Genomic DNA, 115,343 nt, shown 5'->3' on the forward strand with positions numbered 1-115,343 from the left:
GGCCCCTTCGTCTAGCGGTCTAGGACGCGGCCCTTTCACGGCTGAAACACGGGTTCGAGTCCCGTAGGGGTCACCACGGTGGCGTTTTGCATTCCGGCGATCCGAATTGTGTCGCTCCGGTATGTGGCCCCTTCGTCTAGCGGTCTAGGACGCGGCCCTTTCACGGCTGAAACACGGGTTCGAGTCCCGTAGGGGTCACCACCACTCCCTTACATGTGACAACTTTGCGAATGTGGTTGGCACGCGTGTGGTTGCGCCGCTAAGCGGCCTGTCGATGGTTGCGCCCCGCCTTCCACTTCCGGGACTTTTGCTTGCGCTCGCGACGTGCATCATACTCGCCTTCGCCGGTGTGGACCTGCTGTACGTGGTCACGATCCTTCTCGTGTGGGCCGGGTCGCTCTGGCTGGCGCATTCCGAGCCCCCTGCCCCTCAGCCCGAAACGAATGGCAAAGGCTTTTCCCGGGAATCCATGGGCGAGCTGTTCGAACATTCCGAGACGCCCATCATCATCACCGAACGCGACCGCGTCACCATCGCCAATCTCGCAGCGCGAGGCCTGCTCGGTTCGCACATTCTTGGCCAGGATGCCCGAATGGCGCTGCGCCAACCAGAGGCGGTGCGTTTGCTCGATCGCGATGCCGACGGCAGTGCGATTGTGCGCGGCCTGTCGCGCCGCAACGACATCTGGCGGATCAATCGCAAGAAGCTCGACGATCAGCTGGCAGTCGTGGAATTTGTCAACAAGACCGCCGAGGCCGACATCTCCCGCGCACACACGGACTTCGTCGCGAATGCCAGCCATGAACTTCGCACGCCCCTCGCGGCCATCATCGGTTACGTCGAAACCCTGAGCGAGGATGCGGGCAATCTGGACACGAAGACCGCCGACCGATTCCTCGATACGATCCAGCGCGAGGCGAAGCGTCTGCAAAATCTAGTCAGCGATCTAATGTCCCTGTCACGGATCGAGGCGGAAAAGCACGATCTGCCAAGCGCGCGCATCGAGCTTTCGGGTCTGGTGGAATCGGCCGCGCGGGACGGTGCCGGTAACGAACGCCTCGATCGCCTCGACGTCGCGACAAGTGGCCAGTTCTTCATCCGCGGCGATGCCCAGCAGCTCGAGCAGCTCGTCCGCAACCTCGTCGACAACGCGCTTAAATATGGCCACGCCGACCAGCCTGTGACGATCCGCTTGCATCCGCGCGGCGACAATCGGGTGCGACTGACGGTCACGGACAGGGGTGATGGCATCGCTGCCGAGCATATTCCGCACCTCACGCGGCGCTTCTATCGCACCGATCCCGGTCGTAGCCGCGCTTCGGGCGGAACCGGCCTCGGCCTCGCCATCGTCAAGCATATCGTCGAGCGCCACCGCGGACGGCTCGATGTGGAAAGCACTGTTGGCGAAGGCACCCGCGTCACGGTTACGCTGCCGTTGGACAACGAAGAGTCGGGCAACTGACGCTTCTCAACGAGCGAAAGTTCACCGATGGTCCACAGCTTGTCCCTCTGTCGAGTACGACCGCGTCCATGGGCTGTCACAATAGTGTAATTTGCCGGTCATAGGGGCGTCGCCGGATCGAAACATTCCCGTCCAAGGAACTCCAATGAACCGCATGATTCGCCTCTCCGTGGCAGCGGCAGCGCTCAGCTGCACGATGGCCACCCCCGTACTCGCGCAGGATGTCACGGTGTCTTCCGACGAGCTGGCAGCCATGCGCGCGCAGCTCCAGGCGATGAACGCCCGCATCGACCAGCTCGAAAGCGAGCTCGCGGCGGCGAAACAGGTCAACACGGCGCAGGACGAGGTCATCGCTGCCACTTCTGCAGCTGCCGAGTCGGCGGCCGATCCGGTCGTCGAGGAACTCGCCAAGAACGATGGCTGGAGCTTCAAGCCGCGCGGTCGCCTGATGTACGACGCTGGTTTCACCAATGCACCGAATTCCACGGGTGCGGTCGACGGCTTCGGCAACGAAGTCCGCCGGGCGCGCCTCGGGGCCTCGGGCGATATCCCGGGCGGCTTCGGCTACAAGTTCGAGGTAGACTTCGCGGGCAACGAAATCGACGTTGCGGATGCGATCCTCACTTACGGGGACGGACCCCTCGAAATCGCAATCGGCCACCAAAATAATTTTCAGTCGCTCGAAGAGCTGACCAGCAGTCTGCACACGACCTTCATCGAACGCGCCGCCTTTACCGACGCCTTCGGCTTCGAGCGCCGCATCGGTGCCTCGGTAGCCTACGAAGCCGGTATCGTCCTCGCCCAGGCCGGTGTCTTCACCGACAATTTCGACGACACTGAAACCAAGAACCGCGGTGTCGACGGTCGTCTCGTGATTATGCCCGCGATGGGCGATGCCCAGCTGCACTTGGGCGGCTCGGTCCATTACAACGACATCGACGAAGTGGGCGCGACCGTCCGTTACCGCCAGCGCCCGCTGGTGCATTTTACCTCGGAGCGTTTCGTCAACACCGGCAATCTCGGTGCCGATAGCGAGTTCGGACTGGGCCTAGAAGCCGCCGCGATCGCCGGTCCGTTTCATGCCGCCGCCGAAGGCTTCTGGCAGACCGTCAACATGCCCGGCGCGACGGAGGATCCGACCTTCTTCGGCGGCTATGCCGAACTTGGCTACTACCTGACGGCAGGCGATACGCGCGGCTATAAGGGCGGCAAGTTCGATCGGACCAAGCCGTCCAATCCCGTCGGCAAGGGGGGCATCGGATCGGTGCAGTTCAACCTGCGCTACGATTATCTCGATCTCAACGACGCGGGCGTCCTCGGTGGGACGCAGAACGGCTACCTCGCCTCGCTGATCTGGAAGCCGACCGCCTACGTCCTTTTCGGCGTCAACTACGGCCTGCTGGAATATGACAACGCCGTCATCCCGACCGCCGACGGTGACACATCCTATTCCGTGGACGCCTTCGGCGTGCGTGCCCAAGTGGACTTCTGATCCGCGGTCAGACTTCTGTCGCAACCCTGTAACATCGAAGCGCTTATGCGCCGCTAGTTAACACGTAAGGGATCTATCATGACCAAGACCAAATCCTTCATTTTCGCTGCAGTCTCGGCTGCCGCTCTCGCCGCTTGCGGCGGCGGTGCGGGCGATTCCGCTTCGCGCGATTCGATCCGTGCGGTCGGCTCCTCGACGGTGTTCCCCTTCGCCAAGGCCGTCTCCGAAGCCTTCGCGCGCTCGAACCCCGACTACAAGAGCCCGATCATCGAATCGACCGGCACCGGCGGCGGCATGAACCTGTTCTGCTCGGGCGTCGGCGCAGATACGCCGGACATGACCCATGCCTCGCGCCGCATGAAGGCCAGCGAATTTGCCGACTGCCAGGCCAATGGCGTCAACGAAATCACGGAAATCCAGGTCGGCCTCGACGGTATCGCCTTCGCATCGGCGCAGGGCGGAATCATGATGAATTTGACCCCGCAGCATGTGTACGAAGCGCTTGCTGCAAATCCCTATGGCGAAGAGCAGACCAACGAAACCTGGTCCGACGTCGATCCGTCGCTCCCCAACGAGCCGATCCTCGTTTACGGGCCACCCAGCACGTCGGGCACGCGCGATGCACTGAAGGAACTGGTCCTCGAAGTAGGCTGCGACACCAATGCCGAAATGAAGGCGCTCAAGGACAGCGACGAAGATCGTCACGCACAGCTGTGCACCGAAGTGCGATCGGACGGGGCCTATGTCGACCAGGGCGAGCAGGACAACCTCATTGTCCAGAAAATCGAAGGCAATCCCAAGGCCGTCGGCGTCTTCGGCTACAGCTATCTCGAAGAGAATGCGGACAAGGTCCAAGGCTTGCCGATGAACGGCGTCGAGCCGACCTACGAGAACATCGCCAACTTCGACTATCCCGGTGCCCGTCCGCTCTACGTCTATGTGAAGAAGGCCCACCTCGATGCCATTCCGGGCCTGCGCGAATACCTTGCCCAGTGGACCACCATGTGGGGCAAAGGCGGGGAACTCTCGAAGATCGGGCTTGTCGCATCGCCTGACGACGTTATGGCGGCCAACACCAAGGCGGCGACCGAGTACACCACGCTCGACGGCGCGCAGCTGAAGTAAGGCAAGCACACTAGCGTATGTCACCGACCATCCTGCTTCTCCTGGCCCTCGGCCTCGGGCTCGCCGGATGGTTGGCGGCCCGCGCGCGCGCCTGGACGCTCCGCCGCGAAAGCGCTGACGGGCGGCTGTCGAGCCTGCCGACCTACCATGCGTGGTATGTCGCGCTCTGGATCGTGCTGCCCCTCCTCGCCTTCGTCGCATTGTGGAGCGCGATCGCGCCCGGTCTCATCAGCCAGGCTGTGCTCTCCAGCCCGGCGGCCGCCGATCTTCCCGCATTCGGGTTCCAGCGCCAGACGATTCTCAACGAAGCCCGCGCGGTCGCGACAGGAGCGGCGCCTGCCGTTTTCAATCCGCAGGCGCGGGATCTGGTCGAGCCGTTCAGGGATGCGCTGTCCTATTACAACACGATCGGCATAGTGGTTACCTTGCTGATCGCATTCCTTGCGGGCACGTGGGCATTCTTGCGTCTCAAGCCGGACTTTGCCGCGCGTACGCGGGTGGAGCGGATTGTGATGGCGATCCTGCTGGCCGCATCGCTGGTCGCCATCCTGACGACCATCGGTATCCTCGCCAGCCTCATTTTCGAAACCGTGCGCTTCTTCGGCATGGTTTCGCCGATCGATTTCCTGTTCGGTACCCATTGGGGGCCGGACCCCATGGCCAATCCAGACAATCCGGATGCATCCCGCTACGGCGCGATTCCGCTGTTCTGGGGTACGCTATTCATCGGTGCGATCATCGCCATGATCGTTGCGATCCCGCTTGGATTGATGAGCGCGATCTATCTCACGCAATATGCGAATCCGAGGGTCCGTTCGTGGGTGAAGCCTGCCCTCGAGATCCTCGCTGGCGTGCCGACCGTGGTCTATGGCTATTTCGCGGCACTCACCATCGCGCCTGCGATCCGCGACCTTGCCATCGATCTCGGCGCTTCCAACCCCTCCAGCGAAAGCGCGCTGGCGGCAGGCCTGGTCATGGGCGTGATGATCATTCCCTTCGTCAGCTCGATGGCCGACGACAGCATCGCGGCGGTCCCGCAATCCATGCGCGACGGCAGCCTGGCGATGGGCGCGACCACCAATGAAACCATCCGCCGTGTATTAGTGCCGGCAGCACTGCCCGGCATCGTGGCAGGCGTCATGCTGGCCATCAGCCGCGCGATCGGCGAGACGATGATCGTGGTGATGGCAGCCTCGACCGCCGCAAACCTCAGCGGTAATCCGCTCGAATCGATGACCACGGTGACCGTGCAGATCGTCGCCATGCTTACGGGTGAAGGCAGCTTCGATCATCCGGCCACGCTGAGCGCCTTCGCGCTGGGTTTCGTGCTCTTCATGGTCACCCTCGGCCTCAATTTTGTCGCCCTGCGCGTCGTCAAACGGTATCGCGAAGCTTATGAGTGAAGAGGCCGCCACCATGCGCGCCCCGACGCGCACCGCCGCCTTCGAAGCGCGGCTAAAGAAGCGCTACGCCGCCGAACGCCGTTTCAAGGCAATCGGCCTCGGCGCGATCCTGTTCTCGGTCGCAGTGCTGGTGTTCCTGCTCGGCACGATGACGATCAACGGCATCGGCGGCTTCCAGCGCGTCGAAGTGGAAGTGCCGATCGATTTTACGCAGGCCGGCATATCCGCCGATGCCTCGACCATGGCGCAGTCGGGAGCAGTCCAGTCTCTCGAAGCGCAAGGACTGCCCGATGTCGTGCAGTATTTCGCCACCGAGGCACTCGGCGACGAGGCAGCCGAGCAGCTCGGCGGTCAGGCGTGGCGCGATGTAGCGGCGGCAATTGCAGCCGATCCAGGCATCCTGCGCGAACAAGTGACCTTCTCGCTGCCAGCCTCGGCCGACCTGGCTTCCGGGTACGAAGGCGAAGGCTCGCCGGAGATGCAGGCGCTGGCGAACTCGCTCTACGAGCAGGGCCGGATCGGCAAGAATTTCGACCCGGGGTTCCTCTCCCGCGCCGACGCCACCAATCCGCAGCAAGTCGGCATCTGGGGCGCGCTCAAGGGCTCGATGCTGACAATGGTGGTCACGCTGTTGTTAGCTTTCCCGATCGGCGTGCTGGCGGCGCTCTATCTCGAGGAATACGCGCCGAAGAACAAATGGACCGACATCATCGAGCTGTCGATCAACAACCTCGCCGCGGTCCCGTCAATCATCTTCGGACTGCTCGGGCTCGCCGTATTCCTGACGATCTTCCCGAACCTGCGCTCCGCGCCGGTGATCGGCGGCATGACGCTGGCCCTAATGACCATGCCGGTGATCGTCATCGCGGGCCGGAATGCGATCAAGGCCGTCCCGCCGAGCATCCGCGACGGCGCGCTGGCCGTCGGCGCCTCGCCGGTACAAGTCGTGTTCCATCACGTCCTGCCTCTCGCCCTTCCCGGTATCCTTACCGGCACGATTATCGGCATGGCTCGCGCCCTCGGTGAGACCGCTCCGCTGCTGATGATCGGCATGCGCGCTTTCGTGGCGACACCGCCAGACGGCTTTACGTCTCCGGCCACAGTCCTGCCGATGCAGATCTTCTTGTGGTCCGATGAAATCGACCGCGGCTTTGTGGAACGCACCAGCGCGGCGATTATCGTGCTATTGCTGTTCCTGCTCCTGATGAACGGACTCGCAATCTACCTGCGCAACAAATTCGAGAAAAGCTGGTGACCGTAGTACACGAAAACCTTGAAGCGACCGACGCCAAGATGAGCGCGCGCGACGTCTCCGTGTTCTACGGCGACAAGAAGGCGATCGACGAGGTGTCGATCGAAATTCCGACCAAGTATGTGACGGCCTTTATCGGCCCGTCGGGCTGCGGCAAGTCGACCTTCCTCCGCACGCTGAACCGGATGAACGACACCATTCCCTCGGCGCGGGTCGAGGGCGAGATCACTTTGGACGGCGAAGACATCTACCGTTCCAAGATGGATGTGGTGCAACTTCGCGCCCGGGTCGGGATGGTGTTCCAGAAGCCCAATCCCTTCCCCAAATCGATCTACGAAAACATCGCTTACGGGCCCAAGATCCACGGTCTTGCCGAGGGCAAGGACGAACTCGATGCCATCGTCGAACGCTCGCTGAAGCGTGCGGGTCTGTGGGAAGAAGTAAAAGACCGTCTGCAAGACAGCGGCACAGCGCTTTCCGGCGGCCAGCAGCAGCGCCTGTGCATTGCGCGCGCCATCGCGGTCGATCCGGAAGTCATCCTGATGGACGAGCCGTGTTCGGCACTCGACCCGATTGCGACGGCGAAAATCGAAGAGCTGATTGCGGAACTCAACGGCCGCTATGCCATCGTGATCGTGACCCACTCGATGCAACAGGCTGCCCGCGTCAGCCAGCGCACGGCTTTCTTCCACTTGGGAAAGATGGTGGAATACGGTCGTACTTCTGACATATTCACCAATCCGCTGGAGCAGCGCACCCAGGATTACATCACTGGACGGTACGGATAAGACCATGGATTCCATTCAAGAACATACCGTCAAGGCCTTCGACGAAGACATCACGCGCCTGCGCGGCCTGATCGCCGAGATGGGCGGCCTCGCCGAGGCGGCCATCCAGCAGGCGATCGATGCGCTGGTGAAAGGCGACGACGAGCTTTCCGATCGGATCGTCAAGGCCGACAAGAAGATCGACGTGCTCGAAAGCGAAGTCGACAAATTGGCTGTGCGCATCATCGCATTGCGCGCACCCATGGCGGACGACCTTCGCGAAGTCATCGCCGCCCTGAAGATCGCCGGCGTGGTCGAGCGGATCGGCGACTATTCCAAGAACATCGCCAAGGCGAGCAAGGAAATCGGCTCCAACCGCAAGCAGTTCGAGCCGCTCACCCTCCTGCCCGCAATGGCCGAAGTTGCAAGCGAGATGGTGCACGATGTGCTCACCGCCTATGCCGCACGCGATGCCGAATTGGCGCGCGAGGTCATTGCCGCGGACGAGAAGGTGGACGCCTTCTACAACTCGATTTTCCGCAATCTCGTCAGCCACATGGTCGAAAATCCTTCAACAATTTCGAGCGCGGCGCAGCTACTGTTCGTGGCGCGCAACCTCGAACGCATCGGCGACCATGCGACCAATGTCGCGGAGATGGTCCACTTCGCCGCCGTCGGAACATATCCGCCCGACGAAGACGACTGACACAATTCTGTAGCGCGAAGGTCATACTGCCATGCCCGACAAGGAATCATCGCGGGAAGGCAAGGATTTGAACGCGGCCAAGCTATTGCTGGTAGAGGACGATCCGGCCCTCTCCGAACTGCTCGAATATCGTTTCGCCAATGAAGGCTACGACGTGCGCACTACCGCCGATGGCGATGAGGCGCTGCTGATGGCATCAGAGGAAACCCCCGATCTCGTCATCCTCGACTGGATGATCGAAGGCACCAGCGGGATCGAAGTCTGCCGTCGCCTGCGGCGTGACAAGGAAACGGCGCATGTGCCGATCATCATGCTCACAGCGCGCGAGACCGAAGACGACCGGGTCCGTGGCCTCGATACCGGAGCCGACGACTACCTCACCAAGCCGTTCAGCCCGCGCGAGCTTCTGGCGCGCGTCGCAGCCGTGATGCGGCGTATTCGGCCCGTGCTCGCCGGTGAGACGATCGCGGTGGGCGACATCGTGCTCGACCCGGTCGCGCATAAGGTCACTCGCCGCGGCCAGGGCGTGCAACTGGGCCCGACCGAGTACCGGCTGCTCAAGTTCTTCATGGAGAGCCCGGGCCGGGTATTCAGCCGCGGTCAGTTGCTCGACGGCGTCTGGGGTACCGAAAGCGAAATCGAGCTGCGGACCGTCGACGTCCACATCCGCCGCCTGCGCAAGGCCATCGAGATCGACGGTGCTAAGGATCCGGTACGAACGGTCCGCAGTGCGGGATATTCCCTCGAAGCCTGACCGTTCAGCCTGCGACAAGGCTAAGCGTGCAAACTCCAGAGGATGCAACAATCCTCGCCGATCGAGCGCCTGATCTGCGCGCTTGGTGCCACCTGCGCCACCGCGACACTTTTCGCGTGCGTGCCTGCCGTGCAGCAGATGGGAGAGCCTGCGCCGCTGACGACTACCCCGGTCGACCCAAGCCGCACCACTGTGGAAGTCGAACCGGTCGCCAGTAGCCAGGATATTCTCGGCGAGTGGGACATCGTCAATTTCGACGGCCATGAGCCGCGCCGCCTGTCGGGTTCGACCCGTGCCGCTTTCGCCGATTTCGGTGATAAGAGCGTAAGCTTGCAGATCGAATGCAACTACTCGGGCGCATCGGGAACCGTGCACGACGGGCGCTTCTTGTCGTCGCCCGGCCAACGCTTTCAGACCGAGATCGGCTGCGGACCCGAGAGGGAGGAACGGGATCGACAGCTTTTCACCTTCTTCGACCGCAATCCGACAGTAGAGCGGTTGCCGGACGGCCGACTGCTGCTCACTGCCGGGGACACGCAGTTGCTACTTGAGCGGCCTGCTCAGCGACGACTTGCCTATTTGCTGCCGCCGCAGGATTTGCTCGGCGAGTGGCGCATTGTCGGAATCACGCATTACATCGAGCAGGGTGGCCATGCCGGGATCGGCTTGTCCGATGTGCCCGGACGGATTGTCTTCGACGGGATCGAGGCGGAATACTCACGCTGCTCGCAATTCAACCTTGCCTATCGGTACACAGAAGCTGGAGTCGTCGAAAAAATTGATGGTCCGGCGCTGCCGCCCAGCGCAACCGACTGCGAGCCACTGACGGAAAAGCCGTTCAACCCCGACTTGCCGGCGAGGTGGGACGTAATGAAGGTGCTCCATTCCAATCCGCGTTTGGAGAAGGTCGATGACGATACGATCCTCATGTCGACCGATCGCTACGGCGTTTTGCTGACCAAGGCGCCTTGCGAAAGCCTCGAACAAAGCGACAACCATTCGGAATCGCGCATGATCGACTGCGCCTCGCCGCGCTGATCATCGGCATACGCCCCGCCAGCGGGCGCTCATATCGAGATGGAAATGGTCGGCATGGGCGGCGTTGTAGTCGGGGCTCAGGACGGTTGCGAAACTGTCGCAGGCTCCGTCGCGGGCGCGGCGCAGGAATTCCGCTTTCGGGCCGTCCACATCCCAATCCCGGAGCACGCTGATTTGCGTCCCGTCGGTTAACCGGATGCCGGCAATATCGATGGCATTGGCCGTCGCATGCTCGCTCCAAGGCCCCTCGTCTCGACCGTATAGGCGGCGGCAGGAATATGCTCCAAGGTGCTCAAGTTGTTCGATTTTGCTATCGAAGAGCTCCAGCGCCAATGGCTCGAGCACATCGCGTTCCCACAGATAGAGTGCTACCGTCGTCGGACACGTCATGGCGGGCGTCGAGGGCGACAGAGGGTACCCGTCGAGCCGCGTCCGGTCCTCGCGCCTGCAGGCTCCCTCTCCTGCGGGATCGAGCGCGGTGAAAGCAATCTCGCTCCGCTCCAGCGCGGCGCGACATTGTGCGGGATCGTCTCGCAGTGCGAGGAGCTTCGCTTCCGTCGCCCACCCCACGGGGTCACGCAGGTCGAGCGGTGCCCAGGGGTTATGCTCGGGATGCTCGGCCAGCCACACCCGGCCGGCAAGCCCCAAGCCGATTAGCACCAACAGGATTGCTACGCGACGGTCGGCACGAAAGCGGCCGATGTGGCGGGATATGTCAATTTTCATCGATTAGTGCTGCCGACCTGCATACCGGACCAAACCGCTTGCGGCGCGGTTCGCTCCCGCATCAATGGAAGTCGCGCGATTTCGGGATCACGCGCACATCGCGCGGATGCCGCCCCCCCCAACCGCATTCGCGATTTCCCGGCGGCGGGTCTTGCCAGTCGTCCTTCGGCGGCGGCTTCGCCGTGGTTTCGGAAGCCGGAGCATCGGCACTCCCGGCCGGGTTTTCCCATCCCGCCTTGCACTGCGACGGGAGCGGGCTGTTCACATGATCCGCCCGCGCGATCGGCGCGACCAGCAGATCGTCCGACAAGCGGTGGAGATCCTGCGTCGCATCGGTCATGTGCTGGGCGATGACGTGTACGACCTCGTCGTCATATTCCACGCGCCCCCGCACTTCCATCAGCCGCGCACCCATTACCACCTTGCGCTGGCGGGCCTTGAGATCAGGCCAGATGACGAGGTTCACGACGCCGGTCTCGTCCTCCAGCGTGATGAAGCATACTCCCTTGGCGCTGCCCGGCTGCTGGCGGATCAGCACCACGCCCGCCACGTTGACGGTGGAGCGGAACTTGCGCTCGCGCAGGTCGCAGGCACGCACGAAGCCGCGCGCATCCAGATCCTCGCGCAGGAACGACATCGGATGCGCCTTCAGGCTGAGCCGCGTGGTCTGGTAATCCGCCACGACTTCCTCGCTCAGCGGCATGTAAGGCAGCTGCGTGGCCGACGTTTCGGCACCTTCCTCCCGCTCCGCCGCGGCGGCGAACAGCGGCAGGTCGGGCTCGGGAATCAGGCTGCGCGCATCCCACAGCGCCTGACGTCGCGACAGCGCGATCGAACCGAAGCAATCGGCGCTGGCAAGCCGCTCGACATGCGAAGGGCCGATGCGGGCACGGTCCCGCAGCGCCGTGACGTCGGCATAGGGCCCCCGTTCCTCGCGCTCCCCGATCAGCCGTGCCGCCACGGCCTCGCGCAAGCCGTCGACCTGCCTGAGGCCGAGGCGCAAGGCGATCTCGCCCTCGCACTCTTCCAGCGTGCAGTCCCAGTCGGACAGATTGACGTCGGCGGGCAGCACCGTGACGTCATGTTCGCGCGCATCGCGCACGATCTGCGCCGGGGCATAAAAGCCCATCGGCTGCGAATTGAGCAGCGCGCAGGCGAAGGCCGCCGGATAATGGCACTTCATCCAGCTCGACACATAGACGAGGTGCGCAAAACTGGCGGCGTGGCTTTCCGGGAAGCCGTATTCGCCGAAACCCTTGATCTGCTCGAAGCAGCGTGCGGAGAATTCGGCATCGTAACCGCGTTCGATCATGCGGCCGACCATCATGTCCTGATGCTCGTTCACCATGCCGCGGCTGCGGAAGGTCGCCATGGCCTTGCGTAAGCGGTTCGCCTCCTTCGAGCTGAATTTCGCAGCGTCGATGGCGATCTTCATCGCCTGTTCCTGGAAGATCGGGACGCCATAGGTCCGCTCGAGGATCGACGAGAGCTCGTCGGGCGGACCGTGCTCCGGCGCGGGCGACGGCAGGTAGAAATCGGTCTTGCCCTCGCGCGCCCGGCGGCGCTGCTTGAGATAGGGGTGAACCATGTCGCCCTGGATCGGCCCGGGCCGCACGATGGCGACCTGCACGACGAGATCGTAGAATTCGCGCGGCCGGAGCCTCGGGAGCATGTTCATCTGCGCTCGGCTTTCGACCTGGAACACGCCGAGCGAATCGCCCGTGCACAGCATGTCGTAGACCGCCGGATCCTCGCGCGGGATGGTCGCGAGCTGGTAGCTCTCGCAATGATGATCTTCGAGCAGTTTCAGACCCTTGCGGATGCAAGTTAACATGCCGAGGGCAAGCACGTCGACCTTGAGGATGCCGAGATCGTCGATGTCGTCCTTGTCCCACTCGATGAAGCTGCGGTCGGGCATGGCACCGTTGCCGATCGGGACCATCTCGGTCAGCGGGCCGTCGGTGAGGATGAAGCCGCCGACATGCTGGCTGAGATGGCGCGGCATGCCGATCATCTGCTCGGTCAGCTTGAGCACGCGGCGCAAATGCGGGTCGGTGAGGTCGAGGCCGGTTTCGTTCTCGACATGGCCTTCGTCGATCGTGCGGCCCCACCCGCCCCAGACGGTGCGTGCCAGCACGGCGGTGACATCCTCGGACAGGCCCATCGCCTTGCCCACCTCGCGAATTGCCATGCGCGGTCGGTAGTGAATCACCGTGGCGCACAGCCCGGCCCGATGGCGGCCGTATTTTCTGTAGAGATACTGGATCACCTCCTCGCGGCGCTCATGCTCGAAATCGACATCGATATCGGGCGGCTCCTTGCGGTCTTCGGAGATGAAGCGGTCGAACAGGAGCTGGTGCTTTTCCGGATCGACGCTGGTGATGCCGAGGCAGTAGCAGACCGCCGAATTGGCCGCGCTCCCCCGCCCCTGGCACAGGATCGGCGGATCGACCTTGTTGCGCGCGAAATCGACGATATCCTTGATGGTCAGGAAATAACGCGCAAGCTGCATCTTTCCGATCAGCGCGAGTTCCTTGTTCAGCGTTTCCCGCAAGCTGTCGGGAATGCCTTGCGGATAGCGCCAGGCGGCCCCCTTCCAGGTTTCGCTTTCGAGATAGCCCTGCGGATCGACGCCGCCGGGATAGAGCTCTTCGGGATATTCGTATTTCAGCGTGTCGAGGCTGAAATCGCAGGCATCGGCCACTTCGCGCGTGGCGGCGATGGCATGTGGCCAGCGGGCGAACATGCGGACCATGGCGGCAGGCGACTTGAGGTACCGCTCGGCATTGCCGAACAGCAGGTGCCCGGCCTCGGCCACCGTAGTCTTGTGGCGGATGGCGGTCATCACGTCCTGCAGGGGCCGCTTGTCGGGCGTGGCGTAATGCACGTCGTTGGTGGCGAGGATGCACAGATCGTTGGCCTGTGCGAAATGATCGAGCCGCTCGATCCGTTCGATATCGCTGGCCGTGTAAAGGTAGCTCGCGGCGATATAGCGCAATGTTGGCAGCTGGCGGGTTACGTGCGGAAGAAGGTCGGCCAGGTCACCCTCGACCTGCGTCCACTGGGTTTTGACTTCCTCCCCTGTATCCGCCTGGCGAAACGGCACGACATTGCTCGGGATCGCAATCGTGAAACGCTGCCCAAGATCGCGCGGCGGCACGAGGATCAGCTGCACATCCTCGCTCTGCGCAGCGAGCATGGCCAGCGAGATGTGGCACTCACCCTTGGCCTGCCACTCACCCTCCAGCGTGGCCATGCGTCCCTGCGAAATCAGCTGGCACAGACGCCCGTAAGCGGCGCGATCCCTGGGATAGGCGAGGAAGGCGAAACCTTCGACCGTTTCTATCCTGCAGCCGATAAGCGGTTTCAACTTAAGAGTTTTCGCCTCGCTATGGATGCGCACAACACCGGCCATGGTGTTGGCATCCGCAATCCCGATTGCATCGTAACCGAGCATATAGGCCCGCTCGACCAGATCGACCGCATCGGACGCGCCGCGCAGGAAGCTGAAGCAGGAAACGAGGCCAAGCTCGACGAAAGGCGCGCGCTGCGGCGTCCTTACGAGGTCGGGATCGACATCGATCCTGCGCTTCGGGATCTGGTGGTCGTTCTCCGGCATACCATCACCCGGCCAGTTCCTCGAGCCGCTCCTTCACTGCAGCAAGATCGGCATCGAACAGGCGCGCCTGCTCTTCGCGCGCAGGTCCGTCGAGCCGCAGGAGGTAGGATGGATGCGCCATCACCCACAGCTCACTGCCGTCTTCGAGCGCAATCGGTTCGCCGCGGACCTTGGTGATGCTGACAGTCTTGCCTAGCATGCCGCGCGCCGCGCTCGCGCCCATGGCGAGGATCAGTTTCGGTTGCACGATCGCGCGCTCGCTTTCGATCCACCAGCGGCAGGTGTCGATCTCCTTCGCGCCGGGCGACTGGTGGATTCGCCGCTTGCCGCGTTGGACATATTTGAAATGCTTGACCGTATTGGTGACGTAAGCCGTACGCCGGTCGATCCCGACCTTCTCCAGATGCGCGTCGAGCAGCTGGCCCGCCGGCCCCACGAAGGGCCGCCCCTGCTGATCCTCCTGATCGCCCGGCTGTTCGCCAACGATCATCAGCGCGGCATCCTGCGGCCCCTCGCCCATCACCGCGTGGTTGTCGAGCTGGCCGATCGGGCACTTGCGGCAGGCATGGATCGCCTTGTCGATCGCTGCGAGCGTTTCGGGCCGCTCCTCGAATTCCAGCGTTCCCTTCTCGACCATCGCACTTTCCCGCTTCTGCGCACCCGCCACCAGCTCGGGAATGAGCGCGGCTTCGGGCATGTTCTTCCAATATTTCTTGGGCATTTCCTTCAGCATCGCCCCGATCTTCAAACGCGCAGGGTTGAAGATCGACGCATAATAGCTGCGCCACAGATCCTCGGTCGGATCGCCGCTCGGCGCATCGCTGCGGTCGGCAGGCGGGCCTTCCGCCATCGTCTCGCCATCCCAATGCAGCGAGCCGCGCGGCGTCAGGATCGACCAGCGCATATTGGAAAAACGCCGCATGAAGAAGCCAGCATTGGCGCGCAGGATGTGGTGGTCGGGCTCGAACCAGGCGACGTAATGCTCACCGCCCTCTTCATCTTCGACCAGACGAAAGCGGACGAAGGCGTGCATCTTGTGACTGTCGCGGCGCACGTTCTTGTCGAGCTCTTCCAGCTTGCGGATATCGAGGTCCGCCTTGTCCTCCATGATCCGCGGATTGGCCTGCAATCGCCAGAGCAGGCGGTAGAGGAGAGCGAAACGCTCTGGATCGGAGTGAAGTGCGGCATTGCGCGCCAAGCTGACGAAGCGGCGGTTGGCGCGCACCGGCGGGGCATCCTTCGGCGGCACCGGCATGCGGCGCTTCCCATGCGCGAACAGGTCGCCGCTACCGCCCGGTTCGACCCAGGCGATCCGGTCGGGCGGGACATCGCACTGGATCAGCCCGCGCGCCCGCTCCCGCCAGAAGTCGAAATCGTCCGGCTCCGGCATGTGCACCACGTAATAAGTGCCGAGCTTCACGCCTGAGAGGCTGCTTGAGGACCTCATGCCGCGAACAGTTCCAGCTGCTCGGACTTCGGCGCGAGCAGGCTGCGCAGGTCCGCGCGGTCGGTCAGCGTGATCGGGCGCCAGTCCACGGTGCAGATGAACGGCCGCACTTTGGTGATCGATTGCGTCAGAAGCGCCACATCGTCGAGCCGCAGATTGCGATGGCGACGACTGGCGATAATCTTGTTCACCGCCTTTACGCCGAGGCCCGGCACGCGCAGCAATTGCTCGCGACTGGCACGGTTCACATCGAGCGGGAACTGCTCGCGAAACTTGAGCGCCCACGCGAGCTTGGGATCGATGTCGAGTGGCAAATTCCCGTCCGCCTCGGTCGCCTGCATCACCTCGGTCGGCTTGTAGCCATAGAAACGCATCAGCCAGTCCGACTGGTAGAGCCGATGCTCGCGGATCAGCGGCGGGCGCTTCAGCGGCAACACCGCGCTGGCGTCGGGGATCGGCGAGAAAGCGCTGTAATAGACCCGGCGCAGACGGAAATTATCGTAGAGCCGGCTCGCCTTGCCCACGATATCGGCATCGCTCGCCGCATCGGCGCCGACGATCATTTGCGTGGACTGGCCCGCAGGCGCGAAGCGCGGCGCATGGCGGAAGCGTTTGCGCGCATCCTTCGCCTCGACGAGGTCGGCCTTCACCTTGCCCATCGCGCCTTCGATCTGGCGCGCATCCTTGTCGGGCGCGAGGCGGGTGAGGCCACTGTCGGTCGGCAGCTCGACATTGATCGACACACGGTCGGCATAGAGCCCCGCCTGATGGACGATCTCGGCATCGGCTTCGGGAATGGTCTTGAGGTGGATGTAGCCGCGAAAATCGTGTTCTTCCCGTAGGATGCGGGCGACTTCCACGATCTGCTCCATCGTGTGGTTCGAGCTCTTCACGATGCCCGACGACAGGAACAGCCCTTCGATATAATTGCGCCGGTAGAAGGCGAGCGTCAGGTCGACCACTTCCTGCGGCGTGAAGCGCGCACGCGCCACGTTCGAGCTCTTGCGATTGACGCAGTAATGGCAGTCGAACACGCAGTGATTGGTCAGCAGGATCTTGAGCAGGCTGATGCAGCGGCCATCGGGCGCATAAGCGTGACAGATGCCCATTCCCTCGGTCGAACCGATCCCCTTGCCGCCCAGACTGTTCTTCTTCGCCGTACCTGACGACGCGCAGGACGCATCGTATTTCGCCGCATCGGCGAGGATCTCGAGCTTCTGGAGGATGGTTTGCGACGCCATATGTTCTTTATATGTTCTCTCGCACGTTTTTCCAACAGCAAAATGCTGCGACCGCGGGAACTCCCACGCCAGAACAGCGTAAAAATTGCACGGACCGGGCCCCTCTGGCGAGCGCGATGTGCTCGTGATGTCGGACGTTGAGCGATCGCCCCTGGCGATAAAGCAAACCAGCGCCCGACCCACTCTGACTTCGGGCGCCAAAGGAGAGTGGTTATGATATCTCGTCGATCCATGCTTGGTGCAACGGGGGCCGCCAGCGCCGCCGCCTTGCTGGGCGGTAATTCTGCCCTGGCGCAGGATAATCCGGCAATGCCCGAACCTGCGCCGCCGGCTTCCGACCTCACCCCCGACCAGGCACTCGAACTATTGAGACGAGGCAACGAACAGTTCCTTACCGGCGGCCGTACGAGCGTCTTGACCAGTTCCCAACGGCGGCTCGATCTCGCCGCCGGGCAACAGCCTTTCGCTGCCTATGTAACATGCTCCGATAGCCGGGTGCCGCCCGAACTCCTGTTCGGTCGCGGACTGGGGGAGCTTTTCATCATTCGCAATGCCGGGAATACTGTGGACACGGTCGCCCTCGGGTCGATCGAATATGCCGTGGCGGTGCTGAATGTCCCCCTCGTGGTCGTGATGGGACACGAGAGTTGCGGTGCCGTCAAAGCGGCGACCGAAGTCGTGACGGACAATGCGACATTCCCGGGTTCCATCGGCCCCATGATCGAACCGATCATCCCCGCGGTCCTCTCTGTCCGTGACAAGGACGGCGATCTGCTCGACAATTCGGTGCGCGCCAACGTTAGCCGTGTCGTACGGCAGCTTCGACAGCATACCGACCCCATCTTGCTCGAGCCGCAGCGAGCCGGGAAACTGAAAGTCGTCGGTGCTTATTACGATCTCGACGATGGGCGTGTGGACTTCTTCGATCGCCCCTGAATGCGATACCCGTCCGGCAAGGTGCCGGGCGGGTATCCCTAAAGTTTATTTACCGTGTCGGAAAAGGTCGCAGTAACCAGAACCCCGCGATGACGTCCGGTAAGGGGGCACCGCATGGCGCTATTCCAGAGAAAACAGGTCGCGTGCCAATCCGAACGACGCACCAGTCGGCGGCATTCCGTCGACTGCCCCGCGTCGCTTCGCTTGCTTGGCGGCGAACGATGCGGTCGGTTGCGCGATCTGTCGCTCGACGGCGCATGTTTTGAGGCAGAGGACTTGCCGGCCAGCGGCATTTCCGGGCTGCTCGCCTGGGGTGATCAGGAACACTGGTGCAAGGTGGTATGGAGCCGCGACGGTAGCTGCGGGCTGGTGTTCGAGCGCAGCATTCCGCAAGCAGCAGTGGACGCCACGGTCCAGACGGTCGAAGTCGAGACCGGCCCGGTGGCGAATTTCAGCAACATACCCCTCGGCCAGAAGCGCTCGCGCCGCGCGTTCCTGGTGTCCGAAAGCTAGGCGCAGAGCCCCTGCAGGAACCAGTCCGGCGGGCCGCCCCGTCCGTCTCCGGCGATGCCCTGGCGATAGATCCAGTAGCGCCGCCCTCGCTCGTCCTCGATCCGGTAGTAATCGCGTAGGCGGACCGAACCGCGCTCGCGCCACCATTCGGGTGCGATCCGCTCCGGCCCTTCGACCCGCGCGACTTCGTGCACGCCGCCGCGCCAGCGAAAGCGCTGAGGGTAGCCGTCGGGCGAAGCATAGAGCACGGCGATGCGCTCCGGCGTGTCGAGCATCTTCAGCGGGCGGGCGTGGAATTCCAGCACCCCTTGCGTCGGTGGCTCCCGCTCCAGCGGCGGCTTCCAGCGCTGCGCGCGCTCCGGGATGTGGCTGGCGAAAGGCACCGGGCGGCTGACCGCCTTGGGGCCGAGCCGCACCGTCAGCCGGTCGATACAGGTGGCGAGCGAGGTGCCGGGGCTTTCCGCCTGCGCCTCGATATCGCCCTGTGCCAGAGCGAGCGGCTCCGTCCAGCTGGCTCGCAGGCGCAGCAGTTCGATGCCGAAGCCCGCCTCGATATCGTCGAGCCGCGCGGCAAACAGGCGGCAGATATGCGCGGGATCGCGCGTGGCGGCGGACATCTCCAGCCTGCGCACTGCAACCTCGCCATCGACCCGCCACAACCCCAGTTCCAACCCCCGCGCGCCCAGCCCCTTGCTCTCGAGAAGCTGTGCCATGTCATCGGCAAGATCGTTCACCACCTGATCGAGCAGAGTGCGGTGACGGATCGGCTCCATCAGGCGCCGCTGGGTGAGCGGCGCGTGATGTTCTATTACCGGGAGGAGCGGTTCCGGAATCCGCCCGAGCAGCTGGTCGAGGCGCAGCAGCGGGTTGGCCTCGGGCACCTTGCGCTTGCGGAACCGGCGCTGGAGCGCGTCGCGCCCGATAGTTGTAATGTCGCCGATCCGCTTGAGGCCGAGGCGGCGCAGGACGGTGAGCACATCGCTGCCAAGCCGCAGCGCCGCGACGGGCAGGTCGGCCAGCATAGGCTCCAGCTCGCGATCCACGATCGCCCCGGCCCAGCCGAAATGCGCCAGCGCCCAGGCTGCCCCTGCGGTGGGCGCAATGGCTGTACGGATGGCGAGATCGCGCCGGGCGAAACCCGCGCACACGTCCTCCAGCAGCGCCTCTTCCCCGCCGAACAGATGCGCGACGGCGGTCACGTCCACCAGCAGGCCGTCGGGTTCGTCCATCGCCGACCACGGGCCCCAGCGCTGCGCCCGGACGGCAAGCTGTTCGAGGAACGCCAGATCGCCCGTTGGGTCGCTGGGTGCGGTCGAGATTTCCGGGCACAGCGTGCGGGCATCGGCCAGCATCATGCCCCGACGCGCGCCGGCATCCATGGCGAGGCGATTGGCGGCCTCGATCCGCGGGCCGTGCGCCGTGTCGGCAATCAGCACTAGCGGCCCGCTATCGAGTTCGCCTCCGGCCTCTCGCGTGACGATCCGCCAACGGTCGATCGCAAATGCAGGCAGCCAGATTGAGAGGATGCGGCGGGACGACCCGAGGTCGCCGGCAAGCGCGCTCATGCCTGCTGCGACAGTCGCCGCCGCTGAAGCCCCGCAGTCCAGTTGAGCGCGCCGGTATCATTGTCCGCCTGCCGTTTGCGTCGGGCTTTCAGTGCCCCGCCCTGCTCCTGCAGCAGCCACTCGCCCGGCGCATGCCCGCGTGCCCGGAACAGCTCGGCCTGCCAGACCGGCGCACCGGGAGCCTGCGCATTCCACCGGGGCGCGTCGGAGGCGGCAGAGCTGACATCCCAGCGCATCCGGGCCGACGACAGGTCGCGCGCCGCATCGAGCCGGACGAGGAACAGCGGCACGCCGTATTTCTCGCTCGCCAGCGTGAGGCGGCGCGAGGCTGTGAAATCGAGCGCCTTCGGATTGCCCGCGATCTCGCCCATAACCCAGGCGATGTCCCGGCAGCGGACGCCTTCTTCCAAAGCGAAAAGCGCATCTTGCGCGGTATCGGCGAGCACGTGGATCAACCGGTCGCGCACTTCCTTGGGCAGGCCTGCCCGGTAAGGACGCCCGGAAAGCCGCGCCGCATCGCGCGTCTGCACCCACAGGACTGGCCGGGTGTCGGACTCGGCGGGAGTCACGGCGTGAGCATCGCCGCGACCTTCGCCGCGAGGCAGGTTTCGCCAATCGTCGAGCGCCAGGGCCAGCGCCGCTCCCGCTCCGGCCGCTTCATTCGGCGAGGCAAACACCTCGCTATGTAGCGCCGCCCTGCCCGCTGCCGCCAGGCCCGGCCGCCAACGCGAACTATTCCGCGCCGCGATGGTACCGGCATCGACGAGCGAGGCCAGCGGCAGGGAGGCGGTGGCGGAAGGCATGACGGAACGACTCATTTGTTCCTAATATGTTCCAACACGGATCGATTCGCAATCGGGTAGTTCCGCCTTGTCGCCATGCCCCGGAACGCATCGCCTTTGCCGCACGTTGCACAGGCAAACGACCGAAAGGACCCCACATGAAATATGCCGAAGGCAATGCCGACGAACTCAAGACCAAATTCTGGAAGGCGATGGCCGATTCGCCCTTCGTCTTCCTCGAACTCGACGGACAGCCCGACACTGCAGTGCCGATGACCGCACAGCTCGACAAGGACGCGAACAGCTCGGTGTGGTTCTTCACGCACAAGCACAGCGATTTCGCAAAGCTCGGCAACGCCACCGCGACCTTCGCCGGCAAGGGCCACGAAATGTTTGCCCGCTTCGGCGGTACGCTTGCAGTCGAAACCAGCAAGGAGCGTTTCGACCACTTCTGGAACAACTTCGTCGAAGCCTGGTACGATGGCGGCAAGGACGATCCCGACATCCTGTTCCTGCGCATGGACCTCGGCACCGCAGAGATCTGGAACGGCGATCTCGGCATGCTCAACACTGCCAAGATGGCGCTCGGCATGACCGTCCACGACGAAGCCGAAGAACAGCATGCCAAGAAGGTCGACCTCTAAGATCGACCAACAATAACAAAACGAGTCGCAAAGGGCCGCTCCTTACCGGGCGGCCCTTTTTAATTTTTCAGTCGCTCCGTGGGGCGGGATCGATCGGGATCATCGTCTCCTCGCCCGCGATATCGTCGACAACCTCTACTATCCCCTGGGCCAGATGGCTCATCCTGCGGCTGTATCCGAAATAGACCAGCAGGCCTATCGCCGACCACAATGGCAATACGAGCATGGCTTCCAACGGCAGGTTGAGGAAGAGAAACGCACAACCGAAGATAGTGGCAGGGCCGACGAACCATAGCATGGGTGTCCGGAAGTCGCGCGGCCGATCCGGAGCCGTCCGCCGCAGAACCATCACTGCCACCGCGACCATCGCAAAGGCATACAACGTTCCGGCATTGGCAATATCGGCCAATTGCCCGACCGGAAAGAAAGCCGCACCCACGGCCACGATTGCACCGGTGAGAAGCGTGACAACGTAAGGCGTCTTCCACCGCGGATGCACTTTCGACAAGCCAGCCGGGAGCAACCCGTCGCGGCTCATCACGAAGAAAATGCGCGTCTGCGCAAACAGCAGCACGAGGATCACCGAAGGGAGCGCGAGAAAGGCTGCAATGCCGAGCAAATTGCCGATACCCGAAAATCCGATCTGCCGCAGCACATGCGCCAGCGCCTCGTCCGAGCAGACGAGAGCGCCCGAATAAGCGGGAAGCGCGCACTGCCGGGCCAGCTCTTCCGAGCCTGCGGGAAACGGAACGCCGCCCGGCCCCATGATCGGTTGACCGCCGATCGTCCCGATCGCCCCGGCCGCGACGAGAATGTAGAAGACCGTGCAGAAGACCAGCGAACCGACCAGCCCGATCGGAACGTTGCGCTGCGGGTTCTTCGTTTCCTCCGCAGCGGTCGAAACCGCGTCGAACCCGACATAGGCGAAGAAGATCGTCGCGGCTGCGCCGACCGCGCCCACACCCGTCCCGAAACCGCCGAAAACCCCCGCAGGCAGAAACGGATTGAACTTGTCCGGATCGAAATAGGCGCTCGTCAGGGTGAGGCCGATGAACGCAGTGAGCGCGGTGACCTTTATGGCCACCAGTGCCGCATTTACCTTGGCGCTCTCGCTTGTCCCGATCATCAAGAGCCACGTTACCAGCAGGGCAATTACCAGAGCAGGCAGGTTGATGAAGCCGCCCGGTTCCCCGCCCAATGCAAGCGGACCTGCGGAAAGCCATTGTGGAAGCGTAATGCCGAGGAACTCGTTGAGGATGGTGCCGGAGAAATACCCGGACCATCCGACCGACACTGCCGATGCGGCGATGGCGTATTCCAGGATCAGCGCCCAGCCCACCGTCCAGGCGAGCAGCTCACCCATCGTCGCATAGCTGTAGGTATAGGCCGATCCTGCGACCGGGATCATCGCGGCGATCTCGGCATAGCAAAGCGCCGCAACGATGCACACGGCACCGGCTATGACGAACGCCAGCATCAAGCCTGGCCCCGCCTTCTGCGCGCCGGCGGCGGTGAGCACGAATATCCCGGTCCCGATGATGCATCCGATGCCGAACAGCATCAATTGCCACGCACCGAGCGATCGATGCAGCGACTTCTTCTCAGCCGCCGCGAGTATCGCGTCGAGCGGCTTCACCCTGTCGAGGATCATATGTGGCCAGCTGGCTCCACCGGCCCGCCGCGGGACACCCCCGCTCCGCCAGCCGGAACGCCTCGATTACTCGCAAATATCGCGCCCGAAAAGCGCAATTTTGATCAGGCCCCCAAAATGCTGGGGAACAGCCCCGTCACCAGAATGATCGCCACCGCGATCGGGCAGAGCCAGGCAATCAGGAGGCGCCAGATGCCGAATGCGAGGGGCGAAAGTCCCGTCGTAGTTCGCAGAAGGTTCGTGTCCGCTTTCCAGCCGATGAAGATCGAGGTCAGCAGCGCGCCGACCGGCAGCATCACCTTGCCGGTAAACCCGTCGACCGTGTCGAGGATGTCGGTTTCCGCGAACAGCGACCAGAAGCCGAGCGGGCGGACATCCGACCAGACGTTGTAGCCAAGCAGGCAGGCAATCCCGATCAGGAACGCGCCGCCGCCGAAGATCAGCGCCGACTTGTGGCGGCTCCAGCCGCGCTCTCCGATGCCCCAGGCGGTCGGCACCTCGAGCAGCGAGATCGAGCTCGTCACCGCAGCAACAAGGATCAAGACGAAGAACAGGAAGCCGAACAGCGCCCCGGCAGGCATGGTCTGGAAAGCGAAGGGCAAGGTCTGAAAGACCAGCGTCGGGCCGGCCGCCGGGTCGAGGCCCACGGCAAAGACGATCGGGAAAATCATGAAGCCGGCGAGCAGCGCGACCGCGGTATCGGCCACTGCAATCAGGGCCGATGTCGAGCCGAGGCCGCTGCCCTCCTTGATGTATGAGCCATACGTAATCAGTCCCGCCACGCCGAGTGAAAGCGAAAACAGCGCCTGCCCGAGAGCCGAGTTCATTACCTGCGGAGTCAGCTTCGACCAGTCAGGCGTGAACAGGAACGCCGCGGTTTCGGCGATATCGCCCTCGATTGCGCCGTAAATGACCAACCCGACGAGCAGGACGAAGAACATCGGCATCAGATAGGTCGCTGCCTTCTCGATGCCCGAGCTGACCCCGCGCGCGACGATGAAAAGCGTCAGACCCATGAAGGCGAGGTGCATGGCAAGCAGCAGGCCCGGGCTGGCAAACATATCGCCCAGCCGCTGCTGGATCTGTGCCTGATCCTCTCCGGCCAGCGCACCGCGGAACGGCTCGCCAGCCATGATGGCATCGATCAGGTCGCCGCCCATCACGCCGGCGTAATACAGCACCCAGCCGGCGACGACCGAATAGAAGGAGACGATCAGGAACGCGGCAATTGCGCCGATTGCCCCGAATATCGCCCAGCTCGGTGACGATTGCGATTGCGCGGCGACCTTGCGGATGGATCCTACCGCATCGGTCTGCCCCACGCGCCCGATGAAGATTTCCGACAACACAAGCGGCAGGCCGAGCAGGAAGACGCAGGCGATGTAGAAAAACACGAAGGCCCCGCCGCCGCTTTCACCCGCAAGGGTCGGGAAGCGCCAGATATTCCCGAGACCGACTGCGGCCCCGACTGCGGCAAGGATGAAGGCTGTGCGCGAAGACCAGCCTTCGCCGGTCGAAGTGGTGGTGGCGACCATTGTCGTCGAATTCCTCTCTGAAGAGCGGCCCCTCAGCCGCACTTTCCCGTCGGCGCCCTTAGACACGTTATCGCTACCGATTCCAAGCGCCGCTTTGCCTTCCTTTCACGGCTTGCTAGGGGCTGCAGCATGTCCACGACTTTCCAGCTCGACACATCGACCAGCCGCGCCAATCCGACGCCCCAGCCGATGAAGCGCCTCACCGTGCCGAAGATCCGCGCGCACAAGCGCGATGGCAAGGTGGAGGAGCCGCTGGTCATGCTGACGGCGTACACCGCCCGGCAGGCACAATTGCTCGATGCGCATTGCGATATCCTGCTGGTCGGCGACTCGCTGGCTCAGGTGATTTACGGTCTGCCCTCGACGATTCCGGTAACGCTCGACATGATGGCAAACCACGCAGCCGCCGTCGTGCGTGGGAGCTATCACGCAGTGGTCGTGGTCGACATGCCCTTCGGTTCGTATGAAGCGTCGAAGGAACAGGCCTTCGAAAGTGCCGCCTACCTTCTCAAGCAATCCGGCGCGGCTGCAGTGAAGCTGGAGGGCGGTGAGCAGATGGCCGAGACTGTCGCCTTCCTCAATCAGCGCGGCATCCCGGTGATGGGGCATGTAGGCCTCACCCCACAGGCGGTGAACGTGCTCGGGGGCTATATGGCGCGCGGGCGCAGCGATGCGGAAGCCGACAAGATCGTGACCGACGCGAAAGCGCTGGACGAGGCTGGTGCCTTCGCCATCGTCATCGAAGGCGTCGTGGAACCCATCGCGATCGAGGCCACCAAGGCCGTCTCCTGCCCCACCATCGGCATCGGCGCTTCGGCCCAGTGCGACGGGCAGGTCCTCGTGACCGAAGACATGCTCGGCATGTTCGAGCGTGTGCCGCGCTTCGTAAAGAAATACGAAGCCATCGCCGACGTGATCGAAAAAACCGTGGCGCAATATGCCGAGGAAGTGCGCGAGCGCAGTTTCCCCGGTCCAGACCAGACATACCAGCCCAAGAGCTGATTACCGGAAACCTCGATGGAAACCCTGCTTCGCTATTACGCGTTCTCGCTCGGCTTTACGGCTGTCTGCCTCGGATTGGGGGCGTGGTACGGCTATGCCAGCACCGGCACGATCACCGGCATGCTGTCGGTCCTGTGGATCGTGATCGTCCTGTCGATCCTCGAAGTCTCGCTCAGCTTCGACAATGCCGTGGTGAACGCCACGGTCCTGCGCGAGATGGACCCGGTGTGGCAGCAGCGCTTCCTGACCATCGGTATTCTCATCGCGGTGTTCGGTATGCGCATCATCTTCCCCATCGCCATCGTGGCGATTGCGGCCAATGTCGGCCCGGTCGAAGCCGTCAGCCTCTCGCTGAACGATCCCGAGGAATACGAGCGGATCGTCGAGGGCGCCCATATCGGCATCGCCGGTTTCGGGGGCGCGTTCCTCGCGATGGTCGGCCTCGCCTTCTTCTTCGATCACGACAAGGACGTGCACTGGATCGGGGTGTTCGAGCGGGCGATCAACAAGTTCTCGAATGTGCCGGCGGTGGAGATCGGGCTGGTCCTGCTCCTCGTCTATTTCGTTTCCACGACCCTGCCCGCTGCCGACAAGATCACCTTCCTCACCGCCGGCATCCTCGGACTTGTGACCTATATCGCCGTTCATGCGCTGGGGGCGATCATCGAACAGCGGGAGGCGCGCAAGAAGGCTGCGGGCGAGATCGTGCGCTCGGGCCTCGGCGGATTTCTCTATCTCGAAGTGCTCGATGCGAGCTTCAGCTTCGACGGCGTGATCGGGGCCTTCGCGCTGTCGAATAACATGATCATTATCGCGCTGGGGCTTTCCGTGGGCGCGATGTTCGTCCGTTCTATGACCATCCACCTCGTGCGGCAGGGCACGCTGGCGCAGTATCGCTATCTTGAGCACGGTGCCTTCTGGGCGATCATCGTGCTCGGCATCATCATGCTGCTGTCGGCGCGCTACCACATTCCCGAAACCATCACCGGCCTGATCGGCGCCTTGCTGATCGGCGTCAGCTTCTGGTGGTCGGTGCGCTATAACCGGCGCCATCCGGAAGACGCGATGCACTCAGCCGACTAGCGAGCGGCGCTGCCAGCACCAGCTGGAACAGGTGATAGAGCAGCAGAGGCAGGACGATGAAGCCCGCCGCGTCGGGCGGGAACAGGATCGTGGCGAGCGGCGCGCCGACGGCGGCGCTTTTCTGTGCGCCGGAAAACAGGAAGGCGATCCGGTCCTCGCGCGCAAAGCCTGCCAGCTTGGCGACCGTGTATGCACCGCCATGGGCAAAGGCGAGAAATAGCGCGACGAACGCCAGCAGAATGAGCCAGCCCGCGCCATCGACACGGCTCCAGATGCCCTGCTCGACCGCACCCGAGAAAGCGACATAGACAGCAATCGCAATCACGAAGCGATCGACCCAGGCGATCTTCCCTTTGATGCTCTCGATCAACGGCGCCGCGGGTTTCTGGAATATCTGCCCCAAGGCAAACGGCAGCACGAGGATGCCGAGGATCTTGACCAGCACCTCGCTCCCCACCGCCCCCTCACCGCTCCCGCCGAGAGCGAGAAAAAGGGGTACGGATACGAACACGCCGAGGATGTTCAGGAGAGCGGCGCTGACCACGGCCAAAGCCACCGCCCCGCCCGCAAGCGCGGTATAGGACGTCGCCGATTGTACGGTCGACGGCAGCACGCCAAGATAGAGGAAGCCGAGTGCGATCAAAGCGGGCAGGTAAGCCTCTCCGACAAGCGACAGAGCCAGCCCGCCCAGCGCCATCGCACCGAACACCCACACCACCAGCACCGCCTGATAGCGCCAGTGGGCGATGCCGCGCACGATCTCGCTTCGCGCGATGCGCAGGCCGTTCAGCAGGAACAGCAGGAATACGGCGCAGTTGGCGACGATCTGCGCAATGTCCCTGCCGCCGCCGGTCACCGGAACGATCGCCGCAAGCGCGGTAGCAAGCGCCAGCATGCGCAACATCGGGTCGGTCAGGATCGTGCGCAGCGCCATGCGCCGCCCCTGCCGCCACCGCTCCGTCTTGTCGAGGCCTCAGGACGCGAGGAGCGAGGTCAGCTTCGCCTGCAGATCGGCACGCGCTGCATTCTGCTCCGGCGGCAAGGTCGCGATCAGCGCGGCAATCGCGCGCGGATTGAGCGGTTGCAGTTCGTGGGCGCGAAACGCAAAGTCCAGCGCCGTGCCAGCATCGCCCAGCTGACCGGCGGCGATCCCTCTGGATGCTAGCACCCACGGCACGCGGGATTGGCCATGCGCGATCGCGTGGTCCAGCAGCGCCGCCGCCTGCTGCCACTTGCCCTGCGCAGCAGAAGCATCGGCCAGCAGCGCCGCCGCATGTCCGTTCATCGGATTGGCCTGCAGATATTCCCCCAGCAGCTCGGCAGCTGCCTCAGGCGTTGCCTGGCTTCCCGCCAGCCTGAGCGTCAGCGGCCAGGGCTGCCTGATATCGGCGGCGCGAACATAGGCGTCCCTCGCCGCGCGGCGGTCACCGCTGGCAAGCTCGGCATCGCCGAGGATCGCATAGCCATCGGCCGACCCCGGGAACCGCCTGACGAAATCTTCCGCACTCCCCACTGCCGATCCGCGTGCCTGACCGAACAATACCGACCGCACGAAATCCCGCGTCTGCGCGCCACCGCCTCCGGTAGCGGTGAGCGTTTCGGTAGGCGTGTCGCTCGGGAGAGGCGCAAGTCCGTCCGGACCGAGTGCCGCAAGGTCGATGAACTGCGCCGCCTTTGCTCGCTGCTCGAGAGCCTCGTGAGCCCTTCCGACCAAAAGGCGCAAATGCGGCGACCCTGCGGGACCCAGCGCGCGGTCGGAAAACCGATAGACCAGTTCCCGCTCGCTCCCGCTTTGCGATAGCGCTGAAGCGAGCAATTCCACCGCGCGGACATTGTCGGGCTGGTCGAGCAACAGGCGATCGAGGGTCTGCGCCGCGCTTGCCGGATTGGCATTCTGCAAATCGACGATCGCCGACAGCATCAGCGATGCAGGCACACCCGCGGTCTCCAGGCCGGAGCGTTGCAGCAATTCGCGCGCCAAGAGGAACTTGCCGCCACGCGCCGCGATCACCGCCTGGAGGTAAAGCCCGGTTTCGGACAGGACAGCCCCCTCGCCGCCTTCGCGCAGAACGGCAAGCGCATCGGCTGCCCTGCCCGCATCGCCGAGAGTGGCAGAATATTCGAGACGCAGGTCGAGGTCGTCGGGGTGCAATTCGAGCGCGCGCTCGAACCATTCGATCGCGGGCACCATCCCCGATGCCTCCCGGATCAGCTGCCCGCGGAATAGCAGGGCGGCCTTGTTTTCGGGCGCAAGCGCTAAAGCCCTGTCGGCAGCTTGCACAGCCTCGACCTGCTCGCCGCCCAGAAAGCGCAAGCGACCGATATCTACCCAGAGCTCCGGGTTGTCCGGTGCGACCGCGTGGGATCGGTCGAACGCCTTCCCGGCCGCTGCTAGATCCCCTCGAGCCATCTCCAGCCTGCCGAGCATTCGCCACCCAAGCGCTGCCGTATCGTCAGAGAACGATCCGGGTTCTAGCCACCGCGCCGCGCTTTCCAGGTCTCCCGACTGGAGCGCAGCTTCGCCAAGCAATGCGGCGAGTTCCGCCCGATCGGTTCCCTCCGCCAGCTGGCGTTCGAGGATGATCCTCGCATCTTCGGGAAAGCCACGCGAAATCTCGTATCTGGCTTGCTCGACAGGGTCGAACCGGTCCGGACCACCCTCGCATCCCGCCAAGCCGAGGGAACAGAACAAGACGGCGGCAACAGGCCGAAGGATGTCACGCCTGAAGATCATACTGCTTCAGGAGGTCGTACAGGGTCGGCCGGCTGATACCGAGCAATTTCGCCGTATTGGAGATATTGCCCTCGCTGCGCGCCAAAGCCTGACGGATCATCCGACGATCGGCCTGTTCGCGCGCCGATTTCAGGTTCAGCGCAAGATCGCTCTCGGTGTCATCGGTATTGCCGAGATCGAGATCTTCCGCACCAACGAGCTTGCCATCGGCCATGATGACGGCGCGTTTCACCCGATTTTCCAGTTCGCGGACGTTACCGGGCCAGTTCCAGCCATCGATTGCAGCCAACGCATCTGGCGCGAACCCCTTGACCTGCGGGTTCATTTCCGCGGCGAACCGAGCAAGAAACGTCTTCGCCAGCAGCACGGCATCGCCCGGCCGCTCTGCCAAGGTCGGGACTTTGACGACGATTTCGGCGAGGCGGTAGAACAAATCCTCGCGGAAAGTCCCCTCCCCGATCATCGCCTCGAGATCCTGATGGGTTGCACACACAATCCGCGTATCGACCGGGATCGGCTTGCGACCGCCGATACGCTCGATCGTGCGTTCCTGCAGGAAGCGCAGCAACTTCACCTGCAGAGGCAGCGGAATATCGCCGACCTCGTCGAGGAACAGCGTGCCGCCATCGGCGAGTTCGATCTTGCCCTCGGTCGTCTTGACTGCCCCGGTGAAGGCTCCTTTCTCGTGACCGAACAATTCGCTTTCGAGCAGGTTTTCGGGGATTGCCGCACAGTTGATGGCAATGAATGCGCGCGACTTGCGATTGCTCGTCTCATGCACACCCTTGGCCAGTAGCTCTTTCCCCGTGCCGCTAGCGCCGAGCAGCATTACCGAGACATTCGTCGGCGCAACGCGCTCGATTGTACGCGCGACCTTAGCCATCTCCGGCGCAGCAGTCACCAGCGAGCCTAGCACGGTCCGGTCCTCGCCAATCTTCTCCGACAGGCGCCGGTTCTCCTGCTCGATCCGATGCAGGCGCAGCGCCCGATCGACGATCAGGCCGAGCTTATCGATATCGACCGGCTTCTGGTAGAAATCATAGGCCCCGCGCTCGATTGCCTGAAGCGCGCTTTCCCGAGCGCCATGACCGGAAGCGACGATCACCTTCGTGTCGGGCTTCATCGCCATGATCGCATCGAGCACGGCGAAGCCTTCGCTGGTGCCGTCCGGATCGGGCGGGAGTCCCAGGTCCAGGGTGACGACTTCCGGCTCCTCCGCGCGCAGGGCGGCCAGCGCGGCTTCGCGATTCCCCGCGATCACGACCTCGTAGTCGTCATAAGCCCATTTGAGCTGGGCCTGCAGACCTTCGTCGTCCTCGACAATCAGCAGCTTGGGCTTGGAGCCTGCCATCATGCGTCCTCGTATTTCGGTTTGTCGGGTGCTTGCCCGACCAGATGTTTGGTAGCCTGCAACGGCAGTGTGACGGTGAAACGCGAGCCGATGCCTTCGCGGGATTCTGCATCGAGCCGCCCGCCCATTCCGCGGATCGTCTCGCGCGCCTCGAATGCGCCGATGCCGAAACCACCCTCCTTGGACGATACGAACGGCTTGAACAGGCCGTTGCGAAGGAATGTCGCAGACATGCCCTGTCCGTGGTCGATCAGGTGCAGCTTGCCGCTGACCCCGTCGGTATAGACTTCGAGTACGACCGAACTCTCGGCGCTGCTGGCATCGATCGCGTTCTGGACGAGATGGACGAGTGCCTGTTCGAGCCCCTCTTCGTCACCCAGCACAAGTGCGCTTTCGCACCTTAGCAGGGAAACGGAGCGGATGGCCGAAAAGCGATCGACGACACGCCGCGCGGTGGAAGCAAGATCGAACGGCGAAAGCGCGCCTTTGTCCTTCGTCCCGTAACGCCCGAGCCGCGCGAGTAGCGTGTTCAGTTTGTCTGCGCTGTTGCGCAGCGTGACCAGCATGTCGGCACGGAATTCCGGTTTGTCCGCGTGCTTTTCTGCATTGCGGAGGAGCAGCGACATCTGGCTCGACAGGTTCTTGATGTCATGCATCACGAAAGCCATGCGGCGGTTGAATTCGTCGAATCGCCCCGCCTCGATCAGCGCGGCCTGGCCGGCTTGCTCGGCCAGATAGCTAGCCAACTGCCGGCTCACCACGGTCAAGAGATCGAAGTCTTCCCAGTCGAGCTTGCGGGTGACCAAGGGCCGCGCGAGGATGGCGAGCCCGACCAGGCGATCGAAGTGCAGCAGTGGCACCGCGGCCCAGGCCGTCTGGTCGTCACGCAGCCAGTCCGGGATAAGATCGCGCTCTCCATAGTGATCGACGCCTGCGCGCACCTCGTCGAAATCGACGATGAGTTCCCTTTGCTCCAGCATTCCTGCGAGCGCGGACGGGAGCGTCGGTGGTGGCATTTCGTCCTCGCGCCAGCGCCAGTCCGCTGCCAGCTCCAAAGCACCCTCATCATCGGTCAGGAACAGCATGCCGGAAGGGCTGTCGGTAATCTCGGCCAGCGCCTTGATCGCACGCTCCGGCAGGCTGGTCTCGTCGAACCCCGTGCGCCCGATCGTGTTCGTGAAGCGTATCCACTCGTTGCGGTAGTCGTAACGATGTTTGAAGAGGTGCTTGACTGCCGTCACGCGCAGCCATCCCCTGAGCTGTGCCGAGGGCAGCCAAATCAGCGCCAGCGCGCCCGCCGCAATCACAACGCCAACCTGGACGAGGCGGGCGAGGTCGCCGGTCAGCATGTCGAGCCAGCGGGCAAGGCCGAGCATAAGCATCAGATACGCGCCGATGACCAGCAAGGAGAGGAAGCGGAACGCCACTGCCCGCGACGGGCGGAATTCCAAGCCGGAAGCGGCGCGGGCGAAGCCCAGAGCAAACGGTATGGCGACAATCCCCGCCGCGAGGCCGCGCAAGGCGGAAAGTTCGACCGGCACCGACCCGAGAATATAGGCGATTGTGTAGTAGTTGAGATCGAAGGCCCAGAGTCCGGCTAGCGCGGCCGCATTCCACCGCAGCAATTGGCGGGACGCGGCGGCCGCGCCGACGTAGAGATTGTGAACCAGCACCAACGCGCCCACCGCAACGAGGACGCGGAACATCGTGGCAGTCTCGAAGGTGAGTGAGACGAGCTGGGGTGTCACCGCATAGCGATGCGCGATCAGCAAAAGGACGAGTTGTGACGCCTCGACGAAGCATAGTGCAATCAGCGCTGGTCTGACGATACGCAGCGTCTCGTCGCGGCCGTCGTTTGCAAAATGGCGGAACAACACGAAGAGCCATGTGAAATTGCGCGCGATCTCGGTCAGTTCGACGATCGCGCGCCCGGTCTCGAAGCTTGCTGCCGCGAAACACCAGTTCGCCGTCAGCGCCAAAGCCACGATGGCCGGCGTCCGGTCGTTGCGACTTGTGTCGCCTTTGGTGGCCACCCAAATGGCGCAGATCGCGCACACGATCGCGCCGATCGTGTAGGTAACGTAAGAAGCGGTGCTCGCCCAAGCCATCAGCGCGCGCCATGCGGCCAGAGGATCACCCGCGCCGTCTGCAACAGGATCAGCAGGTCGAGGAAGGGTGTGTAATTCTTGGCGTAATACAGATCATATTCCAGCTTTTGCCGGGCATCCTCGATGCTTGCACCATAAGGGAAGTTGATCTGCGCCCACCCCGTGATGCCGGGCTTCACCTCGTGCCGTTCCGCATAATATGGCAGTTCGCGTTCGAGCTGCGCTACGAATGCCGGCACTTCGGGGCGCGGGCCGACGAAGCTCATGTGGCCTTTCAGGACCGACCAAAGCTGAGGCAGCTCGTCGATTCTCAGCTTGCGGATGATGCGGCCCACGCGGGTAATGCGAGGGTCGTCCTCTTCCGCCCATTTCGCGCCGCCCGCCTCCGCGTCCGTGCGCATCGAGCGCAGCTTCACCATCTGGAATTCCTGACCGTAAAGGCCTACACGGCGCTGGCGGAAGAAGATCGGACCCTTGCTGTCCAGTTTCACCGCCGCACCGAAAATCACGATCAGCGGCAGTCCGACGATCAGGATCAGCAAGCTGCTTATTATATCGAAGACGCGTTTGCCTGCGGCGGAGATGCGGCGCCCCGCCGAAAAACCGTCAGAGAAGATGAGCCAGCTCGGGTTAAGCGTGTCGAGATCGACGCGGCCGGTTTCGCGTTCCAGGAAGCTGGAAAAATCGTTAATCAGTACGCCCTTGGTCTTCACTCGAAGCAGGTCCTTGAGCGGGAGCGCGTTGCGTCGCTCCTGCAGCGCGAGAACTACTTCCCCCGCCCCGATCCGTTCGACGAAACGGCCTAAATCCCCGATGGCCGAACGCTCTACCGCCCCATCGACGACCGGTGGGCAATCGCCCATGTCGATGAATTTGAGGGGATTGAAGCCGGAACCCTCAGCTTTCGCAAGCCGCTGAAGGCGTGCGGCTCGTTCGCCCGCTCCCAGCACCAATATCCGACGGCGGAAGGTTTCGGAGCCGAGCATGCGGGTCGCGAGCAGCCGATTGCCTACAAGCGCGACCATTGCGATAGCCATCGCGTAGAGCAGGACCGAGCGCCAGATAGCGGTGCCCGGAACGAAGAAATTGATAAGAGAAATACCCATTACGCCGACGCTCACCGCCACCAGCAGTCGCGCGGTGCCAAACCGGATGGAGCGCAGCGCTTCGGGGCTGTAGCCGCCCACGGCGATGATCGCGAGCCAGACCACCAAAGCGAAACCGCCCAGTTCCGGCAGCCTGTCCCACAGCGGACCGTTGCTCGATCCGATCTGGCTTACGCGCAAGCGCCACGCAGATTCCCCCGCCGCCGCGAGCAGGAGCAGATCCACGAGGCACAGCAGCACCACGTTATAAGGAAAGTAATGCTTGAAGACGCGGATCATCCGGTCGCGCTCGCGAAATTGCTGGTGTCGGAATATTTGACTAGCAGCGAGGAATGAACCGTCGGTAAACTTTACACAATAGCGACGACGCACGAAAAAGGCGGCGCGAGCAAGCCGCGCCGCCTTTCGGGATATCGTCGATCAATTACTGCTGTACGGCGTCCGAAACCGCGTCGCCTGCGTTCTGCGCCGCATCGCCAACCTTGCCCGCTGCCTCACCAACCTCGCCAGCTGCATCGGCAACCGCATTGTCCTTGGCAACTTCGGCGCCGCTCATCTGCGTAAAGATAATCACCCCAACGATGGCCACGACAGCCAGCAGGATCAGCAGGCCCCAGTTGGCACCGCCGCTTTTGCGAGGCTCATTGTCGGTGACGACAGTGTGGGTCGTATGGGTATTGCCCGAGGGGGTCGTCGTCTCGGTGATACGTTCTTCGGTCATGAGCTTATGCTCCCTGATAGACTTTTATTGGCGACCGAACGCTCCATCGTGAAACCCGGTTCCGCAGGGGATGCAGTTTGATGGTTAATCGCTCGCAAACTCGAACGGGGTGACGCCGCGCCGGACCGTATCGAAGGAGAGCGCCCGGCCCCGGGGGGGCAGCGAGCGCTGCGTGCATTGCCGCCGGTGGCAGCCGGCACATCCCGGCCCAATCCGCTGGGCATCCTGCGAGCGAAGGGATATGCCGCGCGCCTGTGCGAGTTCCTCTGCGAGGACGGCCTCGACACCTAGCGCGACTACAAATTGCGCTTCGCCCGGTGCACCACTGCCTTCGACAGTGCGCGCAAAGGTAAGCCAGCCACCCTCCCGCTCGCCCGCCACGTCGAGCGCCACGAACTGGACCTGCAATTCGCCCGCCCGTTCGAAGGCCCGGTGGGCATGCCACAGCGGACAACTGGTGTCGGAATTGATGAACCGCGCGGTGCTAGCGCCGGTGAAAGTCTTCGAGAACTGCCCCGCCCGGTCGATCCGCACCATGAAGAAGGGCAGGCCGCGCTGGCCGACGCGCTGTAACGTCGTCAGTCGATGCGCGAGCTGCTCGAAACTGACACCGAAACGCCGTTCCAGGACCGGCAGATCGTAGCCTGTCGCTTCGCACGCCCGCAGGAAGCGGCTGTAAGGCATCAGCAGCGCTGCCGCGAAATAACCGGTCAGGTGCCGCGAGAAGAAAGCCCGCGCCGCGTCGTCATCGAATTTAGTGCCCTTGGCGATGGAGTCGATGATTTCCGAATACTCAAGCCGGGCTAGCTGCAGCGCGAGCTGGAAATTGCGCGATGCATGGCTCAGCATCTCGGACAACTGAACCTGCCGCGCATGGAGATCGAGCCTGCGAAGGCTGTCGGGCATGACATCACGCGGAAGGATGCGCACCGACAGCTGATGCCGCTCGCGTAGCCGCTCGGTCAGGGCGAGGCCGATATCGCCGCGCGACAGGCGCATCTCGTCCGCAAGCTCTTCCGCAGCGAGGTCGAGATCAGCGAAATGATTGCGCCATTTCTCGATCTCGCGACGCGAAGCCTCGAGCGGACCATCCCCGATGGCGCTTGCCGAGCCCGCATTGTCGTACAGCCGGGCGAAGGCAGCGGCCGCCTGCGGGGCAGCAGAGAGAAATTCCTGCAACTCGTCACGGTCGATCCCGAGATCGGCAAATCGCTCGTCCGCGAAGCGGCGCGACAAGCCATCGAGACCGCCGATCGCCTCGTCCTCGCGCAAATTGCGCGGATCGAAATCGAACTGATCCACCAGCTGCATTACCACCCGCGCGCTGACCGGTCGCTGGTTGCGCTCGATGAGGTTCAGATAGCTCGGCGAGATGTCGAGCCGGGCCGCGGTGGCGGCTTGCGTGAGCCCTTCCCGCTTGCGGAGCCGGCGTATGGCAGGCCCTGCAAACAATGCCTCGTCGGTCATGAGATGTCACTTTCTTTACAGATTTACATGGATCCATGCTCTAAAAAGGCTCGTGAGACAAGAACGTTTGTAAATTTTCCTATCCCGGAACGTGTATCTCCCCCATCTTCCACTCAAGGCGATCCCGCCCAACGAATTTTTAGGAGGACCCCGTGACCTACCAGGCCCGGATCAAGGAACTGAACGAAACCATCGCTGCCAACGGTGCACCCTGGGGCGCGATTGACGCCGAGAGCGCTGCGCGCATGGTCGTGCAGAACCGCTTCCGTACCGGTCTCGACATCGCAAAATACACCGCGAAGATCATGCGCGAGGACATGGAAGCCTATGACCGCGATCCGGCGAATTACACGCAGTCGCTCGGCACCTGGCACGGTTTCATCGCCCAGCAGAAGATGATCTCGATCAAGAAGCATTTCGGCAGCACCAAGCGCCGTTATCTCTATCTCTCGGGCTGGATGGTTGCCGCGCTGCGCAGCGATTTCGGCCCGCTGCCCGACCAGTCGATGCACGAGAAGACCAGCGTGCCCGCGCTGATCGAAGAGATCTACACCTTCCTCAAGCAGGCCGATGCCCGTGAACTCGGTGGCATGTTCCGCGATCTCGACACGGCTCGCGAGAACGGCGACGAGGTAGAAGCCCAGCGGCTGCAGAAGGCAGTCGACGATCACGAAACCCATGTCGTGCCGATCATTGCCGACATCGATGCCGGTTTCGGCAATGCCGAGGCGACCTATCTGCTTGCCAAGAAGATGATCGAAGCCGGGGCTTGCGCCCTCCAGATCGAAAACCAGGTATCGGACGAAAAGCAGTGCGGCCACCAGGACGGCAAGGTTACCGTGCCGCATGAGGACTTCCTCCAGAAAATCCGCGCGATCCGCTACGCTTTCCTCGAACTCGGTGTCGAAGACGGCATCATTGTTGCCCGTACCGACTCGCTCGGCGCCGGCCTGACGAAGCAGATCGCCTATTCGACCGAGCCAGGCGATCTGGGCGACCAGTATAACAGCTTCCTCGATTGCGACGAAGTCGACCCGGCCGACATCACCAATGGCCAAGTCTTCATCAGCCGTGACGGCAAGCTGCTTGCTCCGAAGCGCCTGCCGAGCAACCTCTACCAGTTCCGCCCGGGCACCGGCGAGGATCGCTGCGTTCTCGACTGCATCACCGCGCTTCAGCATGGCGCCGACCTGCTGTGGATCGAGACCGAAAAGCCGCATGTCGAGCAGATCGCCGGCATGGTGGATCGGGTACGTGAGGTGATCCCGAACGCCAAGCTGGTCTACAACAACTCGCCCAGCTTCAACTGGACACTGAACTTCCGCCAGCAAGTTTATGATGCATGGGTAGAAGCCGGCAAGGACGTGAGCGCGTTCGACCGCGACAAGCTGATGAGCGTCGATTACGACGGCACCGAACTGGCCGCCGAAGCCGACGAGAAGATCCGCACCTTCCAAGCCGATGCTGCGAAGCGCGCAGGCATCTTCCACCACCTCATCACGCTTCCGACCTACCACACGGCGGCGCTGAGCACCGACAACCTCGCGAAGGAATACTTCGGGGAACAGGCGATGCTCGGATACGTCAAGAATGTGCAGCGCGAGGAAATCCGCCAGGGCATCGCCTGCGTCAAGCACCAGAACATGGCCGGATCCGACATCGGGGACGACCACAAGGAATACTTTGCCGGCGAGGCAGCCCTGAAGGCCGGCGGCAAGGACAACACGATGAACCAGTTTGCCGCTGCCTGAGGAGTGAGAGGATGACGACCATGACCGAAGACACCCCCAAAACCGAACCCGGCCGGGCCCGCGCCCTGTTCTCGACCGCCGACTTCCGCCTGCTGCGCACCGCGCTCACGGCCTATGCCCGGCAGATCGAGGATCGCGAGGAACTGGCGAAGATCAATGCGCTGCACCACCGGCTCGGCACCTATGTGCCGTCGGATGGCTGACAGCCACTAACCTGACAATCGATTCTCCTGGGGAGGAGAATACGGCCGTCGGAGCGACCCCAAACGCTCCGGCGGCCACACTTTTGTGTAGCTGTCGATTCAGCCGCCGTTGCGCGGCATCAGGTCCAGAGCCGCACTCGCCAGCGCTTCGGCGCCGGTAGCGATCACCTTCTCGGCATCCGGCGCCCAGAAAGGCGAATGCAGCGAAGGCAGCGGCGTGCCGTCTTTTTCAAGCGCCTCGAGCATCGGTTGCGGGGTGCCGCTGATCCAGAAGATCATGCTGTCGACATTCTCCGGATCGGCGCGGCGGAACTGGCTGAAATCCTCGCCGCCCATCACCGGCGGCCATTCCATCACCCGCTCCTCGCCGAAACGCGCCTTGAAGGCAGCCGCCATCTCGTTGCTGAAATCGACATCGTTGAAGGTCGAGGGCGTATAGGTTTCCTCGACCGCGATGTCGGGCATCAGATTTTCCGGCAGCCCGGCGGTGATCGCTTCGCCGCGAGCCACGCGACGAATGCCGTCGAGCAGCAGCTTGCGGCTCTCGTCCGAATAGCTGCGAACGGTGAGCTGCAGCTTGGCCTCGTCCGAAATGATGTTGTGCTTCGCGCCTGCGTGGAAGCTGCCCACCGTGATGACGGCTGGATCGAGCGGCGAGGAATTGCGGCTCACCACTGTCTGCAGCTTCATCACGATCGCGCTGGCGAGCACCACCGGATCGACCGTCGTGTGCGGATAGGCACCGTGGCCGCCGATGCCTTTCACCGTGATGTCGACGCTGTCGACATTGGCGAGGGCGAAGCCGGGCGTGTAGCCGATCGTCCCGGCAGGCGCGGGCGCGGCGGCATCGTGGAAAGCCAGTGCATAGTCCGGCTTGGGAAAACGGGTGTAGAGCCCGTCCTCGATCATCGCCAGCGCACCCAGCCCGAGCTCTTCCGCGGGTTGCAGGATCATCACCAGCGTGCCCTGCCACTCGTCCTTGCGCTCGGCCAATAGCTGTGCCGCACCGATAAAGCCGGCCATATGCGTGTCGTGGCCGCAGGCGTGCATCACGCCGGTGGTAACGCCGCTTGCAGGGGTCGCGGTGACGGTGCTCGCGTACGGCAGTCCGGTCTGTTCGACCACGGGCAACCCGTCCATGTCGGCGCGCAGCATCACGGTCGGACCCTCGCCGTTCCGCATGACCGAAACCACGCCGGTCCGGCCTACGCCTTCGGTGACTTCGAAGCCGAGCGCTTTCATGCGCTTCGCCAGTTTCGCCGCCGTCTCGTGCTCCTCGAAGCTGAGTTCGGGATTGGCGTGAAGGTCGCGGTAAAGCTCCATCAGCTCCGGCATATCGGCCTGCAAATCGGCACGAAGATCGTCGGCCTGCGCCGGGCTTGCGACGGCGATAGTCAACGCCGCCATCGATACTGAAGTGAATTTGCGCACGTTTTTCTCCCTCAACTCAAATGTCGGCAGCCGGCGTGAGCGGCCGCAGTCAGCCTACAGACCGTATGTCATGACCAGTAGTATCGACAAGGCGGCGACCATGATCAGGACCAGGGGAACGCCAGTGCGGACGTAGTCCTTAAACTCGTAAGATCCCTCGGCCATGATGAGCATGTTGGTCTGATAGGCAATCGGCGTTGCGTAACACAGGTTGCAGCCGAACAGCACGGCGAGGACCAGCGGCTCTGCTGGAAGACCCAGCTTGTTCGCAATGGCGAACGCGATGGGCGTGCCGACCGTGGCGGCCGTGGCATTGGACGCAAAATTCGTGAGGAAGGTCATCGCCAGCATGATTGCCGCCAGCGCCGCAGCGGGCGAGAGGTAGTCGAGCCCCACTGCCATGACGGTGCCGATCCAGTCGGCCGCCCCGCTGTCGAGGATGATCCGGCCCAAGGCGATACTGGCGGCGATCAGCACGATGACGCTGCCCGAAAGGCCCCGCCCGACGCGGTCGAACTTCACGCAGCCGGTGACGAACATGAGAATCGCGCCGGCAAGTGCGGCGATCGCGATCGGAATGAGGCCGACCGACGCCAGCGCCAGCGAGCCGCCCATGATCGCCGCGGCGAGGGTCGCCTTCGAACGCCGCGGCAATTCGCGCATTCCCTCGAGCTGCAGCAGGCTGTCCGACCGGGCGAAGTGCTCCATGTCGTCGGGCAGACCCATGACCAGCAGCACGTCGCCTTCAGCGAAGCGATGATCGCCACCCTCGGAAAACTGTTCCTTCTCGCCGACGATGCGGTCCGGCCGGTGGGTGCCGATAACTGCGACGCCGTAGAGGTCGGCGATGCCCGAACTCGGCAAAGTTCGTCCGATCAGGCGCGAATCCGCCGTCACGATCATTTCGACGACGGCGATGTCGATCCCGGTTTCGTTCGAACGGCGCCGGATGCGGTCGATCACCCAGCTGGGGGCGGCATCGCCGCGCAAGGTGGCCATCGCTTCCTCGATCGCCTCATGCGTGCCGGTCATCCGCAAACGATGTTGCGGGCGTAGCAAGCCTACCGGGACATCGTGAAACTCGATGCCGGCAGGTAGGCGCGAGGACACTTCGGACAGTTCGCGACCATTCAGGACGGAGTCTTCCGTCACCCGTAACCGGGTCTCGAACAAGCGATGCGAATGGACTGATTCCACGCGGTTGTCACCCAGCAAGCGAGGCATCACGATCCACACAAAGGGCAGCGCGACCAGTGAGGCAATCAGCACGATCGGCGTGAAGTGGAAGACGCCCATCTCCGGCATGCCGAGATCGACTGCGATCGACACCACCAGGATGTTCGTCGAGGTCCCGATTGTCGTTGCCATACCGCCCATGAGCGAGGCGGCGTTGAGCGGGATCAGGGTCTTCGATGCCGCCATTGCGCCGCGCATGGCGAGCTGCACGAAGATCGGCATCAGCAGCACGAGGACCGGCGTGTTGTTGACGCCCATCGACAGCAGGAAAGTAACAACCAGCGAGAACAGCAGGCCGAGCTGGAGATTTACCTTGAACAATCGCTCGAGGAAGCGAGCCGCTGGCTCCAGGGCGCCGGTCACCACCAGTCCGCGCCCCATGATCATGAGGGCGCAGATCGTGATCAATGCGTAGTGGCCAAAGCCCGAAAACGCGAGCGCCAGACCGTCGGTCGGCTGGGTCTCGGGGAGCGGGAAGAAGTACAGGCCGACTGCGATTACCGCGATGGTCAGGAGCGAGATGATCTCGACCGACATCCGCCCGCGGGCGAAAGCGACGAACATCCAGAGCGTGACGACCATGGCCGCGATCGCATGGTATGAAGGCATCCCGATCATCCGGCCAAGGCAATCCCACCCCTAAGCCCGGATGACAAGGATTTTCACGAAGTCAGACGCTTGCCTCGTCCGCGCCCGACAGGTTTTCGACGACAAGCAGGACAATGCTCACCAAACGGATTGGTGCGCGAACGGTATCGACCATGGGATCAGGTCTTTCGGAGGTCCGCGGCGCGATGCCGCCCTGACTGCTATTCGCTGAAAGGATGCGAAAGGATGTGTGAAAGGTTACACCGCTTTACACGGAAAGGCTGGTACCCCTGGCCGGACTCGAACCGGCACTTCAAAGAAACTCGATTTTGAGTCGAGCGCGTCTACCAATTCCGCCACAGGGGCACTGTGCGGGTAAGAGCGCGGCGGATAGCTTGGGGGCGCGGGCGATACAAGCGTCGAAATCGCTTGATTCAGAAATCCCAGCCTATCGCGACATGGGCTAGTCCCGGCAATCCCTTGCGGGGTTTTCCGAAAGCGCCTGCAGTCAGGACCGGGCCGTCTTTCGCCAGAGGCAAGGTCACAACCGGCGGATCCCAGGCGATGACGCGGGTGTCGGTACCTCGAGGGAGAAGCGGTTCGTCCTGCATAACACGCCTGGTGTCCACGCGATCAGGTGCGGCGAGATCGAACATCGACTCCAGCGGAAGATTTTCGGCCTTGAGCTGCGCGGACTCTCTTGGATCGGCGGCGGCCGGAATTGCAAATGCCGCGCACGAAAATGCAATTCCGATAGCGAGTTTCACCTGCGACCAACCTTTCCTTACGCAGAAAGGACGCTCGGCAGGTTTGGTTAGTTCCCGATCTGAAAGTGATGCAAAGCGCTCGCTTGCCCAGAACCGGCGCTGGCTGGAAGCTACTTGAGCGCCGAGACAAGCAGTTTGTGCAGCTTCGAATGCAGCGCATCGTTCGCTGCGAGGATCTGCTCGTCATGTACCGGTTTGGAGCGACCGCGATAGTCGGTCATGAACCCACCAGCCTCACGTACCAGCAAGCCGCCGGCAGCGGTGTCCCACGGGCTCAGGCTGCTTTCCCAAAAGCCGTCGAAACGGCCGGCAGCGACCCAGGCGAGGTCCAACGACGCGGCGCCGAAGCGCCGGATGCCAGCTACGTTCGGCCCGATTGCGCCATAGATGCGCGACCATTCGTCGAAATTGCCGACGCCCTGGAACGGCATACCCGTCGCGATCAGCGCGTCGGACAGGTTCCGCCGGGAGGATACCCGCAAGCGGCCATCGTGCAGCCACGCACCGCGCGATTTCTCCGCCCAAAAGGTCTCGTCCGTGATCGGCTGGTAGACGACGGCTGCAGTGACATCGCCCCAGCCTCCACCGCCGAGCTTGGGCTCCTGTGCCGCGATCGAAATGGCAAAATGCGGGATACCGTGGAGGAAGTTGCTGGTGCCGTCGAGCGGATCGATGATCCAGCGCGGCTGGTCGGGCGCGCCTTCGATGGTGCCGGCTTCCTCCAGCACGAAGCCCCAATCGGGCCGCGCCTGCTTTAGTTCGTCGTACAACGTGCGTTCGGCGCGAATATCGGCTTTGGACACGAAATCTGCAGGCCCTTTGCGGCTCACCTGCAAATGTTCGATCTCGCCGAAGTCGCGGCGCAGGCGGCCACCCGCCTTGCGCGCGGCCTTTTCCATCACGCGGATCAGTCCCGACAATGCGGCCATGGTAACTCTCTTATTCGGTAAGGACGCGGATCGAGCGCGCCTGAAGATGGATGTCGCCCCATTCGGAGCGCATGTCGAAGCGCGAGCCTTCGATGCTGAACTCGGTGATATCGAAGCGTTTCTTGCCGTCAACTCCGCCTTCGGGACGATCGAGCGTCAGCTTGGAAATCCCCGCGAATTTCAGCATTCCGGGATGGAAACAGCAGTCTTCGCCCTCGCCAGGCTGTTCGTAGTCGGCATGGGCGGGATCGAGGCAGAAATCCATCTCCAGCACCAGTTCGTCGTCATTGATGATTACGCCCAAAAGGACGCTTTTCTCGATGTCGATATTCTCGAACCGGCTGGCGATGGATTTGCCCATGATGCGCGTTTCCTAGCTGGCCTTGCCCACGTAGCTCTGTTCGTAAACGTCGACCACGATGCGCGTCCCGCTCTCGATATGTGGCGGCACCATGATGCGAACGCCGTTGTCGAGCACGGCGGGTTTGTAGCTGGACGAAGCGGTTTGCCCCTTCACCACGGCATCGGCCTCGACGATCTCGGCTTCGATCTGCGCGGGCAGTTCGACCGAGATCGGCTTTTCTTCCCACAGTTCCAGCTTCACCTGCATACCGTCCTGCAGGAACGGACGAGCATCGCCCAGCAAGTCGCTTGGCAGGTTGATCTGTTCGTAAGTGTTCTGGTCCATGAACACGAGCATGTCGCCGTCTTCGTAAAGGAACTGATAGTCCTGCGTGTCGAGCCGCACTTTTTCGACCGTGTCGGCGCTGCGGAAGCGGACATTGGTCTTGCGGCCGTCCTGCAGGTTCTTCATTTCGACCTGCATGTAGGCGCCGCCCTTGCCGGGCTGGGTGTGCTGGATCTTGGCGACCTTCCAGATGCCGCCTTCGTATTCGATGATATTGCCCGGACGGATGTCCACGCCGCTGATCTTCATGGGGAAGCTACCTTTGACTTGTAAAAGAGCTGGCCACCATTGCTGCGATGACCTCGTGCGCCGCGCGCCTTAGCCGAGTGGAGGCACGCGGGCAAGGCGAGTGGAATTTCGGGCGACATCTGCTATGTAGAGTGTGGACGGATATTATGAGACTCAACGCACTCAGCATCGCGCTCGCATGCATTGCAGGCCTTCTCTCTTCACCCCTCGACGCGCAGGGTCGGCTGACGCTGCTCGAACGCGGGACATATGTCTGCGCCCTCCCCGGCGACGCGACCGGCAGCGCCTGGGTCGAACAGGCGGGTCGCGAGTTTACGATCGAAGGCGGATCGAGTTACGACACGCCGCGCGGCGGCGGCACCTACCTAATGGAGGGCCGGCAGGTCATCTTCACCCGCGGCCCGATGCGCGGCATGAAGTTGATGTTGTTGAGCTCGGGCCTGCTCCAGGAGATAGGGCGCGACGGAAAGCTCGGTCGCCTGCGCTGCCACCGGACCGGAGCCCGGGACTAGCGTTTAGCGCTGTGTCAACAGGGTATATGGGTTGAGGGCGTTGGCCGGCTCCCACCATTCCGCATCCTTCGTCGTCTGCATGATCGCGAAATGGAGATGCGGCGCATCTTCGCTCGCATTGCCGCTGCTGCCGACCGTGCCGAGACGCTGACCGCGGCGGACGCGCTGGCCTTCCTTCAATCCTTCCGCGTATTCGTCGAGATGGGCGTAGTAATAGATCGTCTCGCCGTCGGTCGAGCGGACGTAGACCGTGTTGCCGCCTGCTTCGGACTTGAACAGGCGCTCGATCTGGCCCGGCGCGGCGGCGACCACGCTGGTGCCGGTCGGTGCCATTATGTCGATGGCTTCGTGCAGACGATCGCCACCACTTCTCGAATCGCTGAAAGTATCGGTCAGATCATCGGGCCGGATATTCAGCACCGGGATCTGCAAGGTTCCGGGTGCCGACGACGCCGGTGCGCGAACCACATTCGTGTCGAGTGGATCGGCAACGGGGCCCGGCGTTTCCGGAGCCGGCATCGTGCCGCCGGGCACAGTGTCGGTAGCCTCGGGGCTCGGTGCGGCCTCTGCCGGCCGCGTGCTGTCGCGCTGGCCTTCACTCGTCGCGTTTTCGATCAGGCTGCCACCCACGATGATCCATACCGCGCTGGTCAGCGTGGCCGTGATGACGATGGTGAGGATGCGGTCGACGAGCTTCATGAGAGCTCTCTAGCGCCTCACGCCTCGAAAATCACCTCTGTCGATTGCGAAACCATCCCGGCGAGCCGTGCCGCGTCCCAGTTGGTAAGGCGCACACAGCCATGGCTTTGCGCCCTGCCGATGGTTTCCGGGTCGGGCGTTCCGTGGATACCGTAGTGCTCTTTCGACAGGTCGATCCAGACCACGCCAACCGGGCCATTCGGCCCCGGCGGGAGGGTGAACTCCTCGCCCTCCGCGCTTTCGTCGCCTTGCAGGACTTTTGGATCGTAATCGAACGGCGGGTTGTATGCTTCGCCCACGATGTCCCATTCGCCTATCGGGAGCGGGAATTCGCGGGAACCGGAGCTGACCGTGAACAGCGCAACGAGCTTTTCACCCTGATAGGCCTTCAGCGTCTTGCCGGCCTTGCTGACGACGATGCGGTCGACCTCGGGCTGGTCGCTGCCGACGCCGAGCGAAGCGAGCGTTTGCTGCCAGCTCGTGTCGTCGATCGAACCGGGTGCAATACGGTCGTTCCCGATATTAGGCACGCGGATCTGCTGGCCGGGGGTGAAGTAGCTTTCGGTGGAAGATGTGTCGTTCGAAGCCGTGCGCGTCGAACTTGCGCTCGGGGTCGGTGTCGGCGTCGTAGTTCCAGTCGCAGAGGGCGATCCGCTAGCCGTTCCGCTGGCCGAGCCGCTCGCGCCAGCAGGCCGACCGTTCGGATTGAGCTGCTTGAGAACATCGACAGTCGTATGGAAACGCTCTGCAAGCCGCTCGTCGAGCGATTTGTAGCCCATGCGTTCGAGCTCGGCCTGGGCCTCCGTTTCCTCGGGAATGTCCGTGTATTCGGCATCGCTCCAGCTGGCAGGGATGGTCACGACGCGCGTCGCCGGGATGCGCTCCCACTCGGCCAGTGCTTCCTTCGTTGCATCATCTAGCTCGCCCGTGACGTCGAGGTCGTTGGCTTCCTGAAAGCCATTTAGCGCATTCTCGGTGCTCATCCCCATCTTGCCGTCGATTACGCCCGGCCCGAAGCCGATGCGATCCAGCACGACCTGCGCCTGCATGATCGGGCGATCTTCGGGGTCTGGGATGTCGGCGGACTGCGTGCCATCGGCAGAATCCGTGGCGGACGCATTCATATAGCGTTCGTCGTTCGAGGCCATTGTATCGGCGAGATTGTCGTCGCCATAGGTCTCGTAACCATAATCGTTCTGAGCAGTGCTGGTCGCGTCGGTCTGCGGCTGATCGGCACTGTCGGCCCCGCCCGATCCGCAGGCGGAAAGCGCCAGGAGCGATGCGGCGAGTGCGAGAGTACGGGGCTTGAACGACATTGTGCGATCTCCTGAAATCGGGACGCATCCGGTCCCTTCAGGATGTCAAACTCGCGCCTCGCCGATTTGCTCCACAAAGGCTTTGACAACAGCCACTTCGTCGCCGGACCAGATTGCGCCCGACACGGCGAGAAAGTCGGCTCCAGCCTTGATCAGGGGTGCGCAATTTTCCGGCGTGATGCCGCCGATGGCGACCGAGGGCAGCTCGACCATTTCGCTCCACCACTGGAGGAGTTCAAGATCGGCGCGGTGCTCGGTATCTTTGGTCGTACTCGGAAAGAATGCGCCGAACGCGACATAATCCGCCCCGGCCTCGCCCGCTTCCAGCGCGAGATGGCGCGAATCGTGACAAGTCACTCCGATCTGCGCTTCCCGGCCCAGGTCTTCGCGAGCCTCGCGCGGATCGCCGTCGCCCTGGCCTAGGTGCACGCCATCGGCCCCGAGACGCTTGGCGAGGGCGACGTCGTCATTGACGATAAAGGCGACCTCGTTCGCGGCGCAGATCGCCTGCAGGGGCTCGGCAAGTCGCGCTGCCTCGTGCTGGTCCACCCCCTTCACCCGAAACTGGAAAGCGGTAGCGACACCCTTCCCCGCATCGAGTGCGCGCTCGAGGCGCTCGGGAAAGGTGCCCGACACGTCGAGCGGCGAGATCAGGTAAAGCTGGCAATCGGTCATCGGCCGCGTTCTCTAATGCGCTCGCCGCAATTCGTCACCCGTTCAGATGAGCGACAGCGTCGCTGGCCGCTAATGCGCAGATGAAGACTGCCTTTGCCGCCGCCCTCGCCCTGCCGCTGACCGCCTGCGCGATTATTTCCGACACGCCACGCGTTAACGGCGATGCCGCGACGCAAGGCATGCCGGTTGCGCTCGGCGAAGCGGTATGGACGGGCGACACCATCCTCAAGCCGCTGGCGGTGACCGAAGACAGCCGCTGCCCTACCGACGTTCAATGCGCCTGGGCAGGCAGGCTGACCGTCTCCACGCGGATCACCGCGACAAGCTGGGCGCAGACTGCCCCTCTGACGCTTGGCGAGCCTTACGAAGTTCTTGGGCGAACCTACGTCCTGACAGAAGCGACGCCCGAGAAGACTGCGAACGAAGAAATCTCCGTTCGTGAATACCGCTTCACCTTCGAACGGCGCTGAGCGTCAGGTAACACTCGCAGCGTGAATCTGGTCGATCGCGCCCGAAAGCGTGCCGTCGAAATCCTCGTCGCTCTGATTGTGCCGCAGATCCTGCAGCAAGCCGCGGCTGAAGCTGGCGATCATGCCAGGATTCTTGGCAAGTTCGGCGCAAGCCTCGTCAGTCGAATAACCACCCGACAGCGCGACGACGCGCAGCACTTTGGGGTGGTTTGTCAGCCCTGAATAGAGGCCCGCCGTCTTCGGGATGGAGAGCTTCAGCATGACCTGCTGACCGTCCGGCAGCGCATCGAGGCCCTCTTCGATCGCTTCAAGCAGGATGGCTTCGCCTTCCGCGCGGTCGGTGGCGGTGATGTCGTATTCCGGCTCGAGCATGGGCACGAGACCGGTCGACAGGATCCGCGCACCTTCGGCGAATTGCTGGCGCACGGCTTCTTTGATGCCGACCGGATTGGCCGACTTCACGACCGAACGCATCTTGGTGCCGAAAACGCCGAGGTCCTTGGCGCGGCGGCACATGTCTTCGAGGCCCGGATTGGGCTTCATCAGCTGGGCCCCGTCACGCTCGTCTTCCAAGCCCTTGTCGACTTTGAGGAAGGGGACGATGCCGCGCTCTTTCAGACGCGCCGGAACGCTTTTACCGCCGCTCTCGCCGTCCATGGTTTTCTCGAACAGGATGGCGCCGATGACCTTGCCGTTACCGAAGCACGGTGCCTCGATAATGCGCTGGCGCATTTCATGGATGAGGCTGAACATTTCGTCTTCTGTAGTCCAGGCGCTGTCTTCGACGCCATAACCCTTCAGCGCCTTGGGTGTGGAGCCACCCGACTGATCGAGCGCCGCGATAAAGCCCTGGCCGGTGGCGACGCGCGCCTTCATGTCGTCGAAAGTCATCGGGAAATCCTCGTGCCTGTGCATTCGTATGCGCGCCCTTTAGCCAAGCGGTTTCGCACCTGCAACAGCGCGCGGGTAACTTATGCCGTGCCGGGACGTATTGGTTGGAGAGAAGAGGAGAAACGGATGCTGGACGATACGCAAGAGCAGCTTTGCAAAGACAACAGGACCGACTTTTCCGATCTGAAGGCACTGACGATCAATTGCACGCTGAAGCCCCCGCCGCAGGGGTCACATACCGACAAGCTGCTGGGCGTTGCCGAAGCTATCCTCGTGAAGAACAATGTCGGTCTCGAGACGGTCCGGCTGGTCGATCATGCCATCGCGCCGGGTGTCTACCCGGACATGACCGAGCACGGCGCAGAACAGGACGATTGGCCCACCATCTGGGAGAAGGTGCAGGCCGCCGACATCCTCATCGTCGGAACTCCGATCTGGCTGGGAGAGAAATCTTCCGTGTGCCAGCGGCTGATCGAGCGGCTCTATGCGCATTCCGGCCAGACCAACGACAAAGGGCAATACACCTTTTACGGCAAAGTCGGCGGCTGCATCGTCACCGGCAACGAGGACGGCATCAAGCATGTCGGCATGGGCGTGCTCTACTCGCTCCAGCACGTCGGCTACACCATACCACCGCAAGCCGACGCGGGGTGGATCGGCGAAGCGGGGCCCGGCCCCAGCTACGGCGACGCAAAGGAAGATGGCAGCGGCTATGTCGGCTTCGACAACGACTTTACCCGCCGGAACACGACTTTCATGACGTGGAACCTGATGCATTTCGCGCGCATGCTGAAAGATGCTGGCGGCATACCGGCATGGGGTAATACGGTTGATCTGTGGAAGGAAGGCTACCGCTTCGACGCGCCCAATCCGGACTATCGTTGATCAGTCCCTGCGGGTGATCTTGCGGATGATCCCGTTGAAGCTGAGCACCGGAGTGCCATCGGCGGTGATCTTGCCGACGACGTAGATCGTCTTGCCGCCAGCCCGCACGACTTCGCCGCGTGCTTCGATCAGCTGGCCGACACGCGCAGGATCGAGAAAGTCGCCCGCAAGATGCATCGTCACGCCATGCGACTCCGCCAGAGCTTCGGTGGCGATGGTGAACAGTGCGCTATCGGCAAAAGTCATCAGGCAACCGCCATGCATGAAGCCGGCACCATTCATGTGCCGTTCTTCTGCGCGGAAGGCGGATACGTAATCGCCATTCTCGTCGCGGCGCTCGTAGAACGGACCAGCGCGCTGCTCGAAAGCATCGCTGTTCCAGGTGGACCAGCCTGCGAATTCGCCTTCGGTGACCGGGATCAACCCGCCGCCCGATCCGACAGCTTCGTTCTCGCTCATGCGGCCAACGCGGCAACGCCCGGCAGGTCCTTGCCTTCCATCCATTCGAGGAAGGCGCCCCCAGCGGTCGAAACGAAAGTGAAGTCATCCTTCACACCTGCGTGAGCTAGCGCGGCGACGGTATCGCCCCCGCCAGCCACGGAGATCAGGGAGCCGTCCTGCGTCAAAGCGGCGGCCGTCTTAGCCAAGGCGACCGTGGCGGCGTCGAAAGGCTCGGTCTCGAAGGCACCCATCGGACCGTTCCACACAAGCGTGCGGCAGGTCTTGAGCACGTCGCCCAGCGCTTCGGTCGCGAGCGGGCCGACGTCGAGGATCATCTCGTCATCGGCTACCTCGTGGACGTTGCAGGTGCGTAGCGACGCGGGATTGGCGGCGAATTCCTTCGCGACTACGACGTCATACGGCAGATGCACCGTGCAACCGGCGTGGTCCGCCTCGTCCATGATGCGGCTGGCCGTATCGGTGAGGTCGTGCTCGCACAGCGATTTGCCGACATCGACACCCTTCGCGGCGAGAAAGGTATTTGCCATCCCGCCGCCGATGATCAGGTGCTGGACCTTGCCGACGAGGTTTTCGAGCACGTCCAGCTTGGTCGAGACCTTCGCCCCGCCGACCACTGCCGCCACCGGCTGTTCCGGGTTGCCGAGCGCGGCATCGAGCGCCTTCAATTCCGCTTCCATCGCGCGACCGGCATAGGATGGCAGATGGTGCGCCAGCCCCTCGGTCGAGGCGTGCGCGCGGTGCGAGGCAGAGAAGGCGTCGTTGACGTAGAAATCGCCATGAGCGGCGATGCCCTTGGCGAAGTCCGGATCGTTGGCTTCCTCGCCGGGCCAGAAGCGGACGTTATCGAGCAGGCCGATATCGCCATTGCCGAGAATGCCGATCGACTGTTCGACCACCGGGCCCATGACCTCGGGGATGAACATGATCTCCTTGCCGAGCACCTTTTCGACATCGCCCTGCACGAAGCTGGTCGACATGGTCGAGTGGCGCTGTCCTTTGGGACGGCCGTAATGTGCGAGCAACAGGACCTTGGCACCCTTGTCGGCGAGTTCGAGGATCGTGGGTTTCACCGCCTCGACCCGCGTGACATCGGTTGCCGATCCGTCCTTCATCGGAAGGTTCAGATCGACGCGCACCAGCGCGACCTTGCCGGTAATATCGTCAAGGTCGTCCAGGGTCCTGAAATTGCTCATCGAATAGTCCTTACAGGAACTTCGCCATCACGCCGGCGGTGTCGAGCATGCGGTTCGAGAAGCCCCATTCATTGTCGTACCAGCTGACGACACGGGCGAGCTTGCCTTCCATCACGCTGGTCTCGAGGCTGTCGATGGTCGAGCTGGCGGGATAGTGGTTGAAGTCCGAGCTGACGAGCGGCTGGTCGGTATAGTCGAGCACGCCCTTCATCTTGCCTTCTGCCGCTTCCTTCAGCGCCGCATTCAGCTCCTCGGCGCTGGTGTCGCGACCGGGGGTGAAGACGAGATCGACGAGGCTGACATTCGGCGTCGGTACGCGGACCGAGCTGCCGTCTAGCTTGCCGGCCAGTTCGGGCAGGACGAGGCCGACCGCGCGGGCAGCGCCGGTGGTGGTCGGGATCATGTTCTGCGCACCGCCGCGGGCACGGCGCATGTCGCCATGCATCTGGTCGAGCATGCGCTGGTCGTTGGTGTAGCTGTGGATCGTGGTCATGAAGCCGCGCTCGATACCGACCGTGTCGTGCAGCACCTTGGCCATCGGCGAGAGGCAGTTGGTGGTGCAGCTGGCGTTGGAAACGATCACGTCTTCGGCGGTCAGCGTCTCATGGTTCACGCCGTAAACGATGGTCGCGGAAACGTTCTTGGCCGGGGCCGAGATCAACACGCGCTTGGCACCCGCATCGAGATGCGGACGGCAGGCTTCGTCGGACTGGAAGAAGCCCGTGCATTCCAAGACGATGTCGACCCCTTGCTCGCCATGCGGAAGCTTGCCGGGCTCACGCTCGCTGGTGACCGCGATGCTCTTGCCGTTGACGATGATGGCGTTGTCGCCGGTCTCTACCGTGCCGGGGAAGCGGCCATGCGTGCTGTCGTACTGAAACAGCAGCGCATTCGCCTTGGTATCGGCCAGGTCGTTGATGCTGACCAGGTCGAGATCGTGATCGTCACGCTCCAGAATGGCGCGCGCCACGAGGCGGCCGATACGTCCGAAACCGTTGATTGCAACCTTCGTCGCCATGGAAGAAACTCCTGCTTAGCCGTTCAATTTGTTCATGATTTGCGGGACGATCGCGTCCGCGGTGATGCCGAATTTTTCGAACAGGTCGGGCGCTGGCGCACTGGCGCCGAAGCGGTCGATGCCGATGTTGAGGCCATTGGCCATGGTGTAGCGCTCCCACCCGAAGGTCGTGCCCGCTTCGATGCTGACCCGCAGTATCTTGCCGGGATCGACATTCGGCAGAAGGTCGGCCTTGTAGCTTTCGTCCTGCTGGTCGAACAGTTGGGTGCAGACCATCGAAACGACATCCGCGCCAATGCCCTGCTGTTCCAGCAGTTCGGCGCATTCCAGTGCGATATGCACTTCGGAACCGGTCGCGATCAGGATGACGCGCCGCTCTGCGCTTGCCTGCTTGAGGCGGTAGGCTCCCCTCGAGCACATACCGGTTTCGACCGGCGTGTTGCGAACCTGCGGCAGGTTCTGGCGGCTGAGCGCCAGCACGGTCGGCCGATCCTTCTCGCGCAGGGCGATGTCCCAACACTCGGCTGTCTCCACCGCGTCGGCGGGTCGCATTACAAGGAGGTTCGGGATCATTCGCAGCGACTGGACATGCTCGATCGGCTGGTGGGTCGGACCATCCTCGCCAAGGCCTATGCTGTCGTGCGTCATCACGTAGATCACGCGCGCTTCCTGAAGAGCCGAGAGCCGGATCGCCCCGCGACAATAGTCGGTGAACACGAGGAAGGTGCCGCCATAGGGGATGACACCGCCATGCAGCGCCATGCCGTTCATCGCGGCGGCCATGCCGAATTCGCGGATGCCGTAATAGATATAGCGACCCGAATAATCGTCCGCGGTGAAAGGGCCAATGCCCCCCGCCTTGGTGTTGTTCGAGCCGGTCAGGTCGGCACTGCCGCCGATGGTCTCGGTCAACTGGCCGTTGATCTGGGCCAGCGCCATTTCGCTGGCCTTCCGCGTCGCGACCTTCTGCGGTTCGGCGATGAGCTTGCCGATATAGTCGTCGAGACTGAAGCTTTCGGGCAGGTCGCCCGCCATGCGCCGCTCGAAGTCGGCGCGCCGACCGTCGTTTGATAGGCGGTCAAGCCAAGTACGATAAGCGTTCTGCCCGTTTTCGGCCGTGCCGCGCCAGTCGGCTAGCACCTGTTCGGGGATTTCGAAGGGCTTCACGTCCCAGCCGAGCAAGTCGCGAGCTGCGGCGATCTCGTCATCGCCCAGCGGTGCACCGTGGGTTGCGCTGGTGCCCTGCTTGTTCGGCGAGCCTTTGCCGATGACAGTGCTGCAAGCGATGAGCGAGGGGCGTTCGTCCGCCACTGCCTCGTCCAGCGCACGGCGGATGTCTTCGAAATCGTGCCCGTTGCAGCTTACGACGTGCCAGCCGGTCGCTTCGTAGCGCGCCTTGATGTTTTCGCTGGTCGAAAGGTCGGTCGAACCGTCGATGGTGATATTGTTATCGTCCCACAGCACGTTCATCCGGCCGAGCTTGAGATGCCCCGCCAGCCCGATCGCCTCGTGGTTGATACCCTCCATCAGGCAGCCGTCGCCCGCGATCACCCAGGTGCGGTGATCGACGAGGTCGTCGCCGAAATCGGCGTTCAGCTTGCGCTCGGCAATCGCCATTCCGACTGCCATCGCGAGGCCCTGCCCCAGCGGGCCGGTGGTGCATTCCACTCCGGCCAGGAGGAAGTTTTCCGGGTGCCCTGCACAAGGGCTGCCGAGCTGGCGGAAATTGCGGATGTCTTCGATTGTCGGCGCATCGTAGCCCGAGAGGTGTAGCAGCGCGTAGATCAGCATGGACCCGTGACCGGCGGACAGCACGAAGCGGTCGCGATCGGCCCAGTCGGGCGTCTTGGGATCGTGCTTCAGATATTCGCCCCACAATACCGTGGCGACGTCGGCCATACCCATCGGCATGCCGGGATGTCCCGAATTCGCCGCCTGTACCGCATCCATCGAAAGTGCCCGGATGGCGTTGGCCATCTGGACCATGCGGGACGTTTCAAGGCTCATGCTGATGCTCTCCGGAAAAGGGCTGATTCGACGCGCGGAAGCCATCGCGGAGGGGAGGCGGCAGGTCAAGGCGGCTACCGGGCCATGCACAGGCGGCCCCGGGCTGACCCAACTTATCAACAGGACGTTGCAAGGCTTTGCCTATAATCGGCAATCTTGGTAATTCGGGACATCATGTCGGCAGAACGCATCACCCAGGCAATGGACCGGATCGACCGTGCGCTGAGCCGGATCGAAACACAGGCGGCGCTCGCGCGCCATTCCAGCAACGCCGCGCCCGAGAACGACGATGCTGGCAATTGCGATCTCGCGCAGCGGCACGAGGCCCTGCGCAAACAGGTCCAAAGCAGCCTTGCCGAACTCGATACGCTGATCGAAAGCCTCGAGAAATGAGCGATGTCAGGCTGAAAGTCGGCGGGCGTAATTACACCGTCGCCTGCCAAGATGGTCAGGAAGCGCATATCGAGCGTCTTGCCGGGGTGATCGACAACAAGCTGAGCACGATGGGTGCCAATCTTTCCAATCAGGAAGCGAAAAACCTCCTGTTTGCGGCCCTTCTTTTGGCCGACGAGCTGGACGAGGCGCAAAGCGCCCCTCCGCCGCCTCCCCCGCAAGCAGCTCCGGATTTCGACAGCGCCCGGCTCGCTACCCAGCTCGAACGCATAGCCGGCGCATTGGAGAATGCGGCAACTACCCTTGAGAGCTGACGGCGCGCATCCTAAATAGCGTCATGGCGGGGCTGCCCGGCACGAGCCGCATGAATATCCCTGAGGCTATAAGCAATCCTAGGGAGCTGTCCCTGCCCTGGAACACGGGCCACTGCGTTCTTCGGAACGGAACCCGGGGACCGGGGTATACGGCGCCCACCTGACGTTTTAGGCGTCAGAGGATTTCAAGGTAACGACCCATGGTGGTCCCGCCACACCATCGCAGACAGGAAGCCTCCAGAGCGTGACACTCCAAACCAAGGAAGACCTGCGCCAAGATCTCCGCGCCACGCGCAAAGCGCATGTCGAGGCATTGCCGGACAGCATGCGCGCGCTCGTCTTCCACCGCCCGCCGGCTCCACTGCTGGAGCTTGTACCTAGCGGCGCGGTGATCGGCCTGTACCGCGAGAATGCGTATGAGGCGCCTGCTACGTCCTACGCGAAATTTTTTCTCGAGCACGGTCACGAGCTCGCCCTGCCCCGCTTTGCCGGTGGCGGCGCACCGATGGAGTTCACGCGCTTTGCCGATCCCTTCGAGGGGGAGGACTTGGAAGAAGGCCCTTTCGGGCTGATGCAGCCTTCGCCAGAGGCACCATCAATGCAGCCTGATATTTTGCTGGTTCCGCTCGTCGGTTTTACCGATAGCGGCGAGCGGCTCGGACAAGGTGGCGGGCATTACGATCGCTGGCTGGAAGCCCATCCGGAAACGGTCGCGATCGGCATGGCATGGGATTGCCAGAAGTGCGACTGGCTGCCGGTAGAAGCACATGACAGGCGTCTGCAAGCCGTGGTCACTCCCACTCGCTTTTACGGACCATTCGCATGAGGGCTCATCGATGAGAGACGAACCGACCTGGCGGATACCCGTCGGCCTGCTGGGCCTGCTCGCCGCGCTGCTGGTCTACGGCATTGTCATTGCACGCTATGTGCCCGAGCTGATCGGCGGTTGGCACGCGCTGGCCCAAACCGTGGTATATCTCGTCCTCGGCCTCGTCTGGCTGCTGCCGTTGCGGCGCTTCCTGATCTGGATGGAAACCGGGCGCTGGGGCTGATTGCCAAGCAGGGATGCCTGCCCTAGCCTCCCTTGCGGGAGAGAAACATGGCAACACACAGCGGCGGCGCAGGCCTGCCCGTAGGCGATAAACCGTCGGTCGGGCTGAAGCTCGCGCATGGGTTCGGGGCGGCGGCTTTCGGCATTAAGAACAACGGTTTCGATTATTTCCTGTTGCTGTTCTACGGCACGGTAATCGGGTTGGAGCCGGGACTGGTCGGCCTTGCCATCCTGATCGCACTGGTCTTCGATGCCCTGTCGGATCCTCTGGTCGGCTATTGGTCGGACAATTTCCGCAGCCGCTGGGGCCGCCGCCACCCCTTCATGTACGCTGCTGCCGTTCCAGTGGCGCTCAGTTACTTCCTGCTCTGGAATCCACCCGACTGGGGACAGACCGGATTATTCCTCTACCTCACGGTCATCGCGATCCTGATCCGCACCTTCATCACATTCTACGAGACGCCCAGCACCTCGCTGATTCCCGAGCTCGCAGCCGATTACGACGAGCGCACCAGCCTCCAGTCCTATCGCCTGTTCTTCGGCTGGGCGGGCGGCAATATCATGAGCGTGATCATGTTCGGCGTCCTGCTCGCCGGTCCGCTTGGGATGCGCGATCCGGAAGCCTTTGCAACCTATGGCATCATCGGCAGCGTCACGATCTTCCTCGCCATCATGGTCTCCGCTCTCGGAACCCACCAACGCATTCCCCACCTTCACCGCCCGGTGGCCACCGGCGAGCGCTACAGCGTCCGCCGCATCTTCCGCGAAATGATCGAAACGCTCAGCGAACGCAGCTTCATCGCGCTTTTCCTGGCGATGGTGTTTTTCTCCGTGGCGACCGGCCTGGCCGCCTCGCTGTCCTTCCTGATCCTCAATTATTTCTGGGGTTTTAGCGAGTTCCAGATCTTCATCTGGACCTGCTCGGTATTTTTCTCCGCGCTGTTCGGCTTTCTTCTCGCCCCGTGGTCGACCCGACGGCTTGGTAAGAAGAAGGCTACGATCGTTCTCGGCCTGCTGGCCTTTACGATCCAGCCCGCGCCGGTCTTGCTGCGACTGATCGGTGCGATGCCCGAGAACGGCGATCCCCTGCTCTTCCCGCTGGTGCTGGCGGTGAATGTAATCGACCTTGCGCTGATCATCGCGGTTTCGGCCGTCGCCTATTCGTTGATCGCCGATCTCGTAGAGGCGAACCAGCTAAAGACCGGCCGGCGCAGCGAGGGCGTCTATTACGCGGCGATCACTTTCACCCGGAAGACCACGCAGGGCCTAGGCGTGTTAGCCGCCGGCGTTATCCTGTCCGCCATCGCCTTCCCGGAAGGCGCCGAACCGAGCAGTGTGTCCGAGGATACTTTGTGGGCGCTAGGCGCGGGCTACGCTCCTTCGCTGCTCGTCCTGTGGCTGGCGGGGCTGTATTGTATCTCACGCTACAAGATCGACCGCGCCGAACATGAGGCCAACCTGCGCCAGCTCGCTGAGCGCGGCTGAGGAACAGCGCCCCCCGGCCTTCGTTCGATTGCCATGCCCGAGCTACCCGAGAACGAGGCGCAGCGCCTGACACTTGAACGCGAGTGTCTCAATCGCACGATCGAAGCGGTCGAGCTGGGCAGCGATACCGACTACATCGAACTTCCCGGCGACAACACGCGCCAGCGACTGATCGGCTACCAGTTCACGCAGACCCGGCGTCATGGGAAGAACATTTTCGCCGGATCGAAGAGCGGTCCCTGGATCGCGGTGCATCTGGGCATGACCGGCAAGCTCGTGCCGTTCGATGCACCCGATGAGGCGCCCGAACATACGAAGCTGCTCATATCCTTCGAGGGCGATCGCCGCCTCGCCTTTCGCTGCCCGCGCAAGCTCGGCCATGTCCGGATTGTCGACGACATGGACAGCTATATCGAGAGCCAGAAGCTCGGCCCCGATGCGCTCGATATCGCCAAGGCCGATTTCGTCGAAGCGCTCGGCAGCACGCGCAGCGCGATCAAGTCGGCGCTGATGAAGCAGGAGCGGATGGCCGGGATCGGAAATCTCTGGTCCGACGAGATCCTGTTCCAGACCGAGATCAATCCTGAGACCAGCGCCAATTCCCTCGATGATGCGACGTTAGGCTCGATGCACACGGCAATGCGTCGCATCTTGCAAGGCGTTGTCGATACCGAAGCGCATTATTCGCAGCTGCCGCGCAAATGGCTGATCCGGCATCGCGACAAGGGTGCGGAGTGCCGACGCTGCGGGGGCGAGATCGCGACGGCCAAGGTAGGCGGGCGAACCGCCTACTATTGCAAGAGCCATCAATCGTAAGGAAATCCCCAAGTGGCGCGAGTGACGGGACTCGAACCCGCGACCTTCGGCGTGACAGGCCGACACTCTAACCAACTGAGCTACACCCGCGTAGCCACTTGGGAGCCGCGCAGTTAGGGCAGGCTCCGATTCCTGTCAATGCAGATCGCCACGCTTTTTTGTCCTTTTTTCGCAGCTGCCGAAGACGACCGGTTTTTGCCGGAAATTTACTCGTCCCAGCGACCATCGCCCCCGTCCTAATCCGCGTGGGGAACGGAGGGGCGTAAAACTGAGAACAGCTTTCCTGGTCGTGTCGCTCACCATACTCGCAGGCGGGGTGCTGGCAGCACAACCGGCGCTGGAGGTCCAGACGCAGGCCTATCCGCCCGTTGCAACGCCGTGAGGCTCAGCGCGCCTAGCTGACGAGGATCAGGGCCGGAGCTTCGAGCAGTTTCTTCAACGCCTGGACGAAGCTCGCCGCATCCCAACCATCGACGACGCGGTGGTCGCAACTGATCGAGATATTCATCAGCTTGCGCTTCTCGATCCGCTCCACACCATCGCTGCCGGTGACGTACATCGGCCGCTCGATGATCCGGTTCGGCCCGATGATCGCCACTTCCGGGCGGTTGATGACCGGCGTCGTCGCGACACCGCCGAGCGGACCGAGCGAGGTGACGGTCAGCGTGCCGCCCTGCATCTCTTCCGACTTGGCAGTTCCGCTCCGCGCTGCGTCTGCGAGGCGCGAAATCTCGTTTGCGAGCTGCCACAGGTTCTGCGCCTGCGCATTCTTGATGACCGGCACCATCAGGCCCGCGTCAGTCTGGGCCGCCATGCCCATGTGTACGGCGCCGTAACGCGTGACCACGCCGGCCTCGTCGTCATACCGCGCATTGATCATCGGAAAGTCGGGCAGCGTCTTGCAGATCGCGGTGATCAGCATCGGCAGGATCGTCAGCTTCGGCTTATCGCCGCGATTGGCGTTGAGCTGGGCGCGCAATTCCTCGAGGTCCGTAACGTCCACCTCCTCCACATAGGAGAAGTGCGGGATGTTGCGCTTCGATGCGGCCATGTTCTCGGCGATGCGGCGACGCATGCCGATGACCTTCTTTTCCTCGTCCTCTCGGGTGGGCGCAGCCGAGCCATAGCCCGAATTGTAAGACAGGAACTGGTCGAGATCGCCATGGCGAATGCGGCCATCATCGGCAGGCTTCACCTGCGCCAGATCGACGCCGAGATCCTTGGCGCGCTTGCGCACGGCGGGAGTTGCGAGGACCTTCGTATCCGCTTGGGCCTTCGGCTTCGGAGCAGGCGTCGGCGACGGAGCAGGCGGCGGACTGGGATCGGCCGCCATAGCATCATCTGCATCGGACGGGTCCGGATTCTCAACCTCGATCCGCTCTTCGACGCCCTCGTCCTTAGGCGCCGGGGCCGGCGTGGACTCAACTGCTGCCTCGTTTTCCTCAACGACCTCGTCGGGCACTTCGCCTTCGACCTCGATCACGACCAGCATGGAGCCGATCGAGACCATGTCGCCTTCGCCGCCGGCGATCTCCAGGATCTTGCCGTTGACCGGGCTTTCCATCGGCACGGTCGCCTTGTCGGTCATCATGTCGACGAATTCTTCGTCTTCCTGGACCGTGTCGCCGACTTGCTTGTGCCATTGCACGATTTCCGCTTCGGCGATGCCTTCGCCGATGTCGGGCATATTGAATGTGAACTTCGCCATTGCGGTTACTCCGCCAGAATCTTGTCGAGGGCCTCGCCGATACGGATCGGACCCGGGAAATACGCCCATTCGAGGCTGTGGGGATAAGGTGTGTCGAAACCGGTCACACGCTCGACCGGCGCCTCGAGGTGGTAGAAACACCGTTCGGTAACCAGCGCCGAAAGTTCCGCACCGAACCCGCTGGTGCGCGTCGCCTCATGGACGATCAGGCAGCGCCCGGTGCGCTCGACCGAAGCTTCGATCGCCTCGATGTCGAGCGGGACAAGCGTGCGCAGGTCGAGGATGTCGGCTTCGACACCTTTCTGCTTACATACCTCTTCGACCACATGAACCATGGTGCCATAGGCGAGGATCGTGACGCGATCGCCTTCTGTCACGCGCCGCGCCTTGCCGAGCGGGATGCTGTAATGCCCCTCCGGCACGACGCTTTCATCGAACCGCTTCCACGGCTGCGCGGGCTTGTCGTAATAGCCGGAGAACGGCCCGTTATAGATGCGCTTTGGCTCGAAGAAGATGACTGGGTCGTTGTCTTCGATCGCGCTAATCAGCAGGCCTTTGGCGTCATAGGGCGTTGACGGGATCACCGTCTTGAGGCCCGAAACATGGGTGAAGATCGCCTCTGGGCTCTGGCTATGCGTCTGCCCACCGAAAATACCTCCGCCGAACGGCGAGCGAACGGTCATCGGCGCAATATATTCGCCCGCCGAGCGATAGCGCAGCCGCGCCGCCTCGGAGATCAGTTGGTCGAGGCCGGGATAGATATAGTCGGCAAACTGGATTTCCGGCACCGGTCGCAAGCCATAGGCACCCATGCCCACCGCCACTGCAATGATGCCGCATTCGGAGATCGGCGTGTCGAAGACGCGGGTCTTGCCATATTTGTCCTGCAGGCCCGCGGTGCAGCGGAAAACACCGCCGAAGTAGCCGACGTCTTCCCCCATCACGACGACGTCGGGATTCTTTGCCATCGACACATCGAGCGCATCGTTGATCGCCTCGATCATGTTGAGGCGGCGTTCTTCGTCCTGCTCGGTCGCGGGCGCGGCCTTGGTCTGTGTGTCGCTCATGCGCCCTTCCCTCCGTTCGGGAGTCCTTCGGGGAACTTGGTCTCGCGCTCGTGGATCGCCTGTTCGGCCTGCTCCTTGAGATGCCAGGGCAGCTCTTCGAATACATCCTCGAACATGGTCCGGAACGGGTGGTGGAGCCCGTGGCCGAGAATGCCGTTGGCTTCGGCTTCCTTGGTCGTCTTCTTGACGTGCTCGGCTGCCTCGAGGTCCATCTTCTCCTGCCGCTCCTCGTCCCATTCGCCGAGAGCGATGAGGTGGTCCTTGAGACGCGTCACGGGATCGCCGAGCGGCCATTCGGTCCGCTCCTGTGCGCTGCGATAGCCGGTCGGATCGTCGGAGGTAGAATGGCCTTCCGCGCGGTAGGTGAAGAACTCGATCAGCGTTGGTCCGGCATTGGCACGGGCGCGGTTGGCGGCCCATTGCTCGGCGGCATAACAAGCCAGCGCATCGTTTCCGTCGACACGCAGTCCGGCCAAGCCATAGCCCAATGCGCGCGCTGCGAATGTAGTGCGCTCGGCTCCGGCAAAGCCGCTGAAGCTGCTGATCGCCCACTGGTTGTTGATGACGTTAAGAATGACCGGGGCGTTATAGACGGTCGCGAAGGTGCAGGCCGAATGGAAGTCGCCTTCCGCCGTACTGCCCTCGCCCACCCACGTTGCGGCGATCCGGCTGTCGCCCTTGATCGCGCTTGCCATCGCCCAGCCCACGGCCTGTGGGGTCTGCGTCGCGAGATTGCCGCTGATCGTGAAGAAGCTATGCTCGCGGCTCGAATACATGATGGGCAATTGCCGACCCTTCAGCTTGTCGCCCTTGTTCGAGTAGATCTGGTTGATCATCTCGATCATCGGATAGCCGCGCTGGATCAGGATGCCCTGCTGGCGATAACTAGGGAAGACCATGTCGTCCGCCGCGAGCGCCATGGACGCCGACACGCTGGTCGCTTCCTCGCCGGTGCATTTCATGTAGAAGCTGGTCTTGCCCTGACGCTGCCCGCGGAACATGCGTTCGTCGAAGGCACGGGTCATGGCCATGTGGCCCAGCATCTTGCGCAGGGTTTCGGGATCGAGCTTCGGATCCCAGGCACCGTGTGCCTTGTTATCCTCGCCCAGCACGCGCACGAGACCATAGGCGAGTTCGTGCATGTCCTTAGGATCGCACGTTTCGTCGGGACGCATTGCGGTGCCTGCCTCGGGAACCTGCAAATGCGAGAAATCGACCGCGTCGCCGGGCCGAAACTTGGGTTCAGGTACGTGGAGCGACAGCTTGGGGCGATTATCGCCCTGTACGGCTCCGGTGGGCCTGTCGGCCATAGAAAACTCTCCCAGACGCAATCTTACGCGCAGGCGTTATATTATTTCACGCGCGCGAAACGGTCAAGGGATGCAGATCGCTCGGTCCAGATCACACGGCGACGGGCGCTTTAATCCGCCCGTGCGGCATGTAGTCGCGAACCTCGAAATCCTCAATGCGATAGTCGAAGATCGTTGGCGGACGCCGCAATATGGCAAGCGTCGGATGCCCGCGAGGTTCCCGCGAAAGCTGCTCTTCGATCAAGTGCTCGTGGTTGAGATAGAGGTGCGTATCGCCGCCCATCCACACCAGCTCGCCCGGCTCTAGATCGACCTGCTGGGCAATCATCCGCGCCAGCAGAGCGGCCGACCAAAGGTTGAACGGCAGGCCGAGCGCTACATCGCAGCTACGCTGGTAGAGCAAGCAGTTCAGCCGGTCGCCCGCGACGTGGAACTGGTAGGTCTTGTGGCAAGGTGGCAGCGCCATCCGGTCGAGCTCGGCGACATTCCAGCCCTCGATGATGTGACGCCTGCTACCGGGATTGCTGCGGAGCGATTCGACCACTTCGGCAATTTGGTTGATGCCCTCACCCGGCTCGAACAGCCCATCCTTGCGATAGCGATAGGTCGGCCAGTCGACCCATTGCTTGCCATAAACGGGGCCGAGGTCGCCCCAGCGCTGCGCGAAAACCTCGTCGTCGGCGATCCGCTGCACGAAATCGTCGAGTGAGATGTGTTCGCCTGTCTCCTTGACGTAGCGCGCATGCGGCCACTCGTTCCAGATCTTGACGCCTTGCAGCACCAGCGGGCGGATATTGGTGTCGCCTGTCAGGAACCACAGCATCTCGCGAGTGGCCGTCTTCCAGTAGACCCGCTTGGTGGTCAGCAGCGGCATCGCGCCGTCCGCCATGTCGAATCGCAGGCTTGCGCCAAAAACCGATCGCGTGCCGATACCGGTGCGATCGCGCCGCTCGTCGCCTTCGCGCCAGATGCGCTGCATCAAGTTGAGATATTGCTGTTCGTAATGCGCGTTTTCCACGCCACCGGCTCTATCCCGAAAATCGGCCAAATGCCCGCTTGCGCGTGCGGCAATCCACACCTATAGGGCCGCCTCTGCCTCGCGGGGGTCCGCCTTCGCAACGCATCCGGTCGGGGAGTAGCTCAGCCTGGTAGAGCACTGTCTTCGGGAGGCAGGGGCCGGAGGTTCGAATCCTCTCTCCCCGACCAATTTTCGTCGTTTCCGACAATAAGCCGCAGAATTCCGCCGTTTTCCTTCAACCGAGGAAATCGGTCGGGAATCTATTGCGCCGAATGTGCCACAAATTGTGCCACAGATTGTGCCCGCATCGTGCCCCGCCCGGCTCCTCGCAGCCAGGAATTCAATGGCATGGCACTCTATCGTCGCGGCCCCGTGTTCTGGTGGAAATCCCGCCTGCGTTTCTCATCTGTTCCATCTCATCATACAATGGTGAGGATATCGCTGCGCACTGCGAGCCCCCAGCAGGCCCGTTCGCGTGCAGCCGAACTCGATCTGGCGAAGGACGCAATGATGGAACAGATGCCGATACTGCGGCGCAACGTGAAGGCGGAGGACATGCCCGGCCTCTACAAGCGCGCGTTCGAGCGCGAGCTCGACCGTGTGATCATGGCGCAGTTCCAGGAACCGGGCCGGGTCGACGACCATCTTGCCTTCAACCGCCACTATGCGCGCTACTTCACCCTCCTCGCGACAGAGCCGCAAGTTTTGGACGGCAGCCTCGAAAGCTACGAGGAGCTTCGCGAGCGGGGCCTGAATGATGCAGATGCAGACGCCCTGACCGCCCTCGCCACTCGTCACAAGCGCCAGCTCCCGATCTCGCGCGGTCAACTCATGGAGGATCTGCGCGAACAGGGCATCGAACCTGGGGAGCGAAATCTTGCAGCATCCGGCAGGGTGGTTGCCGCCGCATACCGCAACGCGAACATCGTGGCGTGTAGCGAGCTCGGCTCGCCGCTTGCCGAAGGCGATATCTGGCCGCTGCCACCACAGCTTGATTGGCTCGCTCGGACGGAAGAAAAACTTGCTTCGGCAAGTCACGGCAAGGCCGACACGAACAGTGACGTGACGCCATCTGAAGAATCCGTTTCGGAGGAAGAGCCAGCACAGGTCGAGGTTCCCCTCATCTCTGCATATGCACAGCAAGCACTGGCGAAGAAGATCAACGACGGAGCGTGGGACAAGGGGCGCATACGCGACATCAATGGCGCGGTGGCGATTTTCATCGCTGCTAACGGCGATCTTCCGGTGAACACCATTGCCCAGAAGCATCTGATCGCCATGAAGGACCTCTTTCCAAGACTTCCGGTCGTGTACGGACGCGAGCGCAAGAACCAGAACGGCGAGAAAGTACGCGAAACGATCGAAGAAGCCCTGCAGCGCGGCGATGACCTTCGCGAGAAATGGAATGCGGACCCCATCGCTGCCGATGCAGAAGGCCTACCCTATGTAGGGCTGTCCCTCACGACCCAGCGCAAGCACATGACATGGATCAGTGCGCTGGTGACACATCTCGAAGGACATGATCCTGCTCTCGCACCGAAGGCCCTGAATTTCACGGCGGTCCGCAAAACTCTGGTCAACCCGAAAAAGCAGGGGGAGCGCCATTCCGTTAAGAATAACCAGAAGCGGAACGCCGGACGCCTGCCATGGGACCGCGACGAATTGCGACAGATGTTGGAGACCCCGGTCTGGTATGGGTGCTCCGGTCTCTGGAATCGCTTCGAACCCGGCGACGAGGTGATCCACGACGGAAGCTATTGGGTACTGCCGCTGGTGATCTCTACCCTTGCCCGCTCCGACGAAATTGCGGGCCTGGCGGTCGCAGATGTCGTTCTGGATTGCGACATCCCGTATCTCCATATTCGGGAAAACAGCCTCCGGCGCATCAAGACTGTCTCTTCCACGAGGAAAGTCCCGATCGCGAAGAAGATACTCGCCCTCGGCTTTCGAGACTACGTCTTGGCGATGAAGCAAGCAGGTCACCGTGCACTCTTCCCCGAGTTTGAGCACGATACGATGGAATTCGATAAGTGCTTCTACAAGGATTTGTTCGGGCCGCTCCGCAGTCTTGTATTTCCGCACGGAACTTCTCGTAAGCGAGGCCGGAAGGATGTCGATGTTCCCTCCATTCGTACAATGGGATTCAATGTGCTTCGCGACGAAGAAGAGAGGACGGGGCGTCAGGTGTTCAACAAGGCGCATCGGCAAGGCCTTGGCGGGCACGAGCCGAATGATACGGAGGGCAGACACTATGATGATGACTTTGAGCCCCATCAGCTCGTTGAACTGGTCGAAGTGCTTGCCGAGCTGCTTCCTGAGATACCGAGGCGGCCGCTTAACCTAAGACCTTCGGAGCACCAGAAGTTTGGAAAACCCCGCGGTCGCCGTAAGAAGCCAACCGCGTTTTGCTAATTTCGGCTTCGCGCCCTCATAGCAGTCATCGGACAAGCCTTCTAACCATCCCGAAAGCAGCCAAAAGGTGAGACGAGAACTGGGCGACATTTAGCCGACGGAACACAGGGAGGCTGGCTGCTTACCAATGCAGCCAAGGGGCCGTGAAGAAGGGTATGCTGCCGGTAGCCGCGAGCTTAACTCTTTCCAAGCAATCTTCCGAACAAGCCTACCCGGCCTTCCATCGGCAAGATCTTTCCGTGCTTCAGCAGGCGCAGGCTAGGATCGCTATATGGGCGGGTATAGACGAGGTATCGGGTGGACTATTCCGGAAGCAGTGCACACTCATCGTCAGGCCTCCTTCCGATGAAGCGTTGCTCACATGAGACCAAATGAGTGGTGAACGGTGCTAGAATGAATTCCCCTGCAATCGTCCTCAAGGACTGTCTACGCAGATGATTGTGTAAGATCGGCCTTACTCTGGCGCTGCCAACTCGAGGGAGGCGATCAACGGCTCAACATGAGGCATTCGTGAAGCGAATTTGAAAGCACGCTGGGTTTTCTGCACTTGAACGGAACAAATTGATTTGACAGGAATTTCGATGGATTTGGGGGATGCTTAGTTGACCAAGAACGGGTTATCGAGTTCCGGCGCGCAAGCGGAACTGCTCATCAAGAGCATCAAGGACTATGCGATCTATATGCTCGACTGCGACGGTATTGTCCGCAGTTGGAATCCTGGAGCCGAGCGCCTCAAGGGCTACAAGACTGAGGAGATCATTGGTCGCCATTTCTCCACGTTCTATACTGAGGAAGACCGCTCGAGAAACCTTCCGGACCGAGCTCTGCAGACGGCTCGGGAAGATGGTCAGTTTGAGGCCGAGGGTTGGCGGGTGCGCAAGGATGGCAGCCGATTTTGGGCCAATGCAGTTATCGAGCCTATTCTCGATGAGGACGGAAGACATATTGGTTTTGCCAAAAGTACTCGGGATCTATCTGAGCGTAGGGCCGCCGAACTTGCGCTTCGGGAAAGCGAGGAGCGATTTCGCCTCCTCGTGCAAGGTGTAACGGATTACGCGATTTATATGCTCGATCCTGAAGGCAGGGTGTCCAGTTGGAATGCCGGCGCCGAGCGGTTCAAGGGCTACAAGTCCGACGAGATTATTGGACAGCATTTTTCCCGCTTTTATACCTCGTCGGATCTTGAGGCAGGTATTCCGACCTCAGCGCTTGAAATTGCTAAGACGGAGGGCCGCTTTGAGGCGGAAGGCTGGCGAGTACGCAAAGATGGCAGCCGGTTTTGGGCGAGCGTAGTTATCGATCCCATCCGCAGCGACGATGGTGAGTTGAAAGGCTTCACCAAGATCACCCGAGACCTGACCGAGCGTAAAATGGCTCAGGAGGAACTCGACGTTTCGCGCGAGCAGTTCTTCCAGTCGCAGAAAATGGAGGCGATAGGTCAGCTCACCGGCGGCGTCGCCCACGACTTCAACAATATTCTTGCCGCGATCCTCAGCAGTATAAGACTCGCCCGGCGTCGAATTGATAAGGGCGAGGATGCCAATGACTTTTTGACCAACGCAGCACATGCGGCGGAGCGAGGGGCAACACTGACCCAGCGAATGCTTGCCTTTGCTCGCAAGCAAGAATTGAAGCTGGAAGCGGTCGACCTGAAGGCCTCAGTAACCGATATGACGGACCTTCTTCAACGAACCATCGGGCCGAACATAGCAATTCAAAGAGACTTTCCCAGACATCTGCCACACGTAACTGCTGACTCTGCCCAGATCGAGTTGGCCATCATGAACCTGGTGGTGAACGCGCGGGATGCGATGCCGAATGGTGGCGATATCATAATCTCGGCCAGTGAATTTGAACCGGAAGAGGGCGGAGAAACTCTTGTTAAGCTTTCGGTAAAGGACACGGGCGAAGGGATGGACGCCGATACGCAAGCGCGAGCAATGGATCCTTTTTTCACCACAAAGGGAGTTGGCAAGGGAACTGGGCTTGGGCTCTCGATGGTTCGCGGCATGGCTGAACAGTGTGGTGGCCACTTTTCATTGGAGAGCACTCCCGGCGAGGGTACCACGGCGAATATCGTCCTGAGGATCGCCCAAGAGGAACAGTCAGCGGCACGCGGAGAGACCGTTGCTCCTGAGCCATCTACGAACTCACTTACGATTCTTGCGGTTGATGACGACGGCATCATTCTCCTCAATACCGCGACGATACTAGAGGAGATGGGACACAAAGTCTTCGAGGCATCTTCGGGCGCCGCGGCGCTCGAAATCCTTGGCCGCGAGAAGGTCGACCTGATGATTACCGATTATGCCATGCCGAGGATGACCGGAGCAGATCTCGCCGTGAAGGCACGAGAGCAGCTGCCTGATCTTAAGATCATCGTGGCCTCCGGATATGCAGAGATGCCTGATGGCTTGGCACGCAATCTTCCGCGCTTGTCGAAACCGTACAGCGATGAAGAACTTGCGTCGGCAATCGATGCGCTTTGCGGTTAATCCGGTAGCGTACCGCTAATTCGGTGTGGCACGCGATGATTACGTCACAAAAAGACTTACACGACGATCTAATCGCTGCGAGGAAAAGTGACAGTTAAACACGCTCCTTCCCCATCTTCACGCGGGCCCACCGAAAGTGTGCCCTGGAGCTGATCAGCAAGGGAAGTGATCACTCGCATACCGAGGCCGGCGGTCGCCGAGTACGGATCGAAATCATCGGGTAGCCCCTGTCCTTCATCGCACACGATGAGCTTATTGGTGCCATCCGTGATACGAAATGCGACATCAATTTTACCTGAACCATACTTCGCTGCGTTTGTTACAAGTTCGTTGGTGATCAGGCCGATCGCCTGAATTGAACTCGCAGGCACCATGCCCTCGTCTCCTTCAACGGCTATCTCTCGTTCCAAGATGGAGCCGAGATCGCTACAAAGGCGTCGCAAGAATTCGATGCATGAACTCTCGTTACCAGTGTCGGCATAAAAATGGCGATGGACTTGCGCCACCGAGGCCACACGGTTTGCCGCCAGCTGAAGATGAATAGCTCCGTCACCGGCATCGGCTGACCGACTTTGCATCTTAAGCAAGCTCGACACGAACTGGAGACTGTTCATCACCCGATGATCGATTTCCCGAGCCAGAAGGTTCGCTCGTTCGATTGCGTTCAGGGAAGATAGCCTCAATTCGAGCTGATCCATTACGATCGAAGCCAGATCCTTGAGATCCTCGATCTGATCGTCGTCAATCGAACGGGGCTCCTTGTCGATTACACACAATGTCCCAAGACTGTGACCATCATTGGTGGTTAGAGGAACAGCAGCATAGAACTGGAGACCAAAGTCTCCAGCGACGAGCGGGTTTGCCAACGACCTGGGATCCTTCCGAGCGTCCTCGATCAAATATGGCGTGTCCGCCATGATGGCGGAGGCACACAGGCCAGGCTCCCGGTCGATTTGCCGAATAGGTAAGCCATGGTGCGACTTGAACCAGATACGATCTTCATCGACAATGCTGATGATCGCTATCGGAACTTTGAGCCGCCGTGCGGCAAGCGCTGTAATGCGATCGAACGCGCCGTCGGGTGGGCTGTCGAGGATATCGTATCGACGTACAGCGGCCATGCGCTGATCTTCTTTTGACGGCGTATTATCGCCTACCGTTTGCATTGGCGAAGTTCCATAAGTTGCGACCGTTATCCGCGCCCAGTCCATTGTCGCTCGGCCTTGCGAACTGTTTTTAGTCGACGAAAGTCCCCAAGTCCCCAAGTCGCCAACTCGCGAAGGCTCGTTTTGTCCTGATACCCGAACGGACGTTCATTTACCAGAAGCGCAGAACGGTCTTCAGACTCCGCTGAAAGACGTATTACGCAGCTAGCGGCAGGTTTCAGGAAATCGGAGCGTGCTCTCCACGGCCGCTTTGGGGTCGTTTGCGGAACGTCGGCCTTGGTCGTCGCGGCACCTGGGAGCGGACTGACCCCTTACGGCCCAAATGTGGCCAGCGTGCGCACAAGAATTCTTGCCTACGCGAGCCTCTTAGTCACGAGTGAAAATGCGCTGATCACCGGTAGGGCATTGCGGGTGATCGCTTGGCAATTGCATTTCCCGCTCCCAGTGGTCAAAAATCATTTCTATTGTCGCATGGGCCCAGCCTCGGCCCATGCTGACGAGGGCTCGACGGACGTCGGCATGCTCGAGCAGATCCATCCTGCCGTTCACTATTGCGGCTGCCGTATGTTCGTGCTGCGACAGCTTCAAGTCGCCATTGTTGAGACGCTCTGACGCTTGCTCGATTGTATCGAAATCATATTCTGTTAGTCGGACCACGCGATTATTCATATCGTCTATCACTTGCTTCATCATCACACTGCGTCCTCTCTTTAGTTAAGCTAGTCAGGATATCGGTTCGTTTAGTCAGGCCGCCTCGCCCAATTTTATCAATTCGACGCATACACTGTTGACCCTGCGCTTGATCGCTTTTCGCACCGATGCGAGCCGGGCTCGGTCTGTACTGGCGAATTCGGCGAGCGCACTCCCGCACAGGCCTTGGTCAATGCCGTCGACCAACCTTTCGATCTCTGGCGAACCCGCGACGACGTCGTCGAAAGCTTGTCGCCAGGCGGCGGCGCGTTCAGCGATTTCGCAAGCTTCGTCCGGCGCCAACGGCGACACCACCGGGTCGAGTTCGTTCCAATGACGGGCTTCGTCCCTCTCTCGCCTGGCAATGATGGCGCTTGCGATCGAACGCATGACCGCCATCAAGAAATACTCCATCTTGAGTCCGGCAGGGCAGCTGCGTGACGTTAGCGTCCGTAGGATCGCTTCCTGCAGGATATCTTCCGCGTCGATGCCGGCGGTGAAAGCGCGAAACCGCGCCATTCGCATGAGCTTTGTATTTGCCCGAAAGTCGATCGCCGCAATTGCTGCGCGAACCTGCGGCTTCGTGAGATACGAGCGTGTTGCGTTATTCGTTGATGTATGCGCGGCATTTCCCGAATTCGGACAGGCGTTCGTCGATTTTTTTATTTTAGTGCCGTTGCCGGCAGATGCCTTTGTCATGGTTTCTCGCTGTGCGAGCGAGACCACGGGTGTGGATTGCGATGTCGAAGATGTCATTACGTGACCTCGAACGCCAATGAACGCGCACCGTGTCGGCGCGGGTTCGTGGGTTGGAGCGACACAAAATTGAAGGACACCGGCATGGGATGCTATCCCAGCACGCTGTGTTCGCAATTGCCTTCACGGTAGACCGCCAGAAGTTAAGGTATCGTTGCCAGCGTCTGAAAATTTAGTGGCTAGAACATTTCCCTGATGCGCCGGACTGACGGTGTCCGAATTTCTCCAGTCCGGCGCATATGTAGGTGATGGCTCAGGCCGCGTTGTCGAAACCCTCGGCGATCTTGCCGTGCAGGCTGCCGACGAACGCCCGCAATTCGCCAGCCAGTCCATGGTCCGGACGTCGTCGCAAGAACCCCTCGACCAGCGTTACGATGGCAGGCTCGAGCCGTAGGCCATTCATGCCCTGGGCAACCAACCAGCCAATTTTCGCGATGGCGAGCAGAAGACAGTCCAGCTCAACGTGATCGCGCAGGTTCCGCCAGGCTCCATCGCTGGCCGGACGCGGGACGCTCGACTTCGCTGCGACGAGGTCGAACGGCACGCCCATGCGCAGCAAAAGCTGGCTGAGATGGGTCCACGTTCTACCTCCCCCTTTCATCATCAGACCGAGATCGAGGTGCGGCCGAGGGCCTTTTCGGCCGGGCTGGTCTAAGAGCTGCGGTGGCAGCCGCAATCCGTGCGCTATGCTAGCGTGCAGCAGGATCGGCACGTCGGTCGCTAACCCGCCATAGGTGATGATGGGCTTATCGTCATTCGCACGCAGATAATCGAAGACCTTGGTGACCACGCCAGCCTCGTCAACCCAGTCCCGCTCGCACCAGCTGCCAATCTCGCCGGTGCTGACGCGACCTTCGTCATCGATAGTGAACTGGAACGCGGCGGCAGCCATGACACGCTTCACCGCGACCGCGTGACGATTTGAATCAGGATCCATGGCCTGATGTAATTTGTAGAGGTTCTTGTCCCAGAAGAATTCCGCGTCGAGCGCGATATACGTTTTTGCCATTCCGCTTTTCCTTTCACTTAGTGTTGGCATCATCACGCTTCGTCAGAAGGGGAGCGGGCGCGCCCGCTCGAGCGCTCGCCATGCCTGCCACGCGGCGGCGAGCGATGTCCGTTGGTGCGGCGAACATTGCGACCACAGGAACGCTGCCCACAGGCACTGTGCTTCCTCCGGTGCCCTGCGCGATCGTGACAGCATGTTTGAACCGGGACCGGCTCGCTCGATCCGGTATGCGGCAGAAATCTCTTCCAGCACGTTGTTTGCGCATTCGAGCGGGAGAATATCGAGGTCCGGACGACCTCGCTGAAGCAGTTGCAGGTCAGCCGGCGGCAGCGGTCCACCGGCCACGAAGGCCTGCCGCAGATAGTGCTGCGAGATGCGGGACGCCCGCGCGATCAACGTCGCATTGGTCGGAATGCGTTTGGCCAGCCCTGCGAGAATATCGGCCCGGTTCTCTGTCCGATCAAACGCACGGTGATCGACAGCGAACCTTGCGCCGCCCTTTTGTTCGCGGCGGACGGTGAAGATGGCGGTCGAGCGGATAGCGGAGCGCGGACTGCTTTCGCCGGGATCGCGGATGATCGCGAGCGAGCACAACACCCGCGGATGGCGCCTGTGGGAATGGGGCATGATGGAAATCCTGTTCTGAAGAACGAGACAGGCGGCGCCTCCGGTTGGAGACGCCGCCTGTGTAGTGGTGATGGGAGATGTGAAGCCGGTCAGGCCATGAAGTCGGCGAAGGCCTGCGCGTCGGTGAACAGGCTGAAATAGCCGGCTTCCCACTGGTCAGGATCGACCTCGACTGTGCTCATCGCAGCGCGGATGTCTTGCCATGCGCGTTCGACGCCGCGCTCGACCTTCGCACGCGACGGCACGGCGCACGATCGCAGCAGGCACCGCTTGTCGAGGCGGAAGGCATGACGACGATCGATGGTGACGAGAACGATCGGTTTACTACGGCTCAGGCGGCAAGGCTCGACCTGCATGATCTGCGCACCGTCCCTCGTCCGGTAGATCAGGGCGAGGCCGCCGCAGATGCGAGTTTGGTCATTGGCGAACAGCGCCATCAGCGAGTCCTGCCTTGCCTGCATCGCCGCCCGGGCGACCATCTCAAGCGCGGGTTCGGATGGATAGTCCATGGTGCCGATTGTCAGTGCATCGGTGCCGGCACCGGGGTCGGTGGGCAGGCCAAGCGCTTGCGACAGCGCACAGGTCAGCTGCTGGCGAGGGCAAGCCCAGCCGATATCGAGATCGATCATTCGTAATTCCTTATTGTGTATTTGGCGGCCTATTGGCCGAAGCCTTTTCCGTTCAGCCGGATGGCTCACGTTCCGTGCCTTCTTGAGATCTACGCCTCTCAGGCCGGGGTCCAGGTCGTATGGAAGCGATACCGCTCGCTCGCGGGCAGCGGGACGATCACCGGGTCCTTCCCGATGGTCGACACGTACCAGTCGAGCTCGGCCTGATAGGCTTCGGCGCGCACGTGTTTGTGCCACAGATCGTGCAGACGTCCCCATGCCCAACGATAGCGCTGCTCACGCAGGTCGTCCTTATAGCCATATGGTGCTCCCTGCGCTTCGAACCTCCACGCTGGAGCGTCCATTGCCGCCAGAGTCTTGGCCATGATCCGCGAGGCGTAGCTGAATAGTTGCGGGTCGAGTATCCGCGAGATGATCGAGGTTCATCTGGGCCTCTTCGCCTACGATCCCAGAGTTGACCGTCTGCGCAGCCCCGACGAGATCAGGGGTCAGTTCCAGCGTCGAATCATCGGTGAACTCGGCGCGCAGCGTATCGCGCGGCAGTTCGGTTCGATACCCTTCGACCCGCGGGAAGCGAATCTCGACGTCGTCGCGTTCCGGGCTGATTGCCTCGACACGCACCATCGGTGGTGGTGGCTTGATCGTGGCGGTTTGGGGCTGCGCCGTGAAATCGAACGGGATGCCGAATATGTCGGCGTATTCGACGTCAAAGCGATCCTCGTCGTTCAACCGGTAGGACACGCGGCGCAGCGCGCGGCCGATGACCTGCTCGCACAGAAGCTGCGTGCCGAACGCGCGGACGCCGAGAACGTGAGTGACCGTATTCGCGTCCCAGCCTTCGGTCAGCATCGATACCGATACAACACACCGTATGGCTTCGCCCAGTTGGCCGGGACGACCGACAGTGTTCATGACTTCTCGCAGGATAGCGGTGTCGTCGATCTTCTCGGCAGCGGCCCTGTCGCCTGTACGCTGGACCAGCTCGTCCTTAAAACGGGCGATTTCCGGTTCTGCTGCGGCCTTGAATTCGGCACTGATCGCTTCGCCGCTTTCGATCTGTTGGCTATCGATAAGCAGGGTCCGCATCTTCGGCAGAGCAACGCCATCCGGGTCGAAATTGCGGAACAGCTTGCACGCGCCCGCCATCAGACGCTTGTTACCGTCCTTGTCCTCAATCTCATAGCCAGCGATGTTATCGTGAACCAGCTTGCTGGTGGCCGTGTTGTTGCAGACGACGATGAAGACAGGCTCGACGCCGAGGCCGTGCTCCTTCCAGGTATCGAAGGTCTTCTCGTAATGCCCATAAAGCGCATCGATCGCGGAGAGAAGTTCGTTGGGTAGCTTCTGCGGATCATCGAACCCAGATTTGGCGCGCCCCTTTTTGGGAAGCTTCGTTCCGACATGCTCCCATAGGTTGCGGAACATTGGCGTGTCGCCGCCCTCGACATTGTCCATGATGGGCACGCGTGGCAGCTTGACAATCCCGCACTCAATCGCGTCCATGAGCGAGAAATCGCTCATCACCCAGCCGAAAAGCGAGCCTTCCCGGTAGCCGGAACCGCGCAGAAAGAAGGGCGTGGCAGAGAGGTCGTAGACCATATTGAGGCCGAGCGTCCGCTTCACCGCCTCCAGCCCGCTGATCCACAGGCGGGCGGCTTCGTTGGCTTCCTTGGCCTCCGCCTTTTCATCGCCCTTGAGCGCCTTTTCCTCTTCCGGCGATAGCGGGCGTTCTCGATAGCAGTGATGCGCTTCGTCGTTGAGAACGACGATGTTCTTCATGCCCATCAGAGGCCCAGCCACCCGCCGGAGCATGGACCCATCGCTTTCCTGCTTGGGCTCGGTCGCCAGAGCAGCCTGCTGGACCTTGTTGAGACTCACCTCGTCCTTCTTCTTGAAGGAATGGTAGTTGGTGATGACAATCTTGGCTTGCCCAAGGTCGCGGAGCATATCCTCAGGCACGATGTGCCGGGTGCTGTAATAGCTCTCGGGATCGTTCGGCTGCAGGACGCGCAAGCGGTCCTTGATGGTGATGCCAGGGGCTACGATCAGGAAACCCTTGGAGAAACGCTTGGAATTGGGATGGCGAACGGCGTTGAGCGTATGCCATGCGATAAGCATTGCCATGACTGTCGTTTTGCCAGCACCCGTCGCCAGCTTAAGCGCCATACGGACCAGATCCGGGTTCGATGCCTCGTTGGCCGCGAAGAGATGCTCCCAGTAGCGCTGCGCGGTAGCGAGCTTCGCCTTGCGCCCTTTATGCTCGGGCTTGCCCGCCACTTCGGTCAGCCAGATCACGGTCTCGACCGCCTCGATCTGGCAGAAGAACGGAGGGAGCGGCATTTCGCCGGAGCGCCAATGGCGCAAGAGACGCGCGGTTGTAGGCGTTACCTGCCACTGGCTTTCTGGAAGCTCCCGCCAAGTATCGATGGCCTGACGGATACCGTTGATGATCTCTGTCGGGTCATAGATGTCGCCGAGCGCGTCCGCGAAAATGTCAGCCTGCGCTGCGCTCTTGCCGCGCGTCGATCTGGGCTTGGGTATCGGAGTGGTGAGGTCGCTGCGGCGTCGACCGTGCTCGACTACGCCGGTGGGTTGGCCTCCATCGCCCAACTGCCAATGCCGTTCTGGGCGCCGATAGGGCGAATTGAGTATTGGTGAATCGAAAAATGCCTCGGTACTCACAACACCCCACCCCGTTCTTGGCATCTATTGCGCTTTGCGAATCTCTGTTTGGAGACAGCGCTCTAAGCCCACTAACTGCCTCTACCCGATAAAAAAATCGACCCCTACCGCCCCGCTTTCCATAGGCGTGTGCCGAGGCCTCGGTCTCCGCGCGGGTCAGGGACGGCCTTTGACGGGTCAAAAGGAAGGCTTCGAATTGACCATGCCTTCGAGCACACTTTTGCTCACGCTGTGGGGTAACATGGAACGGATAAATTTATTCTCGCACTGTGCCACAGATTGTGCCACAAATTGTGCCACACGCTCTGTTCGAGATCGTGAAAATGGCTGTTTTCTGGGCTTCTTCAGAGGCGGTCGAAAAAAGGTCGGGAATCCTCTCTCCCCGACCAATTTCGTTCATCGCCGATCAACCCATCCTTCGTAACGACGCGGTGGAGCGCGCCCGAGGGCGTCAGAGCAAAGGATGTCTTCGAGATGCTTCGCAAATTCGCCGTACTCGCCATGGTCGCCGCAGGTGCGATGTCGCTATCGGCCTGCAATACGGTGCGCGGGCTTGGCCAGGACATCCAATCGGTTGCAGACGCCGGAGACCGCGTGACCTGAAAGGCTGGCGAGCGGGCGATTTCGCATGCCGTGCTTATCGCCTCGTTAACCCTCTAGTCGCTAGGGCTCCGCGGATGAATGGGGCTCACCGATCATGTGGCTGATCAGGCACTTCGCGCGGCGATCGCGCGGATCGGACTGGCGCGCTTATTTCCTCATCGGATGCGTTGCCATCCTCGCCCTGCTATTGGCAGGAGCAAGCTGGAGCGCCCAGCGTTCGGCCAGCGAGCGTTCGGCCAACGAAGCCCGCCAGACGCAAACCCTGGAAGTGTTGCTCGAAACCGATCGGCTCCGCACCGCCGCCTTGCAGCAGATACGCGGCGAGCGCGGCTATTTGCTGACCGACGATCCGCTGTTCCTGCAGCCATATCGTACTGGCGTGAGAGATGCGCAGGATGCTCGGGCGCGATTGGCGCAACTCATCGCGGACAACCCTGCACAAACCAGTCGCCTTGCAGCAATGGAGGAGGAGTTCGAACGCCTGAACGCCGTGTTTGCCGCCATGATCGAGCAACAGGAATCCGGCCGGAACGCGGAAGCGATCTTCTATGTCCGTCAAGGTGCCGATCGACTTGCGATCGAGGCGATACTCGCCGGCCTCTCGGAGATCGAACGGGCCGAGCGCGAACTGCTGCGTGAACAGACTTCCTTGGCCCAACGTCGAGCACGCGAGAACGAGCTCTATCAATACGGGCTGACCGGGATCGGTGCCCTTTTGCTGGTCCTCGCCGCGGTTGCCACGTTCTACGTCCGCCGCGCCGTCGACGCCGAAGCGCAGGCGCGCCGCGAACTTCAACGATTTGCCGCCACCGATGCGCTGACCGGCTTGCCCAACCGGCGCAGTTTCATGGAATCGCTCGGTCGAGCGCTGGATCGCGCACAGATCGATTCTTCACGAAAGCTATGCGTCGCGATTTTCGATATCGATCACTTCAAGCGGGTGAACGATCGCTTCGGTCATCCGGCCGGAGACGAGGTTATCCGGGAAGTCGGAGTTCGCGCCCACGACTCCTTGCGAACGCGCGACTTCGTGGGCCGAATCGGTGGCGAGGAATTCGCAATCGTCCTGCCGAAGGCGGACATCGAAGGCGCGAAGACGGTCTGCGAGCGCTTGCGCCTTGCCATAGACGGCAAACCGGTGCGCCATGGCGACGCGATCATCCCCTTCACGATCAGCGTCGGCGTAGCCGAATTCCAGTCCGGCGACGACATCGACCATATCATGGCCCGCGCTGATGAAGCGCTCTACGAAGCCAAAACCGGCGGCCGCAACCAGGTCCGCATCGCCGCCTGAGCACTTGCAGGCGGCCGTGTAGACGCCCAAGTCTGCACGATGGCCAAAACCAAAGTCCTGTTCGTCTGTCTCGGAAACATCTGCCGATCCCCCCTCGCCGAAGCGGCTTTTCGCAAGGCTGCAGAGGACGCGGGTCTCGACGTCGAAGTCGATAGCGCCGGGACCGCCGATTACCACGTCGGCGAGCCGCCCGATCCGCGCAGCATCGAGGAGGCGCAGCGCCGAGGCATCGACATTCGCGGCTTTCGCGGACGCCAGCTGGCAGCGGAAGACTTCCACGAGTTCGATTTCATCCTCGGCATGGACAAGTCGAACATGCAGAATATCGCGCAGCGCGATCCCGGCGATGGAAAGGCGAAGGTGGCGATGCTGCTTGATCTGGTCCCTGGCCAGCAAGGGCGGGAGGTCAGTGATCCTTACTACGGAGCAAAGGATGGTTTCGCAGCGACGTGGCGAGAGGTGGATGCTGCAGCCCGGGCGCTGGTAGCCATCATCCTTGATGAGTAGTCATGTAGTAGCCTGCCAGCCGCGAGACCTTCAGGCGCTCATTTGCCAAGCTTCCGCTTCAACGCTTGGAATTTAGCCGGGCCGATCGCTTTCTTGAGTCGGCGCTTGGCACCGCCAGAACGGGTTGGCTGTAAATTCTTTATCATTTCCAGCGCCTCGCTTTCGTCGCTAGAGTCGACGAAGGCTTCAACCAGCATGGGAGCGTTCCGCATCTCGGTGCCAAAGAGGCGTTCGGCGATCGCGGCACTCTGGGCCTTGGCTGTGAAAGACAGATACTCCAAGCCCAAAGCTTCTACGTAGCCCTTGACCAGTTCCGGTGATTTTTCACCGAAATGACCACTTGCCGCGATGAAAGATTCAGCCTGATTTCCAAGCAATGAACCCGCGTGATTGTGTTGCGTAAATTCTGTTCCCTTGCCGTTGTTCACGAGAAGGATGCGCACGTTGTTGCCGAGATGACGATTGCCGAGTGCATTCATGTCATAGAAGAATGCGAGGTCGCCGATAACGAGATAGAAAAGCTTGTCCGGGTTTGCCAGCGCCGCTCCGATCAGCGTCGACATGCAGCCGTCGATTCCGAACCCTCCGGTATTGGAAGCGGACCTTACCCCTTCCGGCAGGTCGAAGAAATTCCACGCGCGCAAGCTGTTGAGAATGGCGAAGTGGACAACCGACCCGGTCGGAACCTGCGAGGCGAATTGCGACGCGATCCAGAGGTTCGAGAACGGCAAATCCGGGACGAGCGATCTCTTCTGTTCAAGCAGTTTGCGGCACGTCTCGTAGTAGGATGTGCCTGAAGCTTTTTCACCTTGCGAATACAATTCGAAGAACCGTTGTTCGGACATTTCGAACAAATGCCGCAGTCGCCGGAACGAGTCGCGGATTTCGCCGTCAGGATTGACTCGCCAGACAATCTTGCGCGGGATCTTGTGAGTTTCATAATCGCCCGAAACTTCGCCGATGTGAATCACGGTATCGGGTGCGATGGCCGAATGGTTCGTCCATTCCTGTCCGCCGAGCAGGGCGGACTGTACGCGGTACTTCCCGTAATAGCCGCTCGAGTGGTCACAGAACACGACTGCGTCGTTGACTTCACAAAACCGTTCGATTGCCGCAGTTTCCCCATCTGTAAACGTGTTGTGAGCGCCCACGAAGACAGCGACGCGGCCCGACAGTTTGGGAAGATCGTCGTCGGCGGTCCAGCGGTTGATCTTACGGTACTCGGGCAGCGTTTTGGCGGTGAAGTCGCGGCTGTAGGTGGTGGGAAGGTTGATGTGGGCTGGACCACCACCACGGCGGGTGAGTTCGAGGATTGCCCGGTTGACCTTAATCTCGCATTCCCACACCTGATCAACGTCATGCACCACCGGAAGATGGACGCTAAGCTTGACGACGTCCGGCGAGGTCGTCGAGCGATCGATGACCTGCGCGACATGCTGGCCGACACCCGCCTGGATCTGGGTCGAGGTCAACGCGAGAATGGGTAGCTTGCGGTAGAAGGCTTCCGTCAGCCCCGGCAAATAATTGCGCGACGCCGTCGCTCCCGTGCAACTGATGACGACCGGCTCGCCGGTTTCCGCGGCCAGTCCGCATGCCATATATGCAGCCGAGCGTTCATCGACAGCTGAATACATCTCGAAAAAGGGGTCCGTCTGGACGCTGGCGACAAATGCCATGTTGGTGGTGCCTGGCGAGGCAATGACCCGCCGAATACCATGCGCTTTGAGCAACGCAATTACGACCTGGGCCTGTTTTTCGTTCGTGTAGTGAGTCATGATGTCCTAATGTTACCAATCAATCCCGAAGGCAGGGCCCTGAAAGCGAGGTAGCGAACCTTCTGTCTCCCCCGGTCGAATTCTGCAGGGGAAGTCCACTCCCCCGCCGCCTTGTCGCGCAAAGCCTCACCGCGTCCGTCTAGGGATGAAAAGCTGCCGGTTTCTAGCTGGGTGAGAAACTCCGCCTCGAGTGCCGAGCGGTTGTCGTCCATAGCCTGCAAGTCAACTAGGGAGCCGATCTTTACCGGATCGAACACGCGATTGTAAAGTCGGTCATAGATCACTTGCGGGACGGAGGGAGTCACTTCGCAAAAGTCTTGAGTATCTTGCAAGAGGACGTTCGGCATGAAGCCGGTTTTCGTCTCGATCGCCGCGAGGTACAGCGATAAAATCTCGCTCCACCTCATTGCGCGACCGGTGGCGAGATTGAAGTCCTCGCCATAGGCAGCCGGATTGCCGGCAAGCGCGCCGATCATGTCGGCAACATCGCGACCATTGGTGAGGGTCGTCTGCTTGTCCATCATCTCACGACAGAAAACGATGCTGCGCCCACGAAGCGCGCGATAGAGCCAGCCTTCCTTTTCCAAAGGACCAAGCTGAAACCGACCAAGCCCGAAGGTGATGTAGGGCCGCACTATAGTCCAGTTGGTCGCCCCGGAAGTACGCAGCAAGTCTTCCTGCCGCGCCTTGGCAAGAGCATATTCATCGCTGGCTAGGAACGCCGCGTCCTTCGACGTTTCCAGCAATCTCGGCGAGCGTTCGATAATCGGCCCGTCAGACTGCGCAAAAACACGCCCAGAACTCAAATATATATATTGTCCGGTTGACGCGAGCAGCCGATCCATTCGCTGCCGAAAGGAGGCCGTATCGTAAACCATGAAATCGATGATCGCGTCCCAATCATCCTTTAGTATCTGGCGCAGAAATGCATCGTCCCTCGCGTTGCCTTGCAGGTAATTGATGTTGCCCTTCGGCGGGCGCTCTTTGCGCGTCGTGACGAAGATCGAATGAGCGGATGCAGCGAGCTTATCGACCAAAGGGCTGCCAATCGCCCCCGTCGCGCCGAGCGCCAGAACTTTCATTGCATCCCCCCGATCTTGGACAACTTCTGCTTTATAGCCGCCTTAATGATAGCCCTCTCGGAGGCCGAAATGCCGAACAAGATCACGGTCAATGGCGTGATAGCGAGAATCACGCCAGCAGCAGTAATCGCTGCGGGGCTCAAAACGAGCATGGCAGCTTGCGGCACCAGAGCAAGCACAAGCAGGACAAGGACCGAGGATACTGCGATCACTATAATGACAGGCACCAAAACCTCGCGACAATATTTCCCTATCGGCAATTTGGCGAGGCCATTGGCGAGCCAGATCCTCAGCCCATACATCGCGAGATTGATCCCGATTGCAATCACGTAAACGACGTAGGCTGGCTCCCCCGCCCGAATGGCCAGCCACGAGAAGAGTAGAACCAAAGCTTGAACCGTACCCAGGGTGAGCTCATAACGCCTGATCTTTCCGGTCGCCCGAACGACTGTCATTAAAGGTAGGCTGATCGCTACGATGACATTCTCGACCAGCGCAAGCTGAGTGAAGAGAACTGCTTCAGCCGGCGGGGTGCCCAACCATATCCGCAGTGCCCCCGGTGTAATAGCGATCAGCGGAAGGCTTGCCATCCAGACCAGATAGAATGTGACTTTAGATCCGAAGAAAACGAGCGAGAATGTTCGCTCCTCCTCTCCCGAGGCATAAGCCTTAATAATAGGAGGGTGGAGTGCCGACGAGAAATTTCGTGCGAATGCAAGCAACTGCGTGCTCACGATGGTAGAGATTGCACGCGCCGCCACGGTTGCGGGGCTAAACGCCTGATTGATCAGGATCGTCACGGCCTGCGTTCGGCTCACGGTCGTGAGTTGACCGAACATCGTCCAGCCGCCGAATGCAACCATTTCCCGCATGAGGGGCAATTCGAAGTGCAGCTTGGCCAGCCTGCATTCCTCATATTTGCGCAGACAGTATACGAAAAAGTTCAAGGCGAGCACGAGTGCCACTACCACGAGAAGAATCCCGTAGGTGACCAACTGTCCGTTGGGGAGAAATATTAGCGTTACCGCCGCACCCAGTTTCAATATGGCGTCGAAGATCGATATCCACGCAAAGGCGTGCATATCCTCATGCGCCAAGATGACTGAAGAATGAAAGGTCGAGATGGTGTTCAGAGCGAATGCGAGGCTCAGCAGGTAGAAGAGGATCTGCGCGGATTCGAACCGCTCCGGAGCGATGACCAATTCCGTTCGGACGAACCACGTGCCGGCTGTTGCCAGAAGGCCCAGCGACAGAGCCGCCGCGATTATCGACAGTAGCAGCCCGGCGTCATGGACTTTTTTCAGAGTAAAATGCGATTGCTTACCCATTGCAAAAGCGAAGTACCTTTGAATGATGGTGCTCATCGACAACGTGAAGAACGACCCGAGCATCACCAAGCCGAGAATCACATTGTAGATTGCGAAGTCTTGGACACCCAACTGGTTGAGTAGGACCCGGACCGTAAACAGATTGATGACGATGGTAAGAATCTGGCGCATGAACAGCATCGCTGTGTTGGTCGCCATTCGCGATGTTTCTGATGCACTCACTAGACTACGTGATCCTGGTCATAAGAAAATTTCGTTTCGCAGAATCTGGCTAGCGCATGCCTGCTCGGTGGCTCGTCCGGTCGCCTGCGCGCGCGACCGATAGTGAGGCGAGGCGCAAATGGCAAAGATTATGAACTAGCCGCCTCGTAGCGTCTTCACGCCGTAGTCCCGTTCGAACAGATAGAGCAGCACCCGTGCCGCTTCACCGCGCTTGCCTTCGAGACCGCCGTCCCGCTCCATGAGAAGCCGCGCATCGTCATAGGCTTTGGGCAGTAGCTGAGTAATCTGGTCGAGGCTGGCGACGGTGAAAGGCGTATCGCCCGATTGCCGCGTGCCCAGCAATTCCCCGCCGCCACGCAAGCGCAGATCCTCTTCCGCGAGCAGGAAACCATCCTGCGTTTGGCGCATAAGTTTCAACCGCTCCTGCGCGGTCTCGGACAGGTTCTCGCCATGCAGCAACACGCAGAAGCTCTTCTCGCTGCCCCGCCCCACGCGTCCACGCAACTGGTGAAGCTGGGCGAGGCCGAAGCGTTCGGCCTGTTCGATCACCATCAGCGTCGCATTGGGCACGTCCACGCCGACTTCGATAACGGTCGTCGCCACCAGCAGCTTCGCATCTCCGCTGGCGAAACGTTCCATCGCCGCGTCCTTGATCTCGGGCGCGAGCTGGCCGTGCACCAAGACGACATCCTTGCCGAACCGCCCCTTAAGCGCGGCATAGCGCGCTTCGGCGGCCGCGATTTCCTCGGGCCCGTCCAGTTCGCGGACCATGGGGCACACCCAGTAGGCCTGCCGCCCTTCCGCGATCTGCGCGGCGAGACGATCGACCAGCGGGCCGGTCTTGTCCTGCCCCATCACCACGGTGTCGATAGCCTGCCGACCCGGAGGCAATTCGTCGAGCTTGCTGACATCGAGCTCGCCATATTGCGCCAGCGTGAGCGTGCGCGGGATCGGCGTGGCGGTCATCGCCAACACATGCGGAGCGCGCTTGCCCTTGCTGGCGAGTATGAGCCGCTGGCCGACCCCGAATCGGTGCTGCTCGTCGATCACGACCATGGCGAGATTGCGATAGGCGACCTTGTCCTGGAAAATCGCATGCGTGCCGACCACGATGTCCACACTGCCGTCGAGCAAACCCATCAGGGTTGCCTCGCGCGCCCTGCCTTTGTCGCGTCCGGTCAGCAGCGCGACATGCGCACCAGTCGGTTCGGCCGTGCGGCGCAAGCTTTCGTAGTGTTGCCGGGCAAGTATCTCGGTCGGAGCGAGGAGCGCGGACTGCGCGCCTGCCTCCACCGCTATCAGCATGGCTTCCAGCGCAACCACGGTCTTGCCCGCGCCGACATCGCCTTGCAGCAGGCGCAGCATGGGCGCTTCTTGCGCCATGTCGCCCTCGATCTCGGCAATCGAACGCTTTTGAGCGCCCGTCAGCGGGAACGGCAGTTCGAGCCGTCCGCGATAGCTGCCGTCGCCCTGCAATGACTGGCCGCGGCGCTTGCGATTGTCCGCGCGCACCAGCATCAGGGCGAGGCTGTTGGCGAGCAGTTCGTCATAGGCGAGCCTGTCGCGAGCCGCTTTGTTCTCGCCCTTGTGCGCCAGGACCAACGCATCGCGCCACGCGGGCCAGCCTTCCTTGTCGAGCTGCGAGCCGTCGATCCATTCGGGCAGCTCGGGCGTACGCTCCAGCGCCTGCTCGATCAGCCCCGCCACCTTCGGCTGTGTCAGCCCATCGGAAAGCCGATAAACCGGCTCGCACAATCGCTGGAAGCTTTCGCCGCCTTCTTCCAGCACATGGTCCGGATGGACAATCTGCAGCATTTCGCCGAAGCGTTCCAGCCGGCCTGCCACCCAGCGCGTTTCGCCCACCGGCAGCTGCTTTTTCGCAGTGTAGGACGCGCGTCCGAAATAGGTCAGCGCCAGGATATTGCCGATCGCATCCTGCGCCAGCACCCGATAGGGCGCGCGCGGACTACGGCTGGCGCGATGTTCGGTAACGGTCAGCTTGACGACGATCTGCTCGCCCTCGCCCGCCTCGTCGATATTGCCGACCGCCCGGCGGGTCACGAAGCGTTCGGGCAGGTGATAATCGAGATCGCGTATCCGCGTGAGACCGAGGCGTCCGAGCGGCTTTTGCAGCTTCGGCCCGACGCCGTCGAGCGTTGCCGTTTCGGCAAACAGGGGGTTGAGGACCTCGGGGCGCATGGCCGGTCGCTACCAATTTCCGCCCGTCATTGCGAGGAGCCGTAGGCGACGCGGCAATCCATCTTCAAGGCTGTCCACAGCTCAGGCGCCGGAAGATGGATTGCTTCGCTTCGCTCGCAATGACTGTTGAAAGGCTGCGATCCGTGCCCTAATCGCTCCCCATGCCCGAAATGCTCACCTTCGATGGCCGCAAGCAGCGCGCGAAGTTTCGCGCCTGGCACCGCGGCACGCGCGAGGCCGACTACATGATCGGCGGCTTTTTCGACCGCTATCATACGGACTGGTCCGAAGAAGAACTCGCCTGGTTCGAAATGCTGCTCGAGGAAGACGACGTCGATGTTATGGCCTGGGCCCTCAAGACCCAGCCCACCCCGCCGCGTTTCCAGGGCGAGTTGATGAACGCGATGCAGGAACTCGATTACGTCGACATTCCGCGTTGACGGGCGGCGCGCGGGCACTATCTCGCCGCTGACGTATTACTGAAGCACCCCCTTCCCGACAGGGCAGGGGGCAAACGTGCGTGTGCGACAGGCTGCGCCCCCGACGACAGGATTCCGATGCCCGACCTTGCCCGTATCCTGAAAGCCGATAGCCCGCTCACGCTGGCGCAGGTGGCCCGCGGCGCGCAGCCGCTGGTGATGGCCGATCTCGCGCGCGCAAGCACGGGGCGCGCCGTATTCATCGCGCCCGACGATGCCGCGATGCGCGGGATCGTCGACGCCGCAGCCTTCTTCGCGCCCGAGCTGGAAGTGATCGAGTTTCCGGCGTGGGACTCGCTCCCCTACGACCGCGCCAGCCCCGCCCTGTCGATCAGCGCGCGGCGCCTTGCTGCGCTTCACCGGCTGCAGACCGGCAAGGCGAAGGCGCAGCTGGTCGTCACGACCGCCAACGCCGTGCTCCAGCGCGTGCTCACCCCGTTTCGCATCCGCGAAAGTGTGCGCGAATTCAAGCCGGGCACGGAGATCGGCCGCGAAAGCCTGTCGCTGCTCCTGCAAAAGCAGGGCTACAGCCGGACCGATACGGTGATCGACAAGGGCGACTATGCCATCCGCGGATCGATCGTCGACGTCTTCCCCAGCGGGCTGGACGAGGCGCTGCGGCTCGACTTCTTCGGTGACGAGCTGGAGAGCCTGCGAAGTTTCGATCCCACCACTCAGATGAGCACCGGGCGACTGGATAGCCATCTGCTGCTACCCGCGAGCGAGGCGCTGCTGGACGATGACAGCATCAAGCGCTTCCGCAGCCGCTATCGCGAGATGTTCGGAGCCAATGCCACGCAGGACCCGCTTTACGAAGCGGTCAGCGAGGGGCGCAGGCTCGCCGGCATGGAGCATTGGCTGCCACTGCTCGAGGACAAGCTGGTTACACTGTTCGACCACTTGGGCAAAGACGATGTCGTCGTGATCGACAACGCCTCGCTTGCCGCAGCGGAAGAGCGGCTGAAAGATATCGGCGATTATCACGACCAGCGCACCGCGATCAGCGGACAGGCAAAGGGCAACTACCGGCCGCTTAAACCCGACGCGCTCTACCTTACCGAAGACGAATTCAAGTCCGCCCTCGCCGCTGCGCCCGCCCACCGCGCGACCAGTTTCGACGAGCCGGAAAGCGACAAGGTCATCGACTTCGGTTTCCGCTCCGGCCGCGATTTCGCGCCCGAGCGCGCGCGCGGCGACAATGTCTATCCGGTGCTGGCCGACCATCTGAAAACCATCGGCAAGGCCAACAAGCGCCCGCTGCTGGCTACCTACTCCAAGGGCAGCCGCTCGCGCATCGTCTCTATTTTGGGCGAAGCCGGCGTCACGGTGCAACTGGCCGATAGTTGGCAGGAAGCGCTCGGCCAATCCGCTAAGGGTAAGCCCTCGGCGATGATCCTGCCCGTCGAAGCCAGCTTTGCAAACGACGAACTGGAGTTACTGACCGAGCAGGACATTCTCGGCGATCGACTCGTGCGCCGCAAGCGCAAGCGCAAGGATGCCGACGCGTTCCTTGCCGAACTGCAGGCGCTCAGTGTGGGCGACCTGATCGTCCACACAGAGCATGGCATCGGCAAGTATCTCGGCCTCGAACCCATCCCGGTCGGCAAGTCGAAGCACGACTGCGTCCAGCTGGAATATCGCGGCGGCGACAAGCTATTTATTCCAGTCGAAAACATCGATGTGCTCAGCCGCTACGGCTCGTCGGAAGAAGCGGTGCAACTGGACAGACTGGGCGGAGAAGCCTGGCAGAAACGCCGTGCCCGGCTGAAAGAGCGCATCCGGGAGATCGCTGGCGAGTTAATGCAGGTCGCCGCCCAGCGCGCGCTGAAGAAAGCGCCGGTGCTGGAAGTCGAGGACGGCCCGTACAACCAGTTCCTCGACCGTTTCCAATACGAAGAAACCGACGACCAGGAGCGCGCGATCGAAGACGTGCTGCGCGATCTAGAAAGCGGCAGGCCGATGGACCGGCTCGTCTGCGGCGACGTCGGCTTCGGCAAAACCGAGGTAGCCTTGCGCGCCGCTTTCGTGGCCGCGATGAACGGCCAGCAGGTCGCCGTGGTCGCCCCAACCACCCTGCTCGCCCGCCAGCATTTCGAGAATTTCAGCCAGCGCTTCGGCGGCTTTCCCCTCAAGGTCGGGCGGCTGTCTCGACTGGTGGGTTCGAAAGAAACGAAGGAGACCCGCGAAGGGCTGGAGAACGGCGATGTCGACATAGTTGTCGGCACCCACGCGATCTTGTCCAAGCAGACGAAGTTCAAGAACCTCGGCCTCGTGATCGTGGACGAAGAACAGCGGTTCGGCGTGACGCATAAGGAGAAGCTCAAGCAGCTACGCGCCGATGTGCACATGCTGACGCTGACCGCCACGCCGATCCCGCGTACCCTGCAGATGGCGATGACGGGCCTGCGCGAACTTTCTACCATCCAGACCCCGCCTGTCGATCGTCTAGCTGTGCGGACCTATGTAATGGAATGGGACGATATGGTGATGCGCGAGGCGCTGCTGCGCGAGCACCATCGCGGCGGGCAAAGCTTCATCGTCGTACCGCGCATTTCGGACATGGAACAGGTGTCCGACTGGCTTCACGAAAACGTGCCCGAGGTGAAGTTCGTCGCTGCCCACGGCCAGATGAACGCGGGCGAGATCGAGGAGCGGATGAGCGCCTTCTACGAGGGCAAATATGATGTCCTGCTAGCTACGACTATCGTCGAAAGCGGCCTCGATTTGCCGAGCGCGAACACCATCATCATCCACCGCGCGGACATCTTCGGCCTCGCTCAGCTCTATCAGCTGCGCGGCCGCGTGGGCCGCTCGAAGCTGCGAGCCTATGCCTATCTCACTTATGCCGCCGACACGCAGTTGAGCGAAGTCGCGGAGAAGCGGCTGAAAGTCCTGGGCGATCTCGACAGCCTCGGCGCGGGCTTTCAGCTGGCGAGCCACGATCTTGACATCCGCGGCGCAGGCAATCTCTTGGGCGACGAGCAGTCCGGCCATATCCGCGAGGTCGGCTTCGAACTCTACCAGTCGATGCTCGAGGACGCGATCCTTGCAGCAAAGGCCGGTGAACTGGGCCTTGAGGCCAAGCCGGAGCGCGTCAGTCCGCAGATTACAGTTGATGCCCCGATCATGATTCCGGAGGATTATGTGCCGGACCTCGCCGTCCGCATGGCTCTCTACCGCCGTCTCAACGATGCTGAGGACAAGGCTGAAATCGAGGCGCTCGCCGCCGAGATGATCGACCGTTTCGGCGACCTACCTGCCGCGACCGCGAACCTAGTCCGCCTGATCGAAATCAAGCATCAAGCCATCGAGGCGAACATCGCCAAGATCGACGTCGGCGCACAGGGCACGCTCGTGACGTTCCACAATGACGATTTCCCCGACGGCCCCGGTCTGATCTCTTATGTCGATCGCCTGCAGGGAACGGCCAAGCTGCGGCCCGACATGAAGCTGGTCATCAGTCGCGCATGGAATTCGCCGGAGAGCAGGCTGAACGGCCTGTTCCAATTGACGAAGGGGTTATCGGGGATCGTGCGGAAAGCACGAAAGCGCGACAAGAAGGCGGCTTAAGCCTCTGCCAGCTTTAGAAATTCCTGCGCTGTCATGGGTTCGGCGCGCAGGAAGCCCTGGTAATATTCGCAGCCCTCTGCGGAAATCAGCGCGCGCTGCTCTTCCTTCTCCACGCCTTCCACCACGACCGCGAGATCGAGCGCGCTTGCCATCGCGATGATGGCGCGAAAGACCGCGAGGTCGCGATCGTCCTCCAGAACGCCGTCGATCATCGAGCGGTCGAGCTTGATGCAGTCGATCGGCAGCACCTTGAGATAGCGGAAGTTGCAGAAGCCCGCGCCGAAATCGTCGAGCGCCAGACGGATGTCGAAGATCTTGAGTTGGTCGAGCACGTGTCCAACCCTGTCGAGATCGGCGAGCAGGACTTGCTCGATAATTTCCAGTGTGATGCGCGACATGGAGAAGCCGATCCGCTCGGCCAGTCGGGCAAATTCCATCGCAAAGCTGTCGGCGGCGAGATCGGCAGGCGTGATGTTGAGCGACAGCCGCAGATGCTCCGGCCAGTGGACCGCCTGCTCCAGCGCCCGCTGTGCGATATGGCGCGAAAGATGCGCGACATGGTCGGCACGCTCGGCAATCTGGAACAGCGATCCTGCCCCCACGCGCCCGATGGTCGGGTGGTGCCACCTCGCCAGCGCCTCGGCCCCGATCATCTTGTCGTCGGCCAGCGCATACTGCGGCTGGAACAGGATCTCGATCTCGTCCTTGTCGATCGCGGCGAGCAAATCGGCCTCGAGATCGCGGAACGAGCGGCCAGAGAGTTCGATTTCGCCGCTCGACCAGTCAATCCTGCGCCCCTGCCCTTGCCGCATACTGTTCGCCATTTCGGACAATCGATCGAAAATCCGCTCCGGAGAATCGTCTTCTGTCGCACGCAACAAGACCACGCGCGGCCACAGGCGCAGGCTTCCGACATCGTCTCCCGGGCTGGCGATCGGCATGGCGATCGCATCGGCAAGTGCTTCGGCGAGCCATTCCCAGCGTTCGCGGCTGCATTGCTGACGCGACAGCAGGAGGAAACTCCCGCCGCTGATCCGCGCCGCCAGCCAGGCCATGCTGTCGAGCTCGTCGGCGGCGAAATGCTTGATGCGCTGCGCCACCTCGACCAGCGCGCCGTCGCCCGCGCTTTCGCCAAAGGCCACGTTGACCGTGTCGATCCGGCCGAGCGTGATCATCATCGCGTGGATCGGGCACGGGATCGTGTCCTGCGGCCAATCGCGCTGCCACCGCGCAATGGTCGCGCGTGCTTCTTCCAGATCGGCCAGGCCGGTCAGGCTATCGCGCGACTCTCTTGTATTGTCTTGGGGCAGCGTTGCCATGGGAACGTTTCTATCCGCTTTACCGACAATTTAATCCAGTCATTTGGCTCTGTTGCCAAATGGGACGGGCGGCCATAGGTAGCGCGCCGAACCGGGCGACCTGCCTGCGGAACGGAGCACGCGCCGCACCATGACCGATTATCGCCGTCTGGCATTGCTGGTATCGGATACGGAGCGCGCGCAGGAGGCTGCCGCCGGTTTTCGCGATATCGCAAACTGGGTGCCGATGGAGGAGGCGGAGGCGGCCGTGGTGCTAGGGGGCGACGGCTTCATGCTGCAAACCTTGCACGCGATGCTGGACAGCGACCGCGTGATCCCGGTCTATGGCCTCAACGTCGGCACCGTCGGCTTCCTCATGAACCGCAATCGCAACCCAGATACGCTGCTGACCCGGATCGGACGGGCCAAACCGGTCACGATTTCTCCCCTGTCGATGCAGGCCACTACGCAGGACGGGACGCAGCATCGCTTCTGCGCCATCAACGAGGTTTCATTACTGCGCGAAACGCGCCAGACCGCAAAGATCGAGGTCAGCGTCGACGGCAAGGCGCGCATTAAGGAACTCGTCTGCGACGGCGTGCTTCTGGCGACCCCAGCAGGCTCGACCGCGTACAACCTGTCGGCCGACGGCCCGATCCTGCCTCTGGATTCGCACCTGCTGGCCCTCACCCCGATCTCGGCGTTCCGGCCGCGGCGTTGGAAGGGCGCGATCCTCCCGGACCGAAGCCGGGTGACCTTTCGTGTGAACGAGCCCAACAAGCGCCCGGTCAGTGCGGTGGCCGATCAGAAAGAACTGCGCGACGTCGCCGAAGTCAGCTTGGAGATCGCGCAGGACAGCGAATTGACGCTGCTGTTCGATCCCGGCCACGCCCTCGACGAACGCATTGTCGCGGAGCAATTCGTAGTTTGAGCGCTACGGCTCTTGAGAGCTGCGAATTTTTGCCAATTGCCCGCTTGCAAAACCGGAATCGCCCCCATATACGCGCGGCCTGCCTAACGGGCTGCTCCCCGATAGCTCAGCGGTAGAGTAGGTGACTGTTAATCACTTGGTCGTTGGTTCGAATCCAACTCGGGGAGCCATTTCTTCGTGGATCGCTCAGCACTTACGATGCAGACCAGTCGCGCTCGTAAATCTGCGGGGCTGGCGACCATTGCTATGGTCGTGGTCGCGGCGAGCTGCACCGAAGCGTCGTCCGGCCGGAAACTGGAAGAAGATCAGACACGTAACTGCGTTTCGATCGCTGATAGGCCAGTCCAGATAGCCGGCGGTACGTTCGAGATGGGCACCGGCGCCTTATATCCCGAAGAACGCCCCATCCGAACAACGACTGTATCGACATTCTGGATGGAACGACACGAAGTCACGAATCGTCAATTCGCGCAGTTTGTCACGGAGACGGGCTATGTGACCGACGCCGAACGTCCGGTCGATCCGGACTTGTTCGGTGTTCCTCTGGAAGACATACCTCCCGAGATGCTCGAACCCGGCTCGGCGGTCTTTTCATCTCCATCCTTTGCAAGCCGGGACTACCGTGACTGGTGGCAATACCTGCCGGGCGCAAGCTGGCGAAAACCATATGGGCCTGAAGGCTCACCCGCGCAGGCGAACGAGCCGGTCGTTCATCTCACCCTCGCGGACATGCTGGCCTATGCGGAATGGAAGGGCGGACGCCTTCCGACGGAGGCGGAGTGGGAATTTGCCGCTCGCGACGAGGGCCAATATCGAAATCTTCAGCCTGACCCGGACGAAGCGAATACATGGCAGGGTATGTTTCCACTCGAGAATAAAGCACTCGATGGTCATGATCGCATCGCCCCTGTCGGCTGCTTTGAACCCAATTCGCAAGGGCTGTACGACATGATCGGCAATGTCTGGGAAATGACTGCAGACTATTACACGCCGGGGCGCGATGCCGATGCCGTCGAGAATCCGAAGGGGCCGCTGGTCGGCCAAGCCCGGGATCCTCTTAATCCTGGGTTCGCCAGTCGCGTAATGAAGGGCGGGAGTTTCTTGTGTGCGCCGAACTATTGCCAGCGGTACCGCCCTGCAGCCCGGCAAGGGCGAGACCCGGGGATGGGCACGTCCAATGTTGGCTTCCGCCTTGTTTTCGATAACTTTCCTGGTTAATTGGCACTCGCGCGAAGGGGCAATGGACGGTCATTTCGCGCAGAGGGCCGATTGCTCAGTCGGAGCTATCAAACCGGCCCGATGAGAAGAACAGGGGTCGTAAAAGCGATGAAATCTCGAGTTCGCACCTATGGTGCGGTTGTTGCGCTGTCGCTTGCGGTCGGCCTGTCCGGTTGCGGGTCCGATGACGGGTCGCCAAGTCCTGTCGCCACTGCAGCACCGGCTCCGGCACCATCCCCGATACCCACGCCAACCCCGGCACCGACACCGACGCCGACCCCTGCGCCACGCACAAATTTTCTCGTGCTCATGGTCGATGATTTGCGTCCGGCGCTGGGTGCTTATGGAGATACAACCGCCATATCTCCAAATATCGATCGTTTTGCCGAAACCGGCATGGTGTTCGAAAATGCCTTTGTAAGCATGGCTATTTGCGGACCATCCCGCGCGTCGCTCATGACCGGGATGCGGCCGGATACTACTGCGATCACAAATAACGGCGCGCTGGTGTCCGATATCGAAGGTCTGGTCACGATGCCGGACCAGTTCAAGAAAGGTAGATATCACAGCGAGTCTATCGGTAAAGTCTATCACCTGTCGTGGGACGATTATGATGGATTTACATTCAGATTTCGAGGGGCGGACAACGCACGTGATATTGCCGTCAGTCAAGTCGACGACGAAACGACACTTCAAGACTGGGAAGTCAAAGAAAAAGCCAAGGAGCGGTTGGCGCTACTGAAAGATTCGGAAAAGCCTTTCTTTATGACAGTGGGTTTCCGACGCCCGCATTTACCCTTTGCCGTTCCGAAGTCCGATTGGGACCGATTCTCGACAGATGCTTTAACTAAGCCGATCAAGCCGGAAGGTCAGGACGGGCAGATACCGTGGGCCTTCCTGACGAACGAGATTTTTCATTATTCTGACTACCTCTCGTTCAAACCGACAGATTGGTATGCAAAGCCGAACTTCCCCCACGAAGCGAGCAATGATTTGATCAGGGGGTACATGGCTTCGGTCACTTTCGTCGACCGGATGATCGGTGAGGTTCTCGACTATCTGGATGAAAGCGGTCTTTCCGAAAATACGGTCGTCGTCCTTTGGGGTGACCATGGATATAAGCTCGGCGACTACGGTCATTGGGCCAAGACGTCCAATGCCAATATCGACATCAGAATCCCTCTGATCGTGCGCGTCCCAGGCCAGACCAAGCCGGGTTCGCGAACCCGGGCGATTGTCGAAACGGTCGATATTTTCCCAACTCTGTCCGAATTGGCGGATTTCGAGGTCCGGCCGGAACTGGAGGGTCAATCGTTCGAGTATGTTTTGGACAAACCCTGGACCAAGTGGAAGGATGCCGCGTTCGCACAATATGATCGCAAGCATGCCAGCGGGGTTTATCAGGGCTACACCGTGCGAACCGCAAAGTACCGTTATACAGCCTGGCTCAAAGGTGACCGTGTAGCAGCACAAGAATTGTATGATCTTGGTGCCGACCCCCTCGAAGAGCGAAACGTCTCATGGAACCCGAATTATGCGGAGATCATGGCGCAAATGGAACAGATGAGGAAGAACGGCTGGCAAGATGTGAGGCAGCGGCTCCGATCTACTTACGATCTCCAATAGGTTTCGTCCGGTAAACTAGACGGAACTCGTCAAAATTCGGGCGCCAACGTAAAAGGTAAGCACCCCCGTGGCGCCGCGGATCCAGCTCATAGGTAAATACCGCACGGCCAACAAATTCCCGATTTGCCCTCCAATTATTACGGCAGCGAGCAGTGGAAGAGCTATCTCTGCTGCATAAGCTAAATGTTCCGTATCATTCTTCGCTAATTGTCCGAAAAATCCTGATATCGAATTCACCAGAATGAAAAGGCTAGCCGTTGCCGCAATGGAGCGAGCCGAACCCCAGCGGCTTAGATGCAGCAACGGCGCAAGGAAAATGCCGCCGCCGATCCCGACCAGTCCCGCCAGATAGCCGAGCGGTATTGCGAGGAACGGCATGAAGCGCGCAGCCTTGGCTGGCGCCGCAGACGATACGTTCTGCTTCAGGAGCAAGGCTCCCCCGGCAAACAGCAGGCTCAGGCCCAAGATCGTGAGGAAGACTGTCTCGGAGATAGGAGTCAATCCTCCCACAAGCGCCGCAGGAGCGGCAAGCGCTGTGAGAAGCCCCGCGCCTCGCCAGGGCGTAACGCCGGCCCGCGCGAAGCGGACGGTGCTGCCGGCGACTACGACGATGTTGCAGGAGAGCGACAGCAACGGAAGGATCCGGTAATCCAAGCCGGACAGCGCCAGGAGCGCAGTGTAGGTCGAGCCGCCACCGAATCCGACGCTGGCGTAAAGCAGCGCGGTGACAAAGAAGGCGAGGATCAGAAGCGGCATTTTGTCCTACTAGACCGCCCCGCCCCGTCTCGCTAGCTTGCGATGGGGGGGGAAGAACGCGATGACGGCTGACGATATCGTTCTTGGCGACAACCTCAGCCGAGCGGGACCGGATGATGCAAGATTGCTGGGCGACATCACCGCCGACGCCTTCCGCAATGACCCCTTCAATGCATGGCTGTTCGGCAATTTCGCCGGGATCGAGCATCTGTTCCACCTGCAGGCACGTCGGATCTACTCGCAACGCGGATATTGCTACACCAGCGGCACCGACGGCGCCTGCATGTGGATGATGCCGGGCGACGATGCGAGCTTCAGCACCATGGATTACGCCGCGTTTGCGATCCCGACGCTATTCAAATGCGGAGCAGGCGCAGTGAGGCGCGGAATCCGAACAGGCGAAGCGATGGAGACGCGCCATCCGAGTTTCGACCACGCTTATCTCTTCAGTATCGGCGTGCGGCAATCGGCGCGGGGCAAAGGCTTGGGACGCAAGCTGATCCAGCCCGTGCTTGATGCCTGCGACCACACCGGGACAATCGCCTATCTCGAAAATTCGAACCCGGTCAACCGCGGATTCTACGCCAGCTGCGGGTTCGAGGAGATGGGCGGGCCGATCATTCCAGAGGAAGACGCACCGCCCCTCGTTCCGATGGTCAGGCAGCCCCGCACCATTTAGAAGCGGGGCTGCTCATTCTCATGCCTGCGGAGCGGCTCCGATCGCACCGTGGCAATGCTTGTACTTGTTGCCAGAGCCACACGGGCACGGCGCGTTGCGGCTGATGTTCATGTCGGCATAGGGGTTTTCCGTCGCCGAACCGCCGGGGCCGACAGCTGCCTGCGAGCTACCTGCCAGCGCGCCGAAGAGCGCCTTGCGACTCTCCGATCCGTCGCCGTCCTCCGAATTGTCGAGCCCGGTGAGGGGGTCGATATGGCCGGTCAGGAAGTCCGGCAGTTCGGGCAGGTCGATGGGCGGCAGCGGTTCCGGCTCGCGCAGTTCGATGCGCAGCAGCTTGTTGGTCACCGTCTCGCGTAGCTTGTCGAGCATGCTTTCGAACAGGGTAAAGGCTTCCTGCTTGTACTCGTTGAGCGGCTGCTTTTGCGCATGGGCACGCAGGCCCACGACCTGCCGTAGCGCGTCGAGTGTCGCGAGGTGATCCTTCCACTCGCTGTCGAGTTCCTGCAGCAGGATGCTCTTCTCGATCCGCCGCCACATGGCCGCATCTCCCGAAGCGAGCTTGCTGTCCATCGCCTGGTCGGCGGCCTCGCGGATGCGCTCCTCGATGATCTCCGGCTCGACCTGTTCTTCCTGGAGCCACTCGTCCAGCGGGAAGTTCATCCCGAGAACCTCTTCGGTCTGCTCCTTCAGGCCCTCGATATCCCACTGTTCGGGATAGGAGCCCGGGGGGCAGGCATTGGACACCAGCGAATTGATCGCATCGTGGCGCATATCGACGACCACATCGTCGACCGCTTCGCTATCCATGATCTCGGCGCGTTGTTCATAGATGACCTTGCGCTGGTCGTTCATCACGTCGTCGTACTGGACGACCTGCTTGCGGACCTCGTAATTGCGCGCCTCGACCTTCTTTTGAGCGGTTTCGATGGCCTTGGAAAGCCACTTGGACCCGATGGCCTCGCCGTCCTCGAGGTTGGAGTTCATCATTTTCGAGAACAGCGTATCCGGGCCGAAAATACGGAGCAGATCGTCTTCGAGGCAGAGGTAGAACCGGCTCAGGCCAGGATCGCCCTGACGACCCGAGCGGCCGCGTAGCTGGTTGTCGATGCGGCGGCTCTCATGCCGCTCGGTGCCGAGCACGAAGAGCCCGCCGGCATCCAGCACGCGCTGCTTTTCTTCCGCCACCTCGTCCTTGATCTTCGCGATCGCCGCGTCTTTTTCAGGGCCGTCCGGCATGTCGGCCAGCTCGTCGCCGATACGGAAATCGACATTGCCGCCGAGTTGGATGTCAGTACCGCGGCCGGCCATGTTGGTCGCGATGGTGACGGCGCCGATGCGGCCCGCCTGGGCCACGATATGCGCCTCACGCTCGTGCTGGCGGGCGTTGAGGATTTCGTGCTCCACGCCTTCCTGGTTGAGGAATTCGCTCAGCAATTCGGATTTTTCGATCGAGACCGTGCCGACCAGGACCGGCTGGCCGATCTCGTTCTTCTCGCGGATCGCTTTGGCAATGGCGCGGAACTTGTCCTGCGTGTTCTTGTAGAACTCGTCGTCCTCGTCGATGCGCTGGACGGGAACATTGGTCGGGATTTCGACCACGTTCATCTTGTAGATATCCCAGAATTCCGCCGCTTCGGTGGCTGCCGTGCCGGTCATGCCGGACAGCTTGGGATACATGCGGAAATAGTTCTGGAAGGTGATCGAGGCCAGCGTCTGGTTCTCCGGCTCGATCTTCACGCCTTCCTTGGCCTCGACTGCCTGGTGCAGGCCGTTCGACCAGCGGCGGCCGTCCATCATGCGGCCGGTAAACTCGTCGATGATGACGACCTTGTCGTCCTTGACGATGTAGTCGGTGTCCTTCTTGAACATGTGCACGGCACGCAGCGCCTGGTCGAGATGGTGCACGACCTGGGTGTTCTCCACGTCGTAGAGGTTCTCGGTTTCGAGCAAGCCGCGCTCGATGAGGAGCTTCTCGACCTCCTCGGTGCCTTCTTCGGTCAGCTGGATGCTGCGCTGCTTCTCGTCCTTCTCGTACCAGTCCTCGGGGAAGGTCTTCACCACCTCGTCGATCGAGATGTAGAGATCGGACTTGTCCTCGGTCGGACCGGAGATGATCAGCGGGGTGCGCGCTTCGTCGATCAGGATCGAATCGACTTCGTCGATTACCGCAAAGTTGAAGGGGCGCTGCACCATCTGGCTGCGCTCATGCTTCATGTTGTCGCGCAGGTAATCGAAGCCCAGCTCGTTATTGGTCGAGTAGGTAACGTCGGAGTTGTAGGCTTCACGCCGCTCGAACTCGTTGAGGTTCGGAACGATCACCCCGACCGTGAGGCCGAGGAACTGGTGCAGGCGGCCCATCCATTCGGCGTCGCGGCGAGCGAGGTAGTCGTTGACCGTCACGACGTGGACGCCCTTGCCCTCGATCGCGTTGAGATAGGTCGCGAGCGTCGAAACCAGCGTCTTGCCCTCACCCGTCTTCATCTCCGCGATCTCGCCGCGATGAAGCACGATACCGCCGACCATTTGCACATCGAAATGGCGCATGCCGAGCACACGGACAGATGCTTCACGCACGGTGGCAAAGGCTTCGGGCAGAATGTCGTCCAGCGTCTTGCCATCGGCCAGCTGCGCGCGAAACTTCTCGGTCTGAGCAGCCAGCTCCTCGTCGGAAAGCGCCTGCAGCTGCGGTTCGAGCGCGTTTATCTGGTCGACGATCTTGCCGAGCGATTTGACGTAACGATCGTTGGACGAGCCGAAGACGGCTTTCATCACGGAATTGAACATGGAACGGGGTGCCCCTGAATCTGGTAGGCTGTGTCTATAGATGGAATGCCCGCGCACACCTGCGGTGCCGAGTCTTGGAATACTGGCGCGGTAGAGGCCTTATTCGAAGGCGCGATCGGGCCCGAACATCACGGTCGGGATGACCACGGTGACGGTACTGGCCGGCCGACACGGACGCGCTTTCTCACCGCGCGCCTTGCGCTGCCGCTCCCGCTCTTCGCAGGTGGCGATGTCACCCTTGACCGGCTGGTCGGCCCGCTGGCTCTGCTCCAGCGCGACGCCAAGCGTTCCTGCCGCAGACACATGCACCGGCGCACCGACCGCGGTCAGGCCCGTGATGATCGCCAGAAATGTGAGCAGGCGCTTCAGCATACTCGACACAAGATAGCGTGAATGGCCGAATTGTCTACCGTCCGCCCGTTCGGCCTACAGGCTCGCCGCATCCAACGCGACATCTTTACCCGCTGGTAACCATACTTCCGATAGCACCCGGCCAACGGTGGGCGATGCACGCCCGACACCGGGGGGAAACGAATTGACCGACATCACTGCCGACAACGCCGCATTCGCTGGCGGCAATGGAACTCAAACGACTGCGGAGAAAGCGATCGACGACAATCCGGCGGTGGTCCGTCGGCTGATCCTTGCCGCATTCACGATGCTGTTCGTGGAGTTGGCACTGATCCGCTGGCTGGGCGCCAATGTCGTGCACCTGTCTTATTTCTCGAATTTCGTCCTGCTCGGCTCGTTCCTCGGCATCGGGGCCGGTTTCCTGATCAGCCGCAAGAGCTGGTCGATCTGGCCGTTTTCGCTGCCCTTGCTCGCGGTGCTGGTCATCGCCGTGGTCAAATTCCCGGTCACGATCGAGCAGAGCGGTTCGGACATAATTTATTTCTCCTCGCTCAAGGTTTACGGCCCGCCCGCGTGGTTGGCGCTGCCGCTGGTATTCGTGACGGTCGCTGCCATCCTCGCCGGTCCAGCCGAGCTGGTTGGACGTTGCTTTGCCAAACTAACCCCGCTCACCGCCTATCGCTGGGACCTCATCGGTTCGCTCGCCGGCATCCTGACTTTTACCGCTCTCAGCTTCCTGCGCGCGCCGTCGATCGTCTGGGGGCTGATGGCCATCGTGCCCTACCTCGTTCTTACCGATCCCAAGCGCCGCCTGGTAAGCCTTGCCTGGTGCGTGGCCCTGCTGGTGCCGCTGGGCCAGGAGAGCCTGCGCGACGACATCTATTGGTCGCCTTATTACAAGGTCGAAACCACGGCCAAGGAAGGCATGCCGGGCTTCATGGAAATCCGCGCCAATCGCGTGCCGCACCAGCTGATGGCCCCCGCCCAGTGGAAGATCGAGCAAGGCGAACACATCTACGAGATGCCCTACAACCGCCTGCCGGTCGGCGATCTCGGCAATGTCCTTATCATCGGCGCAGGCTCCGGTTCGGACGTCGCCATTGCCTTGTCGAAGGGTGCGCAATCGGTCGATGCGGTCGATATCGATCCGGTCATCATGGAACTGGGCGCGGCGCACAATATCGACCGCCCCTATGACGATCTGCGCGTGACCCGCCACGTCGACGATGGCCGCGCATTCCTGCAGAACACCGACAAGAAATACGATCTGGTGCTCTTCGCCCTGCCCGACTCGCTGACGCTGGTGAGCGGTGCGTCGCAGATCCGCCTCGAAAGCTTCCTCTTCACCGACGAAGCTCTGCAATCGGTCAATCGCGTGCTGACCGAAGACGGGGCCTTCGCCATGTACAATTACTACCGCGAGGACTGGCTGATCGACCGCTTGGCCGGTACTGCCGCCAAGGCGTTCGGCCACGCGCCCTGCGTCGATACCTTCGCTGGGCAGCAGGCCGTCATCTTGGTCGCGAAGCAAGAGTCCTCGCAGACCTGCGGTGCGGCGTGGGCACCCGGCGCTTCCGCTGAGGAAATCGGCACGGTTAGCGACGATGCCCCGTTCCTCTATTTCCGCGGCAATGGCTTCCCGCCGCTCTATGCGATCACGCTGTTCGGCATCCTCGCCGTCACCGTGCTGACTGTCCGCGTGCTGGGTGGGCCGTTGAAGGAAATGCGCCCCTATGCGGACCTCTTCTTCATGGGCGCAGCCTTCCTGCTGCTGGAGACGAAGAACATTGCGACCTTCGCTCTGCTGTTCGGCACCACCTGGTTCGTGAATGCGCTCGTCTTTGCAGGCGTGCTAGTGGTGGTGCTCGCTGCGGTCGAGACCGAGCGCAAGTTCAAGACGCCACCATTGAAGGTCGTCTTTGCCGCCATCGCAGTATCGCTGGCTGCGGCCTGGGTGATCAAGCCGGAATGGCTGCTCGCGCTTTCCTTCTGGCCGCGCCTGATCGCGGGGACGGTTCTGGCCTTCCTGCCGATCTATCTCGCGAATATCGCCTTTGCGAAACGCTTCCGGGAATCGTCCAATTCGCAAAGCGCCTTCGCGCTGAACCTGATCGGGACCATCGTGGGCGGCTGCCTCGAGTATCTCGCGCTGTTCAGCGGGTACAACAACCTGCTTGTCGCCACGCTGCTGCTTTACGGCCTCGCCTTCTGGCTGGTGCCGCGCGGGGCCGCCCGCACCGCCTGACGCTTGGCAAAGCGATTATCGGGGGGTAGCGCGCGAGGCATGGACCTTGCCCGCTCCCCCCTCGCCGTTTCCTTTCCCGAGCTGCCCTCCATCGAGGGTGTGACTTTGCGTGTCGCACGGGCGCACTACAAGAATTGGGACCGCTGCGATCTGACGCTGGTGGAGCTGGCTCCGGACACGAGCGTCGCGGGCCTATTTACCAAGAGCGCGTGTGCTTCCAGCGAGGTCGAACTGGGCCGGGAGCAAGTAAAGCTTGGTCAGGCCCGCGCGCTTGTCGTCAACGCAGGCAATTCCAATGCTTTCACCGGCCATCGCGGGCGCGAAGCGGTCGAACAGATCATGGCGCAGGTGGCTGGCGGGCTAGACTGCGAGCCGAGCGACGTATTCGTTTCGTCGACCGGAGTAATCGGCGTGCCGCTGCCGAAGGACAAGGCCCGCGCTGGGATCGATGCGGCCCTCGAGGCGCAACCCTGCGGCTGGCGAGATGCGACCGATGCCATCGGCACGACCGACACTTTTACAAAGGGCGCCGGTGCCTCGGCGATTCTCGGCGAAACGCGCGTCGAACTGGCGGGGATCATCAAGGGCAGCGGCATGATCGCGCCCGACATGGCGACGATGCTCGGCTACGTCTTCACTGACGCGGCGGTGGAGCCCGCCTTCCTGCAGGAGATGCTGGATAAGGCGAACGCCGCGACCTTTTCCTGCATCACCGTAGACGGCGACACATCGACCAGCGACACGGTGCTGGTCTTCGCGACCGGGAAAGCCGGGAATGCGACGCTGGCAGGATGGGACGATACCGGGGCCGACGCCTTCTACGCCGCCCTGCTCGAGGTCTGCCGGACGCTGGCGCAGCTGGTCGTGCGGGATGGCGAAGGGGCGCAAAAGTTCATCGAGATCGCAGTTTCCGGCGCGGAGAACGATGACAGTGCGCGCCGCATAGGTCTTGCGATTGCCAATTCGCCGCTGGTAAAGACGGCCATCGCGGGCGGTGATGCGAATTGGGGGCGAGTGGTGATGGCGGTGGGCAAGGCCGGCGAACCGGCAGACCGCGACCGGCTTTCCATCGGCTTCGGCGGGACATGGGCGGCGAAGGACGGCCAGCCCCTGCCCGATTACGACGAGGGCCCGGTGGCAGAACATCTGGCCGGACAGGAAATTCGAATGGACGTCGATCTCGGGATTGGCGAAGGCCGCGCGACGGTGTGGACCTGCGACCTGACGCACGAATACATCTCGATCAACGCCGACTATCGCTCGTGAGCGGCATCGACGCTCTGCATTCAGCGGTCGAACGACTGCTGCGGGAAACGACCGAGAAGGCGATCCTCCCGCATTACCGCAATCTCGCGGACGGCGACATCGAGGACAAGGGTGGCAACGATCCGGTCACCATTGCCGACCGCGAAAGCGAGGCCATGCTAAGCGAGGGCCTGTCGCGGATCATTCCCGGCTTGGCCATGGTCGGCGAGGAAGCGGCCCATGCCGATCCGACTGTCCTCGACCGTTTGTCCGGCGACTGCTGGATCATCGACCCGATCGACGGCACCCGCAACTTCGCAGCCGGAAAACCGCCCTTCGGCATCCTGATTGCGATGGGCTCTGGCGGCGAGGCGCATACCGGCTGGATCTACGATTGTCTGACGGGCCGCCTCTGCACCGCGCATCGCGGGAAAGGGGCTTTCATAGATGGTCAGAAGGTGTCGGCGCGAACGACGGACGGGAAACGTCCAGTGGCGGCCATTTCGCTAATTTTCATGGAAGAAGCGCGACGCGAAGCCACAAAGGCGCATATCGCGCCGTATTACGACCTTGTCGACATCCCTTATTGCGCCGCAGAACAATATCCACGGCTGGCGCTGGGGGTGAACGATGTGTCGATCTTCGAACGGACGCTGGCTTGGGACCACGCCGCCGGAGCGCTGTGGCTCAACGAAGCTGGCGGAAAAGCAGGGCGGCCCGACGGCTCACCCTATCGCGTGGACGAGGTGGGCCGAACGGGCCTGCTGGGTGCGGCCAGCCCCGCCCTGTGGGACGAGCTGGCCGAACGCTATGCGAAACTGGATTAGAGCTCGCCTTCGAGCCACTGCTTGAGCTGGCCCTTGGGCGCTGCGCCGCGCATGTGCGCTGCCGGCTCGCCGTTCTTGAACAGCACCAGATAAGGGATCGACTGGACGCCCATGCCGCCCGGCACTTCCGGGTTTTCCATGATGTCCATCTTGGCGATGGTGACCTTGTCGCCCAGTTCCTCGCTTAGTTCTTCGAGCGCGGGTGCGATCATCTTGCACGGACCACACCAGTCGGCCCAGAAATCGACCAGCACGGGCTTGTCGCTTTCCAGCACGTCGGACTTGAAGCTGGCGTCGGTTACGGCGGTGGTGGCCATGGGGTATCTCCTGAAATTCTCTTTCGCGAGCCCATTTGGGGGCAGGCATCGATTACTCAACGGATGGCAGGGCAAAGCTTTCCTGCCGCGCTGCAAACGCGCCCTTGTAGGCATCGAGGCGCGCGGGCGGCAAGGCGATCAGCTGCGGTGTCTGGGTATAGAGCACGGCTGCCTCGACCGTGCGGCCCGGATAGATCACCTCCAATGCAGCGACGTAGGCCGCCATCTGGCGCATCGTGCTGTCGGGGACCTCATCAATGGTGGAAGGGGGCCGCCGCGCAGTTTTGAAATCGACGACCGTCACCGAATCGGCTGTCACCAGCAGCCGGTCGGCCGTACCCATGACGACCTGCCCTTCTACCGTCGCGGCCAAGGGTATTTCAGCCAGCGCTTCCGGTCCGAAAATCGCGCCGAAGTCAGGGTGATCTAGCACCGCGAGTGCCCGATCGAGCATCTCCTCGCGCGCTTCGGCGTCGAAGTCGCTTCCCTGCTGTGCGAGCCATGTGCGCGCCCGCTCGGCGCGCTGCTCGGGTGCGACCTGCGGCATCCGCTCGAGCAGCGCGTGGATCAGCGTGCCGCGCCGCGCCGCTTGCGCCGCATGATCGGGCGGCAGCGGCGGATCGCTCCCCTCCACTTCGCCGAGGCCCGACGGCGAGAGGGGACGTGGCGGGCGCGGTTCGGGACCAACCGGAGTGGTCGCCCAAGCCGGTAGCTGGGGGGTCGAATTCGTTTCGACTTCGGCACTTGGCGGCACCGATGGCCCCAGCGCGCCGATCTCCCACCGTGCGCCCCAGATCTCGTCCTCCAGCCCCGCGTCCGAATCGAACAGGTCGCGCAGCCGCGCATACCAGCTATCCTCATGCGGCCCGTTCTTTGCATCGCGCGGCCCGAGCGACCCGCCGATGAACAGCGCTTCCTCCGCGCGGGTCATCGCGACATAGAGCAGCCGCCAGTGCTCCTGCATCGCCTTGGCCGTTTCAGCCGCATCGACCTCCGCGACCGGCCCAACCTTCTCGTCTTTCGTAAGGCCCGGCAGCGGCACGGCGCGAGCATCGTCCGCTCCCAACGGACGGTCTTCCAGCACCAGTTCCCCTGCGCCATCGGGGCAGATGGCCGCATCGGCAAGGATCACGATCGGTGCTTGCAGACCCTTGGAGCCGTGCACGGTCATCACCCGCACCTGGTCCCCGCCCTCGCCCGCTTCGCGCTTCAACTCGCCGTCGCCCGCATCGAACCAGCGGATGAAGCCCTGAAGGCTGGCAACATGCGCGCTGGCGTAGGCATTGGCGGCGTTGAGCAATTCATCGATCGGATCATTCGCCTCGCGGCCGAGCCGTGCGACCAGCTTGCGGCGGCCATCCATCGGTCCGACGAGGATCCAGTGGAGCAATTGCTGCGGGCTGTCGAAGTCCGCGCGGCGCAGGATTTCGCGCAATGTCGCGACAGTTTCTTGCACCAGCGGCGCCTCACTGTCGCGCAGATGCTCCCACAGGCGCACCTTCGGTGGTCGGAAGCCGTGCTCAAGCAGGTCTACCTGCGACCAGCCGATCAGCGGCGACACCAGCAGCGACGCAAGCGTCAGATCGTCGAGCGGCTGGGCCGCGAATCGGATCGCAGCCATCAGATCCTTGACTGCAAGCGGGTTGCCCAGGCGCAAGCGGTCAACACCCGCCACCGACACACCGTGGCGATAGAGGCGCGCAACAATCAGCGCGGCCAGTTCGCGCCGTTTCTGGACGAGGATCATGATGTCGCCCGCCGTAGCGCGGCGTGGCTCACCCTTGGAGAGGGTGAACCCCGGTCCGTCCTCGTCCAGCCATTGCCTGACTTGGCGGGCGATCTTGTCCGCCATCATGCGGTCGTGGCGGGCGAGCCAGCCATTGCCGCCGTCAGCATCCTCCATGGCATCTTCGGCGACACGCACGTCTTTCCACAGCGTCACCAGCCCGGGCTTGTCGCTGCCGACATGTGGCTCGTCCCTTCGATCGAGACCGAGGCCGTCATAGCCGATCGCATCGATCGCGCGGTCGACGAAATCGAGCACCACGGCATTGGTGCGATAACTGCGTTCCAGCCCGTATTCCTCGAGCCGCCGCGGGCGCGGCGCGTCACGCAGGGCCTCGGCGGCATCGGCCGTCGCATCCATGCGGTCGCGAAACCAGTCGCGTGCGCTGCGGAAATTCTCCGGGCTGGTGCCCTGGAAACCGAAGATCGCCTGCTTGTAGTCGCCCACGGTGAAGATCGTCCGCACCGCGTTGCCGCGCGCGCCTTCGCCGGAGAAATAGTCGTCGGTCAGCGCCTTGATTATCGCCCATTGCGCGCTGTTGGTGTCCTGCGCTTCGTCGACGAGAATATGGTCGAAACTGCGGTCGAGCTTGTAGCGGATCCAGTCCGCCATATCGCTACGCGAGAGAAGCTCGGCAGCCCGCGCAATCAGGTCATCGAAGTCGACCAGCCCCTCGCGCTGCTTGGCCTCCTGCCATCTGAGCGCAAAGGCCCGGCCCGCTTCCAGTTGCGGCGCGAGAAATGCCGCGAGATCGAGCAGCGCCTTGCGTTCACTAATTAGCCGGACGCCATCGACAATGCTGGCGATCAGCCCCGGGTAGGCCGCATCGATCTTCTCGAGGTTCGACAGCCTGCTCGGCTCGCCCTTCTTCGTCAGGAGGGTGCCGAAGAAGCCATCGATGGTCGCGAGGCGCTGTTCCGGACCGGCTGCCAACCAGGATGCGGCGAAGTCCGCATTTTTGAGCCCCGTCGCCGTCCCCCACCCCGCATTGGCCCTGCTGCAAGCGAGCAAGTCTTGAACAGGAAAAGCATCGTCCGAGCAGGCGTCCGCGACCCATTTTTCGTCGGCATCGCTCGGTATGCCGAGCAGCTGGCGGATGCGGGGCTGCATCGGGGGCTGCCAGCTTGCCGGTCCTTCCCACAAGTCCATGTGACGTGCGCAGCGCATCAACCAACCGCGCACGGCGTCGGGTCCCTTGCGTTGGCTCATCTCGCCTACCGCTTCGATAATTCGGGCATCGCCCTCCTGCAGCAAATCTTGCAGCACCTCGCGGCTCAGCAAGTCGCGCTCGCGGTCTTCCATCGGCCGCGATCCCGGCAAGAGTCCCGCCTCGCCGGGAAATGCCGCCAACAGATATTGCGCAAAGGCATGGATCGTATCGATCCGCAGCCCGCCGCCGGGACAATCGAGCACGCGCGCAAACAGCGCACGGGCGCGTGACTGGGTCTCGGGATCGATCGGCGCGCCCAGATAGCCCAGCTCCTCGGCAAGCCTGACCGCGTCCATCCGCACCCAGCGCGCCAGCACCGAATTGACGCGCACCGCCATCTCCGCCGCGCCAGCCTTGGTGAAGGTCAGACATAAAATCTGGGAGGGGTCCGCTCCCGGCTCCAGCAGCAGGCGAAGCACGCGCGCGGAGAGGACCTGCGTTTTGCCGGTGCCCGCGCTGGCCGAGAGCCAGACGCTGTCTTGCGGCTCGACCGCCGGGCGCTGCTTACCCTGGAGGGGATAGACAATGCCGCTCATGCCGCGCCCTCCCCGTCCTGCGTCGCGATCCACTCGTCGAGGCGCATCAGCTGGTCGTAAGTATCGTAGGCTGGATAGTCGGGGTTCTCGCGCGCGGTGAAGGGATCGGAGCCTTTGACGAACCGGGCAATCGCTTCGGACAGCTTGGCGGCGGTCAGCGGCAGGAACTCCTCGGGCGGAACACCGCTGCGCTTGTTGCCCACCTTCAGCGGCACTTCGATATAGCCGAAACCATGCGCGTTCTCGCCCTTGGCCTTGCCAAGCGACCAGTATTCGTAGCTTTCCGGATCGCCGGCGAGGCCATCGAACCCGCCCCGCTCCGTAATCAGGCCGAGGATGCCGAGTTGCAGCGCGAAGCCCTGCTCGACCATGGCAGCGCTGGGCGGTGAGCCGGTCTTGTAATCGACGATGGCGAGGCCGCCATTGGGCAGCTTGTCGATCCGGTCCGCCCGGCCATGGACGCGGACATTGTCGTAGATCATCGCGCCCTTCTTCTCGACGGCCAACACCTTGCGCTCGGGCGCACCATCGACCTGCTCCTCGATCCAGCGCAGAGCCGCTTCGAGCCGCGGTTGCCACAGCCCGCGCGTCACCGGGTCGGCCCCTTCCTCATCCAGCACACTGTCCATGATCGGGGCCAGAGGAGCACACGGGTCGCTCTCGCGGGCTTCGTGCCAGCGCTGGAGGATCAAGTGCGCGGCGTTGCCCTGCCACAGCGGCCCGGGTTCTGCATCGAGCGTGTCGAGGTCAGACAATTGCAGGATTTTTTGCGCGTAGAATTGATACGGATCGCCGAGCAACCGGTCGAGCGCTGTGGCGGAGATGTCGACATCGCGCTGCTCCGCAGTCGGCACCGGCGCGGGCCGCGGGTGTGGCTCCATCGGCTTGGCGCGACCCATTGCACGTGCAAGTTGCACCATCCGACGTTCCCGATGATTCTCCGCGAGGCTGCCGAGCAAGGCTTCGACCCGGAGGAGGAAGCGCGAAGGGATGGTCGGGCCGCTTTCGTCACGCTCGGCCCGACTCAGCACAACTTGCGGTGCGCCGAGAGCCCCGGCGAGGTCGTGTGCAGACAGGCCGAGCCGGAAGTCGCCTGCGGGAACGCCGAGTGCGCGGAGCAATGGCGGTGCCAGCAAGGAATCCACGCTACCGCGAGGCGGCCAGCTACCTTCGTTGAGGCCTCCGCAGATGACGAGATCCGCGCGGTTCATGCGACTTTCGAGCAGGCCGAGTACCTGCACGCGGGCATGGCCGCCATAGGGTGGCCGCACCGCAACTTGCTCCATCGCATCGCGAAGGGCGACGGGAGCCTCCTTGCGCGCCAGCGTGAAATTCACTTCGCGCGCATTGGCCCGCATATCTTCGACGAATTGGGCGAGCGAGCGGCCGTCTTCGCGCGCCCACAGAACCTCGCCGCATAGCGCTTCTCCGGCGAGCACCAGAGCGTCGAGCAGATCGGCGAGCGGCAACTCATCCGGCAGGTCCAGCAAGGGGGTGACCCCCGTCTCGACTTGCGCCAACCACTCAGCGACCTTGGGATAGTTTTTCGAAAGCTTCGCGACAATCTTGCTTACCGGTTCGAGACCGCCGGTCATGCGTGGTCCTCGCAGTTCGCGCTCAACGCGGCGCAGCTGGCGCAGCCATGTCCCGCGCTCCATGTTGCCGCGAACCAGCGGATGGCCCAGCAACGCCATCAGCGGAACCGGCGCGGCATCCTCCGCCATTACCTCGGCGAGCAGGAGCAGCAGCCGGCCCGCCGCAGTCGATGACAGCGGACGTCCGGCAGAATCGTCGGCGACGATATTCCACCGTTCCAGATGATGGACGACCCGCCGGGCCAACCCGCGATCCGGTGTCACGACCGCTACGCGCTGCTCAGGCTCTTCGACTGCCTCGCGCACCAGCAGCGCGATAGCCTGCGCCTCTTCCTCCGGATTGGCGGTCGTCATCAGACGCACACCCGAAAGGCGCCGCTTCTCCGCCGGAAGATCGATCCAGTTCTTGCTGGCCTCCGGCGGCAGGAACAGCGAACCTATCGCATGGCTGCGCTCTGGTGGAGCGGCGGTCATGCCCTTGCGATGCCACGGCTGTACCTCCTCGCGCCGGATCGCCATGCGATTGAGCAGGAGCTTCAGGTGATATTGCGGGTGCGTGAACGCGTCATCTTTCGCGAACGGCGTGCCTCCCGGCTCGGGCGCGGCACCCGCCCTGCCCAATTCGTCCCAGGTCGCCTGATCTATCGTCAGATCGAAATCAGGAAGGATCACCGCCCCTCGCGGCATATGGGCGATCACGCGCAGCAGGTTCGCAAGCGACGGCGCTGCGCTCGTCACACCCGCTGCGATCACCGGCGTGGCGGGCGGCTCCCTGCGCCACGAAGCAGCTGCATGATCGAACAGCCGGTTCCGCCGCGCGGCCTGATCGAGCATGCCCAGCGCGTCCAGTTCGGCGAGCCATTTTGCCTGAACGGTCGCGAAAAGCCGCAGGCTATCCTGCCAATGCGAAGCCAGCGAACCGAACAGGTCGAGCACCTGATCGCCGACCAGCTCCTCCGGCCCGACCCCTTCGACCAGCAGTCGGTCCATGGTCGAAGCCGCATCCCGCGCGAGGCGCAGGAGACCCGCGCCGCCCGGTGCCTTCTCGCCGAGCTCCTCGCCGATCAGCTGCGCCAACCGGAACAGCCGCCGCTGCGGATCGATCGCCGGGGGAATGTCGCTCGCGCCGAGCGGATCGAGCAGCGGGCCGAGCGTCTCGTCGAGATCCAGATCGCCGATGATCGCCATGCGCGGCATCAGTAGGCCGCTCTCGCCGGACTCGCCCGCATGGCGGATGAACGCTTCCGAGACAGTGCGGCGCGCCCGGCTGCTCGGGAGCAACAGCGTCAGACGCGCGAGGCCGAAGTCCGGCTCGCGATAGCGCGGCGCGAGGCCCGCGACGAGAGCGTCGGCGAACCCGCGGTGCGCGGCGATGGAATAGATGCTGGGCTCGGGGCGCTCAGCCACCCCGCAGCGCTTCCTCGGTCGGCGCGATGTGCTGCGGCGTGCCGACTTCGTACCATTCGCCGGTGAAGGCGAGGCCGAACAGCCGCCCTTCCCCGATCGCGCGATCCCACAGGATATTGGTCGAAAATTTGCCTTCGGGCGCATCGCGGAGCAGACGGTGCGACACGACCTGGATGCCGGTGTAGATAAACGGCGCGATCCGTTCCGGCTGCTTACGGGTCAACCGCCCGGCCGCATCCATGTAGAAATCTCCCGTGCCGTCGAAATTGAAGGCCCGGACGTGGCTGACGACAAGCAGCAGCGCGTCCATCCGCTCGGGGTCCCACCGCGCGGAAAGCTCGGCGAAAGCATTGCGCGGTCCGTCGAGCCAGATGCTGTCAGCATTGCAGGCGAAGAACGGGTCGGGCAGCTGGCCGGCGGCCTGAGCCTTGACCATGCCGCCGCCGGTCTCAAGCAACTGATCGCGCTCGTCGGAGAAGCTGATCGCCGGCGCTTTGCGTGGTCCGACATGGGCCTCGATAGCGTCGGCGAGATAGTGGACATTGACCAGTGCCTTCTCGATCCCCGCGTCCTCGATGCGGTCGAGCGCGCGGTCGATCAGTGGCTTGCCGGCCACCCGCACCAAGGGTTTGGGCGTTGTGGCCGTCAGCGGGCGCATCCGCTTGCCGAGCCCGGCGGCCATCAGCATCGCGGTGTCGGAGACAAGAGCGGTCATGCGATTTCGCCGCCTCCATTCTCCCGGAGTTCGACCGGGATGTTCGCCGCGAACCACGCCGCGAGGGGCGCCGCGACCGGATGCGCGAGGTCGCGCTCCATCGCGTGCCATACGCGCGGGATCATCGCGAGATAGCGGGACTTGCCATCGCGTTTGTAGAGGCGGGTGAAGATGCCGACGATCTTGGCATTCCGCTGCGCGCCGAGCCGCGCGTAGTCGGCCTCGAAATCCTCGCCCGGATCGGCTGCGGCACGGTAGCGGCACAGCATGTCATGCTCCAACTGTTCGGAGACGTCGCGCCGCGCATCCTGCAGCAGGCTGACGAGATCGTAAGCCGGGTGTCCGACCAGCGCGTCTTGGAAATCGATCAGGCCCTGCTCGCCGCCGAGTTTGCCCGGCTCCAACAGCATGATGTTCTCCGCATGATAATCGCGCAGCACGGTGACGCCGGGGTCCTGTCGCGACAGCAATGGCTCCAGCACCTCGCGCCACGCTGCTGTCCAACCCTTCTGATCGACATCAAGACCTGCGGCGGGGCAGTACCATTCGGTGAAGAGGTCCACCTCGCGTAAATAGGTCGCCATATCGTATGGCGGGAACGGCCCCGGCGGCAGCGTGTGCAGCTTGACCAGCGCCTCGATCGCTCCGGCATAGATGTCGTGCTCGTCGTCGGGATGATCGTCGATCCATTCGCGCACGCGGTGGTCGCCGAAGTCCTCGGTCAGCACCCATCCGGCGTCCGCATCCTGAAGATAGATTTCCGGCCCCCGCGTCCCGTTTGCGGTCAGCCAATCGGCGACATGCAGGAACGGTTTCGGATCTTCCTCCGGCGGCGGCGCATGCATCAGCATCGCGCTCCGATCGCCCAGGCGGAGGCGGAAATAGCGGCGGAAACTGGCATCGCCGACGAGCGGGGCGATCTCCGCCCCCTCCCATTCGGTATCGCCGAGAAATGCGTGAAGCCCGTGGGGTAGCGTTGCGCTCATGGCCAGCGGCTTTGCCAAGTCTCGCCTGCGGTTACAACGGCTACGCGCCCCTCGCCCACTTTTTCGAGCGTTATGGAAAGGCAGCCCGGCTCATGCGCGAACCCGCCCGCATGATCGGGCCACTCCGCGATGAGTGCGGCACCGTCGCGGTAATCGTCGAGGCCCAGCTCGTACACTTCGTCGGGATGGCGGAGACGGTAGAAATCGGCGTGCACTATGGGCGGGTGCAAAGCGTCGTAGGTTTCGATGATCGTGAAGGTCGGTGACGGCACTTCGCCCTGATGACCAAGAGCGGCAATGATGGCGCGCGCCAGCGTTGTCTTTCCGGTGCCGAGATCGCCGGTCAGCGCTACGACATCGCCCGGCTGGAGCAAGCCGGCAATCCGCGCACCCAAGGCCTCCATCGCAGCGAGATCGGGTAAGGCAATCGTCACGGCAGCGTGATTGTCGCGGTCGTGCCGGAACTCGGGCGGCTGACGATTTCCAGCTTGCCGTCATGCGCTTCGATCAGCTGCCGGGCGAGCGGGATGCCGAGGCCATGGCGCCGTTCGATCCCCTTGCCGTCCGCCGCCATGCGAATGCCTTCGAGCGCTCGCGCCAGTTCATGCTGGTTCATGCCGCGGCCATTGTCCGAGATCACGATCTTCGTCTCGCCGCGCGACTTGCCGAGCTCGACGAGAATGCGGCCTCCCTGCGGGGTCGCCGAAATAGCATTGTCGAGCAAATTGGCAATTGCGCGGCGGAGCTGTTGCGGGTCGGCGGTCACGACCTTGCCTGCCCCGCCCTTGAGATCGAGCGTAAGGCCGCCGTCGACGATCCGCTTTTCCTCCGCCCGCACCACCTGCGTGATGAAGGGCAGCAGTTCGATCTTCGCGGTGTTCAGCGGCATCAGCCCCGCTTCGCTTTGCGACAGGTCGAGGACGTTTTCGACCTGCTCGGTCAGCTTGCCGACCGACAGCGAGATGGCCTGCACATATTCCACCGCTTGCGGACTGAGTTCGCCGGCGATGCCGCTGGAGAGCAGTTCGGCGAACCCGCCGATGGAGGTCAGCGGTGTGCGGAATTCATAGCTCATATTGGCGAGGAAGCGCGTCATCACGGCATCCGCTTCCTCGAGCGCCCGGTTCCGCTCGCGCAGAGCCTCTTCGGCCTGCTGCGATGCAGTTACGTCGAGCACGGTCAGGAGGCCGTTGCCGTCGGGCAGTGGGACCCCTTCGAGATCGAGCGTGCGCCCGTCCGCCAGCTCGACCCTGGCCGTGCGCTTCTTCCGGTCCAGGGTGGCCGAGCGGATGGTATTGCCGACCACGTCGATAGCTCCGGGATCGGCAAGATTGCCCGCGATGGCTTCCAGCAAGTCTTCCGCCTGCGGGTGCCCATCGACGACTTCAGGCTCCAGCCCCCAGGCGCCGGGGAAGCTGCGGTTCCACAGCTCCAAATGGCCGTCTGGCGCAAATACCGCGAGCGCCTCGAACAGGCTGTCGAATGTCGCGGTGCGCGTCCGCAGCAGGGTGTCGCGCGTGGCCGACAGGGCGAGTTGCTCGGTCCGGTCTTCGGCAATCATCACCAGGCCGCCATCGGGCAGCGGCTGGGCGACGACGCGCAAATGCGTGCTGTCGGAAAGCGGCCAAGCCTCTTCGTGCGGTTCGTCGCGCTGGAACCAGTTGACCAGCTCGTTGCGCCACGATGGGAAATCTCGGACTTCGGGAATGCGCCCCGCCTCGCGCGCGATCAGCAGCATGTGCTCGAACGTCGTGCGATCGTTCACCACGCCCGGCGGGAGGGCAAAAACGCGGTGGAACGGCTGGTTCGCAAAGGTCATGCGGTGCTGCGCATCGAATTGCGCGACGCCGATGGAGAGCTGGTCGAGCATGGAGCGCTGCGCTTCGCGGAAAGCCCGGAATTCGCGGGCCTGCTCTTCCATTTCCTCGATATCGACCGCGTAACCAGCAATGCCCTCGCCGACCAATGGCAGGTCGGTAACGCGGATCGTGCGCCGTGCTTCGTTGATCGTGGCGGACACGATGCGCTCGATCGGCTGGCGGCGATCGGCGGCCTGCTGCGCGACTTGCGATGCGCTGCGCCCGCCGACGGTCTCGACCAGCTCGACCTGCTTGGTGACCACTTCGTCAGCGCTCTGCGCGCCGACTGCTTCGACATAGGCGCGGTTGACGAGGCGCAGTTTCATGTCGCCGCCGCGGAACCACATGGGCATGGGCGCCGCTTCGATCAGGCCGACGAGCGCGCCGAAATCGTCCTTGGCGCGGGCCGCTTCCTCGCGAAGCTGGCTCAGCTCCGTCTGGCTTTCGCTATAGTCGAACACCCAGACCAGCGCGGCACCATTGGGCGAAACCGCCGGGTCGGCCAACGTCCCGCTCAGCGTCAGCGCGCGCTCCGACCCCGGCACGGCGAGCGACATGCGGAAGGGCTTTGCGGTCTTCTGCGTGCGACGAACCTTGCTCGTGAGCTCTTCGACCTGTTCTTCGCTGAGGCCGTTGCCATCGGCGCCGGTCAGTTCGCTGAGAAACTCCGGCACTTTCAAAAGGCCTAGCCAACGCGCGAAACGGTCGGGCGCTTCGATCCGGCCATCGGCCCGCACGAGCAATGGAACCGCAGGCGATTCCTCCAGCATCCGCGCCATCCGCAGCGCCGACTTGCGGGTGGAGGCGAACTTCTGCTCCCGCCCGCTCGCGCGCAGCATCACCCAGACCGCCGCAGCGGTCCAGAGCGCAAGCAACAACCCGACGAGGGCCAGCAATGCAGGCGATATTTCCATTACCTGCCAGCTATGCCGCCTGTCGCGGGGATGCAATGGCAAGCCATTGCAACTCCCCGCAAAGGATCATCGATCAGTAGCGATAATGTTCGGGCTTGAACGGCCCTTCGACCGGAACGCCGATGTAATCGGCCTGCTTCTGGCTGAGCTCGGTCAGCTTCACGCCGAGCTTGTCGAGGTGCAGCGCAGCGACCTTTTCGTCGAGATGCTTGGGCAGGACGTAGACGTCGTTCTTGTACTCGTCGCCCTTGGTCCACAGCTCGATCTGCGCGAGCGTCTGGTTCGTGAAGCTGAAGCTCATCACGAAGCTCGGGTGGCCGGTCGCGCAGGCGAGGTTCACCAGGCGCCCCTGACCAAGCACGATGATTTCCTTGCCGTCGGGGAACTTGACGAGGTCGGTGCCGGGCTTGAGTTCGGTCCACTCGTAATTGTCGAGCGCCGAGATCTGGATCTCGCTGTCGAAGTGGCCGATGTTGCAGACGATCGCCTTGTCCTTCATCGCTTTCATGTGTTCGGCGGTAATGACGTGCTCGTTGCCGGTGGCGGTGCAGAAGATGTCCGCGACCTTCACGGCCTCTTCCATGGTCACGACTTCGAAGCCGTCCATCGCCGCTTGCAGGGCACAGATCGGGTCGATTTCTGTCACGAGCACGCGCGCACCGCCATTGCGGAGCGACTGGGCCGAACCCTTGCCGACATCGCCGAAGCCGGCGACGCAGGCGACCTTGCCCGACAGCATCACGTCCGTCGCGCGGCGGATGGCATCGACCAGCGATTCGCGGCAGCCATAGAGATTGTCGAATTTCGACTTGGTGACGCTGTCGTTCACGTTGATCGCCGGGAACGGCAGCTTGCCCTGCTTGGCGAGGTGGTAGAGGCGGTGGACGCCGGTGGTGGTTTCTTCCGAAACGCCGACAATGTTCTTCACCGAGTTGGTAAGATAGCCGGGGCGATCCTTCAGGAAAGCCTTGAGCGCGCGCTGGAATTCGATTTCCTCGGCATTCTGCGGCTCGGGCAGTTCCTCGCCGGCTTCGATGCGGGCCCCCCAAAGGGCGAACATGGTCGCATCGCCGCCATCGTCTAGGATGATATTGGCGGTCTGGTCGGGGTCCTCGTCCGTCGACCAGTCGAAGATCTTGCCGACATAGTCCCAGTAATCGGCCAGACTCTC

At 62.2% G+C, this 115,343-nt stretch carries 95 protein-coding genes, 6 tRNA genes and 1 pseudogene (1 of these 102 running past the window's edge); 43 read left to right on the plus strand and 59 right to left on the minus strand.

Translation table 11 applies throughout. From position 1 onward, the window contains the following. From P8R33_RS00005 to P8R33_RS00055, 11 genes are all read left to right on the plus strand, one after another. Nucleotides 1-76 (plus strand) — tRNA-Glu (locus tag P8R33_RS00005). Between the two features lie 49 nt (nucleotides 77-125). Next, nucleotides 126-201 (plus strand) — tRNA-Glu (locus P8R33_RS00010). A 148-nt stretch (nucleotides 202-349) separates the two neighbouring features. Continuing rightward, nucleotides 350-1,462 carry a sensor histidine kinase gene (locus tag P8R33_RS00015; protein WP_278326949.1) on the plus strand — a complete coding sequence of 371 codons (1,113 nt, stop codon included), beginning with the start codon at nucleotides 350-352 and terminating at the stop codon, nucleotides 1,460-1,462. 145 nt (nucleotides 1,463-1,607) lie between these two features. Beyond that, on the plus strand, nucleotides 1,608-2,954 hold the full coding sequence (locus P8R33_RS00020) for an OprO/OprP family phosphate-selective porin (protein ID WP_278326950.1): 1,347 nt from the start codon (nucleotides 1,608-1,610) through the stop codon (nucleotides 2,952-2,954). 78 nt (nucleotides 2,955-3,032) lie between these two features. Next, nucleotides 3,033-4,079 (plus strand): substrate-binding domain-containing protein, encoded by a 1,047-nt coding sequence (locus P8R33_RS00025; RefSeq protein WP_278326951.1) that lies wholly within the window; start codon nucleotides 3,033-3,035, stop codon nucleotides 4,077-4,079. 17 nt (nucleotides 4,080-4,096) lie between these two features. Next, nucleotides 4,097-5,482 (plus strand): phosphate ABC transporter permease subunit PstC, encoded by a 1,386-nt coding sequence (gene pstC, locus P8R33_RS00030; RefSeq protein WP_278326952.1) that lies wholly within the window; start codon nucleotides 4,097-4,099, stop codon nucleotides 5,480-5,482. Next, nucleotides 5,475-6,737 carry a phosphate ABC transporter permease PstA gene (gene pstA / locus P8R33_RS00035; protein WP_278326953.1) on the plus strand — a complete coding sequence of 421 codons (1,263 nt, stop codon included), beginning with the start codon at nucleotides 5,475-5,477 and terminating at the stop codon, nucleotides 6,735-6,737. Before pstC ends, pstA begins: the two co-directional genes overlap by 8 nt. Before the next feature lie 38 nt (nucleotides 6,738-6,775). Beyond that, nucleotides 6,776-7,522, plus strand: a complete 747-nt coding sequence (gene pstB / locus P8R33_RS00040; protein ID WP_278327901.1) for a phosphate ABC transporter ATP-binding protein PstB — start codon at nucleotides 6,776-6,778, stop codon at nucleotides 7,520-7,522. 4 nt (nucleotides 7,523-7,526) lie between these two features. Then, nucleotides 7,527-8,207, plus strand: a complete 681-nt coding sequence (gene phoU, locus P8R33_RS00045; RefSeq protein ID WP_278326954.1) for a phosphate signaling complex protein PhoU — start codon at nucleotides 7,527-7,529, stop codon at nucleotides 8,205-8,207. A gap of 67 nt (nucleotides 8,208-8,274) precedes the next feature. Further along, nucleotides 8,275-8,961 carry a phosphate regulon transcriptional regulator PhoB gene (gene phoB / locus P8R33_RS00050; RefSeq protein WP_278327902.1) on the plus strand — a complete coding sequence of 229 codons (687 nt, stop codon included), beginning with the start codon at nucleotides 8,275-8,277 and terminating at the stop codon, nucleotides 8,959-8,961. Nucleotides 8,962-9,003: 42 nt separating this feature from the next. Continuing rightward, nucleotides 9,004-9,999, plus strand: coding sequence for an META domain-containing protein (locus P8R33_RS00055; RefSeq protein ID WP_278326955.1), 996 nt, complete (start codon nucleotides 9,004-9,006; stop codon nucleotides 9,997-9,999). Here P8R33_RS00055 and P8R33_RS00060 read toward each other — a convergent pair whose 3' ends face one another. From P8R33_RS00060 to P8R33_RS00075, 4 genes are all read right to left on the minus strand, one after another. Next, nucleotides 10,000-10,725, minus strand: coding sequence for an extensin-like domain-containing protein (locus P8R33_RS00060; protein WP_278326956.1), 726 nt, complete (start codon nucleotides 10,723-10,725; stop codon nucleotides 10,000-10,002). A gap of 61 nt (nucleotides 10,726-10,786) precedes the next feature. Beyond that, nucleotides 10,787-14,344 carry an error-prone DNA polymerase gene (locus tag P8R33_RS00065; RefSeq protein WP_278326957.1) on the minus strand — a complete coding sequence of 1,186 codons (3,558 nt, stop codon included), beginning with the start codon at nucleotides 14,342-14,344 and terminating at the stop codon, nucleotides 10,787-10,789. Nucleotides 14,345-14,348: 4 nt separating this feature from the next. Continuing rightward, nucleotides 14,349-15,791: a UdgX family uracil-DNA binding protein gene (locus P8R33_RS00070; protein WP_278326958.1), complete on the minus strand. Its 1,443-nt coding sequence runs from the start codon at nucleotides 15,789-15,791 to the stop codon at nucleotides 14,349-14,351. After that, a complete protein-coding gene (locus P8R33_RS00075; protein ID WP_278326959.1) occupies nucleotides 15,788-17,032 on the minus strand; it encodes a putative DNA modification/repair radical SAM protein in 1,245 nt (414 codons plus the stop codon). The genes P8R33_RS00070 and P8R33_RS00075 overlap by 4 nt, the downstream gene beginning before the upstream one ends. A gap of 213 nt (nucleotides 17,033-17,245) precedes the next feature. Here P8R33_RS00075 and P8R33_RS00080 point away from each other — a divergent pair, with 213 nt between their 5' ends. Then, nucleotides 17,246-17,968 (plus strand): carbonic anhydrase, encoded by a 723-nt coding sequence (locus P8R33_RS00080; protein ID WP_278326960.1) that lies wholly within the window; start codon nucleotides 17,246-17,248, stop codon nucleotides 17,966-17,968. Nucleotides 17,969-18,082: 114 nt separating this feature from the next. Beyond that, nucleotides 18,083-18,481 carry a PilZ domain-containing protein gene (locus tag P8R33_RS00085; protein ID WP_278326961.1) on the plus strand — a complete coding sequence of 133 codons (399 nt, stop codon included), beginning with the start codon at nucleotides 18,083-18,085 and terminating at the stop codon, nucleotides 18,479-18,481. Here P8R33_RS00085 and P8R33_RS00090 read toward each other — a convergent pair. Continuing rightward, nucleotides 18,478-20,046 carry a Y-family DNA polymerase gene (locus tag P8R33_RS00090; protein WP_278326962.1) on the minus strand — a complete coding sequence of 523 codons (1,569 nt, stop codon included), beginning with the start codon at nucleotides 20,044-20,046 and terminating at the stop codon, nucleotides 18,478-18,480. The two genes, P8R33_RS00085 and P8R33_RS00090, sit on opposite strands and share 4 nt — an antisense overlap. Continuing rightward, nucleotides 20,043-20,864 (minus strand): hypothetical protein, encoded by an 822-nt coding sequence (locus P8R33_RS00095; RefSeq protein ID WP_278326963.1) that lies wholly within the window; start codon nucleotides 20,862-20,864, stop codon nucleotides 20,043-20,045. Before P8R33_RS00095 ends, P8R33_RS00090 begins: the two co-directional genes overlap by 4 nt. Nucleotides 20,865-20,986: 122 nt before the next feature. Here P8R33_RS00095 and P8R33_RS00100 point away from each other — a divergent pair, with 122 nt between their 5' ends. After that, the gene (locus tag P8R33_RS00100) at nucleotides 20,987-21,472 is read left to right on the plus strand and encodes a pyridoxamine 5'-phosphate oxidase family protein (protein WP_278326964.1); all 486 of its coding nucleotides are present in this window, start codon (nucleotides 20,987-20,989) and stop codon (nucleotides 21,470-21,472) included. 67 nt (nucleotides 21,473-21,539) lie between these two features. Here the strand turns inward: P8R33_RS00100 and P8R33_RS00105 are convergent, their stop codons facing one another. After that, entirely contained in the window at nucleotides 21,540-23,123 is a 1,584-nt protein-coding gene (locus P8R33_RS00105; RefSeq protein ID WP_278326965.1) for an amino acid permease, read from the minus strand. A 104-nt stretch (nucleotides 23,124-23,227) separates the two neighbouring features. Continuing rightward, nucleotides 23,228-24,658 (minus strand): sodium-dependent transporter, encoded by a 1,431-nt coding sequence (locus P8R33_RS00110; protein ID WP_278326966.1) that lies wholly within the window; start codon nucleotides 24,656-24,658, stop codon nucleotides 23,228-23,230. Between the two features lie 129 nt (nucleotides 24,659-24,787). Here P8R33_RS00110 and panB point away from each other — a divergent pair, with 129 nt between their 5' ends. Both panB and P8R33_RS00120 read left to right on the plus strand, forming a co-directional pair. After that, a complete protein-coding gene (panB, locus tag P8R33_RS00115) occupies nucleotides 24,788-25,660 on the plus strand; it encodes a 3-methyl-2-oxobutanoate hydroxymethyltransferase (RefSeq protein WP_278326967.1) in 873 nt (290 codons plus the stop codon). Between the two features lie 15 nt (nucleotides 25,661-25,675). Continuing rightward, nucleotides 25,676-26,743, plus strand: coding sequence for a DUF475 domain-containing protein (locus P8R33_RS00120; RefSeq protein WP_278326968.1), 1,068 nt, complete (start codon nucleotides 25,676-25,678; stop codon nucleotides 26,741-26,743). On the opposite strand, the gene P8R33_RS00125 is transcribed toward P8R33_RS00120, so the two are convergent. The 7 genes from P8R33_RS00125 to P8R33_RS00155 all read right to left on the minus strand — a co-directional run bounded on the left by P8R33_RS00125 (nucleotide 26,676) and on the right by P8R33_RS00155 (nucleotide 36,230). Then, a complete protein-coding gene (locus P8R33_RS00125) occupies nucleotides 26,676-27,677 on the minus strand; it encodes a bile acid:sodium symporter (protein WP_278326969.1) in 1,002 nt (333 codons plus the stop codon). The genes P8R33_RS00120 and P8R33_RS00125 overlap by 68 nt on opposite strands. A gap of 39 nt (nucleotides 27,678-27,716) precedes the next feature. Further along, nucleotides 27,717-29,435 (minus strand): tetratricopeptide repeat protein, encoded by a 1,719-nt coding sequence (locus tag P8R33_RS00130; protein ID WP_278326970.1) that lies wholly within the window; start codon nucleotides 29,433-29,435, stop codon nucleotides 27,717-27,719. A 25-nt stretch (nucleotides 29,436-29,460) separates the two neighbouring features. After that, entirely contained in the window at nucleotides 29,461-30,828 is a 1,368-nt protein-coding gene (gene prsR, locus P8R33_RS00135; RefSeq protein ID WP_278326971.1) for a PEP-CTERM-box response regulator transcription factor, read from the minus strand. Next, nucleotides 30,828-32,936, minus strand: coding sequence for an XrtA/PEP-CTERM system histidine kinase PrsK (prsK, locus tag P8R33_RS00140; RefSeq protein ID WP_278326972.1), 2,109 nt, complete (start codon nucleotides 32,934-32,936; stop codon nucleotides 30,828-30,830). The genes prsR and prsK overlap by 1 nt, the downstream gene beginning before the upstream one ends. Further along, a complete protein-coding gene (locus P8R33_RS00145) occupies nucleotides 32,936-34,321 on the minus strand; it encodes a TIGR03013 family XrtA/PEP-CTERM system glycosyltransferase (protein WP_278326973.1) in 1,386 nt (461 codons plus the stop codon). Before P8R33_RS00145 ends, prsK begins: the two co-directional genes overlap by 1 nt. A 145-nt stretch (nucleotides 34,322-34,466) precedes the next feature. Beyond that, a complete protein-coding gene (locus P8R33_RS00150) occupies nucleotides 34,467-34,763 on the minus strand; it encodes a hypothetical protein (RefSeq protein WP_278326974.1) in 297 nt (98 codons plus the stop codon). A gap of 84 nt (nucleotides 34,764-34,847) precedes the next feature. Continuing rightward, nucleotides 34,848-36,230, minus strand: coding sequence for a helix-turn-helix domain-containing protein (locus P8R33_RS00155; protein ID WP_278326975.1), 1,383 nt, complete (start codon nucleotides 36,228-36,230; stop codon nucleotides 34,848-34,850). A gap of 152 nt (nucleotides 36,231-36,382) precedes the next feature. Between P8R33_RS00155 and P8R33_RS00160 the strand changes: the two genes are divergently transcribed. Beyond that, the gene (locus P8R33_RS00160; protein WP_278326976.1) at nucleotides 36,383-37,981 is read left to right on the plus strand and encodes an isocitrate lyase; all 1,599 of its coding nucleotides are present in this window, start codon (nucleotides 36,383-36,385) and stop codon (nucleotides 37,979-37,981) included. Between the two features lie 11 nt (nucleotides 37,982-37,992). Continuing rightward, nucleotides 37,993-38,184: a hypothetical protein gene (locus tag P8R33_RS00165; RefSeq protein ID WP_446532486.1), complete on the plus strand. Its 192-nt coding sequence runs from the start codon at nucleotides 37,993-37,995 to the stop codon at nucleotides 38,182-38,184. Between the two features lie 99 nt (nucleotides 38,185-38,283). Here the strand turns inward: P8R33_RS00165 and P8R33_RS00170 are convergent, their stop codons facing one another. From P8R33_RS00170 to efp, 7 genes are all read right to left on the minus strand, one after another. Further along, nucleotides 38,284-39,591: an amidohydrolase gene (locus tag P8R33_RS00170; RefSeq protein WP_278327904.1), complete on the minus strand. Its 1,308-nt coding sequence runs from the start codon at nucleotides 39,589-39,591 to the stop codon at nucleotides 38,284-38,286. 78 nt (nucleotides 39,592-39,669) lie between these two features. Continuing rightward, nucleotides 39,670-41,460 carry an SLC13 family permease gene (locus P8R33_RS00175; protein ID WP_347569021.1) on the minus strand — a complete coding sequence of 597 codons (1,791 nt, stop codon included), beginning with the start codon at nucleotides 41,458-41,460 and terminating at the stop codon, nucleotides 39,670-39,672. A 261-nt stretch (nucleotides 41,461-41,721) separates the two neighbouring features. Beyond that, nucleotides 41,722-41,805, minus strand: a tRNA-Leu gene (locus P8R33_RS00180). Between the two features lie 68 nt (nucleotides 41,806-41,873). Then, nucleotides 41,874-42,206 (minus strand): hypothetical protein, encoded by a 333-nt coding sequence (locus P8R33_RS00185; RefSeq protein ID WP_278326978.1) that lies wholly within the window; start codon nucleotides 42,204-42,206, stop codon nucleotides 41,874-41,876. Nucleotides 42,207-42,316: 110 nt separating this feature from the next. After that, nucleotides 42,317-43,135, minus strand: coding sequence for an inositol monophosphatase family protein (locus P8R33_RS00190; protein ID WP_278326979.1), 819 nt, complete (start codon nucleotides 43,133-43,135; stop codon nucleotides 42,317-42,319). A 10-nt stretch (nucleotides 43,136-43,145) separates the two neighbouring features. Continuing rightward, nucleotides 43,146-43,496 carry a hypothetical protein gene (locus P8R33_RS00195; protein WP_278326980.1) on the minus strand — a complete coding sequence of 117 codons (351 nt, stop codon included), beginning with the start codon at nucleotides 43,494-43,496 and terminating at the stop codon, nucleotides 43,146-43,148. Between the two features lie 12 nt (nucleotides 43,497-43,508). Beyond that, complete coding sequence (gene efp / locus P8R33_RS00200; protein ID WP_278326981.1) at nucleotides 43,509-44,072, minus strand: elongation factor P; 564 nt, start codon at nucleotides 44,070-44,072, stop codon at nucleotides 43,509-43,511. 146 nt (nucleotides 44,073-44,218) lie between these two features. Between efp and P8R33_RS00205 the strand changes: the two genes are divergently transcribed. Beyond that, a complete protein-coding gene (locus P8R33_RS00205) occupies nucleotides 44,219-44,584 on the plus strand; it encodes an elongation factor P (protein WP_278326982.1) in 366 nt (121 codons plus the stop codon). 3 nt (nucleotides 44,585-44,587) lie between these two features. Here the strand turns inward: P8R33_RS00205 and P8R33_RS00210 are convergent, their stop codons facing one another. Genes P8R33_RS00210 through thiE form a run of 3 tightly spaced genes read right to left on the minus strand, consistent with a single transcriptional unit; the run spans nucleotide 44,588 to nucleotide 47,274 of the window. Then, complete coding sequence (locus tag P8R33_RS00210) at nucleotides 44,588-45,283, minus strand: M23 family metallopeptidase (RefSeq protein WP_278326983.1); 696 nt, start codon at nucleotides 45,281-45,283, stop codon at nucleotides 44,588-44,590. Nucleotides 45,284-45,300: 17 nt separating this feature from the next. Further along, nucleotides 45,301-46,599 (minus strand): L,D-transpeptidase family protein, encoded by a 1,299-nt coding sequence (locus tag P8R33_RS00215; RefSeq protein ID WP_278326984.1) that lies wholly within the window; start codon nucleotides 46,597-46,599, stop codon nucleotides 45,301-45,303. A gap of 45 nt (nucleotides 46,600-46,644) precedes the next feature. Then, nucleotides 46,645-47,274, minus strand: a complete 630-nt coding sequence (gene thiE, locus P8R33_RS00220) for a thiamine phosphate synthase (protein ID WP_278326985.1) — start codon at nucleotides 47,272-47,274, stop codon at nucleotides 46,645-46,647. Nucleotides 47,275-47,354: 80 nt separating this feature from the next. On the opposite strand from thiE, the gene P8R33_RS00225 reads away from it, so the two are divergent. Then, nucleotides 47,355-47,744 carry a hypothetical protein gene (locus tag P8R33_RS00225; RefSeq protein ID WP_278326986.1) on the plus strand — a complete coding sequence of 130 codons (390 nt, stop codon included), beginning with the start codon at nucleotides 47,355-47,357 and terminating at the stop codon, nucleotides 47,742-47,744. Between the two features lie 3 nt (nucleotides 47,745-47,747). On the opposite strand, the gene P8R33_RS00230 is transcribed toward P8R33_RS00225, so the two are convergent. Beyond that, nucleotides 47,748-48,635 (minus strand): fructose bisphosphate aldolase, encoded by an 888-nt coding sequence (locus P8R33_RS00230; RefSeq protein WP_278327905.1) that lies wholly within the window; start codon nucleotides 48,633-48,635, stop codon nucleotides 47,748-47,750. Between the two features lie 126 nt (nucleotides 48,636-48,761). On the opposite strand from P8R33_RS00230, the gene P8R33_RS00235 reads away from it, so the two are divergent. Continuing rightward, nucleotides 48,762-49,520: a flavodoxin family protein gene (locus P8R33_RS00235; RefSeq protein ID WP_278326987.1), complete on the plus strand. Its 759-nt coding sequence runs from the start codon at nucleotides 48,762-48,764 to the stop codon at nucleotides 49,518-49,520. On the opposite strand, the gene P8R33_RS00240 is transcribed toward P8R33_RS00235, so the two are convergent. Genes P8R33_RS00240 through tkt form a run of 4 tightly spaced genes read right to left on the minus strand, consistent with a single transcriptional unit; the run spans nucleotide 49,521 to nucleotide 54,200 of the window. Next, the gene (locus tag P8R33_RS00240; RefSeq protein ID WP_278326988.1) at nucleotides 49,521-49,979 is read right to left on the minus strand and encodes a PaaI family thioesterase; all 459 of its coding nucleotides are present in this window, start codon (nucleotides 49,977-49,979) and stop codon (nucleotides 49,521-49,523) included. It lies immediately after the preceding gene. Further along, nucleotides 49,976-51,175, minus strand: coding sequence for a phosphoglycerate kinase (locus P8R33_RS00245; RefSeq protein WP_278326989.1), 1,200 nt, complete (start codon nucleotides 51,173-51,175; stop codon nucleotides 49,976-49,978). Before P8R33_RS00245 ends, P8R33_RS00240 begins: the two co-directional genes overlap by 4 nt. 10 nt (nucleotides 51,176-51,185) lie before the next feature. Further along, a complete protein-coding gene (gene gap / locus P8R33_RS00250; RefSeq protein WP_278326990.1) occupies nucleotides 51,186-52,193 on the minus strand; it encodes a type I glyceraldehyde-3-phosphate dehydrogenase in 1,008 nt (335 codons plus the stop codon). Between the two features lie 15 nt (nucleotides 52,194-52,208). Further along, nucleotides 52,209-54,200 carry a transketolase gene (gene tkt / locus P8R33_RS00255; RefSeq protein WP_278326991.1) on the minus strand — a complete coding sequence of 664 codons (1,992 nt, stop codon included), beginning with the start codon at nucleotides 54,198-54,200 and terminating at the stop codon, nucleotides 52,209-52,211. A gap of 174 nt (nucleotides 54,201-54,374) precedes the next feature. Here tkt and P8R33_RS00260 point away from each other — a divergent pair, with 174 nt between their 5' ends. The 6 genes from P8R33_RS00260 to P8R33_RS00285 all read left to right on the plus strand — a co-directional run bounded on the left by P8R33_RS00260 (nucleotide 54,375) and on the right by P8R33_RS00285 (nucleotide 58,259). Continuing rightward, complete coding sequence (locus tag P8R33_RS00260) at nucleotides 54,375-54,593, plus strand: hypothetical protein (protein WP_278326992.1); 219 nt, start codon at nucleotides 54,375-54,377, stop codon at nucleotides 54,591-54,593. After that, complete coding sequence (locus P8R33_RS00265; protein WP_278326993.1) at nucleotides 54,590-54,907, plus strand: cell division protein ZapA; 318 nt, start codon at nucleotides 54,590-54,592, stop codon at nucleotides 54,905-54,907. Before P8R33_RS00260 ends, P8R33_RS00265 begins: the two co-directional genes overlap by 4 nt. Nucleotides 54,908-55,151: 244 nt before the next feature. Further along, nucleotides 55,152-55,733 carry a 5-formyltetrahydrofolate cyclo-ligase gene (locus tag P8R33_RS00270; RefSeq protein ID WP_278326994.1) on the plus strand — a complete coding sequence of 194 codons (582 nt, stop codon included), beginning with the start codon at nucleotides 55,152-55,154 and terminating at the stop codon, nucleotides 55,731-55,733. A gap of 10 nt (nucleotides 55,734-55,743) precedes the next feature. Continuing rightward, nucleotides 55,744-55,959, plus strand: coding sequence for a DUF2842 domain-containing protein (locus P8R33_RS00275; RefSeq protein WP_278326995.1), 216 nt, complete (start codon nucleotides 55,744-55,746; stop codon nucleotides 55,957-55,959). Nucleotides 55,960-56,006: 47 nt separating this feature from the next. Next, on the plus strand, nucleotides 56,007-57,443 hold the full coding sequence (locus tag P8R33_RS00280; RefSeq protein ID WP_278326996.1) for an MFS transporter: 1,437 nt from the start codon (nucleotides 56,007-56,009) through the stop codon (nucleotides 57,441-57,443). Between the two features lie 33 nt (nucleotides 57,444-57,476). After that, nucleotides 57,477-58,259: a DNA-formamidopyrimidine glycosylase family protein gene (locus P8R33_RS00285; protein ID WP_278326997.1), complete on the plus strand. Its 783-nt coding sequence runs from the start codon at nucleotides 57,477-57,479 to the stop codon at nucleotides 58,257-58,259. A gap of 13 nt (nucleotides 58,260-58,272) precedes the next feature. Here P8R33_RS00285 and P8R33_RS00290 read toward each other — a convergent pair. The 5 genes from P8R33_RS00290 to thyA all read right to left on the minus strand — a co-directional run bounded on the left by P8R33_RS00290 (nucleotide 58,273) and on the right by thyA (nucleotide 63,362). Then, nucleotides 58,273-58,349 (minus strand) — tRNA-Asp (locus tag P8R33_RS00290). 304 nt (nucleotides 58,350-58,653) lie between these two features. Next, entirely contained in the window at nucleotides 58,654-59,967 is a 1,314-nt protein-coding gene (locus tag P8R33_RS00295) for a dihydrolipoamide acetyltransferase family protein (RefSeq protein ID WP_278326998.1), read from the minus strand. Between the two features lie 5 nt (nucleotides 59,968-59,972). Beyond that, nucleotides 59,973-61,034, minus strand: a complete 1,062-nt coding sequence (locus tag P8R33_RS00300; protein ID WP_278326999.1) for an alpha-ketoacid dehydrogenase subunit beta — start codon at nucleotides 61,032-61,034, stop codon at nucleotides 59,973-59,975. Continuing rightward, nucleotides 61,031-62,344: a 3-methyl-2-oxobutanoate dehydrogenase (2-methylpropanoyl-transferring) subunit alpha gene (locus tag P8R33_RS00305; RefSeq protein WP_278327000.1), complete on the minus strand. Its 1,314-nt coding sequence runs from the start codon at nucleotides 62,342-62,344 to the stop codon at nucleotides 61,031-61,033. Before P8R33_RS00305 ends, P8R33_RS00300 begins: the two co-directional genes overlap by 4 nt. 91 nt (nucleotides 62,345-62,435) lie before the next feature. Continuing rightward, nucleotides 62,436-63,362: a thymidylate synthase gene (gene thyA / locus P8R33_RS00310; RefSeq protein WP_278327001.1), complete on the minus strand. Its 927-nt coding sequence runs from the start codon at nucleotides 63,360-63,362 to the stop codon at nucleotides 62,436-62,438. A 111-nt stretch (nucleotides 63,363-63,473) separates the two neighbouring features. Between thyA and P8R33_RS00315 the strand changes: the two genes are divergently transcribed. The 3 genes from P8R33_RS00315 (at nucleotide 63,474) to P8R33_RS00325 (ending at nucleotide 68,269) form a co-directional block, all read left to right on the plus strand. Beyond that, nucleotides 63,474-63,550: transfer RNA gene (locus P8R33_RS00315), tRNA-Pro, on the plus strand. A gap of 160 nt (nucleotides 63,551-63,710) precedes the next feature. Continuing rightward, nucleotides 63,711-65,774 carry a site-specific integrase gene (locus P8R33_RS00320; protein ID WP_278327002.1) on the plus strand — a complete coding sequence of 688 codons (2,064 nt, stop codon included), beginning with the start codon at nucleotides 63,711-63,713 and terminating at the stop codon, nucleotides 65,772-65,774. 602 nt (nucleotides 65,775-66,376) lie between these two features. After that, on the plus strand, nucleotides 66,377-68,269 hold the full coding sequence (locus P8R33_RS00325) for a hybrid sensor histidine kinase/response regulator (RefSeq protein ID WP_278327003.1): 1,893 nt from the start codon (nucleotides 66,377-66,379) through the stop codon (nucleotides 68,267-68,269). Between the two features lie 68 nt (nucleotides 68,270-68,337). Here P8R33_RS00325 and P8R33_RS00330 read toward each other — a convergent pair whose 3' ends face one another. From P8R33_RS00330 to P8R33_RS00365, 8 genes and pseudogenes are all read right to left on the minus strand, one after another. Next, the gene (locus P8R33_RS00330; RefSeq protein WP_278327004.1) at nucleotides 68,338-69,480 is read right to left on the minus strand and encodes a sensor histidine kinase; all 1,143 of its coding nucleotides are present in this window, start codon (nucleotides 69,478-69,480) and stop codon (nucleotides 68,338-68,340) included. 321 nt (nucleotides 69,481-69,801) lie between these two features. Next, entirely contained in the window at nucleotides 69,802-70,128 is a 327-nt protein-coding gene (locus P8R33_RS00335; protein ID WP_278327005.1) for a hypothetical protein, read from the minus strand. 51 nt (nucleotides 70,129-70,179) lie between these two features. After that, a complete protein-coding gene (locus tag P8R33_RS00340) occupies nucleotides 70,180-70,824 on the minus strand; it encodes a sigma-70 RNA polymerase sigma factor region 4 domain-containing protein (protein ID WP_278327006.1) in 645 nt (214 codons plus the stop codon). Nucleotides 70,825-71,134: 310 nt separating this feature from the next. Further along, nucleotides 71,135-71,926 carry a 3'-5' exonuclease family protein gene (locus P8R33_RS00345; protein WP_278327007.1) on the minus strand — a complete coding sequence of 264 codons (792 nt, stop codon included), beginning with the start codon at nucleotides 71,924-71,926 and terminating at the stop codon, nucleotides 71,135-71,137. A gap of 6 nt (nucleotides 71,927-71,932) precedes the next feature. Beyond that, nucleotides 71,933-72,517, minus strand: a complete 585-nt coding sequence (locus tag P8R33_RS00350) for a hypothetical protein (RefSeq protein WP_278327008.1) — start codon at nucleotides 72,515-72,517, stop codon at nucleotides 71,933-71,935. Between the two features lie 89 nt (nucleotides 72,518-72,606). Beyond that, nucleotides 72,607-73,146 (minus strand): hypothetical protein, encoded by a 540-nt coding sequence (locus tag P8R33_RS00355; protein WP_278327009.1) that lies wholly within the window; start codon nucleotides 73,144-73,146, stop codon nucleotides 72,607-72,609. Between the two features lie 98 nt (nucleotides 73,147-73,244). Next, on the minus strand, nucleotides 73,245-73,511 hold the full coding sequence (locus P8R33_RS00360) for a hypothetical protein (RefSeq protein WP_278327010.1): 267 nt from the start codon (nucleotides 73,509-73,511) through the stop codon (nucleotides 73,245-73,247). 1 nt (nucleotide 73,512) lies between these two features. Beyond that, nucleotides 73,513-75,852, minus strand: a pseudogene (locus P8R33_RS00365) (BPTD_3080 family restriction endonuclease); the annotation flags it as partial. A 450-nt stretch (nucleotides 75,853-76,302) separates the two neighbouring features. Here P8R33_RS00365 and P8R33_RS00370 point away from each other — a divergent pair. The 3 genes from P8R33_RS00370 to P8R33_RS00380 all read left to right on the plus strand — a co-directional run bounded on the left by P8R33_RS00370 (nucleotide 76,303) and on the right by P8R33_RS00380 (nucleotide 78,232). After that, nucleotides 76,303-76,431, plus strand: coding sequence for an Entericidin EcnA/B family protein (locus P8R33_RS00370; protein ID WP_278327012.1), 129 nt, complete (start codon nucleotides 76,303-76,305; stop codon nucleotides 76,429-76,431). A gap of 94 nt (nucleotides 76,432-76,525) precedes the next feature. Beyond that, nucleotides 76,526-77,725 (plus strand): GGDEF domain-containing protein, encoded by a 1,200-nt coding sequence (locus P8R33_RS00375; RefSeq protein WP_278327013.1) that lies wholly within the window; start codon nucleotides 76,526-76,528, stop codon nucleotides 77,723-77,725. Nucleotides 77,726-77,764: 39 nt separating this feature from the next. Further along, nucleotides 77,765-78,232 carry a low molecular weight protein-tyrosine-phosphatase gene (locus P8R33_RS00380; RefSeq protein WP_278327014.1) on the plus strand — a complete coding sequence of 156 codons (468 nt, stop codon included), beginning with the start codon at nucleotides 77,765-77,767 and terminating at the stop codon, nucleotides 78,230-78,232. A gap of 38 nt (nucleotides 78,233-78,270) precedes the next feature. Here P8R33_RS00380 and P8R33_RS00385 read toward each other — a convergent pair whose 3' ends face one another. From P8R33_RS00385 to recG, 4 genes are all read right to left on the minus strand, one after another. Continuing rightward, nucleotides 78,271-80,007: a thiamine pyrophosphate-binding protein gene (locus tag P8R33_RS00385; protein WP_278327015.1), complete on the minus strand. Its 1,737-nt coding sequence runs from the start codon at nucleotides 80,005-80,007 to the stop codon at nucleotides 78,271-78,273. After that, nucleotides 80,004-81,089: an NAD-dependent epimerase/dehydratase family protein gene (locus P8R33_RS00390; RefSeq protein ID WP_278327017.1), complete on the minus strand. Its 1,086-nt coding sequence runs from the start codon at nucleotides 81,087-81,089 to the stop codon at nucleotides 80,004-80,006. Before P8R33_RS00390 ends, P8R33_RS00385 begins: the two co-directional genes overlap by 4 nt. Beyond that, nucleotides 81,086-82,615, minus strand: coding sequence for a lipopolysaccharide biosynthesis protein (locus P8R33_RS00395; protein ID WP_278327018.1), 1,530 nt, complete (start codon nucleotides 82,613-82,615; stop codon nucleotides 81,086-81,088). The genes P8R33_RS00390 and P8R33_RS00395 overlap by 4 nt, the downstream gene beginning before the upstream one ends. 159 nt (nucleotides 82,616-82,774) lie before the next feature. Continuing rightward, nucleotides 82,775-84,838 (minus strand): ATP-dependent DNA helicase RecG, encoded by a 2,064-nt coding sequence (gene recG, locus P8R33_RS00400; RefSeq protein WP_278327019.1) that lies wholly within the window; start codon nucleotides 84,836-84,838, stop codon nucleotides 82,775-82,777. Nucleotides 84,839-84,999: 161 nt separating this feature from the next. Between recG and P8R33_RS00405 the strand changes: the two genes are divergently transcribed. Both P8R33_RS00405 and mfd read left to right on the plus strand, forming a co-directional pair. Further along, complete coding sequence (locus P8R33_RS00405; RefSeq protein WP_278327020.1) at nucleotides 85,000-85,278, plus strand: FAD assembly factor SdhE; 279 nt, start codon at nucleotides 85,000-85,002, stop codon at nucleotides 85,276-85,278. Between the two features lie 117 nt (nucleotides 85,279-85,395). Next, nucleotides 85,396-88,887: a transcription-repair coupling factor gene (gene mfd / locus P8R33_RS00410; protein ID WP_278327021.1), complete on the plus strand. Its 3,492-nt coding sequence runs from the start codon at nucleotides 85,396-85,398 to the stop codon at nucleotides 88,885-88,887. Here the strand turns inward: mfd and P8R33_RS00415 are convergent. Further along, the gene (locus P8R33_RS00415) at nucleotides 88,884-90,206 is read right to left on the minus strand and encodes a GGDEF domain-containing phosphodiesterase (RefSeq protein ID WP_278327022.1); all 1,323 of its coding nucleotides are present in this window, start codon (nucleotides 90,204-90,206) and stop codon (nucleotides 88,884-88,886) included. The two genes, mfd and P8R33_RS00415, sit on opposite strands and share 4 nt — an antisense overlap. A 130-nt stretch (nucleotides 90,207-90,336) precedes the next feature. On the opposite strand from P8R33_RS00415, the gene P8R33_RS00420 reads away from it, so the two are divergent. The 4 genes from P8R33_RS00420 to P8R33_RS00435 all read left to right on the plus strand — a co-directional run bounded on the left by P8R33_RS00420 (nucleotide 90,337) and on the right by P8R33_RS00435 (nucleotide 93,960). After that, nucleotides 90,337-91,116 (plus strand): NAD kinase, encoded by a 780-nt coding sequence (locus tag P8R33_RS00420; RefSeq protein ID WP_278327023.1) that lies wholly within the window; start codon nucleotides 90,337-90,339, stop codon nucleotides 91,114-91,116. A gap of 95 nt (nucleotides 91,117-91,211) precedes the next feature. Then, nucleotides 91,212-91,286: transfer RNA gene (locus P8R33_RS00425), tRNA-Asn, on the plus strand. Between the two features lie 7 nt (nucleotides 91,287-91,293). Then, nucleotides 91,294-92,334 (plus strand): formylglycine-generating enzyme family protein, encoded by a 1,041-nt coding sequence (locus P8R33_RS00430; protein WP_278327024.1) that lies wholly within the window; start codon nucleotides 91,294-91,296, stop codon nucleotides 92,332-92,334. 108 nt (nucleotides 92,335-92,442) lie between these two features. Further along, on the plus strand, nucleotides 92,443-93,960 hold the full coding sequence (locus P8R33_RS00435; RefSeq protein ID WP_278327025.1) for a sulfatase: 1,518 nt from the start codon (nucleotides 92,443-92,445) through the stop codon (nucleotides 93,958-93,960). 15 nt (nucleotides 93,961-93,975) lie between these two features. Here P8R33_RS00435 and P8R33_RS00440 read toward each other — a convergent pair whose 3' ends face one another. Then, nucleotides 93,976-94,716, minus strand: coding sequence for a sulfite exporter TauE/SafE family protein (locus P8R33_RS00440; RefSeq protein WP_278327026.1), 741 nt, complete (start codon nucleotides 94,714-94,716; stop codon nucleotides 93,976-93,978). Between the two features lie 61 nt (nucleotides 94,717-94,777). Between P8R33_RS00440 and P8R33_RS00445 the strand changes: the two genes are divergently transcribed. Then, nucleotides 94,778-95,395 carry a GNAT family N-acetyltransferase gene (locus P8R33_RS00445; protein WP_278327027.1) on the plus strand — a complete coding sequence of 206 codons (618 nt, stop codon included), beginning with the start codon at nucleotides 94,778-94,780 and terminating at the stop codon, nucleotides 95,393-95,395. 18 nt (nucleotides 95,396-95,413) lie between these two features. Here the strand turns inward: P8R33_RS00445 and secA are convergent, their stop codons facing one another. Both secA and P8R33_RS00455 read right to left on the minus strand, forming a co-directional pair. Beyond that, a complete protein-coding gene (gene secA / locus P8R33_RS00450) occupies nucleotides 95,414-98,179 on the minus strand; it encodes a preprotein translocase subunit SecA (RefSeq protein ID WP_278327028.1) in 2,766 nt (921 codons plus the stop codon). Between the two features lie 99 nt (nucleotides 98,180-98,278). Further along, the gene (locus tag P8R33_RS00455) at nucleotides 98,279-98,551 is read right to left on the minus strand and encodes a hypothetical protein (RefSeq protein ID WP_278327029.1); all 273 of its coding nucleotides are present in this window, start codon (nucleotides 98,549-98,551) and stop codon (nucleotides 98,279-98,281) included. A 163-nt stretch (nucleotides 98,552-98,714) separates the two neighbouring features. Between P8R33_RS00455 and P8R33_RS00460 the strand changes: the two genes are divergently transcribed. Genes P8R33_RS00460 through P8R33_RS00470 form a run of 3 tightly spaced genes read left to right on the plus strand, consistent with a single transcriptional unit; the run spans nucleotide 98,715 to nucleotide 102,847 of the window. Beyond that, nucleotides 98,715-100,775 (plus strand): spermine/spermidine synthase domain-containing protein, encoded by a 2,061-nt coding sequence (locus P8R33_RS00460; protein ID WP_278327030.1) that lies wholly within the window; start codon nucleotides 98,715-98,717, stop codon nucleotides 100,773-100,775. Nucleotides 100,776-100,814: 39 nt separating this feature from the next. Beyond that, nucleotides 100,815-102,041, plus strand: a complete 1,227-nt coding sequence (gene argJ / locus P8R33_RS00465; protein ID WP_278327031.1) for a bifunctional glutamate N-acetyltransferase/amino-acid acetyltransferase ArgJ — start codon at nucleotides 100,815-100,817, stop codon at nucleotides 102,039-102,041. Between the two features lie 5 nt (nucleotides 102,042-102,046). Continuing rightward, nucleotides 102,047-102,847 carry an inositol monophosphatase family protein gene (locus P8R33_RS00470; RefSeq protein ID WP_278327906.1) on the plus strand — a complete coding sequence of 267 codons (801 nt, stop codon included), beginning with the start codon at nucleotides 102,047-102,049 and terminating at the stop codon, nucleotides 102,845-102,847. Here the strand turns inward: P8R33_RS00470 and trxA are convergent. From trxA to ahcY, 8 genes are all read right to left on the minus strand, one after another. Beyond that, nucleotides 102,844-103,164: a thioredoxin gene (gene trxA, locus P8R33_RS00475; RefSeq protein WP_278327032.1), complete on the minus strand. Its 321-nt coding sequence runs from the start codon at nucleotides 103,162-103,164 to the stop codon at nucleotides 102,844-102,846. The two genes, P8R33_RS00470 and trxA, sit on opposite strands and share 4 nt — an antisense overlap. Nucleotides 103,165-103,216: 52 nt before the next feature. Beyond that, nucleotides 103,217-106,696, minus strand: a complete 3,480-nt coding sequence (gene addA / locus P8R33_RS00480) for a double-strand break repair helicase AddA (RefSeq protein WP_278327033.1) — start codon at nucleotides 106,694-106,696, stop codon at nucleotides 103,217-103,219. Further along, nucleotides 106,693-109,698, minus strand: coding sequence for a double-strand break repair protein AddB (addB, locus tag P8R33_RS00485; protein WP_278327034.1), 3,006 nt, complete (start codon nucleotides 109,696-109,698; stop codon nucleotides 106,693-106,695). Before addB ends, addA begins: the two co-directional genes overlap by 4 nt. Continuing rightward, on the minus strand, nucleotides 109,691-110,413 hold the full coding sequence (locus tag P8R33_RS00490; protein ID WP_278327035.1) for a nucleotidyltransferase family protein: 723 nt from the start codon (nucleotides 110,411-110,413) through the stop codon (nucleotides 109,691-109,693). Before P8R33_RS00490 ends, addB begins: the two co-directional genes overlap by 8 nt. Continuing rightward, on the minus strand, nucleotides 110,410-111,399 hold the full coding sequence (locus P8R33_RS00495; protein ID WP_278327036.1) for an aminoglycoside phosphotransferase family protein: 990 nt from the start codon (nucleotides 111,397-111,399) through the stop codon (nucleotides 110,410-110,412). Before P8R33_RS00495 ends, P8R33_RS00490 begins: the two co-directional genes overlap by 4 nt. Further along, complete coding sequence (gene tsaE / locus P8R33_RS00500; protein ID WP_278327037.1) at nucleotides 111,396-111,833, minus strand: tRNA (adenosine(37)-N6)-threonylcarbamoyltransferase complex ATPase subunit type 1 TsaE; 438 nt, start codon at nucleotides 111,831-111,833, stop codon at nucleotides 111,396-111,398. The genes P8R33_RS00495 and tsaE overlap by 4 nt, the downstream gene beginning before the upstream one ends. Next, nucleotides 111,830-114,172: a sensor histidine kinase gene (locus P8R33_RS00505; RefSeq protein WP_278327038.1), complete on the minus strand. Its 2,343-nt coding sequence runs from the start codon at nucleotides 114,170-114,172 to the stop codon at nucleotides 111,830-111,832. The genes tsaE and P8R33_RS00505 overlap by 4 nt, the downstream gene beginning before the upstream one ends. A 73-nt stretch (nucleotides 114,173-114,245) precedes the next feature. Then, nucleotides 114,246-115,343, minus strand: partial view of an adenosylhomocysteinase gene (gene ahcY / locus P8R33_RS00510; RefSeq protein ID WP_278327039.1) — the 3' portion only. 312 nt of this gene lie beyond the right edge of the window; the window shows 1,098 of its 1,410 coding nt (coding positions 313-1,410); its start codon lies off the right edge, out of view; the stop codon is at nucleotides 114,246-114,248.

Source organism: Qipengyuania flavescens (assembly GCF_029688735.1).
Lineage (GTDB): Bacteria > Pseudomonadota > Alphaproteobacteria > Sphingomonadales > Sphingomonadaceae > Qipengyuania.

Coding starts and splice junctions, on each gene's coding strand:
- thiE (WP_278326985.1), bottom strand. CDS start 47,274: ATGACCGATTGCCAGCTTTACCTGATCTCGCCGCTCGACGTGTCGGGC.
- P8R33_RS00155 (WP_278326975.1), bottom strand. CDS start 36,230: ATGACCGACGAGGCATTGTTTGCAGGGCCTGCCATACGCCGGCTCCGC.
- P8R33_RS00150 (WP_278326974.1), bottom strand. CDS start 34,763: ATGACCGAAGAACGTATCACCGAGACGACGACCCCCTCGGGCAATACC.
- P8R33_RS00210 (WP_278326983.1), bottom strand. CDS start 45,283: ATGAAGCTCGTCGACCGCATCCTCACCATCGTCATCACGGCCACGCTG.
- P8R33_RS00415 (WP_278327022.1), bottom strand. CDS start 90,206: ATGGCAACGCTGCCCCAAGACAATACAAGAGAGTCGCGCGATAGCCTG.
- P8R33_RS00490 (WP_278327035.1), bottom strand. CDS start 110,413: ATGACCGCTCTTGTCTCCGACACCGCGATGCTGATGGCCGCCGGGCTC.
- P8R33_RS00095 (WP_278326963.1), bottom strand. CDS start 20,864: ATGAGTCGTTCCGTCATGCCTTCCGCCACCGCCTCCCTGCCGCTGGCC.
- argJ (WP_278327031.1), top strand. CDS start 100,815: ATGGACCTTGCCCGCTCCCCCCTCGCCGTTTCCTTTCCCGAGCTGCCC.
- P8R33_RS00445 (WP_278327027.1), top strand. CDS start 94,778: ATGACGGCTGACGATATCGTTCTTGGCGACAACCTCAGCCGAGCGGGA.
- P8R33_RS00370 (WP_278327012.1), top strand. CDS start 76,303: ATGCTTCGCAAATTCGCCGTACTCGCCATGGTCGCCGCAGGTGCGATG.
- P8R33_RS00075 (WP_278326959.1), bottom strand. CDS start 17,032: ATGGCGTCGCAAACCATCCTCCAGAAGCTCGAGATCCTCGCCGATGCG.
- P8R33_RS00435 (WP_278327025.1), top strand. CDS start 92,443: ATGAAATCTCGAGTTCGCACCTATGGTGCGGTTGTTGCGCTGTCGCTT.
- P8R33_RS00055 (WP_278326955.1), top strand. CDS start 9,004: ATGCAACAATCCTCGCCGATCGAGCGCCTGATCTGCGCGCTTGGTGCC.
- P8R33_RS00440 (WP_278327026.1), bottom strand. CDS start 94,716: ATGCCGCTTCTGATCCTCGCCTTCTTTGTCACCGCGCTGCTTTACGCC.
- P8R33_RS00070 (WP_278326958.1), bottom strand. CDS start 15,791: ATGAGGTCCTCAAGCAGCCTCTCAGGCGTGAAGCTCGGCACTTATTAC.
- P8R33_RS00375 (WP_278327013.1), top strand. CDS start 76,526: ATGTGGCTGATCAGGCACTTCGCGCGGCGATCGCGCGGATCGGACTGG.
- P8R33_RS00280 (WP_278326996.1), top strand. CDS start 56,007: ATGGCAACACACAGCGGCGGCGCAGGCCTGCCCGTAGGCGATAAACCG.
- P8R33_RS00390 (WP_278327017.1), bottom strand. CDS start 81,089: ATGAAAGTTCTGGCGCTCGGCGCGACGGGGGCGATTGGCAGCCCTTTG.
- P8R33_RS00080 (WP_278326960.1), top strand. CDS start 17,246: ATGATATCTCGTCGATCCATGCTTGGTGCAACGGGGGCCGCCAGCGCC.
- panB (WP_278326967.1), top strand. CDS start 24,788: ATGTCCACGACTTTCCAGCTCGACACATCGACCAGCCGCGCCAATCCG.
- P8R33_RS00395 (WP_278327018.1), bottom strand. CDS start 82,615: ATGGCGACCAACACAGCGATGCTGTTCATGCGCCAGATTCTTACCATC.
- P8R33_RS00190 (WP_278326979.1), bottom strand. CDS start 43,135: ATGGCCGCATTGTCGGGACTGATCCGCGTGATGGAAAAGGCCGCGCGC.
- mfd (WP_278327021.1), top strand. CDS start 85,396: ATGCCCGACCTTGCCCGTATCCTGAAAGCCGATAGCCCGCTCACGCTG.
- prsR (WP_278326971.1), bottom strand. CDS start 30,828: ATGGCAGGCTCCAAGCCCAAGCTGCTGATTGTCGAGGACGACGAAGGT.
- P8R33_RS00355 (WP_278327009.1), bottom strand. CDS start 73,146: ATGATCGATCTCGATATCGGCTGGGCTTGCCCTCGCCAGCAGCTGACC.
- efp (WP_278326981.1), bottom strand. CDS start 44,072: ATGAAGATCAGCGGCGTGGACATCCGTCCGGGCAATATCATCGAATAC.
- P8R33_RS00060 (WP_278326956.1), bottom strand. CDS start 10,725: ATGAAAATTGACATATCCCGCCACATCGGCCGCTTTCGTGCCGACCGT.
- P8R33_RS00305 (WP_278327000.1), bottom strand. CDS start 62,344: ATGGCCGACAGGCCCACCGGAGCCGTACAGGGCGATAATCGCCCCAAG.
- P8R33_RS00125 (WP_278326969.1), bottom strand. CDS start 27,677: ATGGCGCTGCGCACGATCCTGACCGACCCGATGTTGCGCATGCTGGCG.
- P8R33_RS00240 (WP_278326988.1), bottom strand. CDS start 49,979: ATGAGCGAGAACGAAGCTGTCGGATCGGGCGGCGGGTTGATCCCGGTC.
- P8R33_RS00265 (WP_278326993.1), top strand. CDS start 54,590: ATGAGCGATGTCAGGCTGAAAGTCGGCGGGCGTAATTACACCGTCGCC.
- P8R33_RS00165 (WP_446532486.1), top strand. CDS start 37,993: ATGACGACCATGACCGAAGACACCCCCAAAACCGAACCCGGCCGGGCC.
- tkt (WP_278326991.1), bottom strand. CDS start 54,200: ATGAGCCTTGAAACGTCCCGCATGGTCCAGATGGCCAACGCCATCCGG.
- P8R33_RS00285 (WP_278326997.1), top strand. CDS start 57,477: ATGCCCGAGCTACCCGAGAACGAGGCGCAGCGCCTGACACTTGAACGC.
- P8R33_RS00110 (WP_278326966.1), bottom strand. CDS start 24,658: ATGGTCGCCACCACCACTTCGACCGGCGAAGGCTGGTCTTCGCGCACA.
- P8R33_RS00215 (WP_278326984.1), bottom strand. CDS start 46,599: ATGTCGTTCAAGCCCCGTACTCTCGCACTCGCCGCATCGCTCCTGGCG.
- gap (WP_278326990.1), bottom strand. CDS start 52,193: ATGGCGACGAAGGTTGCAATCAACGGTTTCGGACGTATCGGCCGCCTC.
- P8R33_RS00025 (WP_278326951.1), top strand. CDS start 3,033: ATGACCAAGACCAAATCCTTCATTTTCGCTGCAGTCTCGGCTGCCGCT.
- pstC (WP_278326952.1), top strand. CDS start 4,097: ATGTCACCGACCATCCTGCTTCTCCTGGCCCTCGGCCTCGGGCTCGCC.
- P8R33_RS00225 (WP_278326986.1), top strand. CDS start 47,355: ATGAAGACTGCCTTTGCCGCCGCCCTCGCCCTGCCGCTGACCGCCTGC.
- P8R33_RS00405 (WP_278327020.1), top strand. CDS start 85,000: ATGCCCGAAATGCTCACCTTCGATGGCCGCAAGCAGCGCGCGAAGTTT.
- recG (WP_278327019.1), bottom strand. CDS start 84,838: ATGCGCCCCGAGGTCCTCAACCCCCTGTTTGCCGAAACGGCAACGCTC.
- P8R33_RS00235 (WP_278326987.1), top strand. CDS start 48,762: ATGCTGGACGATACGCAAGAGCAGCTTTGCAAAGACAACAGGACCGAC.
- P8R33_RS00455 (WP_278327029.1), bottom strand. CDS start 98,551: ATGCTGAAGCGCCTGCTCACATTTCTGGCGATCATCACGGGCCTGACC.
- P8R33_RS00230 (WP_278327905.1), bottom strand. CDS start 48,635: ATGACTTTCGACGACATGAAGGCGCGCGTCGCCACCGGCCAGGGCTTT.
- P8R33_RS00420 (WP_278327023.1), top strand. CDS start 90,337: ATGACCGATTATCGCCGTCTGGCATTGCTGGTATCGGATACGGAGCGC.
- P8R33_RS00380 (WP_278327014.1), top strand. CDS start 77,765: ATGGCCAAAACCAAAGTCCTGTTCGTCTGTCTCGGAAACATCTGCCGA.
- P8R33_RS00350 (WP_278327008.1), bottom strand. CDS start 72,517: ATGCCCCATTCCCACAGGCGCCATCCGCGGGTGTTGTGCTCGCTCGCG.
- P8R33_RS00330 (WP_278327004.1), bottom strand. CDS start 69,480: ATGGACTGGGCGCGGATAACGGTCGCAACTTATGGAACTTCGCCAATG.
- P8R33_RS00205 (WP_278326982.1), top strand. CDS start 44,219: ATGAGACTCAACGCACTCAGCATCGCGCTCGCATGCATTGCAGGCCTT.
- P8R33_RS00335 (WP_278327005.1), bottom strand. CDS start 70,128: ATGATGAAGCAAGTGATAGACGATATGAATAATCGCGTGGTCCGACTA.
- prsK (WP_278326972.1), bottom strand. CDS start 32,936: ATGGCTTGGGCGAGCACCGCTTCTTACGTTACCTACACGATCGGCGCG.
- P8R33_RS00120 (WP_278326968.1), top strand. CDS start 25,676: ATGGAAACCCTGCTTCGCTATTACGCGTTCTCGCTCGGCTTTACGGCT.
- secA (WP_278327028.1), bottom strand. CDS start 98,179: ATGTTCAATTCCGTGATGAAAGCCGTCTTCGGCTCGTCCAACGATCGT.
- P8R33_RS00085 (WP_278326961.1), top strand. CDS start 18,083: ATGGCGCTATTCCAGAGAAAACAGGTCGCGTGCCAATCCGAACGACGC.
- P8R33_RS00295 (WP_278326998.1), bottom strand. CDS start 59,967: ATGGCGAAGTTCACATTCAATATGCCCGACATCGGCGAAGGCATCGCC.
- P8R33_RS00300 (WP_278326999.1), bottom strand. CDS start 61,034: ATGAGCGACACACAGACCAAGGCCGCGCCCGCGACCGAGCAGGACGAA.
- P8R33_RS00385 (WP_278327015.1), bottom strand. CDS start 80,007: ATGACTCACTACACGAACGAAAAACAGGCCCAGGTCGTAATTGCGTTG.
- P8R33_RS00020 (WP_278326950.1), top strand. CDS start 1,608: ATGAACCGCATGATTCGCCTCTCCGTGGCAGCGGCAGCGCTCAGCTGC.
- P8R33_RS00105 (WP_278326965.1), bottom strand. CDS start 23,123: ATGATCCTCGACAGGGTGAAGCCGCTCGACGCGATACTCGCGGCGGCT.
- pstA (WP_278326953.1), top strand. CDS start 5,475: ATGAGTGAAGAGGCCGCCACCATGCGCGCCCCGACGCGCACCGCCGCC.
- P8R33_RS00505 (WP_278327038.1), bottom strand. CDS start 114,172: ATGGAAATATCGCCTGCATTGCTGGCCCTCGTCGGGTTGTTGCTTGCG.
- pstB (WP_278327901.1), top strand. CDS start 6,776: ATGAGCGCGCGCGACGTCTCCGTGTTCTACGGCGACAAGAAGGCGATC.
- P8R33_RS00100 (WP_278326964.1), top strand. CDS start 20,987: ATGAAATATGCCGAAGGCAATGCCGACGAACTCAAGACCAAATTCTGG.
- P8R33_RS00175 (WP_347569021.1), bottom strand. CDS start 41,460: ATGCCTTCATACCATGCGATCGCGGCCATGGTCGTCACGCTCTGGATG.
- P8R33_RS00170 (WP_278327904.1), bottom strand. CDS start 39,591: ATGGCGGCGTTGACTATCGCCGTCGCAAGCCCGGCGCAGGCCGACGAT.
- P8R33_RS00145 (WP_278326973.1), bottom strand. CDS start 34,321: ATGATCCGCGTCTTCAAGCATTACTTTCCTTATAACGTGGTGCTGCTG.
- trxA (WP_278327032.1), bottom strand. CDS start 103,164: ATGGCCACCACCGCCGTAACCGACGCCAGCTTCAAGTCCGACGTGCTG.
- P8R33_RS00245 (WP_278326989.1), bottom strand. CDS start 51,175: ATGAGCAATTTCAGGACCCTGGACGACCTTGACGATATTACCGGCAAG.
- phoU (WP_278326954.1), top strand. CDS start 7,527: ATGGATTCCATTCAAGAACATACCGTCAAGGCCTTCGACGAAGACATC.
- P8R33_RS00195 (WP_278326980.1), bottom strand. CDS start 43,496: ATGGGCAAATCCATCGCCAGCCGGTTCGAGAATATCGACATCGAGAAA.
- P8R33_RS00360 (WP_278327010.1), bottom strand. CDS start 73,511: ATGGCCAAGACTCTGGCGGCAATGGACGCTCCAGCGTGGAGGTTCGAA.
- P8R33_RS00260 (WP_278326992.1), top strand. CDS start 54,375: ATGTCGGCAGAACGCATCACCCAGGCAATGGACCGGATCGACCGTGCG.
- P8R33_RS00065 (WP_278326957.1), bottom strand. CDS start 14,344: ATGCCGGAGAACGACCACCAGATCCCGAAGCGCAGGATCGATGTCGAT.
- P8R33_RS00275 (WP_278326995.1), top strand. CDS start 55,744: ATGAGAGACGAACCGACCTGGCGGATACCCGTCGGCCTGCTGGGCCTG.
- addA (WP_278327033.1), bottom strand. CDS start 106,696: ATGAGCGGCATTGTCTATCCCCTCCAGGGTAAGCAGCGCCCGGCGGTC.
- P8R33_RS00320 (WP_278327002.1), top strand. CDS start 63,711: ATGGCACTCTATCGTCGCGGCCCCGTGTTCTGGTGGAAATCCCGCCTG.
- P8R33_RS00340 (WP_278327006.1), bottom strand. CDS start 70,824: ATGACAAAGGCATCTGCCGGCAACGGCACTAAAATAAAAAAATCGACG.
- P8R33_RS00495 (WP_278327036.1), bottom strand. CDS start 111,399: ATGAGCGCAACGCTACCCCACGGGCTTCACGCATTTCTCGGCGATACC.
- P8R33_RS00090 (WP_278326962.1), bottom strand. CDS start 20,046: ATGAGCGCGCTTGCCGGCGACCTCGGGTCGTCCCGCCGCATCCTCTCA.